The organism is Devosia sp. MDV22-iso42 (genome assembly GCF_058629155.1).
In genome coordinates this window covers 55,256-137,291 of the sequence record NZ_JBZVWR010000015.1, presented here as the reverse complement: position 1 = coordinate 137,291, position 82,036 = coordinate 55,256, and the positions used below count along the sequence as shown (strand labels likewise).

82 protein-coding genes and 1 pseudogene (1 of these 83 only partly in view) are annotated in these 82,036 nt (G+C 64.7%); 57 read left to right on the top strand and 26 right to left on the bottom strand.

Annotated elements, in window-relative coordinates:
- From AC4NN3_RS18500 to AC4NN3_RS18470, 7 genes are all read right to left on the bottom strand, one after another.
- Positions 1–302 (bottom strand): PAS domain-containing protein (locus tag AC4NN3_RS18500; RefSeq protein ID WP_491928562.1); only part of this gene is annotated, 302 nt, incomplete at its 3' end.
- Positions 303–615: 313 nt separating this feature from the next.
- The gene (locus AC4NN3_RS18495; RefSeq protein ID WP_491928561.1) at positions 616–1,881 is read right to left on the bottom strand and encodes an OsmC family protein; all 1,266 of its coding nucleotides are present in this window, start codon (positions 1,879–1,881) and stop codon (positions 616–618) included.
- On the bottom strand, positions 1,878–2,855 hold the full coding sequence (locus AC4NN3_RS18490; protein ID WP_491928560.1) for a Bug family tripartite tricarboxylate transporter substrate binding protein: 978 nt from the start codon (positions 2,853–2,855) through the stop codon (positions 1,878–1,880). Before AC4NN3_RS18490 ends, AC4NN3_RS18495 begins: the two co-directional genes overlap by 4 nt.
- Before the next feature lie 520 nt (positions 2,856–3,375).
- Positions 3,376–4,134: an ABC transporter permease gene (locus AC4NN3_RS18485; RefSeq protein WP_491928559.1), complete on the bottom strand. Its 759-nt coding sequence runs from the start codon at positions 4,132–4,134 to the stop codon at positions 3,376–3,378.
- The gene (locus AC4NN3_RS18480; protein ID WP_491928558.1) at positions 4,131–5,081 is read right to left on the bottom strand and encodes an ABC transporter ATP-binding protein; all 951 of its coding nucleotides are present in this window, start codon (positions 5,079–5,081) and stop codon (positions 4,131–4,133) included. Before AC4NN3_RS18480 ends, AC4NN3_RS18485 begins: the two co-directional genes overlap by 4 nt.
- Before the next feature lie 151 nt (positions 5,082–5,232).
- Positions 5,233–6,591, bottom strand: coding sequence for a sensor histidine kinase (locus AC4NN3_RS18475; RefSeq protein WP_491928557.1), 1,359 nt, complete (start codon positions 6,589–6,591; stop codon positions 5,233–5,235).
- A complete protein-coding gene (locus AC4NN3_RS18470; protein ID WP_491928566.1) occupies positions 6,588–7,253 on the bottom strand; it encodes a response regulator transcription factor in 666 nt (221 codons plus the stop codon). Before AC4NN3_RS18470 ends, AC4NN3_RS18475 begins: the two co-directional genes overlap by 4 nt.
- 851 nt (positions 7,254–8,104) lie before the next feature.
- Here AC4NN3_RS18470 and AC4NN3_RS18465 point away from each other — a divergent pair.
- The 4 genes from AC4NN3_RS18465 (at position 8,105) to AC4NN3_RS18450 (ending at position 13,783) form a co-directional block, all read left to right on the top strand.
- The gene (locus tag AC4NN3_RS18465) at positions 8,105–8,953 is read left to right on the top strand and encodes an enoyl-CoA hydratase/isomerase family protein (protein WP_491928556.1); all 849 of its coding nucleotides are present in this window, start codon (positions 8,105–8,107) and stop codon (positions 8,951–8,953) included.
- Between the two features lie 848 nt (positions 8,954–9,801).
- Positions 9,802–11,742, top strand: a complete 1,941-nt coding sequence (locus AC4NN3_RS18460; RefSeq protein WP_491928555.1) for a serine hydrolase domain-containing protein — start codon at positions 9,802–9,804, stop codon at positions 11,740–11,742.
- 12 nt (positions 11,743–11,754) lie between these two features.
- Positions 11,755–13,107: a sensor histidine kinase gene (locus AC4NN3_RS18455; RefSeq protein ID WP_491928554.1), complete on the top strand. Its 1,353-nt coding sequence runs from the start codon at positions 11,755–11,757 to the stop codon at positions 13,105–13,107.
- 16 nt (positions 13,108–13,123) lie between these two features.
- The gene (locus tag AC4NN3_RS18450; protein WP_491928553.1) at positions 13,124–13,783 is read left to right on the top strand and encodes a response regulator; all 660 of its coding nucleotides are present in this window, start codon (positions 13,124–13,126) and stop codon (positions 13,781–13,783) included.
- A gap of 116 nt (positions 13,784–13,899) precedes the next feature.
- Here the strand turns inward: AC4NN3_RS18450 and AC4NN3_RS18445 are convergent, their stop codons facing one another.
- Together AC4NN3_RS18445 and AC4NN3_RS18440 are read right to left on the bottom strand one after the other, a co-directional pair.
- On the bottom strand, positions 13,900–14,322 hold the full coding sequence (locus AC4NN3_RS18445; RefSeq protein WP_491928552.1) for a hypothetical protein: 423 nt from the start codon (positions 14,320–14,322) through the stop codon (positions 13,900–13,902).
- A 47-nt stretch (positions 14,323–14,369) separates the two neighbouring features.
- A pseudogene (locus tag AC4NN3_RS18440) lies at positions 14,370–15,366 on the bottom strand (NADP-dependent oxidoreductase).
- A gap of 115 nt (positions 15,367–15,481) precedes the next feature.
- On the opposite strand from AC4NN3_RS18440, the gene AC4NN3_RS18435 reads away from it, so the two are divergent.
- Positions 15,482–16,375 (top strand): LysR family transcriptional regulator, encoded by an 894-nt coding sequence (locus tag AC4NN3_RS18435; protein WP_491928551.1) that lies wholly within the window; start codon positions 15,482–15,484, stop codon positions 16,373–16,375.
- Between the two features lie 235 nt (positions 16,376–16,610).
- On the opposite strand, the gene AC4NN3_RS18430 is transcribed toward AC4NN3_RS18435, so the two are convergent.
- Complete coding sequence (locus tag AC4NN3_RS18430) at positions 16,611–17,429, bottom strand: SDR family oxidoreductase (RefSeq protein WP_491928550.1); 819 nt, start codon at positions 17,427–17,429, stop codon at positions 16,611–16,613.
- Positions 17,430–17,603: 174 nt separating this feature from the next.
- On the bottom strand, positions 17,604–18,323 hold the full coding sequence (locus AC4NN3_RS18425) for an SDR family NAD(P)-dependent oxidoreductase (protein WP_491928549.1): 720 nt from the start codon (positions 18,321–18,323) through the stop codon (positions 17,604–17,606).
- 93 nt (positions 18,324–18,416) lie between these two features.
- Here AC4NN3_RS18425 and AC4NN3_RS18420 point away from each other — a divergent pair, with 93 nt between their 5' ends.
- Positions 18,417–18,785 (top strand): winged helix-turn-helix transcriptional regulator, encoded by a 369-nt coding sequence (locus tag AC4NN3_RS18420; protein ID WP_491928548.1) that lies wholly within the window; start codon positions 18,417–18,419, stop codon positions 18,783–18,785.
- 255 nt (positions 18,786–19,040) lie between these two features.
- Positions 19,041–19,505, top strand: a complete 465-nt coding sequence (locus tag AC4NN3_RS18415; RefSeq protein ID WP_491928565.1) for a DUF3788 domain-containing protein — start codon at positions 19,041–19,043, stop codon at positions 19,503–19,505.
- 189 nt (positions 19,506–19,694) lie between these two features.
- On the opposite strand, the gene AC4NN3_RS18410 is transcribed toward AC4NN3_RS18415, so the two are convergent.
- Both AC4NN3_RS18410 and AC4NN3_RS18405 read right to left on the bottom strand, forming a co-directional pair.
- A complete protein-coding gene (locus AC4NN3_RS18410; RefSeq protein ID WP_491928547.1) occupies positions 19,695–20,309 on the bottom strand; it encodes an acyl-CoA-like ligand-binding transcription factor in 615 nt (204 codons plus the stop codon).
- A 5-nt stretch (positions 20,310–20,314) separates the two neighbouring features.
- On the bottom strand, positions 20,315–20,704 hold the full coding sequence (locus tag AC4NN3_RS18405) for a putative quinol monooxygenase (RefSeq protein ID WP_491928546.1): 390 nt from the start codon (positions 20,702–20,704) through the stop codon (positions 20,315–20,317).
- 745 nt (positions 20,705–21,449) lie between these two features.
- Here AC4NN3_RS18405 and AC4NN3_RS18400 point away from each other — a divergent pair.
- The 10 genes from AC4NN3_RS18400 to AC4NN3_RS18355 all read left to right on the top strand — a co-directional run bounded on the left by AC4NN3_RS18400 (position 21,450) and on the right by AC4NN3_RS18355 (position 31,295).
- Positions 21,450–22,355: a Bug family tripartite tricarboxylate transporter substrate binding protein gene (locus AC4NN3_RS18400; RefSeq protein WP_491928545.1), complete on the top strand. Its 906-nt coding sequence runs from the start codon at positions 21,450–21,452 to the stop codon at positions 22,353–22,355.
- A 276-nt stretch (positions 22,356–22,631) separates the two neighbouring features.
- Positions 22,632–23,147 carry a tripartite tricarboxylate transporter TctB family protein gene (locus AC4NN3_RS18395; RefSeq protein WP_491928544.1) on the top strand — a complete coding sequence of 172 codons (516 nt, stop codon included), beginning with the start codon at positions 22,632–22,634 and terminating at the stop codon, positions 23,145–23,147.
- Between the two features lie 8 nt (positions 23,148–23,155).
- Complete coding sequence (locus tag AC4NN3_RS18390) at positions 23,156–24,664, top strand: tripartite tricarboxylate transporter permease (RefSeq protein ID WP_491928543.1); 1,509 nt, start codon at positions 23,156–23,158, stop codon at positions 24,662–24,664.
- Positions 24,665–24,797: 133 nt separating this feature from the next.
- Complete coding sequence (locus AC4NN3_RS18385; protein ID WP_491928542.1) at positions 24,798–26,102, top strand: MFS transporter; 1,305 nt, start codon at positions 24,798–24,800, stop codon at positions 26,100–26,102.
- 206 nt (positions 26,103–26,308) lie between these two features.
- Entirely contained in the window at positions 26,309–27,097 is a 789-nt protein-coding gene (locus AC4NN3_RS18380; RefSeq protein ID WP_491928541.1) for a helix-turn-helix domain-containing protein, read from the top strand.
- A gap of 91 nt (positions 27,098–27,188) precedes the next feature.
- The gene (locus AC4NN3_RS18375; protein WP_491928540.1) at positions 27,189–28,076 is read left to right on the top strand and encodes a beta-keto acid cleavage family enzyme; all 888 of its coding nucleotides are present in this window, start codon (positions 27,189–27,191) and stop codon (positions 28,074–28,076) included.
- On the top strand, positions 28,073–28,543 hold the full coding sequence (locus AC4NN3_RS18370; protein ID WP_491928539.1) for a PaaI family thioesterase: 471 nt from the start codon (positions 28,073–28,075) through the stop codon (positions 28,541–28,543). Before AC4NN3_RS18375 ends, AC4NN3_RS18370 begins: the two co-directional genes overlap by 4 nt.
- A gap of 109 nt (positions 28,544–28,652) precedes the next feature.
- Positions 28,653–29,420 (top strand): HpcH/HpaI aldolase family protein, encoded by a 768-nt coding sequence (locus tag AC4NN3_RS18365; protein WP_491928538.1) that lies wholly within the window; start codon positions 28,653–28,655, stop codon positions 29,418–29,420.
- Between the two features lie 23 nt (positions 29,421–29,443).
- The gene (locus tag AC4NN3_RS18360) at positions 29,444–30,361 is read left to right on the top strand and encodes a cupin domain-containing protein (RefSeq protein WP_491928537.1); all 918 of its coding nucleotides are present in this window, start codon (positions 29,444–29,446) and stop codon (positions 30,359–30,361) included.
- A 25-nt stretch (positions 30,362–30,386) separates the two neighbouring features.
- On the top strand, positions 30,387–31,295 hold the full coding sequence (locus tag AC4NN3_RS18355; RefSeq protein ID WP_491928536.1) for a DUF6282 family protein: 909 nt from the start codon (positions 30,387–30,389) through the stop codon (positions 31,293–31,295).
- 86 nt (positions 31,296–31,381) lie between these two features.
- Here the strand turns inward: AC4NN3_RS18355 and AC4NN3_RS18350 are convergent, their stop codons facing one another.
- The 3 genes from AC4NN3_RS18350 to AC4NN3_RS18340 are packed head-to-tail and all read right to left on the bottom strand — an operon-like array spanning position 31,382 to position 33,929.
- Positions 31,382–32,557: an acetyl-CoA C-acetyltransferase gene (locus tag AC4NN3_RS18350; RefSeq protein WP_491928535.1), complete on the bottom strand. Its 1,176-nt coding sequence runs from the start codon at positions 32,555–32,557 to the stop codon at positions 31,382–31,384.
- The gene (locus AC4NN3_RS18345) at positions 32,554–33,213 is read right to left on the bottom strand and encodes a 3-oxoacid CoA-transferase subunit B (protein WP_491928534.1); all 660 of its coding nucleotides are present in this window, start codon (positions 33,211–33,213) and stop codon (positions 32,554–32,556) included. Before AC4NN3_RS18345 ends, AC4NN3_RS18350 begins: the two co-directional genes overlap by 4 nt.
- The gene (locus AC4NN3_RS18340; RefSeq protein WP_491928564.1) at positions 33,213–33,929 is read right to left on the bottom strand and encodes a CoA transferase subunit A; all 717 of its coding nucleotides are present in this window, start codon (positions 33,927–33,929) and stop codon (positions 33,213–33,215) included. Before AC4NN3_RS18340 ends, AC4NN3_RS18345 begins: the two co-directional genes overlap by 1 nt.
- Positions 33,930–34,041: 112 nt before the next feature.
- Between AC4NN3_RS18340 and AC4NN3_RS18335 the strand changes: the two genes are divergently transcribed.
- Complete coding sequence (locus AC4NN3_RS18335; RefSeq protein ID WP_491928533.1) at positions 34,042–34,632, top strand: LuxR C-terminal-related transcriptional regulator; 591 nt, start codon at positions 34,042–34,044, stop codon at positions 34,630–34,632.
- Between the two features lie 139 nt (positions 34,633–34,771).
- Here the strand turns inward: AC4NN3_RS18335 and gst are convergent, their stop codons facing one another.
- The gene (gene gst / locus AC4NN3_RS18330) at positions 34,772–35,485 is read right to left on the bottom strand and encodes a glutathione transferase, Atu5508 family (protein WP_491928532.1); all 714 of its coding nucleotides are present in this window, start codon (positions 35,483–35,485) and stop codon (positions 34,772–34,774) included.
- Between the two features lie 279 nt (positions 35,486–35,764).
- Here gst and AC4NN3_RS18325 point away from each other — a divergent pair, with 279 nt between their 5' ends.
- The 4 genes from AC4NN3_RS18325 (at position 35,765) to AC4NN3_RS18310 (ending at position 40,367) form a co-directional block, all read left to right on the top strand.
- Positions 35,765–36,133, top strand: a complete 369-nt coding sequence (locus AC4NN3_RS18325; protein WP_491928531.1) for a hypothetical protein — start codon at positions 35,765–35,767, stop codon at positions 36,131–36,133.
- 58 nt (positions 36,134–36,191) lie between these two features.
- Positions 36,192–36,719: a YcnI family copper-binding membrane protein gene (locus AC4NN3_RS18320; RefSeq protein WP_491928530.1), complete on the top strand. Its 528-nt coding sequence runs from the start codon at positions 36,192–36,194 to the stop codon at positions 36,717–36,719.
- 51 nt (positions 36,720–36,770) lie between these two features.
- A complete protein-coding gene (locus tag AC4NN3_RS18315; RefSeq protein ID WP_491928529.1) occupies positions 36,771–38,372 on the top strand; it encodes a copper resistance CopC/CopD family protein in 1,602 nt (533 codons plus the stop codon).
- Between the two features lie 330 nt (positions 38,373–38,702).
- A complete protein-coding gene (locus AC4NN3_RS18310; protein ID WP_491928528.1) occupies positions 38,703–40,367 on the top strand; it encodes a Na/Pi cotransporter family protein in 1,665 nt (554 codons plus the stop codon).
- Between the two features lie 24 nt (positions 40,368–40,391).
- On the opposite strand, the gene AC4NN3_RS18305 is transcribed toward AC4NN3_RS18310, so the two are convergent.
- Entirely contained in the window at positions 40,392–41,405 is a 1,014-nt protein-coding gene (locus tag AC4NN3_RS18305; RefSeq protein ID WP_491928527.1) for an SDR family oxidoreductase, read from the bottom strand.
- 69 nt (positions 41,406–41,474) lie between these two features.
- Between AC4NN3_RS18305 and AC4NN3_RS18300 the strand changes: the two genes are divergently transcribed.
- Positions 41,475–42,026 (top strand): TetR/AcrR family transcriptional regulator, encoded by a 552-nt coding sequence (locus AC4NN3_RS18300; RefSeq protein ID WP_491928526.1) that lies wholly within the window; start codon positions 41,475–41,477, stop codon positions 42,024–42,026.
- Positions 42,027–42,048: 22 nt separating this feature from the next.
- On the opposite strand, the gene pobA is transcribed toward AC4NN3_RS18300, so the two are convergent.
- Entirely contained in the window at positions 42,049–43,206 is a 1,158-nt protein-coding gene (gene pobA / locus AC4NN3_RS18295; protein ID WP_491928525.1) for a 4-hydroxybenzoate 3-monooxygenase, read from the bottom strand.
- Positions 43,207–43,292: 86 nt separating this feature from the next.
- Here pobA and AC4NN3_RS18290 point away from each other — a divergent pair, with 86 nt between their 5' ends.
- Positions 43,293–44,126: a helix-turn-helix domain-containing protein gene (locus tag AC4NN3_RS18290; RefSeq protein ID WP_491928524.1), complete on the top strand. Its 834-nt coding sequence runs from the start codon at positions 43,293–43,295 to the stop codon at positions 44,124–44,126.
- Between the two features lie 17 nt (positions 44,127–44,143).
- Here the strand turns inward: AC4NN3_RS18290 and pcaQ are convergent, their stop codons facing one another.
- Entirely contained in the window at positions 44,144–45,064 is a 921-nt protein-coding gene (gene pcaQ, locus AC4NN3_RS18285; protein ID WP_491928523.1) for a pca operon transcription factor PcaQ, read from the bottom strand.
- Positions 45,065–45,201: 137 nt separating this feature from the next.
- Between pcaQ and pcaD the strand changes: the two genes are divergently transcribed.
- The 5 genes from pcaD to AC4NN3_RS18260 all read left to right on the top strand — a co-directional run bounded on the left by pcaD (position 45,202) and on the right by AC4NN3_RS18260 (position 48,956).
- Entirely contained in the window at positions 45,202–45,996 is a 795-nt protein-coding gene (gene pcaD, locus AC4NN3_RS18280; protein ID WP_491928522.1) for a 3-oxoadipate enol-lactonase, read from the top strand.
- A complete protein-coding gene (pcaC, locus tag AC4NN3_RS18275) occupies positions 45,989–46,390 on the top strand; it encodes a 4-carboxymuconolactone decarboxylase (RefSeq protein WP_491928521.1) in 402 nt (133 codons plus the stop codon). The genes pcaD and pcaC overlap by 8 nt, the downstream gene beginning before the upstream one ends.
- Entirely contained in the window at positions 46,387–47,133 is a 747-nt protein-coding gene (gene pcaH / locus AC4NN3_RS18270; protein ID WP_491928520.1) for a protocatechuate 3,4-dioxygenase subunit beta, read from the top strand. The genes pcaC and pcaH overlap by 4 nt, the downstream gene beginning before the upstream one ends.
- Complete coding sequence (gene pcaG / locus AC4NN3_RS18265; protein WP_491928519.1) at positions 47,133–47,753, top strand: protocatechuate 3,4-dioxygenase subunit alpha; 621 nt, start codon at positions 47,133–47,135, stop codon at positions 47,751–47,753. The genes pcaH and pcaG overlap by 1 nt, the downstream gene beginning before the upstream one ends.
- A gap of 171 nt (positions 47,754–47,924) precedes the next feature.
- Entirely contained in the window at positions 47,925–48,956 is a 1,032-nt protein-coding gene (locus tag AC4NN3_RS18260) for a 3-carboxy-cis,cis-muconate cycloisomerase (protein ID WP_491928518.1), read from the top strand.
- Here the strand turns inward: AC4NN3_RS18260 and AC4NN3_RS18255 are convergent.
- Positions 48,948–49,709 carry an IclR family transcriptional regulator domain-containing protein gene (locus tag AC4NN3_RS18255; protein WP_491928517.1) on the bottom strand — a complete coding sequence of 254 codons (762 nt, stop codon included), beginning with the start codon at positions 49,707–49,709 and terminating at the stop codon, positions 48,948–48,950. The genes AC4NN3_RS18260 and AC4NN3_RS18255 overlap by 9 nt on opposite strands.
- 107 nt (positions 49,710–49,816) lie before the next feature.
- Here AC4NN3_RS18255 and AC4NN3_RS18250 point away from each other — a divergent pair, with 107 nt between their 5' ends.
- The 8 genes from AC4NN3_RS18250 to AC4NN3_RS18215 all read left to right on the top strand — a co-directional run bounded on the left by AC4NN3_RS18250 (position 49,817) and on the right by AC4NN3_RS18215 (position 57,218).
- Positions 49,817–50,539, top strand: coding sequence for a 3-oxoacid CoA-transferase subunit A (locus AC4NN3_RS18250; protein ID WP_491928516.1), 723 nt, complete (start codon positions 49,817–49,819; stop codon positions 50,537–50,539).
- Entirely contained in the window at positions 50,536–51,207 is a 672-nt protein-coding gene (locus tag AC4NN3_RS18245; protein WP_491928515.1) for a 3-oxoacid CoA-transferase subunit B, read from the top strand. Before AC4NN3_RS18250 ends, AC4NN3_RS18245 begins: the two co-directional genes overlap by 4 nt.
- Position 51,208: 1 nt before the next feature.
- The gene (gene pcaF / locus AC4NN3_RS18240; protein ID WP_491928514.1) at positions 51,209–52,411 is read left to right on the top strand and encodes a 3-oxoadipyl-CoA thiolase; all 1,203 of its coding nucleotides are present in this window, start codon (positions 51,209–51,211) and stop codon (positions 52,409–52,411) included.
- Between the two features lie 165 nt (positions 52,412–52,576).
- The gene (locus tag AC4NN3_RS18235; protein WP_491928513.1) at positions 52,577–53,755 is read left to right on the top strand and encodes an ABC transporter substrate-binding protein; all 1,179 of its coding nucleotides are present in this window, start codon (positions 52,577–52,579) and stop codon (positions 53,753–53,755) included.
- 130 nt (positions 53,756–53,885) lie between these two features.
- A complete protein-coding gene (locus AC4NN3_RS18230; RefSeq protein WP_491928512.1) occupies positions 53,886–54,749 on the top strand; it encodes a branched-chain amino acid ABC transporter permease in 864 nt (287 codons plus the stop codon).
- Positions 54,750–54,758: 9 nt separating this feature from the next.
- Positions 54,759–55,751 (top strand): branched-chain amino acid ABC transporter permease, encoded by a 993-nt coding sequence (locus AC4NN3_RS18225; protein ID WP_491928511.1) that lies wholly within the window; start codon positions 54,759–54,761, stop codon positions 55,749–55,751.
- On the top strand, positions 55,748–56,509 hold the full coding sequence (locus AC4NN3_RS18220) for an ABC transporter ATP-binding protein (RefSeq protein WP_491928510.1): 762 nt from the start codon (positions 55,748–55,750) through the stop codon (positions 56,507–56,509). Before AC4NN3_RS18225 ends, AC4NN3_RS18220 begins: the two co-directional genes overlap by 4 nt.
- Positions 56,502–57,218 carry an ABC transporter ATP-binding protein gene (locus tag AC4NN3_RS18215; protein ID WP_491928509.1) on the top strand — a complete coding sequence of 239 codons (717 nt, stop codon included), beginning with the start codon at positions 56,502–56,504 and terminating at the stop codon, positions 57,216–57,218. The genes AC4NN3_RS18220 and AC4NN3_RS18215 overlap by 8 nt, the downstream gene beginning before the upstream one ends.
- A 3-nt stretch (positions 57,219–57,221) precedes the next feature.
- Here AC4NN3_RS18215 and AC4NN3_RS18210 read toward each other — a convergent pair whose 3' ends face one another.
- Both AC4NN3_RS18210 and AC4NN3_RS18205 read right to left on the bottom strand, forming a co-directional pair.
- Positions 57,222–58,346, bottom strand: a complete 1,125-nt coding sequence (locus AC4NN3_RS18210) for a 5-methyltetrahydropteroyltriglutamate--homocysteine S-methyltransferase (protein WP_491928508.1) — start codon at positions 58,344–58,346, stop codon at positions 57,222–57,224.
- Between the two features lie 110 nt (positions 58,347–58,456).
- Positions 58,457–59,368, bottom strand: coding sequence for a methylenetetrahydrofolate reductase (locus AC4NN3_RS18205; RefSeq protein ID WP_491928507.1), 912 nt, complete (start codon positions 59,366–59,368; stop codon positions 58,457–58,459).
- A 228-nt stretch (positions 59,369–59,596) separates the two neighbouring features.
- Here AC4NN3_RS18205 and AC4NN3_RS18200 point away from each other — a divergent pair, with 228 nt between their 5' ends.
- The 8 genes from AC4NN3_RS18200 (at position 59,597) to ligM (ending at position 67,272) form a co-directional block, all read left to right on the top strand.
- The gene (locus AC4NN3_RS18200; RefSeq protein ID WP_491928506.1) at positions 59,597–60,565 is read left to right on the top strand and encodes a VOC family protein; all 969 of its coding nucleotides are present in this window, start codon (positions 59,597–59,599) and stop codon (positions 60,563–60,565) included.
- The gene (locus AC4NN3_RS18195; protein ID WP_491928505.1) at positions 60,562–61,290 is read left to right on the top strand and encodes a PIG-L deacetylase family protein; all 729 of its coding nucleotides are present in this window, start codon (positions 60,562–60,564) and stop codon (positions 61,288–61,290) included. The genes AC4NN3_RS18200 and AC4NN3_RS18195 overlap by 4 nt, the downstream gene beginning before the upstream one ends.
- On the top strand, positions 61,290–61,961 hold the full coding sequence (locus tag AC4NN3_RS18190; RefSeq protein ID WP_491928504.1) for a 4-carboxy-4-hydroxy-2-oxoadipate aldolase/oxaloacetate decarboxylase: 672 nt from the start codon (positions 61,290–61,292) through the stop codon (positions 61,959–61,961). Before AC4NN3_RS18195 ends, AC4NN3_RS18190 begins: the two co-directional genes overlap by 1 nt.
- A 191-nt stretch (positions 61,962–62,152) precedes the next feature.
- A complete protein-coding gene (locus AC4NN3_RS18185; RefSeq protein WP_491928503.1) occupies positions 62,153–63,205 on the top strand; it encodes a 4-oxalomesaconate tautomerase in 1,053 nt (350 codons plus the stop codon).
- Between the two features lie 13 nt (positions 63,206–63,218).
- Positions 63,219–64,067: a formyltetrahydrofolate deformylase gene (gene purU, locus AC4NN3_RS18180; protein WP_491928502.1), complete on the top strand. Its 849-nt coding sequence runs from the start codon at positions 63,219–63,221 to the stop codon at positions 64,065–64,067.
- Positions 64,068–64,083: 16 nt separating this feature from the next.
- Positions 64,084–64,935 (top strand): DUF1932 domain-containing protein, encoded by an 852-nt coding sequence (locus AC4NN3_RS18175; protein ID WP_491928501.1) that lies wholly within the window; start codon positions 64,084–64,086, stop codon positions 64,933–64,935.
- Between the two features lie 58 nt (positions 64,936–64,993).
- Entirely contained in the window at positions 64,994–65,728 is a 735-nt protein-coding gene (locus AC4NN3_RS18170) for a GntR family transcriptional regulator (protein ID WP_491928500.1), read from the top strand.
- Between the two features lie 131 nt (positions 65,729–65,859).
- Positions 65,860–67,272: a vanillate/3-O-methylgallate O-demethylase gene (gene ligM / locus AC4NN3_RS18165; RefSeq protein ID WP_491928499.1), complete on the top strand. Its 1,413-nt coding sequence runs from the start codon at positions 65,860–65,862 to the stop codon at positions 67,270–67,272.
- A 216-nt stretch (positions 67,273–67,488) separates the two neighbouring features.
- Here ligM and AC4NN3_RS18160 read toward each other — a convergent pair whose 3' ends face one another.
- Positions 67,489–68,271, bottom strand: coding sequence for a crotonase/enoyl-CoA hydratase family protein (locus tag AC4NN3_RS18160; protein WP_491928498.1), 783 nt, complete (start codon positions 68,269–68,271; stop codon positions 67,489–67,491).
- 123 nt (positions 68,272–68,394) lie between these two features.
- Between AC4NN3_RS18160 and AC4NN3_RS18155 the strand changes: the two genes are divergently transcribed.
- The 8 genes from AC4NN3_RS18155 to AC4NN3_RS18120 all read left to right on the top strand — a co-directional run bounded on the left by AC4NN3_RS18155 (position 68,395) and on the right by AC4NN3_RS18120 (position 77,283).
- Positions 68,395–70,251, top strand: a complete 1,857-nt coding sequence (locus AC4NN3_RS18155; RefSeq protein WP_491928497.1) for a feruloyl-CoA synthase — start codon at positions 68,395–68,397, stop codon at positions 70,249–70,251.
- On the top strand, positions 70,248–71,009 hold the full coding sequence (locus tag AC4NN3_RS18150; protein WP_491928496.1) for an SDR family NAD(P)-dependent oxidoreductase: 762 nt from the start codon (positions 70,248–70,250) through the stop codon (positions 71,007–71,009). The genes AC4NN3_RS18155 and AC4NN3_RS18150 overlap by 4 nt, the downstream gene beginning before the upstream one ends.
- On the top strand, positions 71,006–72,613 hold the full coding sequence (locus AC4NN3_RS18145; RefSeq protein WP_491928495.1) for an acyl-CoA dehydrogenase family protein: 1,608 nt from the start codon (positions 71,006–71,008) through the stop codon (positions 72,611–72,613). Before AC4NN3_RS18150 ends, AC4NN3_RS18145 begins: the two co-directional genes overlap by 4 nt.
- A gap of 228 nt (positions 72,614–72,841) precedes the next feature.
- Positions 72,842–73,333 carry a MarR family winged helix-turn-helix transcriptional regulator gene (locus tag AC4NN3_RS18140; protein ID WP_491928494.1) on the top strand — a complete coding sequence of 164 codons (492 nt, stop codon included), beginning with the start codon at positions 72,842–72,844 and terminating at the stop codon, positions 73,331–73,333.
- 11 nt (positions 73,334–73,344) lie between these two features.
- Positions 73,345–74,211, top strand: a complete 867-nt coding sequence (locus AC4NN3_RS18135) for an amidohydrolase family protein (protein ID WP_491928563.1) — start codon at positions 73,345–73,347, stop codon at positions 74,209–74,211.
- 75 nt (positions 74,212–74,286) lie between these two features.
- Positions 74,287–75,408: a C4-dicarboxylate TRAP transporter substrate-binding protein gene (locus tag AC4NN3_RS18130; RefSeq protein WP_491928493.1), complete on the top strand. Its 1,122-nt coding sequence runs from the start codon at positions 74,287–74,289 to the stop codon at positions 75,406–75,408.
- A 73-nt stretch (positions 75,409–75,481) separates the two neighbouring features.
- Positions 75,482–75,982 carry a TRAP transporter small permease gene (locus AC4NN3_RS18125; RefSeq protein ID WP_491928492.1) on the top strand — a complete coding sequence of 167 codons (501 nt, stop codon included), beginning with the start codon at positions 75,482–75,484 and terminating at the stop codon, positions 75,980–75,982.
- Positions 75,979–77,283 carry a TRAP transporter large permease gene (locus AC4NN3_RS18120; protein WP_491928491.1) on the top strand — a complete coding sequence of 435 codons (1,305 nt, stop codon included), beginning with the start codon at positions 75,979–75,981 and terminating at the stop codon, positions 77,281–77,283. Before AC4NN3_RS18125 ends, AC4NN3_RS18120 begins: the two co-directional genes overlap by 4 nt.
- Before the next feature lie 44 nt (positions 77,284–77,327).
- On the opposite strand, the gene AC4NN3_RS18115 is transcribed toward AC4NN3_RS18120, so the two are convergent.
- Positions 77,328–78,263: a calcium/sodium antiporter gene (locus AC4NN3_RS18115; protein WP_491928490.1), complete on the bottom strand. Its 936-nt coding sequence runs from the start codon at positions 78,261–78,263 to the stop codon at positions 77,328–77,330.
- A 143-nt stretch (positions 78,264–78,406) separates the two neighbouring features.
- Here AC4NN3_RS18115 and AC4NN3_RS18110 point away from each other — a divergent pair, with 143 nt between their 5' ends.
- Positions 78,407–79,081, top strand: a complete 675-nt coding sequence (locus AC4NN3_RS18110) for a SagB/ThcOx family dehydrogenase (RefSeq protein WP_491928489.1) — start codon at positions 78,407–78,409, stop codon at positions 79,079–79,081.
- A 115-nt stretch (positions 79,082–79,196) separates the two neighbouring features.
- Here the strand turns inward: AC4NN3_RS18110 and AC4NN3_RS18105 are convergent, their stop codons facing one another.
- Complete coding sequence (locus AC4NN3_RS18105) at positions 79,197–79,769, bottom strand: hypothetical protein (RefSeq protein WP_491928488.1); 573 nt, start codon at positions 79,767–79,769, stop codon at positions 79,197–79,199.
- A gap of 159 nt (positions 79,770–79,928) precedes the next feature.
- On the opposite strand from AC4NN3_RS18105, the gene AC4NN3_RS18100 reads away from it, so the two are divergent.
- The 3 genes in view from AC4NN3_RS18100 to nqrC are tightly spaced (each overlapping or abutting the next) and all read left to right on the top strand, a layout consistent with a single transcriptional unit that may run on beyond the window.
- On the top strand, positions 79,929–81,197 hold the full coding sequence (locus AC4NN3_RS18100) for an NADH:ubiquinone reductase (Na(+)-transporting) subunit A (RefSeq protein WP_491928487.1): 1,269 nt from the start codon (positions 79,929–79,931) through the stop codon (positions 81,195–81,197).
- Complete coding sequence (locus AC4NN3_RS18095; protein ID WP_491928486.1) at positions 81,194–82,003, top strand: RnfABCDGE type electron transport complex subunit D; 810 nt, start codon at positions 81,194–81,196, stop codon at positions 82,001–82,003. The genes AC4NN3_RS18100 and AC4NN3_RS18095 overlap by 4 nt, the downstream gene beginning before the upstream one ends.
- On the top strand, positions 81,996–82,036 hold the beginning of the coding sequence (nqrC, locus tag AC4NN3_RS18090) for an NADH:ubiquinone reductase (Na(+)-transporting) subunit C (RefSeq protein ID WP_491928485.1). Its footprint extends 766 nt past the window's final position; 41 of the gene's 807 nt are visible here — the first part of the coding sequence; its start codon is at positions 81,996–81,998; its stop codon lies beyond the right edge, outside the window. Before AC4NN3_RS18095 ends, nqrC begins: the two co-directional genes overlap by 8 nt.

Below are 82,036 nucleotides of genomic sequence, written 5' to 3'. Positions count from 1 at the left end.
TCCTTGCCGCCCTTGCCGATGCGCCTGTATTCGGCCGCATCAAACTCACCGCGACGCAGACGGTCCCAGAATTGCTTGTACTCGGCGGATCGGGCGTAGTCTGGCTCGACAAAGATGGAATGGTCCTTCCCTTGCACTTCCTCAAGCGAGTAGCCGAGCGCAGTAAGGAAGTTCGGATTTGCAGTAATAATCGAACCATCCATCCGGAATTCGATCATTCCCTGCGACTTGGATAGAGCGTCTAGAGTCGCGTGGTCATAAAAAGCAGCTGTATTCTTTGCTGAAGGCGAAAAAAGACCCATCGTAAGCAACCGCTTGTTTCACATTACGTTGCTTTATTGGTACCCGCGGAATATAAACAAGACATTAATGTTCTTATTCTGTACAAAAGCGTACAAACGGCATTTTGGCGTTATTTGTTGTTTGGCATGTACTTAGGTCCGATGTGGCCTGCACCAGGACGGCGCAGGTCAGCTTCATCTCTACGATGAATGCGTTCTGTTGGATCAGGAGGGCCTTGGGAGAGCGTCGCGGTGAAACGCAATCCGGCGCCCTACCACCGTCGGCCGCTCTGGCATGCAGGCAGAGAAACCCATCGCTCGCTGCTGCCGCCCTTCATGCCGCGGGCACGCCATTGACCGCCACGGTAACCCGCGGCTTGACTGAGCCGGCCGCAGCGGCATGCATGAAGCAAGTGTCGGCGGCAATGGTCAGCAGGTTACGGTGCACCTCTTCGGGTGCGTCGCCATTGAGGAACAGGTGGGTATCGATTGCTCCCACCGTAGCTCCGGCAGCAGCCGTAAATGGGGTGTGCTGCACGAGCCTTAGGCCGTGGATGGGGAGCTTCTGCGCTTCGACATACCGGTGCAACTGGGTGAGATAGCAAGCGGCGATGCCGGCTGCCAACAGGCCTAGCCCCGATGGCGCGGTATCGCCCTCGCTTTCGTCGCTACGCAGGATGAAGTGTCGCATGCCCGCCTTGGCGATCTGCGTCTCCGTGGTGAACAGGCCATCCGGCGCGGCCCTGCCATACCCGGTGATCTTGAACAGGCGCTTGCCGGCACTCGACAAGGGCACATCGGTCGCATCGCCGCTCTCCAAGATCTCGGTGCGTTCGATGAGATCGGACCGCCCCGCGGACTCGCCCGGTTGTGGAGGGCTGGCATACTTCAGGAAAGGGTCGGTCACTTCTGCGAGGTCGGACTCGGCTCGGTTGACCAACTTGCGACGGCGACCGTTGATATAGAGCGCGAATGTGTTCGACGACATGGGGGTGTGAAGGAAAGTGATCGCGGGGGATGCGGCCATAGCCTCCGCGACCACCTGAGCGGCGACGCCTGGATCGATCCTGCCTTCGATGTCGATATGGAATTCAGATGACTCGGACGACGCAGTGGCCGTCGAATGGATGAAGGAGCCGGAGGCCCCGAACACATGGGACATGCCGATTCCGATCTCCCCTAGATCGAGCTGACATCGGCGGGCAACGGCGCGTATGCGGTTGTGAAGATCCGAACTCACGCCAGCAATGAGGTAGCCAAGCGGAAACGGGGCACTGTCATGTCCCTTCATGGCCGGTCCCTCATCGGCCGACAGGCGCCAGACGCTGCCCCGTCCCTCGGACAGGATCATTTCCTTCTGCTGTGCAGCCAGGGCGCGGGCTTCGACAGTAAAGATATCGCTGCCTTGGCCGGTTACCAGCAGCGAGCGAGGGGAAGCGGACCGCACCCGGAAGCCCAGCGGGTGGGCTGACTGAAGCAGCGTCTCGGTGGAAGGGACCAGCATGGCATGGGACTCGATTTGTTCGGCAAGGTGGGCCAAGGCAATGCCGCCCCCCGCGAGGCGGGCGACATCGGAAGAACCAAGCGTCCAGATGATCAACTGGGCTGCACGAGCCCGGCTTCGACCAGCGGACGGATAGCGGCAATTTCCTTGGCCATGGCTTCTTGCAGCTCTCCTGGCGTACTCAATACCGGCGTTACACCGATCGAGCTCAGCAACTCCTGTGCCTTGGGGGTATTGCCCCAGTCCTTGAGCGTCCGATTCAGCTTGTCGACGATCTCCACGGGCATTCCCTTGGGTCCGACCACACCAAACCAGAGGGTCTGCACATAGCCGTCCAGACCCTGTTCCGCCACGGTCGGCACATCGGGTATCTCGGCCAGACGTTCGGACGACGTAACCGCCAACGCCTGTACCTTGCCTCCCTTGATGTGCGGAATGTAGTTCGACGGCGCATCCAGCGCGAAGTCGATATGCCCACCCAGCAAATCGGCGACCAGCGGTGACGAGCCTTTATAGGGGACATGATTGACGTCTATTCCCGCCATCTGGCCAAGGATAGCTGCACAGATGTGACCCTTGGTGCCTGCTCCAGGATTGCCGATATTGACCTGGCCAGGATTGGCCTTGGCGTAAGCTATGAGTTCCTGCACGGACCTGGCCGGCGCGCTGTTGCTGGCCGACAGCAAAGCCGGACTTTCAGCAAGAAGCATGATCGGCTCGAAGTCTGCTTCCGGATCGTAAGCAAGGTTGGTCTGCACCACCTTGTTGGCGGCAAGCGGCGCACTGCCGGTGACCATTATGGTATAACCATCTGGAGCCGAACGTGCCAGTTTGCCGCCAGCCAGGGCACCGGCCGCCCCTGCCACATTCTCGAGAACGAATTGTTGCTGATACTGCGCCGTCAGAATATCGGCCACCAGACGGGCCAGGATGTCGCTGGTGCCGCCGGGGGGGTACGCTGAAATAACCGTCGCGGCCCTGTTCGGCCAGCTCTCCTGAGCAAATGAAATGCCGGTCGAGACCAAAAGTCCGGCGGTGCCGCCAAAGACGATGAATTCGCGTCTATTCATGCTTTCCTCCTGCACGCCCTGCTTGCGATGCTTGGGCTTGGTGCCCGATTGTTAGCGCATCCACAGATGGGCCGGAACTTGTCTGGCGGTGCGTTTCATCTCCCGAAACGGGGCGACCTTCTCCGGCTTCCCCCCGGCGGCTGTAGGCGGTCAGTTACAGATGTGGCGCTGTTTCCGGCACCCACGCGATGGTCTTGGGCCACGGTGACTTGCGTCACCTTTCCCGCCACCTGGGTCATGAGCGGACAGGCCGCTGCCCACCCCATCCTCGCTATTGTAGGTCCCAATTGGCCGGTGCGATGGACATCTTTGTTGGCTGGCTTGGCCCGGGAAATAACGTCTCATGGAGGATTTCGCGAGCAGTCAGCTTCAAAGCCCCCGGCAACCGCATCTTTGAAACTGCTTTCCGGGGGCAATGTTACGGGGCCTGCCGAGTAGTGCCCCTTGGCGAGGGGGTCACCGAGTTCACAATGCTATGGAGCGGGCGCTCGACCTGGAGCGAACCGGCGAGTGCGAACGCCTAGATATCCCGATATTGAAGTGCCCCATATGCTGTCGCACACAGCCCCGTCGCTGTGGCTGCCAGGATTGCCAGGCCGAGAAAGGGATCGACATTGCCCTCAATTGGCACAACCGAGTAAACGGCTTGCCCTGCAGTGATCGGCCAAAACGCCGCGAACCATGGGCCGATCGCACCTGGAAGTCCGGGCCCCACTGCAGGTGTCAGCAGCAGAACCGCAACCAGGACCGACATGCTCATGGTCGGCGATCGCGTCAACACGCCAACGGCCACGCCGATCAGAGCGACCAGAACGAGATAAAGCACCGCCCCGCCCAGCGCCATCTGTACGTTGGTCTGGGACAGGTCCGCCGCGGGAACACCAGCATTGGAGAGCGCGGCTTGCACCAGCAGGAAGCTCAATAGCGTGGTCGCACATGCCGTGACCACTGCCAGCACGGTTACGGCGATGATTTTTGCCCCGAAGAAATGGAGCCGAGACGGCACGGAGATCAGGCTGCCTGCAATGGTCCCGGTCTCGAATTCGGCAGTAACGCTAAGTGCACCCATCATGCCGATGATCAGCTGGGCGAACAGGAAACCCTTCAAGGCTGTCGCCGTCGGGTCCCAGCTGGGGGGTAAGGCCGTGTCGGTCGAGGCCAATATATCCGACACGCCCAGAAGGCTGAGTGCCACGCTGGAGGCAATTGTGCTCAACACGAGTATCCAGGTCATGCGGACGCTGCCAAGCTTGGTCCATTCGGAAAGAAGGATGTTCATTCTGGCGAGGCCTCGTGTGCGGTTGCATGGTGTGTAAGACGCAGGAAGACGTCCTCGAGAGACTCACGGATCGACGCCAGCTCATCGAGTGCTATGCCTTCCGCGGCCGCGATCTTGCCGATCACCGACGCGTCAGAAATTTCGGTGAGAAGCAGGCTGTCCAGGCCGCGCGTATAGGTCAGCCCGGCGCTGTCGAGAGCCATTGCGAGGTGCGCCAAATGCGCCGTTCGAACGCGCACCACCTGTGTCGTATTGAATCTGATGAACTCCTCGAGGGGAGACTCCGCAATGAGCCGCCCTTGCCCGATGACGACAAGGTCATCGGCCGTGAGCTCCATTTCCGACATGAGATGGCTGGAAAACAGAACCGTCCGACCTTCGCTGGCGAGGTCGCGCGTCAAGTTGCGCATCCAGCGAATGCCCTCGGGATCCAGTCCGTTTAACGGTTCGTCCAGGATGAGCGCCTGCGGGTTCCCGAGCAGAGCCGTCGCTATGCCGAGCCGCTGCTTCATCCCGAGAGAAAACTCGCCTGCAGGACGGTCTGCAGCTCCAGCCAGGCCCGTCAGCTCCAGAACTTCTTGCACGCGTGCTTTCCCCAGCCCGGCCGCATGGGCGAAGACAAGCAGGTGGTCGAAAGCGCTGCGCTGGGGATGGACCGCGCCGGCATCGAGAAGGGCCCCAACGGCTCGAGCAGCATCGGCCACTTCTGCGATATTATGTCCGTCTATGGTCACCGTTCCCGATGTTGGCTTTGCCAGACCCAGGATCATCCGCAGGGTCGTACTCTTTCCGGCGCCGTTCGGTCCGAGAAAGCCGGTCACTACGCCCGCCGATGCGCTGAACGTAAGATTATCGACCACGATCCTGTTGCCATAGCGCTTGGTCAGGCCACTTGCGCGTATCCCGCGTCGAAGACGGGCGTCAGGTCCGGAAATTGCGCGTTGCATGGGGTTTGTTGTTCCAATTCCTGGTGGCCGAGCGCGGCCAAATGCGGATTTGGGCCGTCGCGTGTAATGCCAATGGCACCGGGAAGATTGCCTGGGCATTACAGCCTTGCGCGGCAGGCGCGTTCGAGGAAGAAAATCGCTTCCTCTGGCGTCAGCTCGCGAGGGGAGCCACGAGCTGCAGCCGAATTTCAAATGTGGCGCCCCCACCAGGGGTCTCTGCAACCCGGAGTTCGCCCCCATGGTGTGTGACGATGCTCTTGACGAGGTGCAGACCCAATCCCGTTCCCTGGTCCCTGGGAATGACGCGATGAAAGGGCTCAAAAATCAGGTCTCGATGAAACTCGGGGACGCCCGGTCCATTGTCGATCACTCTCAAGCTGCCCGGTCGCGCCACTTCCACCCGTATCGTGCAGCCTGGGCCGCCGTGTACAATGGCGTTCTGAACAAGATTGACAATGGCTCTCGCTAGCGAGCCTGAATCAGCTTGTACCATTACGCGCTCAGCCTCCGCGCTGAACTCAATCTCGGTTTTCCCTGCGATCGCCAAAGGCGCGAGGTCCGCCGTCACTTCCGCCGCAAGGCGAACCAGATCAACGGGTTGCATTGGCGCCTGATCGACCTCAAGCCGCTGCAGGTCGAGGAGTTGATCAGCGAGGTTTGACAGGCGCGCCATGTCGAGCATTAGCCCTGCACGCTTTTGATCTCTGGGGAGTGTTCCCAGGCGCGTCTGCAGCACCGCAATGGGGGTCCGCAGCTCATGGGCCGCATCTGCCAGAAACCGCCGTTGGCGCTCAATCCCAAGGTCAAGCCTCGCCAAAGCGGCGTTCACCGCCCCAACCAGAGAATGCAGCTCGAGCGGCACCCGCGTCGAGGAGAGGCGTATACCCGTCCTGTTCACGTCGATGGTGTCGGCTTCACCAGCAATGTCGTCCACGCCTCTGAGCTGGCCGGTGATCATGAACGGGATGAAAAGGAACGAGACCGCGGTAAGAGCCAGAAGCAGGATCAGGAATACGGGGTTGACCAGATCTGCCAAGACCGACTTGAAGCTGACCGCCGGCCCACCGCCGGCAATGATCCAAAGGTCTCCTGCAGCACTGCTCTGCCGCCGCATCACCGCCAGGGGGGTGCGCTTCGCCTCGCTGGTGGCGATGTCCGCCGAGTTCAACTGCTTGAAATGAAAAAGCATTCTTTCAAGTTGAGCAGGAAGCGCACCCCAATGAACAGCGGCGCCCGTGGTGTCTTCGGCATGGAACCACAGACCCGGATAATCCGCGATGAGATCGCGCAGGTCGTCACTGGGGCTGAGCAACAGCTCGCCCGATTGACTCCGCGATATTGACGCCGAAATGTCGTCGATTATGTCCTCATCCAGACCTTGATCCGCACTCGTCAACCGAAGAATGGCGACCGATGCGACGCCGATGAAGGCAAGGACCACAAAGGCCTGCATGCCAACCATGCGCCAGGTCAGCCCGCTTCGAAGTGAACCGGCGCGCCAGCGGTTCATTCGGCAGCACTCAGGAGGTATCCCAAGCCCCTTATTCCGTGGATGTCGACCGCGGCTTCGCTCAGCTTTTGCCGCAGTCTCGAGATGTTGGCGTCCAGGGCATTTGAGGCTATTTCATCGTCGTAGCCGTACACTGCTTCTTCCAGGGCAGTACGTGACACAGTCCGTCCGGCTCGTCGGACCAGGAGCTCGAGTGCGAGCAACTCGCGGCGTGTCAGGTTGAGCCGCTTGCCGGAAACCTGAGCGTGCCGTTGGCTCAGGTCGAACTGCAGGTTCCCGATACATACCATATTGCCACCGACTTGAGCGGGGCGGCGCATAACCGCGCGAAGGCGGGCGAGGAGTTCGTCCGTGGAGAATGGCTTTGGCAAATAGTCGTCCGCACCTTGATCCAGTCCGGCGACGCGCTGCTCGGATGAGCCAAGGGCGGATAAGACGATGACGGGCACGCCAGAGTGGCGACGAATGGTCGGGATGAGAGACAGGCCGTCACCGTCCGGCAGCTTTCGATCGAGCAGCACCGCGTCATGTACCTTGCTGCGGCAGGCTTCCTCCGCCAGCTCGAGAGTGCGAACATGGTCCACGATAATGTCGTGTTGGCTGAGGGCTGACGATAACGCAGCCGCCATGTGACGATCGTCCTCTACCAGTAAGATTCGCATCCGCAACTCCTGTCCTGTGGGCGGGCCATCATAAGCGCATTCATTACGTCTGCGTTGCGGTGGGCAAACCGGCTGCTTGATCCAGTGGTCTGAGGTTGTGGCACAGAAGGATTGGCTGAACGGAAACTGGTAATCTCCGCGCAACGCTGCAGTCAGAACGTCGGCTCCGTCCTGTTCTGGATTGGAGATAGATGTGGGTGTGAAAACCAGTTTGCCTGGCCGGTGTTTCATCGGGGCGGGAATGTTCGCGGTGCTGTTGCAGGCAGCGCTGGCGGCTGCGCCGTCCGATGCTGTCAAGCGGGTGTGCGGTGCAGAGATCCGGTCACTATGCTTGCGACCGTGGAGATTCACGCCGGATGCCATAGCGTCCTGCGTGGAGGAAAATCGGCCGCAGCTCTCCCTGGAGTGTCAACGTTTTTGGGAGACAGCGCATATGTGCCAGCTGGAGATGGCGCGAGTCTGCGGTGGACTGAACCCCCTGACAATCAAGGGCTGCCTGGCCAACTCCAAGCGGGAGTTCTCACCGACCTGCCAGGAGACCTTGGATCTCCACTAGCGCGCCAGAATTTCCAGCCCAAGGCAGCATTTTCGCAGCACACGGTTTTGTCCGTACGGCCGACAGGCACGTAATCTCCTGGCAATGGTCGCGTCCGAAGACTGCCACGAAATCCCTGGCGATTTCACACAACGGACTGGAGTAAACCTGATGAATTCCGCGTTTAACAACGTCTCGACAGATCGTTTTCAAGGCTCAGCCTTGCCTTCGACTTTGCCAATAGCTCGGAGAGCAGCGCGTGCCGGCAAGAGCGCCCACACGGTGCTTGGCATCGCTCCCCATGGGGAGGCACAGCATGGGCTTTGATCCCAAAAGTGACTGGCCGGGCTACATCTCGCCGCGGTCATTGCTTGAATATTCCAAGGACTATGCAGACTTCTTCAGCATGACCCGCAAGGATGGGATCATCGAGGTCCGCCTGCAGAGCGAGGGCGGCCCCTACAAGCATACCCAGGCCGCCCATAGCGCCTGGAGCCGCGTGTGGCAGGAAATCGGCAATGATTCAGAAAACCATGTCCTCATCCTGACCGGCACCGGCGACAAATGGATGGTGGGAGACCCCAATGGGCTAAATCCGAAGCCCGCGTCTGATCTGGATCCCGACCACATCTTCCATCGGATGATGGATGGGTGGAAGCACATCGAGAGCTTCGTGAACAATATCGATATCCCCACCATTGCAGCGGTGAATGGACCGGGGGTCCACACCGAGTTCGCCATGCTCTGTGACGTGACGCTATCCGCGCCTGACGCCGATTTCATGGACCCCCATTTCTGGCTGGGAAGTCCTCCGGGCGACGGCCAGGGAATGGCGCTGCAGACCTTGCTGGGACAGAAGAAGGCCGCCTACTACATCTATACGGCCAAGCCCATTCCTGCTCCCGAAGCGCTTGCCCTTGGTATTGTGAGCGAAATCTACCCTCGTGACGAGCTGCTCGACCGCGCCTGGGACATCGCGCGCTTCATAATGAAGCGGTCACGCTACACGCGCTGGGCGACGCACAACATTCTCGCTCGGCCCTGGAAAAAAGCTGTCGCTGAAGACTTCGGTTTCCACATGGCACACCAGATGCTGGCGAACGTTGCCAGCAAGGGCCTGGTGCCCGATCCCGCGCTCTTGGCGGACCCGCACAAACCCTATTAGGCCCTGATGCATGTATCGGCGATGGCCCGGCATTGTCGTGGCCATCGCAGTTCCCCCCATGGAGATCTTCTATGATCGAATGCACTGCCCTTGATCCTGCACGATCCAAGGCCGCCACAGAAATTGATGTTCTTCGCCTGAGCAGAAGAGGCTTTCTCTCCGTCGCCTTGGCGGGAGCAGCCACAGTCGCCATTCTCCGCGCCGCCCCAGCGTCAGCAATCCAGGAATCTTCGATCTTGCCCGGATGGGTCCCGGATCCGACATGGGAATATGCTTATGCTTACGCATATGCCTAGCTCAATTTTCACTTTGGGGTCGAAATTGAAATTTCGATCCGCAATCTGTAATTATGAAATAGTTCGGTTTCTCCGACAAATATTTCTCTCCGCGGCGTATTTTTGTGGTCCCGCCACCTACTGATTTCCGCATCCATCCGGTTATTGAAAGTCGCATTTTGGATGACTCCTCTGGCGATTGGCGGGTGAAGACTGCGGTTCGATGTGAGTGCGAACAGGCGACACGCCATTTGGAAGGCCAGTCGCACCTGCGCGGAAAAGGTTGGGACCGCGACAGCAATCCGGGGGACGCGAGGCGCCACAAGTTCCACAAGTACGGCGAACGTGCACACAGCTGGTGGTGCGCCTGGGGGCGACCAACATTCAAGGCCAAGTCAAGACTGCGACAAAAGGGCGGGCAAGATTGGGATGCTCCCTCTCGCCGTCAATTCAGGTTTGTCGCCGACACACGCCGGTCTGGGGGTTAACCCCCAGACAGGGACGGGGGCGCCCCCGGTGTCGCGAATTGTGTCCTTGGCCGATTGTGCCCCCTTCAGAGAAAGGCATCCAAAAATGCAAAGACTAGCAAGGCTCGCGATATTCGCGCTCGGTCTGGCAGCGCCAGTTCTGGCCCAGGACGCCACCCCACCGCCACCCCATTCGGCCCCGCACCTGCTGGACAAGTCCGACGTCGACACCTGGCTCGATGGCCTCGTGCCCTATGCGCTGCAGGCCGGCGACATGGCCGGCGCCGTGGTGACCGTGGTCGCCCATGGCGAGGTGCTGACACTCAAGGGTTATGGCGACGCCGATGCGGCCACCGGAAAACCAGTCGATCCGGAACGGACCCTGTTTCGTCCAGGCTCCATTTCCAAGCTCGTCACCTGGACCGCGGTGATGCAACTGGTCGAGCAGGGGGCGCTTGAGCTCGACGCTGATGTCAACACCTATCTCGATTTCGTCATCCCGCCATTCGAGGGCCAGCCCATCACGCTGCGCCACATCCTGACGCATACATCCGGCTTCGAAGAGCAGCTCAAGCACGTGCTGAGCTATGACCGTGGTGACAGCGTTGCCTTCGACGACCTTGTCAAAAACTTCGTCCCGGCGCGCATCTATGCGCCTGGAACCACGCCGGCCTATTCCAATTATGCCACTGCACTGGCTGGATACATCGTGCAGCGTGTCTCTGGCCAACCCTTCGCGGACCGCGTGGCCGCGACGATCTTCGCGCCGCTCGGCATGGAGAATGCGACATTTTCCCAGGAACTGTCGGCAGAACAACGCGCCAATCTTTCCAAGGGTTACGCGATTGCAAGCGGCGCGGCTTTGCCGTTCGAATATGTCGCCGCGTCGCCGGCAGGCGCCCTAACAGCGACGGCGCCGGACATGGCCAAGTTCATGCTGGCGCATCTCGATGACGGTCGCCTCGGCGACGCCCGGATCCTGCAGCCGGCCACGGCGCGGCTGATGCATGCCCAGGCGCTTGCCACCATTCCGCCACTCAACGGAATGGCGCTTGGTTTTTATGAGAGCTCCTTAAACGGGCACCGTGTCATCAGCCATGGTGGCGACACGGTGGCCTTTCACTCCGACCTGCATCTGTTCCTCGACGATGATGTCGGCCTCTTCATCTCGATCAACAGCACGGGAGAGAACGGCGCGGCGCATAAGCTGCGCGCGCTGCTCTTCTCTGCATTCGCCGACCGCTACTTCCCGGCCCCGCCGGGTGCCGCACCGGAGGATATCGGACAGGGCAACGCGCAGTTGCTGGCCGGGCAATGGGCGTCCACGCGGCGCTCCACCGCCGGTTTTCTCAGCCTTGGCGAACTGCTGTCGCCGACCACCGTGACCGTGAGCGAGGCCGGCAAGCTCGAAGCCACCAACCTGCCCATTCTGGGGGCGCCCGTGCGGGAGTGGATCGAGGTCGCGCCGCTCGTCTGGCAGGCCGGCAATAGCCACGAGCGCATCGCCGCCGTGGTCGACGACGATGGCGCGGTTCGCTTCAGCCTCGACAGCGTCGCGCCGATCATGGTGTTCGATGCGGTCCCGTGGCAGCGTTCGGCCAGCTGGGTGCTTCCCGCTCTGGTACTCAGCCTGGGCCTGCTGGCCCTGGCGGCGGTGCAATGGCCCGTCGCGGCGCTGGTTCGTCGCCACTATGGCGTTCGCCTCAGCCTCCAGGGCGCGGCGGCTGTCGCCTATCACGGCGTGCGGGCGTCTGCCACGGTGATGGTCGCCGCCCTCATCGGCTGGTTTGCCCTGCTGATCGTCGTCATGTCAGACCTCACGCTGCTGAGCGACGGGACGGATCCGGTGCTGCTGGCGCTGCAGGCGATGACCATCGCGGCATGCCTGGGGCTGGCGGCCTCGGCCGCGGCTAATGCGGTCCTGGCGGTGCGGGAGCGGCGCGGCATGTGGTCGACAATCGGCGCCGGCGCGCTGGCGCTGGCCACCATTGTCGTGATCTGGGTAGCGTTCGTGTTCAACCTGCTCAAGATCGGCATCAGCTACTAGGGAAATGGATCGATGAGCCAGAACGACCATGCCCCATCGTCAGGCACCGGTGAGACACCGACGCTGAGCTGGCGCGCGCTCTTCAACGCCAGGCGGTGGTCGCCGGTGCCGCGCCAGAGCCTGTTCCTGCTCACCGCGTTGCCGTTGGCCCTCACCGTCCCGGTCGCCCTGATCGTTCTGGTGTCGGTTGGCGCCTCCCTTCTGGCGCTGGGGGTTGGTGTCCTGCTGCTCCTGGTAGCCGCGGCGCTGGCGCGCTGGTTCGGGACGTTCGAGCTCCGGCGCCTCGCCTGGGCCGGCGCGCATCCGATCGAGCCTCCCGACTGGTCGGCTCCGTCGGGTCTTCCCTTCCGCAAGCGCGTCACCCTGGTGCTGCTTGACCGACGCCAACGGAACTATATCGGCTATACCGCGCTCTACCTGGCGCTCGGCACGATCAGCGGCAGCCTGGCGCTGGTCTGGCTTGCCAGCATCGCCAACGGGGCCACGCGCTGGCTGTGGAATGGCTGGGCCGCGACGACGCCGGCGGAGCTGGCAGAGGCCGGCATCAACCTGCCGGTCCTCTCATCGCTGCTGCCGCATCTGCAGGGGCCGCTGGCCGTCCTGGCCTATGCCATTGTCGGCGCAGCGGCCCTCGTCACCCTGCCATGGTTCACCAACGCCATGGTGGGTCTGCACGACCGGCTGGCGCGGGTCTTCCTGGGCCGTTTCGGCCCCGAGGAAATCGACGCTCAGATCAGTGGCCTGCGGCGCTCCCGCCAGGCCAGCGTCGCCGCCGAGGGCCGCGCGCTGCGCAAGCTGGAGCGGGACCTGCATGACGGCCCTCAGCAGCAATTGCTGCGCCTGCAGTTCGACCTGGCCGCCGCGCAGCGCAAGGTCGCCAGCGATCCCGAGACCGCCTCGCGCCTGATCGCCGAGGCCGGGCGCCGCTCGGCCGAAACGCTGACCGAACTGCGCCACCTGGTACGGGGCCTGGTGCCGCCCATCCTGCAGGACCGTGGCCTGGTTGCGGCGCTGCAGGCGCTGGCCGAGCGCAATCCGATCCCCACAACGGTGTCGGCGGCGATCGACCCCGGGCGCGACATCGAGCCGGCCGTGCAGCAGGGCGTCTACTTCGTTGTCGCCGAGCTGCTGGCCAATTCCGTCAAGCACAGCGGCGCCCGGCGGGTAACCATCACCTGCCTGGCCGCTGCCGATGGGCGCTTCCTGGACGTGACGGTTGCCGATGACGGCCAGGGTGGGGCATTGCCGGTGCCTGGCCACGGCCTGTCCGGACTGGCCGAACGCGTCGAGGGTCTGGGCGGCAACTGGTCACTCGACAGCCCGCCTGGTGGCCCGACTCGTGTCATGCTGCACATTCCCTTCTGAGGCCGAGGACCGATCATTGCCCCCATCCCGGCAGCATCACATTGCCATCGTCGACGACTCGGTGCTGCTGCGCGAAGGCCTGGCCCGGTTGATCATAGAGGCGGGATTCCATCTTGCCGGCTCTTTCGGCAGTGGCCACGAGCTGATGGCGGCCATGCCGACGCTTGCCGCGGATCTGGTGGTGATGGACGTCCGCATGCCGCCCAGCTTCACCGACGAAGGGGTGCGGCTGGCCATTGCACTCCGGCGCGAACGGCCCGGCTTTCCGGTGTTGATCCTGAGCCAGTTTGTCGAAAGCCTCTACGCCCAGGAGCTGTTCGCAGACCAGCAGGGCTTTGTCGGCTATCTGCTCAAGGATCGGCTTGTCTCTATCAATGCGCTCTACGACGCCATAGAACGCGTCATTTCGGGCGGCACGGTGCTTGATCCCGACGTGGTCGGCGCCCTGATCAATGCCCGCCAGGACCCGCTGCGCGCGCTGACGCCGCGGGAGCGGGAGGTGCTGGGCGCCATGGCCGAGGGACTGACCAATCACGGGATCGCGACGCGCTTCCAGATCGGCGCGGGTACCATTGAAAAGCACATTTCCGAAATCTTCTCCAAGCTTGGCCTCAATGCGGACCCCGCCGAGCACCGCCGCGTTGTCGCGGTGCTGACCTGGCTGCGCAACTCATAGGCACCGCACAGTGTCCACATCATGCCGCGGCGCGCGTTCAGGATGGAGCTAGGTCAGCTTTTGGGGCGATACCGAGCAAATCGGCGCGCCGACGCGCCAATGGCTGCGATGATCGGCTATTCCGTGCGCGCCACGATAGGATCGTGAGCTGCGCCCAGCCAATCCCCCAGTCGTGTGATATCGCCGGTCACGCGCATTTCTCCCTTTTGCACAAATCCATCCAGAGCAATCCGATATCTGGGATCAGCGCTTTGCAGCCTGTTCAATGTCCTGGCCGCCGCAGCCGATATCTCCACGATCAGATCCGCCTTTTCGTCCGGATACGCGCCGACTCGGAACGACGGCTTGCCCGTCACGATTTCGAAGCGCAGACCCTGGACCACGCCACCCGGCAGCGCCATTCCGTCGGTGTAGCGTTCAACCAACGAGACGCAGAGGTCTGCGGGAAGTCTCGCCCGATCTGCGCCCTTGACCATTATCGTGCCAACCATGTCGAACCATTCCGCCGTGCCGTGGCGGATCTTTTGCGGCGTGTCCATTTCAACTGCTCCTTCCGTGCCTGGTGCGTGGCGTCGATCCCATGGCCCTAATGGACCTCGAGAACGATCTTTCCCTGGATATGCCCCTGCGCAGCGCGCTCATGCGCCTGCCGCGCCTCGGCCAGGGCAAATACGCTGTCAATCACGACGCGGATCGTGCCGTCACTGAGCAGTCCGGAGAGCTCGGCCAGTTGCGCCCCGCTGGAGCGAACCTGGGTCGTCGAGACCGTGATGCCAAGATCGTCCGCCTCTTGGCCCCCCACGGCACCCAGGCCAAAGATCGGAAACAGGGCGCCGCCCCGCTTTATCATGCGCAGGAAGCGCGTGCTTGTTGGACCGCCGACCGCGTCAACGACCAGATCGACGTCGCCGATGACATCCTCGGGAACAGTCCTGGTGTAGTCGACGACCTCATCCGCGCCGAGGTCGCGCAGGAGGGCTTCGTGCTTGCCCGAGGCAATGGCGATTACCCGCGCCCCCTTCAATTTGGCCAGCTGCACGGCAAAATGCCCGACGCCGCCCGCTGCCCCATTGACCACGACGGTCTTGCCTTCCAGCGGCACGGGTTGATGCGGCGTGGGCTGCAAGGGATTGGGGACATTGTGCCCCTGGGCAATCATGAACTGCCAGGCGGTCAACAGCGCCATCGGCGCTGCGGCGGCATGAAGGTGATCAATGCCGGACGGCTTGAGCGCCAGTTCCGAAGCCGGGACGCTGACATATTGGGCATAGGCATTGCTGTTTCCGGCTGGAAAGCGAACCATGGAATAGACCGGGTCACCGACCGAAAAATCCCGGACGTCGTCGCCCAGCGCTACAACCTCGCCGGAGATGTCGGTTCCCACAATGATGGGAAAGGGCAGCTGCGGCCGCCATTCCGGGGGCAGCATTTTGTAGCCCTCGCGAAAGTACCAGTCCGGCGGATTAAGTCCAACCGCATGAGTGCGGACCAGGACCTCACCCGGCCCCATTTCGGGACGGGGGGGTATCTTCGTATATCAGTACCTCGGGGCCACCAAATGCATGCAGCCGAATGGCCTTCATCCTATCGCTCACGAACGCCTCCTTCAGGTCAATTTGCGCTGGTCGGGATATAATCACCTCGACAAAGGTTGATAATCGGAGGGTAATTCGCTTTACTCGTGCCATGAGGGAACAAATGGTACTTGAGCGCCTGACCGGACTGATTGCGTTCGCCCGCGCCGGTTCGCTGGGCAGCTTCACCGCTGCTGCCAAATCGCTGTCGATCTCGCCCTCGGCGGTTAGCAAGAGCATCCAGCGGCTCGAGTTGCAGCTGCAAGTCTCGCTCTTCACCCGGACGACCCGTTCGCTGACGCTGACGCCTGAAGGGCGTGAACTGCACCAGCGCGCGCTCAGCTTGCTGCGCGACGCAGAAGAGATCGAACAGGCGGCAATCGCCACTCGCTCTGAACCATCAGGCGGCCTGCGCATCGCTGCTTCGCTGCCGATTGGCGTGCACGTGATCGCCCCCGCCCTGCCGGCGTTTCGCAAGCGCTATCCCAAGGTCACGGTCGATCTGCGGCTGAGCGACCAGTTCATCGACCTCATCGAGGAAGGGATCGACGTCGCCGTGCGGATCGGCGAGTTGTCTGACTCCCGACTGATGTCGCGCCGGCTGGGACCCCATCGGCTTTGCTGTTTTGCCTCGCCTGACTATCTGGCGCGGCGTGGCACGCCGATGCATCCCGACGAGCTGGTGGCGCACGATACCGTCAATCTTCGCTACCAGAGCTCGGGCCAGATGCTGCGCTGGCCCTTCACTATTGATGGTCGCGTGGTTGAGATCGTGCCGCTATCCGGGCTCGTGGTGGACGTGAGCGACGCCCTGGTGGCGACGCTGGCGGCCGGGGGTGGTATCGGTATCAGCAGTGCATTTATTGCCGCGCCCTATGTCGCCCGGGGAGCACTCGTCCCGGTCCTCTCCGAATTTGGCGTCGTAAGAAACAACATTACCGCAATCTGGCCGGAAAGCCGCCGCGCCAATCCGACGGTGAGAGCCTTCCTCGAAGTGCTGCAAGAGATCTTCAGGTGAATGGCGCAGCCGCGCGCACTGTTCTGATCGGGTGCGCTCGGTTCTTCTTCGGATCTAGCGCCACAGGCGCCGCCGATGCCCGGTCTCCATGCGACCGGGCCGCTCTCGTCCGCAAATGTCCCGGTCGGACCGTCCTGGCCGATCGGCGCCACCGCGATGGTGCCGCGTACCCTGGCGGGCTTAGTTCACCGGGGGACTGTCCAGTGTCCGCTCTCTGGAGCTCGCGCTTCTGCGCCTAGACAGGAAGCCCAAACTGCTTGGCCACAGTGGCAAAATACTGCTCATCGCTCGCTCCATCACGCTCTGCAAGCTGCCGGAAGGCGTCCTCGCCCGCCGGAAAGCGAAGCCTGCGACTCCCGTCCTCTGCCGCAGCCAGGATCTGCTCTGCAATCAACTCGGGCGGAGAAGCTGCACCCGTCAGGCCGCCATAGGTGTTCATGCTGGCCTGCAGCAGGGGTTGGTAGTGGGAAATCTCAGGGTCGTTGCTGAATGAAATAGAGTTTCCGAACGCGGTCTTGATGGCCCCCGGTTCGACAAGCTTGACGTGAATGCCAAGCGGGGCCAGCTCGAACTGCAGTGACTCAGAGACGCCTTCGATGGCGTATTTGGATCCATGATAAAGGGACCCAAAGGGAAACGTCATCCGACCGCTCGTGGACGTCACGTTGACGACGACCCCCGATTTCCGCGAGCGGAAGTGCGGCAGGATGGCCTGGATCGCCTGGAGCACGCCAATGACGTTGACCTCGAACTGCCGGCGTATGGTTTCGATCGGGGTCGATTCAAGCGGCCCAAAGGCGCCAAAGCCGGCATTGTTCACCAGCACGTCAATGCCACCAAATTCGGCAATGCCTGCGTCGATGGCCCGGGCAATAGACGGCGCCTCCTCGACGTCGAGCCGCTTCACCAGGACGCGGTCGAGCGAAGCCAATTCGCTTTCGGCATCGGGATTCCGCATCGTCGCGACGACGTTCCAACCTCTGCGCTGGAACAGCTTCGCCGATGCGCGGCCCAGCCCGGATGACGTTCCGGTGATGAGAACAGTTTTGGTCATTTGAAGGTCTTTCAAGTTGCGGTTCAAGGGGAGTGTTAAGCGGGCAGGCTCTCCATCGGCGGTAACGTTGGTTCCGATGGTCTGCCGTGCCAATTCATGCGACCGGCTGTACCGCTGGAACTGGTCCTTTGGTGAAGTCAGTGACGTTTCCGGATGGACCTTTGGTCCCGCCGGTCAGAGTCTTCCCACTATCCGGTCGATGGTCTTTGGGGCGACGCGCAGCAGCATCGGCAGCAGCTTGGTATTGCCCGGCAGCGCCAGGGGGCGACGCTGCGCCAACGCCTTCAAGGTCACCTCCGCCACCGCTGCCGGTGTCATCTTCCTGCCCCCGCGCTGGTCATTCATCTGGGTGTCAACCATTGGCGGCAACACTTCCAGGACATGGGTTGCGGTGGGAGCGAGTTGACGGCGCAGCCCCTCCGCGAAGGCGTGCAATCCGGCTTTGACAGCGCCGTAGGTCGGCGCCCGTGTGGGAGAAACCAGCGCAAGCCCTGACGTGACAAAGACCAGCGCGTCCAGTTTCCGCCAGCGCTGGAGCACCTCACCTGTCAAATGAATGGGGGCGGTTAGATTGAGAGCGACCTCCTGTTCGAGGTCAGCGATGCTGTCCGTACCGTCAAGAAAGTTGCGCTCGATGAATGTGCCGGCATTGTTCACCAGGATGTCCAGCCGGCCGAACCGATCGGTCACCGCATCCAGCATGGCCTGCCTTGTCGTGGCGTCGGTGACATCCGCCTTGATGGCCAGAGCATCAGGATATTGGCGGGAGAAGGCATTCAGGGGCGCATCCGATCGCCCGCAGACGGCTACGGCGGCGCCCTGCGCCATGAAGGCCTTGGCCAGCCCCAGGCCGATGCCCTGGGTGCCACCGGTAATCAAGACAACTTGTTGCATCATGCCACTCCACGCTTACCAAAAGGCAGGTAGTTCCTTTTGGTAAGCGCCTATATGGTATGGAGCGGCCAGGCGTGCCAAGGAGGCACTATTTTGCAACAAGCTAACATTCCTGATACAGCCGATTGCCGGCCGCTGAGCGAGGCGCTGGCCAAGATTGGCGACAAATGGACCATCCTGATCGCCATGCAGCTGGAGACCGGACCCAAGCGTTTCAGCGCGCTGCAGCGCGGCGTTGAGGGTATCTCGCAGCGCATGCTGGCGCTGACGCTGTGCGGCCTCGAGCGCGACGGCCTGGTCAGGCGTACCGTCTATCCGACCAAGCCACCCAGCGTTGAATATGCATTGACCGACCTTGGCAGTGAAATGGTCGTTCCGGTCAGAGCCTTGGGCACCTGGGTCACCAATAACCTCAACCGCATCGAAAATGCCCGGCGCGCTTTCGACGCTGCAGCAGATTAGCCGGCGCGCTCGCAGGACAGCAATCGCAGCTTGAGTGCAGTGGTTGGCAAGCTTGGGATATGGCCGTGGTTTTCGCAGCGGATGACTGCGGCATTTCCCCGCCAGGCTCCTGCGTAAATGTCTCGGATCGGATTTGTACCTTGGATTGACATCTTGTTTCGGCCAGTCATGACCGTCACTGTGAATGACGGCTTTGCCGCCTATCCAGCCCCTCTCGCATCTGCAAAAGTGGTCCGACAACGGGAAATGTGCGGCATGGATCAGTCACCAAGTGCGGGGGGGCGCCTGACGGACAAGGCAACAGTGCCGGACGATATGCTGCTTCGTCATTGGCTCGGACCGGACGCCTTCGCGCGATGGTCTGTGCTGCGGGACTGGATTGCTGCAGCATACCCGCACGTGTTCACCCCTGATTGGCTATATGGCGGGAAGAAACACGGCTGGTCCCTGCGCTACAAGAAGTCCAGGGCGTTCTGCACCTTGGTACCAGAGTACTGCGCCTTTTCTGCTGTCGTTGTATTGGGCGGGGCTGAACGCGAAAAGGTGGAAGCCCGACGAAATGTTCTGACCCCGCGACTGATGACGCAATACGACGCGGCCGAGACCTATCACGATGGCAAGTGGCTGAAGCTCGGCATTTCTTCGCTGGACGACCTGAAGGACGTAACCGATCTTCTCACGTTGAAACGACCCCCAAGCTTTTCCGCCCCATTGGGGTGACCGGCAGCTCGCACGCATAGCTGCCGCTGGACGCCATCAATGCGTGCGAGCAAGTCGTTGGTGAGGCCTCGGAAACTCTTCGCGCCGGCGGTCGAATTTCCGGCCAGTCGGTCGACCGCAAGGCCACCCCCTGCGGCTAGGGCGCCCGGATGAGCTGCTACTGGGGCGGAGCCTCGGATCCGCCCTTCGCTATGCAGGCGGCACGATCAGTGGCACCCGCCGCATGGCGTCTGACAGCGTCTCGCGCAAGGTGGTTCTGGACCCGGACCTGAGCCAGAACTCCAGCGCGGCGTGCGCCGTGGCCAGCACCAGCGCTGCGGTCAGCCCTGGCACAATATCGCAGGCCACGGTGCTGCCGGTTCGCTCGGCGATGGCGTCGGCCAACCTCGTCTGCACGGCCCGGTCCGCCTTGTATTCCTCGGTTGCGAGGCCCGGTTCGTCCCGGAGCAGCCGCATGCGCTCGATCCAGCTGCGGTCAGGCTCCTCGGGGTAAAGGGCCAGAAGCGCCGCCGTCAGCGCGGACCACAGTTCTTCATTGTCCGGCCGCGCCTCGAAGGCGGCGACAAAACTATCGGCCCGGTTATGGGCAAGGTCGACGATAGCCGCAGCCTTGGTGGGAAAGTAATTTCTGAAGGTCCGCAGCGAGACATTGGCCGCTTGGGCAATCTCCTCCACCGTCACCTGCTCGATACCGCGCTCCAGCGCCAGACGCAGGGCGACCGCGCTCAGTGTCGCGCGCGTCGCCTGCTTCTTGCGTTCCCGCAAGCCGAGGGCTTCGGCGGTCTGGGGAGGCGAAGTCGACATCTGGCCTAGTCTTCCAACTGCTTGAGGATCGAAAGCTTTGGCGGCCCCTTGAGCGTCCGCGTGGCATGCTCGAGCCCGCCTTCCTGGCCATCGGCGTCGTTCATATGCTGCTGAAAGGCCTCTTCGCTTTCCCATTCCTGCATGCTGTGAAACACGCCTGGCCGCTGTGTATCCTCGAACACGACAGCGCTGAGCATGCCGGGCTTATGGGATGTCTTGATGGTGTTGTGGAACATTTCCCGGGTCTCGTCGATCTGCCCGGGGGCAGCTTCAATCTCTATCCATACGAAAACTTTGGGCACAGCGGCCTCCGATTCTGCGAAAACACCTGGCGTCGTCATCAGCGACACTGCGAGAGCGACCGAGGCGATGTGGTTGCGGCGATTCCAGTCCATTGTTTGGCTACTCCATCGTTCGGACAGGGGGGAGGCCCGCCGATAGATAATGCTCATATGGTAAAAATGCACAAAAGGCAATATTGCATAATGGGCAAGTTGATGGCTATGCCGGGACGCCAACCGCATGATTGGTAGGCTCTCCTGGACGATATCGAGGCTGTGTTTGAGGCGGCGCTCACCCGATAGCGCCAACGGGCAATCGCGCAAGACCGGTCGTTACGATCGAGATAGGCCGCTCGGAGCTTCTCGTCGTCCCCACGCTCTGACGCGGTCCTGCTCTGCAATTGGTGGTCAATTCTGGAGCGCGGATTGGGCCACCTGACCTGACGGTTTTCGATGACTTTGACGCCCATGACTTGGCCATATGCGTGAACATGATGCCCGGTGGACTGGCCCAAGAGACACCTGCAATGATGCTGGCTTCGTCCGGCCTTATGCTGCGGTGGCCCATGGAATTTTGAGGCGACGTTCAGGTACTTTGGCGAGTGCCCTCCGTCGGGCACCCATGGAACCATCTGCATCGTGTTCCGCAATGACCGTCGCATTTGGCTCGAAAGTATTTCAAGGAATGAAACACGCGTTCGCGTGACGTGTGTTGGGCAGGCAAATTGACGGTAACTAGACACGGTCGGGACAAGGCGCATCGGCGCCGCCCGACTTGGGAGGGAAAATGCACAAGACACTCATATCTATTGGCATGTCATTGCTGGCCTTCGCGGGGATGGGCCCGACGAGCACAGCCATGGCCGCCGACTGGCCGAACGACAAGCCCATCACCCTGGTTCATGGCTTTGCCGCCGGAAGCGATTATCTGGCGCGGCTGCTGGCGGCGGCACTTGAGGAAGGCCTGGGGCAGACCGTCATCGTCGAGAACAAGCCGGGCGCCGGTGGTGCTATCGGTACCGGTTATGTGGCGCGTCAGCCGCCGGACGGCTACACGCTGGTAACCGCATATCCTGGGCCGGCCGCCAACTTCACCAATACGATGCCGTCGCTGCCCTATGATCCCCTGGAGGACTTCGAGCATATCGGCCAGTTTTCCGTGGGCGACATGGTGCTGGTCGCGCGCAAGGACTTTCCCGCTGCCACGCTCGAAGAGCTTATCGCCTATGCGCAGGCCAATCCAGGCCAGGTGAGCGCGGGCAATAATGGCATTGGCACCTACGGCCACATGATCGAACTGGCGCTGATGGACCGCGCCGGCATCGACCTCAAGCTCGTCACCTACAAGGGAAGCCCGGCGATCGCCACCGACATGCTGTCGGGCAGTATCGATCTGTCGATCGACTATCTTGGCGACACCTATATCAAGCAGATCGAGGCCGGCAATTTGAAGCCGATCGCCGTGGTGTCATCGGCCCGCGCCGCAATCCTGCCCGAGACGCCGACATTCCAGGAAGCCGGGATCGATCTGGTGGCCGTGTCGTGGGGAGGGATCATGGCACCCAAGGGCACACCGCCCGAGATCGTCGCCAAGATTAATGAGGTGATGCGCGCCTATCTTGAATCGCCAGAGGGGACAGAGAAATTCCGCCTGGCGGGCCAGACTGTGGCACCCACAACGCCCGAGGAATTTCACCAGATTGTGGTCGATGAGGAGGCGCTCTGGCGCGATATCATCGCCAAATACAATATCCGCAGCGAATAGGCTCTCTGGCACGGGGGCGACTTCGGTCGCCCCTGGTGGCTCCCTTCGACACTTGGGCAAGCGATCGGCCTGAAGCGCGTTGCACCAGGTGGCGTGGATCGAGGGCATGGTCCTCGCCGGCCATCCTGGTGCAGGGATGCAGGGTGCGCTGTCCATACCCCGCCAAGGCCCTCAATGTCCTGTTCCAACGGCAGAGGCCCATGACAGAGTGCGCCGACATGGGCTGGACCGTTATGCCTGGGCGGAAGCGGCGGGCCAGGCCAGCAAATTGAGCCGGTGCACCCGTCGATCGACAAGGAAGATTGTATGATGAACCAGACGCGCCAGCGCCGCCCACGCTCCTTCAGCCGCCGGAACATTACCTTTGCCGCGATCTTCATCTGTTTCAGTCTGGCGACCGGGATATATGCCTATCGCACCCTCAATATTGGCACACCGGCGGAGATGGGGGCGGGTTTCTTCCCTGTCATGCTATCGGCTATCCTTGGCCTGCTGAGCCTGGCAGTAGCCTTCACGCCCTTGTCATCCACCGCCGCACCGCTGCAGTTCGCGTCCGTCAAGTCGTCCTTACTGATCATGGGCGCGCCGCTGATCTTTGCCCTGACCATCCGGTCGCTCGGTCTCGTCATCGCGGTGGCGCTCACCATCTTTATTTCCAGCTTTGCGAGCCGCTTCGCCACCCTGCGCCAGTCGCTGCTGCTCTCAGCCGGATTCACTGCGTTCTGCATCGTGGTCTTCCACTTCCTCCTGCACCTGCCGATCCCCCTGTGGGGCGATCTGATTACCGGTTAGGGTCTGCCATGGACATTTTCGCCAATCTTGCGCTGGGTTTCGGAGCGGTGCTCGAACCCTCCAACCTGATGTTCTGTTTTCTCGGTTGCCTCCTGGGAACCGCCGTCGGCGTGCTGCCGGGCATCGGGCCCATGGGCACCATCGCTATTCTGTTGCCGGTGACCTTCGGCTTTTCACCCGAGGCCTCGATGATCATGTTGGCCGGGATCTATTACGGCGCTCAATATGGCGGCTCAACCACTGCCATCCTGATCAATCTGCCGGGTGAGGCGACCTCGGCGGTCACGGCAATCGATGGTTATCAGATGGCCCGGCAGGGCCGGGCAGGCGCGGCCCTGGCCATTGCCGCTCTCGGTTCATTCTTCGCCGGCTGCTTTGCGACTCTGGTCATTGCACTTTTTGCCGTACCCCTGACGTCGCTGGCACTCAAATTCGGCCCTTCTGACTATTTTGCCCTGATGGTGCTCGGCGTCGTCGCGTCAATCGCGCTGGCGCACGGCTCGGTGCTGAAGGGACTTGTGATGATCGTTCTGGGCCTTCTGCTCGGCTGCGTTGGCACCGACGTTTATACCGGCAGCATGCGCCTGACGCTGGGAACGCTCGACCTGGCTGACGGCATTCCCATCATCGCCTTCGGTTCGGGCGTCTACGCCATCGCAGAGATCCTGCGCGGGCTTGAAGTGGAAAAGGAGCAGGAACGGGATTTGCTGACCACCAAGGTGACCGGCCTGATGCCCTCGATGGCCGACTTGAAGGAATCAGCCGGTCCGATCATGCGCGGCACATTGCTGGGCTCGATTCTGGGCATTCTGCCGGGCGGCGGCGCGATGCTTTCGGCTTTCACCTCCTATGCGCTGGAGAAGAAGATATCCCGCCACCCCGAACGCTTCGGTCACGGCGCGATAGCAGGCGTTGCCGGCCCCGAATCGGCCAACAATGCCGGCGCGCAAAGTTCGTTCATTCCCATGCTGACGCTCGGCATTCCGTCCAATGCCATCATGGCGCTGATGATCGGCGCGCTGATGCTGCAGGGTGTGGCGCCAGGTCCCAATCTGGTCAATGAACAACCCACCTTGTTCTGGGGCGTCATTGCCTCAATGTGGATCGGCAATCTGATGCTGGTGATCCTTAACCTCCCACTGGTCGGGCTCTGGGTGAAATTGCTGTCGGTTCGCAACCACATGCTGTTTCCCGCGATCATCGGGTTCTCGGCCATCGGTGTTTACAGCGTGGGCAACAATCCTTTCGATCTGGTGGTGATGGCCGTGTTCGGCGTGGTGGGCTATGGCCTGACCAAGCTCGACTGCGAGCCTGCGCCCTTGCTGCTCGGTTTCGTGCTCGGCCCCATGCTGGAAGAATACCTCCGTCGCGCCATGCTGCTGGCCGATGGCAATCCGCTCAGCTTCATCCAGCGCCCCATCACCGCCGGCCTGCTGCTCGTCGCCGCAGTGACCCTAATTGCCGTATTGTTCCCGGCCATCCGCAACAGTCGCCGTGAAGTGTTCGTCGAGGACTGAGAGGGCGGCGCCATGGTCGCCCCCGACTGCCGAATGCCGTTTCATCTGACGAAATCCAGTGAAGGCTCAAATGGACTGGCGGGGTCTCTCCGCCTAGTTCTCAGCGGCGGTCGAACCCTTTACGAGCCGCGTTTTGGGCGGCCCCACCCGCCCCGTTTCACAGGTGATGCTTGCCGGAAGCCGGACCCGAACCTCTCTGTTGGCGGCTGCCATGAGCGTCGGCAAGCCCCCGCGCTACAACCCCCTGCAGGCGCTGAGAGATGTGCATTATCGCCGCTTTGCAGTCGGCAGCATCATTTCCGTCCTCGGCATGTGGGTGCAGAAGATCGGCGTTGCCTGGCTGGCCTGGGAACTGACCAGGTCCCCCCTTTGGCTGGGATTGATCGCCGCCGCCGATATGCTGCCGGCGATCTTTCTCAGCAGTTTTGCCGGCTCGATGGCGGACGCGCGGGACAAGATCAAGCTTTTGCGCTGGGCCCAATCGGTGGCGATCGCTCAATCACTGACACTGGCGGTGCTGTGCTGGCTGGGGCTTGCCAGTGTCGAGGTCCTAATGGGCCTTACCCTGGTGCTGGGCATATCCAGCAGCCTCGAACAGCCGGCCCGGCTATCGCTGATCCGGGAAATCGTCCCGCCGGACTATCTGCACGCCGCCGTGGCGGTAAACGCGCTGAGCTTCAATCTCGCCCGTTTCGTCGGCCCGGTCATTGCCGGTTTCCTGATTAGCCAGGTCAATGTCGGTGTCACCTTCGCCGTAAGCGCGGTGGCCATGGCGTGCTTTTCCTATGCCCTTGCATTGATCCGCGTGCAGACGAAAGCTGGTCGGCGGGCCGACATGCTGCCCGCTTCAAAGGTCGCCGACGGATTTCGCTATGTCTTCGGCAACAAGGGGCTTTTCGCCGCCCTTGGACTGATGGCGGCTTCAGGCATGAGCGTTGGCGGCGTCCTGCAGCTCTTGCCTGCCGTGTCCGATAACCTCTTCTCCCGCGGCATCGACGGCTTCGTCCAGCTCACCGCCGCCTCGGCGCTGGGTTCGGTGGTGTCGGGCACGATAACACTGTTGCGCCCGCCCGAGAGGCCGAGTGCGGCCCGGATTGCTCTTGCGGCTTTATGCTCGGCAGCGTCTCTTGCCGTCCTCGGGCTGGCACCCAGATTCGAGATCGGGCTCATCGCCATCTTCTGCATGTCCTTTGCCAACATGTATGCCGGTATAGCGGGGCAGGCGCTGCTGCAACTGGAGAGCGAACCGGGCAAGCTCGGCCGGGTCATGGGCATCTACAGCATGATCATCCGCGGTGGTCCGGCGGTGGGTAGTTTCGTCGTCGGTGCCACGGCATCCCTGGTGGGCATGGTGGTGCCGGTTGTTGCGGTTGCCACCCTGGCGGCCTGCTACGCTTCCATCATCGCCCTGACCTTTGGCAGACGTCGGCATGTGTGAATCCATTTCACACAATGAAATGAAGGTCAGAACGCGCTGGCTCCCTCGAGTGGCCGGAAGTAGCCTGCCTCCAGACATCGGTAGCCAAACTGGTGCGGAGGAGTTGCCCGATGTTGGAAAGTGCGCTGAAGGAGAGACCCGTCAGCTCGGCCGAATTGCCGAAATACAACGACCTTCACTGCAGGGCCAATTCTTTGCGAGGCAGCGTGGACGACCACAAGGCATCCTACGCTCCCGTCGAATCCGCGCGCCGTGTGCTCCTGCTGCTACAGACCCTCAACACCCAGCGCATCGCCACTGTCGGCACGCTGCACCAGGCGACGGGCCTTTCCAAGTCCACCATCGTCCGGATGCTCGAGACGCTGATCAGCGAGGGCTATGTGGTGCGCGACAATTTTGTCGGCGGCTATAGCGTCACCTCCAAGGTGGTATCGCTGGCATCTGGATTTAGTGGCACGCCGCTGCTGATCGAGGCGGCGCGGCCCAGGGCCGTGGCGCTGACCAACCAGATAAAGTGGCCTGTCAGCCTGGGCACCTTGCGCGAAGGCCACGTCTTCGTCAGCTTTACCACGGCGCCGATCAGTCCCTGGGCCTATCCGTTTCCGGTGCTGCATCAGTTTCTCGACTTGGAATTGACGGCGATGGGCCAGTGCTACCTCGCCTTTTGCGACGATGAGGAGCGCGCTCTGCTGATAAACGCAGTGGCCCAGCAGCGCCGGGACCAGGGGCGGCCGATCGATGTCGGCAGGCTCATGCGCGACTTGGAGACGATCCGGGAACGCGGCTATGCCCGCGTCGGTGGCGGACGCCGAACATTCGAATTCGTCGCCGTGCCCATCATCGACCAGCAACGCTGCTCGGCTTGCCTGGGCGTGGGTTTCTACCGGACGGCGGTACCGTCGGAACGCATCCTCCAAAGCGTCGTCCAGCCCATGCTTGCTGCTGCGACCACTATCGAGGTCGACATGCACAACCTGCATGGTCCCCGCTACTAATACGGATCGAACAAATCCCGCCGGCCACGCTCGCATCGTTTGGGCGCGGCTTGGCTATGGCCAATCAAACAGCAAAGCAGATGAGGATCGAATGAAGCGCAGAGTGATACTGACATGTGCGGTTACGGGAAGCGCCGCCTTGTCCAAGAACAGCCGATACGTGCCCATCACGCCCGAGCAAATCGCCAATGAGGCGATCGGTGCTGCCCGTGCGGGCGCTGCCTCGGTGCACATCCATGTCCGTGACCCCGAGACGGGAGCACCGTCCTCCAAGCTCGAACTCTATGACGAGGTCATGCAGCGCATTCGGGCCGCCGATACGGGCGTGATCATCAACCTCACTGCTGGGGTCGGTGCGAGCTTTGATCCGCCACTGGACGAGTCAGGCACGGCGAGCCAGACGGTCCAGCCGCCCCATGTCCGCACCGATCATGTCTCACGGCTTCGGCCAGATATCTGCACGCTGGATGTGGCGACGATGAACATAGGCGAGCGGGCCATAGTCAATACCCGGCCGCATCTCATTGCCATGTCGCAGGCTATCCAGGCCGCTGGCGTCAAGCCCGAGCTCGAGGTCTTCGATATCGGCCATGTCGGCGTCGCCGTTCGCTTGCTCGAAGAGGGGCATCTCCCCAAGCCGCCATTTTTCCAGTTCTGCCTCGGCATAGCCGGTGGCGCTCCCGCCACCACCGAGGCAATGCTGCTGATGCGTTCGCTCGTGCCGGCCGGTACGCTCTGGTCGGCCTTCGGTATTTCCCGGTTCCAGATGCCCATGGTTGCCCAGTCTGTCATCCTGGGCGGCCATTGCCGCGTGGGACTGGAGGACAACCTGTTTCTCGATCGCGGCGTTCTCGCGAAAGGCAATGTGCCGCTGGTCGAACGCGCGGTCGAAATCATCCGGGCACTGGGCGCCGAGCCTGCCACGCCGGATGAAGCGCGCGAAATGCTCTCGCTCGAGACTGCCAGGGCGGCCGCATGACACTGTCCGACAGCAATCAGACGGCGCCAGACGCTTTCGATCCGGCGCGGGCCGGCTGGACCCAGCGCCGGTCCAACCCCTTTTTCGACGTCATTGCGCCGTTCTGGCAGAAGCAGGAGGCGGACGGCTTCATCTTCGGCATGCTGTGTACGCCCAATACGCTGAACAATGCCGGCAATATGCATGGCGGCGCCCTGACCGCCTTCTGCGATCAGGCCCTGGGCGGCACGCTGATCGAAACCATCCGGTTGGCCGATGGCCCGCAGGCGCCGCCGGCCAGGTCGGTGACGGTTCAGCTCAACGTGCAGTTCCTTGCCGCGGTAAAACCGCTCGATTTCATGATCGGCCGTTGCCGGATTACCCGGCGCACGCGCTCGCTGGTGTTTCTCGACGGCCTGGTGGAGGTGAACGGGGCTGCGGTGGCGTCGGTCCAGGCCGTGTTCAAGCTGGTGAAACCGGCGGCCTGATCGCGGCGCGGCAGTATTTCACGCGGTGAAATGGACGGCAGACGATACTGGCCGGGTTACCGCCAACCACGCAGACTGACCAGAACAAGACGACCCGCGGGAGGGGAATATGTTACCGACGGAGTTTGCAACCCGGTTCAAGGCCGGCCATCAACTGCTGGGTGCCTTCGTCAAGACACCCACCAGCCACGCCGCAGAGATCCTGGGCGGCGCGCATTTCGACTTCGTTGTTATCGACGAGGAGCATGCGCCCATCGATCGCGCCGCCACCGACCAGATCCTGCTGGGGTGTCGCGCCAGCAATATCGCCGGCCTGGTGCGGGTGCAGTCCTCGGCGCCCAGCAATATCCAGTCGGTGCTCGATTGTGGCGCCAATGGCGTGCTGGTGCCACATGTGGCATCGGCCGAAATTGCCCGCAACGTGGTCAATGCCAGCCGCTATCGTGGCGGCGCCCGCGGATTTTCCAATTCACCTCGGGCCGGGGGATATGGCGCCACCGGCATGTGGCCGCATATCGAGGCACAGGACCGCGACATTGCCGTGCTTGCCATGATCGAGGACCGCGAGGCCATCGCCGTCATCGATGACATTCTGGCGGTGGCCGGACTCGACGGTATCTTCATCGGCCGAGGCGATCTGACCGTCTCGCTCGGGGCGCAACACGTCGGCGAACCTGTGGTCAGGGACGCCGTCAGCCGCATCATGGCGGCAGCCGGCAAGGCCGGCAAACCCGTCTGCGTCATGGTCGGTACGATTGACGATATCGCACCTTTCCGCAGCCAGGGAGCGAGCGCTTTCATCGTCTCGTCCGATCAAGGGCTGCTGCGCACCAGCGCCGCCCGCATCCGCGCTGACTTCAGCGCCGCAGCCAACTGAACCTGCCGACCGAGGAAACCACCATGTACGCAGCTACCGATCCACGCGCGAGCCTCAACACTGCCAGCGCGGTCGCCACTGCCGCCGCGCCGACGGCCTATAAGGGCGCGGAATATGCCCGCTTCTACGATGCTCCGGCCCAGGAGATCGTTGATGGCAGCGCCACCTATTACGCGCGGGGCCAAAACCTCGTGGTGGCCCATACGATGGGCAAGGCCGGTCTGGTGCTCAGCCGGGACAAGCAGGACGACGAGTATATCGTTCTGCTGCCCAACCCGAATACGCCCGTGGAAATCCGTTGGGGTGGAGAAACCATCTCTGTCGACGGCTATTGCATTGTCGTGGTGCCGCCTGGCCCCAGCGAGGTTCGCCTCAAGGGCGATGGCGAAGTGATCCGGCTGATAACCACGCGCGCCACTGACCTGGTCGCCAAGTGCTCCAATGCTGCTTCCTATGCGGAGCGCGACCCCAATGTGCCGCCCTTTGTGGCATGGCCCGATCCGGTCGGCGGCCACAAGCTCCGCAACTATAGCCTGGACGTCGCCGCCCAACCCGGGCGTTTCGGGCGGATCTTTCGCTGCTCGACCATCATGATCAACTTTCTGGGCGGCAGCGGTGCGCGCGACATCACCAAGATGTCGCCCCACTTTCATCAGGATTTCGAGCAGTATTCGCTCTGCCTGGCCGGCTCCTTCATCCACTATCTACGCTGGCCCTGGATTGCCGATTTCAACCAGTGGCGGCCCGACGATGCCGAGCTTTGCGCCGCCCCTTCCGTCGCCGTCATCCCGCCACCCGCCATCCACACATCGCGGTCCATGGACCCCGTGAAGAACCTGCTGGTGGACATTTTCAGCCCGCCCCGTGCCGATTTCTCCGCCAAGCCGGGCTGGGTGCTCAATGCCGCCGACTATCCGGTGCCGGACGGGACCGCATCATGAATCTGCTTTTCGGGAGTGCCAACAATTGACCCAGACCAACGTAGCCGAACGCAATGCCGAAGTCTCCGAACTGCTTGTCGGCGCCGTCGACCTGCATTGCCATAGCGGTCCAGCCGTCTTTCCGCGCCTGCTCAACCATTACGAGGCCATGGTCGAGGCCGCGGCTGTCGGGTTTGCCGCCGTGGTCTACAAGGACCATTTCTATCCTGGCATGGCCCATGCCCAGCTGCTCGAAACGCTCTATCCCGACACCGGTGTAAGGCTCTATTCCGGCGTCGCGCTCAACAATGCCAGTGGCGGCATCAATCCGCACGCCGTCGATCATGCGGTCAAGCTGGGCGGCAAGATTGTCTGGATGCCGACCTTCGCGGCGGCCAATCATATCGACAAGAGTGCCAGCGAAACCAAGAACTATCCCAAGAGCGCCAACCCCATGCTGCCGCCTATTCCATTGTCGGTGCTGGATGAGAACGGCAAGCTGACCAAAGAGACCAATGAAGTTCTCGACGTCATTGCTGCTGGCGACATTATCCTGGCCGGCGGACACTTGTCCGTGGATGAATTGAAGGTGCTTTTCCCCGAAGCCAAGCGGCGCGGCATCAGGAAGATGATGGTCAATCATCCAACCTATGTCATCGGCTGCAGTGACGACGATATCCGCGAGCTGACGCGACTCGGCGTCTATATGGAACACTCCATCTGCATGTTCATCCCGAACCAGCGTGGCCCGGCCAAGTGGAATGCCTCGGACCTGACACGGCTCGTGGACGTAGCTGGCGTTGACATGACCATACTGGGATCGGACCTGGGTCTGGTGAACATGCCGCGCCCGGTCGAGGGATATCAGGCCATCGTCAGTGACCTGCTCGAATTGCAGCTACCCAAGGCCGACATCACCAAACTGGTTTCATCCAACGCTGCCAGTCTGCTGTAACGGTTGTGGCGGTGGCGGCCATGGGTGCCGCCACCATTATAGCAGGTGGCAGCACTGAGTTCTGGCTGGGTAATGCGCGGCGTGGTCTAAGGCCGCTCGACGCAGAGCGCTACGCCCATGCCGCCCCCGATGCACAGCGTTGCCAGGCCCTTGCGGCGATCACTGCGCGCCAGTTCGTGCAGCAGGGTGACAAGGATACGCGCGCCCGATGCGCCGATGGGATGACCGATGGCAATGGCGCCGCCATTGACGTTGACCCTTGCAGGGTCCCAACCCATCGCCTGATTGACCGCGCAGGCCTGGGCGGCAAAGGCCTCATTGGCTTCGATCAGATCAAGATCGGCGACGCTCCAGCCCGCCCTTGCCAGCGCCTTGGTCGATGCCGGGATCGGCCCGGTCCCCATGATCGCCGGATCGACACCTGCCGTGGCCCATCCGGCAATCCGGGCCAGCGGCGTCAGCCCCCGCCGCACCGCCTCATCGGCATGCATCAGCACGAGCGCAGCCGCCCCATCATTGATGCCCGAGGCATTGCCGGCGGTGACCGTACCCTCCTTGTCAAAGGCCGGACGGAGCCTGGCCAGCGCCTCGGCACTGCTATCGGCGCGAATATACTCGTCACTGTCGACAACCACATCGCCCTTGCGCGTCTTGACCGTCACCGGGACGATCTCGGCCCTGAACCGTCCACCCTGCTGCGCCGCCGCCGCCTTCTGCTGCGAGGCCAGGGCAAAACTGTCCTGTGCCGCCCGGTCGATGCCGAACTGCCGCGCCACATTCTCGGCCGTGATACCCATATGAAAGCCGCCAAAGGCGTCGATCAGCCCGTCCACCATCATGGTATCGACCAGTGTGATCGGTCCCGTCTTTGCCGGCGCCCGCAACTGCTGGCAATGCGGCGCCAGCGACATCGATTCCTGCCCGCCCGCGACGATGATCTGCGCATCGCCGGCGGCGATCTGCTGCATGCCCAGCGCCACCGCCCGCAGGCCCGAGCCGCAGACCTGGTTGAGGCTCCAGGCCGTGGCCCCCTGCGGCACGCCGGCCCGCATTGCCGCCTGGCGGGCCGGGTTCTGCCCCGCCCCGGCGGTGAGCACCTGCCCCAGGATCACCTCGTCCACGGCCCCGGGTTCTACGCCAGCGCGCTGCAAAGCTGCCGCGATCGCTATGGCGCCCAGTTCATGCGCCGGCACGCTGGCGAGCCTGCCCATGAAGGCCCCGACAGCCGTGCGCGCCGCCCCGACAATGACGATATCGCTCATGCTGGCTCCTTCAGGTTCTGCCCAATGCTGAACCGCGCCTCGGTCTTGGCCGTGATTTCGGCCACCGTGACCCCGTCCGCCAGTTCGATCAGCACCATGGCTGGCGCGCCCCGCCGCTCCAGGGTGAAGACGCCAAGGTCGGTGATCACCAGGTCCGCCACGCGCTGCCCCGTCAGCGGCAGGGTGCAGGCCTTGAGCAGCTTGGGCTCGCCCCTGGCTTCATGTTCCATCACCACCACCACGCGCTTGACGCCGGCCACCAGGTCCATGGCGCCGCCCATGCCCTTGACCATCTTGCCCGGGATCATCCAGTTGGCCAGGTCGCCATTTTCGGCAACCTGCATGGCGCCCAGGATCGACAGGTCGATATGCCCGCCCCGGATCATGCCGAAGCTGTCGGCACTGGAGAAGAAGCTCGTCATCGGCAGCTCAGTCACGGTCTGCTTGCCGGCATTGATCAGGTCGGCATCCTCTTCGCCCTCGACGGGAAACGGCCCCATGCCCAGCATGCCATTCTCGCTCTGCAGCCGCACGTCAATGCCGGCGGGGATGTAGTTGGCCACCAGCGTCGGAATGCCGATTCCCAGATTGACGTAAAAGCCGTCCTGCAGTTCGTGCGCGGCGCGTGCCGCCATCTGTTCTCGTGTCCAGGCCATCACACTGCCTCCATCTGGGCGCGCGGCCGCACCGTGCGCTGCTCGATATGCTTGACCGGGTTGGGCACATGCACCAGCCGCGACACGAAGATCCCGGGCGTGTGGATCTGGTCGGGCTCGATCTCGCCCAACGCGACCAGGTGCTCGACCTCGGCGATGGTCACCTTGCCGGCCGTCGCCATCATCGGATTGAAGTTCCGCGCTGTCTTGCGGTAGACCAGATTGCCCTCGGCATCGCCCTTCCAGGCATGCACGATGGCCAGGTCGGCCACCAGCCCGCGCTCCATCACATAGTCCTCGTCATCGAAACGGCGCACCTCCTTGCCCTCGGCAATGACGGTGCCCACGCCGGTCTTGGTGAAAAATGCCGGAATGCCGGCGCCCCCGGCCCGGATGCGTTCGGCCAGCGTGCCCTGGGGGGTGAATTCGAGCGACAGTTCGCCCGACAGGTATTGCTGGGCAAACAGCTTGTTCTCGCCCACATAGGACGAGATCATCTTGGCGATCTGCCGGGTTTCCAGCAGCGTCCCCAACCCGATGCCGTCGACCCCGGCATTGTTGGAAATCACCGTCAGACCCTTGACGCCCGACAGCCTGATCGCGTCGATCAGCGCCTCGGGAATGCCGCATAGTCCAAAGCCGCCCGACATGATCACCATGCCATCCGCCAGCAGTCCGGCCATGGCCGTCACCGCGTCCGCATAGACCTTTTGCAAAGCCATCTCCTCGCCGTCTTGTTGATTATCGGCCAAGCCGCTCCCCGCGGCACGCCCATGACCAGAAGGTTAGGACTTGTCCGGTCAGGCCGGTTAGTCGTATTTATACCCTATGCCGCCAGCTCAGTCAGACAGTGCCACCGTTCCGCGCCTGCGCTTCACCCTGGGCGAAATTCCCGTCCCCATGGTATTTGCCACCCATCGTATCATCCGCGACTGCAATGCCGAGTTTGCTGCCCTTTTCGGCTATGGGCGCGAGGATCTCAGCGACACCAGCTTCTCCCGGCTCTATCCAGCCATCGCCGATTTCGTACGCACCGGCGAGATGTGGCGGGATAACCTGCCCGGCGTCGCGGTCTATCACGACGAGCGCATCATGGCGGGTGCGGATGGGCAGCGTTTCTGGTGCCGCGTCACCGGCCGCTCAAGCAATGCCGCCGATCCCTTCGCCGCCGCCATCTACTGCTTCGAGCCGATGAGCCGGCCCGTCACCGATACCGCCTTCACGCTGACCGGCCGGCAGCGCCAGATCCTCATCCTCGTCGCCCAAGGCAAGACCAATGCGGCGATCGCCGATGAACTGGGGCTGTCCCGCCGGACCATCGAGGCCCATCGCCTGCGTCTGGCGCGATCGGTAGGCGTCACCAACACCGCCGAATTGATCGCCTGGTTTGTCAGCCAGCCCGGCGGGCCGTCACAGTGAGCCCCGGGCATAGGGAACTCTTGGACGGTCCCCATCTGTGTGCCCTTGCCCGCCGCTGGACCATAGCGCTTCATGCTACGCCAAGCCCTGGGCAGCCAGCGACCCGCGGGCAGCGGCCATTGCAGAGGTCTGCCCGGACCTAGTCGCCGCCTCCCTCGTTCAATACCGAAGCCATGGACTGGCCGATCTGGCCTCCGGCATAGGCATCGCCATAGTCACGGCGGGTTTTGTCAGTCAGCGCTGCCAGGCTGGGCAGGGCGTATAGACGGCGCGACAGGGCCAGGGTGTGTGGTGCGGTCTCGGCGAGCAGCGCCGCCAGCCTGCTGAACCGGTCGGCAATGGTGGTCCACAGCGTCGCCGTGACGATGTCGGCAATGCCGGGCCTGCCCCCGCCCAGCAGATAGCCGCCCGCTGCCGTCAAGCCGTTCCGCCGGCCAAGCTCCTCCCAGATTGTCATCCACTTGCGCAAGCGCGGTATCGATTGCTGCCAGCGCTCCTCGGTCCACATGTCGCGACCGCCATTGAGGCTCAACTCGTCGATCACGTCGTTGGCGTCATTGACCACCTTCATGCTCAGGGCACGCAATCCGGCCCTGGCGGGCAGCAGATCCAGTGTCTCGCCGAGATAGAGCATGATGGCCGGCATCTGCGAAAGCGCCAGGCCGGCCGCCTTGTCGATCAGCACGGGCGGCCCCATGAACGGCACCGGCATCTCGGCCACCGGCCGCTCCATCAGCCTGGCAATTTCGCTGTCGCCGGCTTCGCTCCAGTCCTTGCCGGCAAAGGCCAGGACGGCACGCACGAATTGGCCGCGAAACGGCACGGACCAGTAGAGCAGGTCATATTGGGCCATGAGCATTCTCCTTTGGGTTCCCAGCAGAACCATTGGGCGGGCATGCCGTTCCCCTGCGGCTGCGCCATGTAATGGCACGGGCGCCGCCAACACCCTGACATCGATCAAATCAAGCATCCAGATCTCGACGCACCTGACGGTCGAGCAATGCAGGATCTACGCGGACCGCTGGACCAGGCGCGGCCTGCATCCCACTGCGGCAATTCGGTCCTTGTCGTTCATATGCCGGCAAGGTATCTGCCAATCTGAGGCGGGCACATGGCATTTCGACGGCGCAGCATGACCAGGGAGTTGGGTACGGCTTTTGCCGTATTGGCCATCTATGTCCTGACGCTGCTCCTGCCGTTGCATCAAGCCGCCGGCCTGCAGCGCGATCTCGACAAGCTGGGCTTTGAGACGCTGACCGCGTGGTCCGTCTGTGCGCCCCTGGTCCAGGACGAGGATGGCAACCCCAAGACCTCAACGATCGTCAAATGTCCCGCCACCGGTTTCGGCAAGCAGGATTTTGCCGCCATTGCCCCAGCTCCGGTACGGATCATCGTGCCGACGCCAGCCATCCCGATGGCGTGGGCTGTTGCCACAATCGGCCTTAAGCCATCAATCCCCGAGCATTTCGGGCAATCGCGCGCCCCTCCAGTCGCGGTCTGAACCCTTAACGGTGGCCATCGGCCGCCTTTCAGACCTGCTCTATTGACTGGAGATCGTCATGATCCGCACTGTTTCTCGCCTTGCTATCGCTGTTGCAACCCTGACTGCCCTGGCTGTTCCCGCATTCGCCCATGCCACGCTCGAAGTGCAAGAAGCGGTCATCGGCGCCAGCTACAAGGCCGTATTGCGCGTGCCCCATGGCTGCGGCACCGAAGCCACCCACACCGTTCGCATCCTGATCCCCGAGGGCTTCTTTGCCGTCAAGCCTATGCCCAAGGCCGGCTGGGACCTGGACATCGTGACCGGTCCCTATGAGAACACCTATCTCAATCACGGCACCGAGGTGACCGAAGGCGTCAAGGAAATCGTCTGGTCGGGCGGCAACCTGCCCAACGAGTTCTACGACGAATTCGTCTTCCGCGGCACCTTTGCCGATACGCTTGAGCCCGGCACCTTCTACTTCCCCTCCATCCAGGAATGCGCCACCGGCGAGGAAGCCTGGATCGACACCACCGGCGCCGAAGGCGTCGACATGCCGGCCCCCAGCCTTGAACTGATGCCGGCCGGCGAGAGCCACGGCCACTAAGTGACATCGGGCGCGGGAGCCGATCCCGCGCCCCTTCCACTGGGATATGCCATGTCATCCATGATCATGCGCCTCGGCGGATTGCTGCTGGCTGTGTTGCTGTCGCTCGCGACCACCAACGCGGCCCTCGCCCATGCCCAGTTGCTCTCGACCAACCCGCTGGCCAATGCCACTGCGGCGTCGGCGCCGGGCCAGCTTGAACTGGCCTTCAACGAACCCGTCAGCGCCCTCTCCATCAGCCTGATTCGGCCTGATGGGAGCGCCCTCGACCTGCTCGACCAGACCAGCAGCGGCCAGACGATGACGGTGCTACTGCCATCCGGTCTGGCTGAGGGCACCCATGTGCTGAGCTGGCGGGCGGTCTCGGTGGATTCCCATCCCGTCGCGGGATCGCTCGTCTTCTCGATCGGCGCCGCCGGCGGCTCGGCCGCGGCGGACCTGCCTACATCCAGCCGCGTCACCGCCCTGGCGCTCTGGGCGGCCAAGGGTCTGCTGTTTGCAACGCTCTTGTTTGGCACCGGCGGGGCGATCTTTGCGTTGGCCGCGCCCTTGCCACGACAAGGCCGTCAGCTGTCGATGATCCTGTCGGGGCTGGGCCTGCTGGTTGCCCCGCTCAGCCTTGGCCTGCAGGGACTCGATGCGCTAGGCTTGGCGCCCGACGCGCTGGTAACGGCCCGGCCCTGGATGGCCGGTTATGCCACCAGCTATGGCAGTACGGTCATGGCCGTCTCGCTGGCTCTGGCCCTGGCATGGGTGACCCTGCTGTGGCCGAGGGCGCGGGCCGCTGGCTGGTTGGCCTGGGCACTGGCTGCCGTGGCCTTGGCTCTGAGTGGCCATGCCGGTGCCGCTGAGCCGCAATGGTTGACCCGGACTGCAGTCACGCTGCATCTGGCCGGCATCCTGTTCTGGATCGGCGCCCTCCTGCCGCTCTGGTTCTGGCTGCGTCAGCCTGACGACCGCGCTGACCTTGCTTTGGTGCAGTTTTCCCGTTTCATCCCCTTTGCCGTCGCCCCCGTCATCGTCTCCGGCGTCACCCTGGCCATCATCCAGCTCGGGCCCCCCGGTTCGGCCTGGCTGGCGTCCTACGGGCTGATCCTGGCGGCCAAGCTGATCCTGCTGGCGCTGCTGTTTGCCCTGGCTCTGATCAACCGTATCAGGCTGACCGCCCGGGCCCTGAGGGGTCAGGCCGCGGCGCGCCTGCGACTGCGACAGTCGATCGCCGCCGAAATCGGCCTCGTTCTGCTCATTCTGGCGCTGGTCTCCGGCTGGCGGTTTACCCCGCCGCCACGGGCGCTGTCCCAGGTGGCCCAGGCATCGGCGATCAGCGCCCCGCTCTTTGCCCATGCCATGGATGATGTCGCCATGGCCGACATCACCATCACGCCCGGCCGTGCCGGTCCGGTGGTGATGGACTTGTTCCTGACCGACATGGCCGGCGTGGCACTCGAGCCGCTTGCTGCCCGTGTGACGCTCAGTTCGCCCAGCCTGGGCATTGAGCCGATCGCGGCCGAGGCCCGGCGGATCGACGGGATCTGGCGCATCGATCCGCTGACCATTCCGGTCGCCGGGACCTGGCTGGTCGATATCGAACTGCGTCTCAACCGCTTCGGTCTGTCGCGCCTGCAAACCGAAATCGACATTCCGCCACCCTGAAACGGGGCTGGCATAGACGTGCAAGCCTCTCTCGTGGCTCCCTTTTCGCCTGGGCTTTCGTCCTGGTTGCCGCCGCGACGAAAGCCGCAACCTGATGCCGTCGATCCATTGGATTGGTGCTGGCGGCACAGGCTGGTGACGCGCTACCATCAGCGCTCTGCATCGGCTGTCGATGCAACAACGGGCGTCTGCCCGGTCGAGACATCCGGGCATCCAGCAGCCAGGTTTGGCGGGCTCGACGTCTCGACAGGTCGGCCAGGCGATCCCGCGTTGCAACGGAACTGACGACGTCACAATTCTTGATGGTCGGTGCCGAGCCGGGGAGGTTCGATGTATTTCATCGCGGTGCATCTGATTGCCGCCATTGTGCTGTTACTCTGGGCCGTTCGCATGGTGCGCACGGCGGTTGAACGCGCCTATTCCGCGCAGCTCAAACGTCTGCTCAACCACGCCAACCAGAACCGCCTTGCCGCTGCCGCGTCCGGCGCGGCCATGGCAGTGGCGCTGCAGAGTTCGACGGCCGTGTCCGTCCTGGCCTCCGGCTTCGCCGCCGGCGGTCTGCTGTCGGGCAGCACCGGGCTGGCTTTGATGTTGGGCGCCTATCTCGGCTCAGCGCTGGTGGCGGGCATTTTGTCCTTCGACCTCACCTTGCTGACCCCGCCGCTGATGATCATTGGCGGCCTGCTGTTCCTGCGTGGCAACAGCCGGCAGAGCAAGCAGCTCGGCCGCATGGTGCTGGGCGTCGCCTTCGTGCTGCTGTCGCTGGAAATGGTGTCCGAAGCCACCGCGCCCTGGCGCGAAAGCGGCGCTCTCGAAGGCGCGCTCAACTATCTTCGAGGCGATCTTTGGACCGGCTTTTTCGCCGCCGCGTTCATTACCTGGCTGTCCTATTCGTCCGTCGCCACCATTCTGGTCATCATCACCTTTGGCGCAACGGGACTGATCCCGACCGAGGTCGCTGCGGCCTTTGTCCTGGGCGCCAATCTGGGCGGCACGCTCATCCCGCTCGGCATGCTCCGGGGCGCCGATATTCGGGCCAAACGGATCGCCATTGGCGCAGTGGCCTTGCGCGGCGGCGCCGCTATCCTCTTTCTGCTGGCGCTGCAATTGCTGCAGGCCAGTCTGGCGACCTTGCCCGGCAATGTCGGGCAACAGGCCAGTGTCCTGCACATCGCCTTCAACCTGTTCGTCATGCTGGCCGGGCTGCCGCTGACGCCGCTGGTGGCGCGGCTGGCCGATCGTTTCGTCACCGACGCGCCCCAAGGCAGCGACACCGATATCACCCGGCTTCGCAGTCCCGCGCTCGGACAGATCCGGGGCGGCAGCACCGATTCAGCGCTGGCCAGCGCCACGCGCGAACTGTTGCGCATGAGCGAAGTGGTCGAGGTCATGCTGCAGCCGGTGATGGACATCTACCGCAGCGGCGACAAGATCGCCATTCGCCGTATCAAGGCGCTGGAGGCCGAAGTCGATCGCGCCAACCGCGAGATCAAGCTCTACCTGACCGGTCTGGACTGGGAACAGATGGAGGAGGAGCAGAGCCGGCGCGCCGCCAATCTGGCCGGCTTTGCCACCAATCTCGAGCAGGCCGCCGACGTCATCGCCAAGCTCCTGCTGCGCCTCGCCGAACAGAAACTGGAGCGGCGCCTGACCTTCTCCAACCAGGGCTGGCAGGAACTGACGGACCTGCATGCCCGCGTGCTGGGCAATATGCAGCTCGCGCTCAACGTGCTGGTCTCCGCCGATACCGAATCCGCCCGCCAGCTGGTCATCGAAAAGGACGAGATCGGGGCGCTGGAACGGCGCAGCATGGCCCAGCACTTCGCCCGCTTGCGCGAGGGCAATGTCACGAGCATCGAGACCAGCGACCTGCATCTGGAGACGCTGCACGGCCTCAAGCGCATCAATTCGCTGCTCAGCGGCATTGCCTATTCGATCCTGAGCAACAATGGCGAACTGCTGCACTCCCGGCTCGCCCCGGTCATCGGCAAGTAGGGGCCTCCCTGCCGCCGGCCGCGCTCACACCAGATGATGCGCGACCAGACTCCTTCCGGTGGCGATGGCGGCGTCGGCGGAAGTGATCAGCGGCCGACCCAGGCGTTCGCTGCCGCGGTGGCCGTCGACGCGCTTCATGGTGCCCAGTTCGTGCAGATTGTCGCGGATATCCCGGTCGAACAGCGCGGCGATGCGCAGCAGCCAGGTGGGCAATTCGCCCGTCGGCACGCGGCGATCCGGAAAGGCCGGGCGCAGCATGCGGCCCACATCGCTCATCCAGTAGGTGCCTTCCGAGGCAATGCAGCGCTGGCCGCCGGCCGCCGGATTGGTCATGGCATCGACCTGCAGCGCCGCCACGTCGCGCACATCGACCAGCGACATCGCCAGTTTTGGCGCCGCCGGCAGCCTGCCGTCGAGCAGGCGGCGGATGATCGTCGCCGAGGTGCCGGGATCCTCGTCCAGCAGCGGTCCGAGAATGCCGGCCGGGTTGATGACGGCCAGGTCATCGCGGCGCCCGGCGGCGTCCATCAGCCGCCAGGCCTCGCGCTCCGCCAGCGTCTTGGATTTGGGATAGGCGCCGGTGGTGGGGCTGTCGACATCGGTCCAGTCGGCCTCGGTCATGCTGCGCGCATAGTCAGCCTGGCCATACTGGATGGCGGCGATGGAGGAGGTCAGCACCACGCGCTCGACCCGGGCGGCCAGCGCCGCCTCAATGGCCCGGCGCGTGCCCTCCACGGCGGGGCGAATGAAGTCGTTGGGATCCTTGGGGGTTTCCAGCGCAAAGGGCGAGGCGGTATGCTGCAGATAGCGCACGCCATCCATCGCTTCGCGCCAGCCGGCATCGCTCAGCAGGTCCAGCGCCACGAATTCGAGGCGGGACGTGTCGGCGCCGGCCTTGGTCAGCGTATCGCGGACCTTGTCAGCCTTGGAAAGGTTGCGCACACTGCCGCGCACGGTGTAGCCAGCAGTGAGCAATTGCAGGGCGACATGGCCGCCGAGAAAGCCGGATATGCCGGTGACGAGAACACGGTCGGTCATGCTGATCTCCTTTACGAATTGAACGAAATATATTATGTTCGTTCAATCAGTTCAAGACGGATTCGAACATTGGCTGACGCGGTTGACGAGCGGATGATGGAAAAGCGGCGGCGCATCCTCGATGCGGCCCGTATTCTGGTGCTGCGCCATGGCCTGCGCGGCACCACCATGGAGGCCATTGCGCGCGCGGCGCAGATCGCCAAGCCGACGCTCTATGTCCAGTTTGCCGACAAGGACGCCGTCTTTGCCGGCATTGTCGACACCATGATGGACGAGCTGCTGGCCGCCTATGATAGGGGCATGCAGGGGCCCGGGGATATTGCCGATCGCATCGGCAATGCGCTGGCGGGGCAATATGCCAGCCTGGCGCGGTCCCTTGAGGGTTCGCCGCATGCCGCCGAGATCATGAGCGAGCACCGGCGGGCGGGGATCCGGGTCCGCGACACGGACTTGCGCGCCCAAGCCGAAATCGCCGCCGCCCTGCAGGCTGCCGGCGCCCCGGATCCGGCCATGCTGGCCAAAGTGATCTGCGCCGCCGCCTACGGCATTGCGCTCAAGACCCCCGACGAAGCCGCCATGACCGCGGCCATCAAGCTGCTGTGCCGGAAACTGGTCGGCTAGCGGCAATCTCCGTCCGGCCCGCTCAGTCGGGCAGGCCGGTATAGTTTTCCGCCAGGCTCTGCTGGGCTGCCAGCGAGCCGGAGAGATAGTCGAACTCGGCCCGCTGGATGCGGCGGCCAAAGCTGCCGGCATCGGGGAAAGTATGCAGCAGGCTGGTCATCCACCAGCTGAAGCGCTCGGCTTTCCAGATGCGCGCCAATACCTTGGCCGAATAACCATCGATCCCCGCCGACGATTTCTCGACGCAGTGCTCGATCAGCGCGTCGGCCAATACGGCGACATCGCTCATGGCCAGGTTCAGCCCCTTGGCCCCGGTCGGCGGCACGATATGGGCCGCGTCGCCGGCCAGGAACAGCTTGCCGAAGCGCAGCGGTTCGGCGACGAAACTGCGCAGCGGCGCAATGGATTTTTCGATGGAAAGCCCGGTTTTGAGCGCCTCGGCCGTGGCCGGGTTGAGCCGGGCCCGCAGCTCGTCCCAGAACCGGTCATCCGACCAGTTCTCCACCTTTTCGTCGGTCGGCACCTGCACGTAATAGCGGCTGCGCGTATGCGAGCGCTGTGAGCAGAGCGCAAAGCCGCGCTCGTGATGGGCATAGATCAGCTCCTCGGCCACCGGTGGCTGGTCCACCAAAACCCCAAGCCAGCCAAAGGGATAGACGCGCTCAAAGGTCGTCAAGGCGGCCGCCGGCACGCTCTGCCGCGCCACGCCGTGAAAGCCGTCGCAGCCGGCGATGAAGTCGCAGTCGATCCGCTGCGTGACCCCGTCCTGGCGAAAGGTGACAAAGGGTTTTCCGTCCAGATCATGCAGTTCGACATCCTCGGCTTCGTAGAGAGTGCGGCCCTGTCGCGCCTTCATCAGGTCGGCCGTCACCTCGGTCTGGCCATAGACCATGACATGGCGGTCGATCAGCGCGGCAAAGTCGATGCGCTTTCTGTCGCCGTCAAAGCTGAGCTCAACCCCTTGATGGATAAGGCCTTCTGCATGCATGCGCTGGCCCGCCTGGGCGCGGTCCATCAGTGCAATCGTGCCCTGTTCGAGCACGCCGGCGCGAATGCGGCCGAGGACATAATCGGCACTTTTGCGCTCGAGAATGACTGCGTCCACCCCCGCCAGCTCCAGCAGCCGCCCCAGCATCAGGCCTGCCGGCCCTGCTCCAATAATCACCACCTGACTGCGCAATATGTTCTCCTCCGGTTAACCGCAGCATGATCATTTTGCCGCTTTGGGGAATGGACGGGGCGCTCCATCTCTTGCACTATCCGAACATGGACAGGATCCCCACCTATGCGCTTTATGGCGAGGCCGATGCCGGCGCCCGACAGGACTGGCTGCATTGGGAAACCATCCAGTCGCGCAGCGCGCTGCACGACTATCGCATCGCCCCCCATCGCCATGAGCGCTTCTTCCAGATCCTCAGCCTCACCCATGGCCGGGGATATGCCACCCTCGACGGGATCGGCTTCGAGCTCCGCCCGCCAGTGATCGTCGTCGTGCCGGCGCTGACGGTGCATGCCTATGTCTTCAGCAACAATGTCGAGGGCCTGGTGGTGACGCTGCTCGAGCGCGATCTGGGTGACGCCATCGACAGCCCGTCCGCCGGGGTGATCGATGCCGGCACCACGGCGATCGACGCCGCGCTTGATGCGCTGCTGGCCGAAGCCGACCGGCCGGGTTCGTTCCATGAGCTGGCCATGCGCGCCCATCTCACCGTGCTGCAGGTGGCGCTGCAGCGCGGCCGCAGCCTGCCGGCAGCGCCCAATGCGGGGGCGGCAAAGGCGCGGCTGCATGTGGCGGCCTTCCGTTCGCTGGTCGATATCCGCTTCCGCGACACCAGGCGCATCGCCGACTATGCCGCCAGCATGGCCATTACCCCTACCCATCTCAACCGGGTCTGCCGCCAGGTGCTGGGCATTTCAGCCCTGGCGGTGATCGAGCGGCGGCTGGCGCTCGAACTGCGCCGGCAATTGCTGTTTTCCACCCTGTCGATCCAGCAGATCGGCGCCGGGCTGGGCTATGAGGATCCGGCCTATTTCACCCGCGTGGTCAAGCGTCTGCTCGGGGTGACCCCGGCCGCCCTGCGCCGCCAGAGCCAAGCCTGACCAGAGGCAGAGCCTGATCAGACCAGGCCCTGGGCCCCGTCGCGCACCGCCTGCATCAGGCTGCTGGCGGCCAGGCTCGGCACCGTGGCGCTGCGCGTGGTAAAGCCCACCGGCCCCGTGGTCTGGCTGGTATCGACCGGCAGCAGGGCCAGTTGGCCCTCGGCCACGTCATTGCTGACCACGCCTTCCGAAATGATCCACACCGCATCGCTCTGCCGCACATAGGCGCGACCAAAGGCGTTGGAGACGGTTTCAACGGGGTCGCGCAGGTCGCTGATGCCATGGGTCAGCAGCAGGCGGTCGACCAGCCGGCGGATCACCGAATTGGGCGTCGGCATCAGCGTCTGGTAGCCCTCGATCAGGCGCAGGCTGAAACCGGCCCGACTGAGCAGCGGGTGTCCGGGCCGCACAGCCATCACCACGCGTTCCGAGTAGAGATGCTCGAAGGAGAGCCCCGCCATGGCATCGGGCTCGGCCATGCGGCCGATGACCAGGTCGACATCGCCGCCGCGCAGCAGCGCCAGCAGATAGTCATTGGGCCCGGTAATGATACGGGTGCGGGCGCCCGGCTGCAGCGCGGTGAAGGCCGCGACGGCCCCGGGCAGGATGCGGGCCGAGACGGTGGGCAGGGCACCGACCCGCACCACGCTGGCCTCGTGCGTGCCTTGCGCCACCTCGAGCCCCTGGCGTAGGGCGGCCAGGCTCGTCGCCGCATAGCGCTGGAACACCTCGCCGAACGGGCTCAGCACCAGCTGGCGCCGGCTGCGATCGAAGAGCTTGGCCCCCACGATCTCTTCGAGTTCCTTGATGGTCTTGGACACCGCCGGCTGGCTGACATGCAGCGCATTGGCGGCCTGGCCGACGCTGCTCAGCCGGGCCACTTCGAGAAAGCAGCTCAGGTGCCGCAGCTTGATGCGGCTGTCGATGCGCTGCGGCAAATCGTCTGCTCCGGTTATGCTGCCGCCCTGTCATGGCGGAATTGGCATTGCACCATAATCATATGGTTATGAATTGAGCACCAGTCATCATTTTACATTCGCCCCGCCAGCCCCCATTTTGACGGCGAGGAGACACTATGGATTTCGTTCGCATCAACGGCGTGCTGCTGGCCTATCGGCTGACCGGCCCGGCAACGGCGCCGGTGCTGGCTCTGGTCAATTCGCTGGGCACCGATGCGCGCATCTGGGACGGCGTCATCGAGCGCCTGTCGGCCGACTATTGCCTGCTCTCCTATGACAAGCGCGGCCACGGAATCAGCGATACGCCGCCGGGCGACTATACGCTTGATGACCATGTCGACGACCTGCTCGGCCTGCTCGATCATCTCGGCATCGGTTCGCTTGCCCTGGCTGGCGTTTCGGTCGGCGGGCTGATCGCCCAGGGCCTCGCGCTGCGCGCGCCCGAGCGGCTGAGTGCGCTGGTGCTCTGCGACACCGCGGCCAGCATTGGCGACGCGGCCAGCTGGAATGCCCGCATCGACACGGTCAACATAGAAGGCCTGGGCGCCATTGCCGATTCTGTGATGCAGCGCTGGTTCAGCCCGCGCTTCCGCCAGGCCCATCCCGATGAGCTGGCCGGCTGGCGCAACCTCTTCCTGCGCAGCGATGCCGCTGGCTATGCCGCCACCTGCGCCACCCTGCGCGACACCGACCTGCGGACGCAGATCGGCGCCATCACCACCCCCACTCTGGTCGTGGCCGGCCAGGACGATCTGTCCACCCCGGTGGAGCTGGTCCGGACTTGCGCCGGCGCCATTGCCGGCGCCCGCTTTCACATCCTGCCCGAGACCGGGCATATTCCCTCGATCGAGCAGCCCGGCGCCCTGGCGCGGCTGATCGACCGCTTTCTCAAGGAGACCATCCATGGCTGAGCCCACGCGCTTCGACACCGGCATGGCCACGCGCCGCGCCGTGCTGGGCGATGCCCATGTTGATGCCGCCACGGCGCGCCAGACCCCGTTCGACGCCGATTTCCAGCGCTTCATCACCGAGGGCGCCTGGGGTTCGGTCTGGTCGCGGCCGGGCCTGAGCAAGCGCGAACGCTCGCTGGTGACGATCGCGCTGCTGGCGGCGCTGGGTCACGATGAGGAAGTGGCCATGCATGTGCGGGCAACGGCCAATACCGGCTGCTCGCCCGACGATATCAAGGAGGCCCTGCTGCATGTCGCCGTCTATGCCGGCGTACCGGCGGCCAACCGGGCCTTCAAAATAGCCAAGGAAGAACTGGCCAGGCAGGACCTGGCCCAGCGGGAGGCAGCACAATGAGCGGCATCATTCTACCCGGGGCGGACGGCGCCCTTTATCCACGCGATCGGGCCTGGCATCCGCCGGCCAATACGCCGGGCTACAAGAGCACCACGCTGCGCGCGCCAAAGCAGGCGCTGCTCTCGCTGGGTGGCACGGCCTCCGAGCTGACCGGGCCGACCTTTGGCCATTCCAGCATCAATGCTCTGGATAACGACCTCATCCGCAATTTCAGCCAGGACGGCAGCGAGGCCATCGGCCAGCGGCTGATCGTCTATGGCCAGGTGCTCGACGAGAATGCGCGGGCCGTGCCCAATACGCTGGTCGAATTCTGGCAGGCCAATGCCGGCGGGCGCTACCGCCACAAGAAGGAGGCCTATCTCGCCCCGCTCGACCCCAATTTCGGCGGCTGCGGCCGGGCCCTGACCGACGAGAACGGCTTTTACTCCTTCCGCACCGTCAAGCCGGGCGCCTATCCCTGGCCCAATGGCGGCAATGACTGGCGCCCCGCCCATATCCACTTCTCGGTCTTCGGCCATGCCTTTGCCCAGCGCCTGATCACCCAGATGTATTTCGAGGGCGACCCGATGATCTGGCAGTGCCCGATCGTCGGCTCGATTGCAGACAAGTCCGCCATCGACCAGCTTATTGCCCGGCTCGACCGCCACAACACCACGCCGATGGACGCGCTGGCCTATCGCTTCGATATCGTGCTGCGCGGCCGCCGCTCGACTCTGTTCGAAAACAAGCTGGAGGGGAACTGATGCTGCACCCGGTCCCGACGCTCAAGGAAACCCCGTCGCAGACGGCGGGCCCCTATGTCCATATCGGGCTGACGCCCAATTTCGCCGAGATCCGCGGCGTCTATGCCGAAGATCCCGGCAGCACCATGCTGACGCCCGACACCAAGGGCGAGCGCATCACCATTGCCGGCCGGATTTTTGATGGCTCGGGCGCCCCGGTCAATGACGCGCTGGTGGAGCTGTGGCAGGCCGATGGCACCGGCTCCTATGTCGCCCCCATGGGCCCCAGTTCCAATGCGGCGCCGGCCTTTACCGGCTGGGGCCGCCAGCCCACCAATGGCGAGGGCGTCTTCAGCTTTGTCACCATCAAGCCTGGCCCGGTGCCCGGCCCCGACGGCAAACCGATGGCGCCCCATGTCAATCTGTGGATCGTCGCGCGCGGCATCAATATCGGCCTGCAGACAAGGCTCTATTTCGCGGACGAAGCCGAGGCCAATGGCGCCGATTTCGTCCTCAACAAGATCATGGACCCGCGCCGTCGCCAGACCCTCATCGCCCGCCGCGAAGCGGGCGAGCCGCCACGCTACATGCTGGAAATTCACCTGCAGGGCGACAAGGAGACGGTGTTCTTTGACATGTAGGGATTGGGTATGGAGAGACGGGGTTGCCCTCCCTCCCCCTTGAGGGGAGGGCCGGGGTGGGGGTCCCTCCGTGGTCATACCAGCGACCCCCTCCCTCATTCCCTCCCCTCAAGGGGGAGGGAGGCGAGTGCGGAGGTTTCGCGCGGCCAAAGACCACGATAGGATAGCGCCATGACCCCCTGGCTTTCCGCCCTTGCCGGCGACACTGAAACCGCAGCGCTCCTCTCCGATGACGCCCAGCTTGCCGCCATGCTGGCGGTCGAAGTGGCGCTGGCCGAGGCCAGTGCCGATTGCGGCTGGATCAGCGATGCCGCTGCGGCCGCCATCAAGGATGCCATTGCCGGCTTCGTGCCGGACCATGCCCAACTGGCTGCCGGCATGCTGGCCGATGGCGTCGTCGTGCCGGCTCTGCTGCGCCAGTTGCGAACCCGCGTGGACCCGGCCCATGCCGACGCGCTGCACAAGGGCGCCACCAGCCAGGACATAATCGACACCGCGCTGATGCTGTCGCTGGCCAAGATCTTCGACCTCTATGAGGCCCGGCTCACCGGTCTCCTGGCCGAGTTCGAGGCGCTGGCGCGCAGTGCTGGCGAGCGGCCGCTCATGGCCCATACCCGCATGCAGGCGGCCCTGCCGACGCGCTGGCGCGCCAAGATCGACAGCTGGGCCGAGCCGCTGCGCCGCCATCGCCAGGCGCTGTCCGCCATGCGCGGCACGTTGCTGGTGGTGCAACTGGGCGGGCCGGTGGGCGATCGGGAGAGCTTCGAGGGCCATGGCGGCACCATTGCCGCCGGCATGGCGCGGCGGCTCGACCTCGGCACCGCCACCCCCTGGCAGGCGACGCGCGACCCCATCGTGGCTTTGGGCAGCCTGCTGGCGCTGATCAGCGGCTCGCTGGGCAAATTTGGCGCCGATGTGGCGCTGCTGGCCCAGACCGAACTGGGCGCGCTCAAGCTCGAAGGGGCTGGCGGCTCATCCTCCATGGCGCACAAGGCCAATCCGGTGGCCGCCGAGGTGCTGGTGGCGCTGGCGCGCTATAATGCCGGCCTCTCGGGGACCTTGGCCCAGGCCATGGTGCATGAATATGAGCGCTCGGGCGCCGCCTGGACGCTGGAATGGCTGACCCTGCCGCCCATGCTGGTTACCACCGGCGCCAGCCTGCGCCTCAGCCTCCGCCTGCTCGAGCAGATCAGGCTAGCCTAGCATCGCCCGCAGCTCGGCCTGCATGGCTTGCAGCGGCGCCAGATAAAGCCCAGTCAGATCCGCGACGCCGGCCTGCGTCGCGGCCACCCCGACATTGAGCGCCGCCACCACAACGCCGCGCGCATTGTAGAGCGGCACCGCAATCGAGCGCAGGCCGAGCTCGACCTCCTGGTCGATCAACCCATAGCCCTGTGCCCGCACAAGGGCCAGTTCGGCCATGATGGAATCGGGGTCGGTCAGCGTATGGCGGGTGCGGGGCAGCAGCGGCGCCGCGGTCAGCTGCGCCCGGGCTTGCGGCTCGGGCAGGGCGGCCAGCAGCACCCGCCCCATCGAGGTGCAGAAGGCCGGCAGGCGCGAACCGGGCATCAGCGCGATCGACATCACCTTGCGCTGCGCCGCGCGGGCCACATAGACGATGTCGCTGCCATCGAGGATCGAGACCGAGGCGCTTTCGCCCAAGAGGTCCGCCAGAAGGTCGAGCTGCGGCTGCACCAGCTGCGGCAGCGGCATGGTGGCCAGGCACGCCGTGCCCAGCCGCAAGATGCGCGGCGTCAGCGTGAAATATTTGCCGTCATAGTCGGCATAGCCGAAATGCGAGAGGGTCAGCAGACACCGCCGCGCCGTCGCCCGGTCCAGCCCCGAAGCGGCCGACACCTCGGCAATCGACTGGCGCGGGCGCTCGGCCGTGAAGGTCTCGATGACGAGCAGACCCTTGCCCAGGCCCCCCATGATGTCGCGCGCTGTGGTGTTCATGCGAGCTTCCGTTTGTGCGCTATGTCAACAAAATCATCATATCGCACAAATGGCCTTGCCCGCCAAGCATGCGGCTGCAAGGCTTGGGCAAGCAACGAGGACTGTGCATGGACAAGACAGTGGCCGATCTGCCCGCCGCTTTGGCGGGGATCAAGGATGGCATGGTGCTGATGATCGGCGGCTTTGGCGGCGCCGGCGCCCCCATCGAGCTGATCCATGCGCTGATCGATATCTTCAAGGCGACCGGCAGCCCGAAAAACCTCACGGTGGTCAACAACAATGCCGGCAATGGCCGCATCGGCATCGCCGCCATGATCGATGCCGGCATGGTGGCCAAGATGGTCTGCTCCTTCCCCCGCTCGGCCGATCCGCGCGCCTTTACCGAGAAATACCTGGCCGGGCAGGTCGACCTCGAACTGGTGCCGCAGGGCACGCTGGCCGAGCGCATCCGCGCCGGTGGCGCCGGCATTCCCGCCTTCTATACCCCCACCAGCTTTGGCACGGACCTGGCCAAGGGCAAGCCGGTGGCCGAGTTCGACGGGCGAAGCTATGTGCAGGAGCGCTGGCTCAAGGCCGATGTGGCTTTGCTCAAGGCCGAGCTGGCCGACCGCCAGGGGAACCTGACCTTCCGCAAGGCGGCCCGCAACTTTTCCCCGCTGATGGCCGCCGCCGCCACGCTGACCATTGTCCAGGCACACAAAGTGGTCGAGCCCGGCCAGATCGACCCCGAACAGGTGATCACCCCCGGCATTTTCGTCACCCGCGTCGTGGAAGTTGCCGATGCCAGGCAGGAAGAAGCCCTGATGCGCGACGGAGTGGCCTATTCATGACCGACAAGCTTTCCAACGCCCAGATCGCCTGGCGCGCCGCCCAGGACATCGAGCACGACGCCTATGTCAATCTGGGCATCGGCTTTCCCGAAATGGTCGCCCGCTTCCAGCCGCCCGGCCGCGAAGCCATCTTCCACACCGAAAACGGCATCCTCAATTTCGGCGAGGCGCCGCCCGAGGGCGAGGAGGACTGGGACCTGATCAATGCCGGCAAGAAGGCGGTGACGCTCAAGCCCGGCGCGGCCTTCTTCCACCACGCCGACAGCTTTGCCATGGTGCGCGGCGGCCATCTCGATGTGGCGATCCTGGGCGCCTATGAAGTGGCCGAGAATGGCGACCTGGCCAATTGGTCGACCGGCCCCAGGGGCGTGCCGGCGGTGGGCGGCGCCATGGACCTGGTGCATGGCGCCAAACGCGTCGCCGTCATCACCGATCACGTCACCAAGGACGGCAAGCCCAAGCTGGTCAAGCGCTGCAGCCTCCCCTTGACCGGCGTCGGCTGCGTCACCCGCGTCTATACCAGCCTGGCGGTGGTCGATATCGAAGGCGGTCGCTTCGTGCTGCGCGAAAAGCTCGCCGGCATGAGCGTTGCGGACCTGCAGGCCCTGACCGGCGCCGAACTGGTCGTGCCCGACAGCGTCGTCGATCTCGTGGCCCCGGAGCTCTGACATGGCTGAAGCCTTTATCTGCGCCTATATCCGCACCCCCATCGGCCGCTTCGGCGGCGCGCTGTCCGCCATGCGGCCCGACGATCTCGGCGCCGTGCCGCTCAAGGCATTGATGGCCAGTCATGCCGGCATGGACTGGGACGCGGTGGACGACGTGATCTTCGGCTGCGCCAACCAGGCCGGCGAGGACAACCGCAATGTCGCCCGCATGAGCCTGCTGCTGGCGGGGCTCCCGGTGACCGTGCCCGGCACCACCATCAACCGCCTCTGCGGCTCGGGCATGGACGCGGTCATCACCGCGGCGCGGGCCATCAAATCCGGCGAGGCCGAGCTGCTGATTGCCGGCGGCACCGAATCCATGAGCCGCGCCCCCTTCGTCATGCCCAAGGCCGAGACGGCCTTTTCCCGCCAGGCCGAGATCTATGACACCACCATTGGCTGGCGCTTCATCAATCCGCGCATGGACCAGTTGCACGGCACCGATTCCATGCCGCAGACCGGCGAGAACGTCGCCCGCGAGTACGGCGTCAGTCGCGAGGCGCAGGATGAATTTGCTGTGCGCAGCCAGGACAAGGCCGTGGCGGCCCAGCAGAGCGGCAGGCTGGGCCAGGAAATTACCCCGGTCGCCATCCCGCAGAAAAAGGGCGATCCGCTGATCGTGGATAAAGACGAGCATCCCCGCGCCGGGACCACGCTGGAGACGCTGGGCAAATTGCGCCCGCTCTTTGCCGATGGCTCGGTGACCGCCGGCAATGCCTCGGGCGTCAATGACGGCGCCGCGGCTTTGATCATCGCCAGCGAGGCCGCGGCCCACAAATATGGCCTCACCCCCATTGCCCGCATTCTGGGCGGCGCCACGGCGGGCGTGCCGCCGCGCATCATGGGCATGGGCCCGGCCCCAGCCACGCAAAAGCTCTGTGCCCGGCTCGGCCTGACGCCGGACCAGTTCGACGTCATCGAACTCAACGAGGCCTTTGCCAGCCAGGGCATTGCCGTGCTGCGCGAACTGGGGATTGCCGAGGATGCGGCAGCGGTCAACCGCAATGGCGGCGCCATCGCTCTGGGCCATCCCCTGGGCATGAGCGGCGCCCGCATTGCCGGCACCGCGGCGCTGGAGCTGTCACTGGGTGGCGGCAAGCTGGCTTTGGCCACCATGTGCATCGGCGTCGGCCAGGGCATTGCCGTGGCGCTCGAACGCGTCTGACGGGGCAGGGCGGCTAAGCCACCTGGGTCCGGGAGAGTTGAACTTTTTACCACCCCGCCGATACTTGGCGAAACCGGAGGTCATGTATACACTCAGCCCGGCGAGGCAGAATAGAGGTCCTAACTGACCCGGCTGCCCTCTCGCCAAAACACTAGGGAGGATTTCATGTTGAAGACAACAGCAGGGGCCGCCGTGCTTGCCCTGGGGCTGGCCTTTTCGGCCGGCGCCATGGCCCAGGAAACGCTCAAGATCGGCGTCATCCTGCCCTATTCGGGCCCGTTCGCCGACGCCGCCAACCAGCTCCAGGCCGGCATCGACCTCTATCTGGCCGAGCACGGCAATGAAGTGGCCGGCCGCACCATCGAGATCATCAAGCGCGATACCGGCGGTCCGGCCCCCGACGTCGCCCGCCGCCTCGCCCAGGAACTGGTGGTGCGCGACAATGTCGACATTCTCGCCGGCTTTGCCCTGACCCCCGAGGCGCTCGGCGCCGCTGAAATCGCCACCGAAGCGCAAAAGCTGATGGTGGTGATGAACGCCGCCACCTCCATCGTCACCGAGCAGTCGCCCTATATCGTGCGCACCGGCGTGACCATTCCCCAGCTCAACTATTCCTTCGGCAGCTGGGCCTATGAGCAGGGCATCCGCGAGGCCTATACGCTGGTGGCCGATTACGGCCCGGGCATCGATGCCGAGACCGCCTTTGCCAAGGGCTTCACCGAGGCCGGCGGCACCATTGTCGGCGCCGACCGCACCCCGGTGGCCAATCCGGACTTCTCCGCCTTCGTCCAGCGTGTCGCCGATGCGGCGCCCGAAGCTGTATACATTTTCGTGCCCGGCGGCGCCCAGCCGGCGGCCATCGGCAAGGCCTTGGCCGACCGCGGCCTGTCTCCGCCCGATATCAAGGTGCTGGCCCAGGGCGAGCTGACCCATCCCGAAGCCATGGAAAGCATGGGCGAAACCGCCCGCGGCATCATCACCACCTTCCACTATACGCTCGAACGCGACGATCCGCTGAACAAGGCCTATGTCGAGGGCTATACCGCGGCCAATAATGGCCGCAAGCCGGACCTCTTCTCCATCGGCGGCTATGACGGCATGCACCTGATCTTTGAGGCGCTCAAGGCTACCAATGGCGATACCAGTGGCGATGCCCTGGTGGAAGCAGCCAAGGGCATGGCCTGGGACAGCCCGCGCGGCCCGATCTCGATCGATCCGGAAACCCGCGACATCATCCAGACCGTCTATATCCGCGAGGTCCAGGAGGTAGATGGGGAGTTGCAGAACGTCATCCTGCACGAGATCCCCGCCGTCAAGGACCCGCTGCACGGCGCCGCCAAGTAGGCGCGCCCGTTTGGGGGTTACGGTCACGGCCCATCCCCGATCTGCCTTCCTCCCCCTCCGTGGGGAGGGAGGCGACTGAGAGCTCCGAACAAGGTCAGCAGATGACGCGTGAATCAGTAGCAGGACCGCCATGATCAGCCAGATCACCATCGTGCTGTTTGACGGCTTTGCCTTTGGCATGCTGCTGTTCCTGCTCTCGGTGGGCCTGTCGGTGACGCTGGGCATGATGAACTTCATCAACCTGGCCCATGGTGCCTTTGGCATGTTCGGCGGCTATGTCGCCGTCACCGCCATGCGGCAGCTCGGCTTGCCTTTTCTGGCCGCCCTGCCTTTGGCCTTCATCGCCATGGCTTTGGCGAGCGTGGTCATCGAGCGCAGCCTGTTCCGCCGGCTCTACAAGGCCGGTGAACTCAACCAGGTGCTGTTCACCATCGGCCTCGTCTTTGTTGCCGCGGCCGTCGCCACCTTCACCTTCGGCACCGTGCAGCAGGTCATCATCCTGCCGCCCTGGCTGCGCGGCTCGGTCGAACTCTGGGGCATCCGCTTTGGCGTCTATCGCGCCTTCATCATCCTCGTTGCCCTGCTGGTCACCGCGCTGCTGGTCTTCGGTCTCGAACGCACGCGGCTGGGTGCGCAGATCCGCGCCGCGGTCGACAACCAGCGCATGGCCCAGGGCCTCGGCCTCGATGTCGAGCGCGTCTTTGCCGTCACTTTTGCTTTGGGCAGTGGCCTGGCCGGGCTCGGTGGCGCGCTGGCCGTCGAGATTGTCGGCCTCTCGCCCTCCTTCGGCTTCCAGATGCTGGTCTATGTGCTGATCGTGGTCTCCGTCGGTGGGCTGGGCTCGATCACAGGCTCCTTTGTCGGCGCCGCTTTGCTCGGCATTGGCGACGTGGCCGGCAAGTATTTCTGGCCGGAAATCGGCAGCTTCCTCATCTATCTGCTGCTGGTGGCCATCCTGCTGGTGCGGCCGCTTGGCCTCTTCGGCAAGCGCTAGGAGACCCCGATGACCACAGATGTCTCCACCACACCAAGGATAGCCCCGCGCGATTGGCCCGCCCGGCGCAGCCGCTGGTCGCCCTTTGAAGTGGCCTTCTGGCTGGCCACGCTGCTGCCCTTTATCTTGTTCCCCAGCTATCTGCCGCTGGCCAACCAGATCGCCATTGCCGCGCTCTTTGCCCTCTCGGTCGATCTGATCCTGGGCTATGCCGGCATCGTCACCCTCGGCCACGCCATGTTCTTCGGCCTGGGCGCCTATTGCGCCGGGGTGATCAGCGTGCGCGGCTGGGGCGAACCGCTGACCGGCCTGCTGGCGGCGGGCGTCTTTGCCGGGGCGGTGGGCTTTGTCGCCAGTTTCGTGGTCACCCGGGTGCAGCACCTGGCGCTGATCATGGTGACGCTGGGCCTGGGTTTTCTCACCTATGAGCTGGCCAATGCGCTCCATTGGCTGACCGGCGGCACCGACGGGCTGCGCGGCATCCGCACCTGGCCGGTTCTGGGCCAGTTCCGCTTCGATATGTGGGGCTATACCAGCTATGGCTATGCCCTGATCGTGCTCTTCGTCTGCTTCCTGTTCAGCCGGCTGCTGGTCAATTCCGGCTTTGGCCTGGCCTTGCGCGGCATCCGCGAAAACGTCAGGCGCATGCCCGCCATCGGCGCCGACCACAAGGCCCATCTGCGGTTGATCTACGCCATTTCGGCCGCCATGGCCGGGCTGGCCGGGGGGCTGCTGGCCCAGACCACCAATACGGTGGCGCTCGATTCCCTCAGCTTCGAGCGCTCGGCCGATGTGGTTGTCATGCTGATCCTGGGCGGCACCGGCAGGCTCTATGGCGCCATCCTGGGCACGCTGATCTTTCTCGTCGCGCGCGACCAGCTGGCCGGCATCAACCCGCAATACTGGTATTTCGGCATCGGCCTGCTGCTGATGGCGGTGGTGCTGTTCATGCCCAAGGGCATTCTGGGCTTTCTCGCCCGCATCGTGGACAGGGCCAGATGATGGCGGACACCGACATCGTCCTGCGCGCCGAGGCGCTGAGCATGAGTTTTGGCAAGCTCGAGGTAACGCGCGCCGTCTCAATCGCCTTGCCGCGCGGCGCCCGCCACGCGCTGATCGGCCCCAATGGCGCCGGCAAGACCACGCTGATCAACCTGCTGACCGGCCAGCTGCGCCCCGATGCCGGGCGGATCGAACTCGAGGGCGAGGACATTACCGGCCTGGCGCCGGCCCGGCGCGTGCGGCGCGGGCTGAGCCGCACCTTCCAGATCAATACGCTCTTCCCCGACCTGGCCCCGGTCGAGGCGGTGACCCTGGCCGTGCTGGAGCGCGAGCGCCGCGCCAGCCAGTTCTGGAAGCCCTTGTCTGCCCAGGGCGATGTCCTTGACGAGGCCGTGGCCATCCTCGATCAGCTCGGTCTCGGCGATGTCGCCACCCGCACCACGCGCACCTTGCCCTATGGCCAGCAGCGCCTGCTCGAAATCGCTTTGGCCCTGGCAACGCGGCCAAAGGTGTTGCTGCTCGACGAGCCGGCCGCCGGCGTGCCCAAGGACGAAAGCGCCGCGCTCTTTGCGGTGATTGCTGCTCTCCCAGCCGATATTTCCGTGCTGTTCATCGAGCATGACATGGACATCGTCTTCAAGTTCGCCACCCGCATCATCGTGCTGGTCGGTGGCGCGGTGCTGCTCGAGGCCGATCCGCATACCGTGCGCAGCGATCCGCGCGTGCGCGAAGTCTATCTGGGGCATGGCCATGGTTGAGCCGCTGCTGGAATTTCGCGACGTGCGGTCGGGTTACGGCGAGGCCGTGGTGCTCGATGGCATCTCCTTTACCCTGCCGGCGCGCGGCAGCCTTGCCATCCTCGGCCGCAATGGCGTCGGCAAGACCACACTCCTGCTCACCGCCATGGGCTTTGTCACGCTGGCCCGGGGCAGCGTTGTCTGGCAGGGCCGCGATATTTCCAGGCTCGCGCCCCATCTGCGCGCCCGGCTCGGCCTGGGCTGGGTGGCGCAGGAGCGCCACGTTTTCCCCTCGCTCTCGGTCGAAGAAAACCTCACCGTCATCGCCCGGCCCGGCCGCTGGGACCTGGCCTCTATCTATGCGCTGTTCCCGCGCCTTGCCGATCGCAAGGCCAATATGGGCAGCCAGCTGTCGGGCGGCGAGCAGCAGATGCTGGCCATAGCCCGCACGCTGATGACCAATCCAGCCGTGCTGCTGCTCGACGAACCCTTCGAGGGCCTGGCACCCATTATCGTCCAGGAATTGACCGCCGCCGTGCGCCAGATGAGTGCCGACGAGGGCATCGCTTTGGTCCTGGTCGAACAGCATGCCGAAGTCGCCCTGGGCCTGACCCAGGACGCCATCATCATCGAGCGCGGCATGATCGCCCACCGCGCCCCCTCGGCCGAGCTGCTCGGCGACGCCGCCACGCTGGAGCGGTATCTGGGGCTGACGCTGGGGGCGGATTAGGGCCTAGACCGAGCCCCAGATCGCCTCGGCAGTTTCGACCACCAGCGCGAGCTTGCGCTTCTGGTCGTCCTCGGTGATCGCATTGCCCTCCTCGGTGGAGGAGAAGCCGCATTGCGGGGCAATGCCCATCTGGTCGAGATCGGCATATTTGGCCGCCTCGTCGAACTGGCGGCGCAGGCTGTCGAGGCTTTCCAGTTCACCCGTCTTGGTGGTGATGAAGCCGGGCATGACGCGCTGCTTGCCCCTGGCCAGCAGGCGCAGCGGCTCGAGCCCGCCGGCGCGCTCGGTGTCATATTCCATGAAGAAGATATCGACGCCGGTCTGGTTGAACACCGCATCGGCCGCCGGATCATAGGCGCCCTCGGCAATCCAGGTGGATTTGAAATTGCCCCGGCACATATGCATGCCAATCAGCATGTCGGCGGGGCGATCGGCGATAGCGTCATGCATCATCTTGGCATATTGGCCGATCAGCCAGTCCGGATCGAGGCCCTGGGCCTGCTTTTCGGCGCGGATCTTGGGATCGCACAGATAGGCAAAGAAGATGTCGTCCATCTGCAGGTAGCGGCAGCCGACAGCGTAGAAACCCGCAACGGCCTTTTTATAGGCCTGGGCCAGGTCGGCAAACAGCAGTTCGAGATCGTCGCGATAGGGCTGGTAGCCGATATCGTCCTTGGCGACGCGGAAATGGCAGCAGCTCGGGCCCGGAATGGATATCTTGGGCGTCACCTTGGTGTTCGCAGCGACGAACTTGAAGTGCTCCAGCATCGGGTGATCGGCTGGGAAATCTACCTTGTCGGTAATGGTGGGAAAGATCGGCCGCGTATTGGCGCCCTTGAAATTGTGCCCGGTGGCCACATCGCGCTCGACGAATTTGAAGCCATCGAGCTCCTGCATGAAATCATAGTGCCAGAATGAGCGACGGATCTCGCCATCGGTCACCACCGGCAGGCCGACATCTTCCTGCAAGGCGATGGCCTCGATGATCGCGGCATCCTCGACCGCGGCCAGTTCTTCGCGCGACAGCTTATGCTCATCGAAGTGCGCGTGCCGCGCCTGCTTGACGGCCGCGTTGCGCAGCAGGGAGCCGACATGGTCGGCGCGGAAGGGCGGGCGGGCAGGGGTCATGGCAATCTCTCCTCAGGCAGTTTTGGCCTTTGGTGTACACAGGCTTGCCGGATTCGGGCAAGGTTTGTGGCCGTGGTGCTGCGCGGTTCCGGAAAATGTATACGGGCGCCTCAGCCGTTCGCGGTCTGGGCCGGCATGGATACATGCGCCGCCATCCACTCGGCGGCCCTGGTGATGCCGCCCAGCGGAAACACATGCAACTGGGCGATGAGGCTTTCCGGCTGGCGCGCCTTGTATTCGGCCAGGTCGGCAATCATATCGCTCGGCTCATAGGGCACCAGCAGCTTGGTGAGGTCGCGGGCCCTTTTGTGCAGCACGCCGATCGAGGCGCCGACACCGCAGGACAGCGCGAACTGGATCAGCGTCTGCAGCTTGGCCGGCCCGGCAATGCCGACATGGACGGGCAGCGTCACCCCGAGCGCGGCAATGCGCTCGGCCCAGGCGATCACCGCCGGCGCGTCAAAGGCAAACTGGGTGACAATGGCCATCTGCGCATCCGTGCGCGACCCATATTCCTGCTTGGTTAGCAGGGCCGCATCGACATTGGCCGTGCTGCCCCGCGCATCGATATCGGCATGCCCCTCGGGATGGCCGGCCACATGCAGCCGGGTAAAGCTGTGCCGGTCGAACAGGCCCGTCTCCATCAGCTGGATGGCGCTGTCGAAACTGCCCACCGGACTGGCATGGCCACCGCCCAGCAGCAGCGCCTGGGTGACGCCGGCCTCGTCGCGATAACGCCTGATCCAGCTTTCCAGCACGGCCCGGTCGGCAATTTCGCGGGCGGGAAAATGCGGCATCACGGCAAAGCCGTCCTCATGCAGGCGCCGCGCCGTCGCCACCATGTCATCGATCGGCGTGCCGGCAATATGAGCGATATAGACACGCGTGCCCGCCGGCAGCAAAGCGCGGAAATTGTCCACCTTGGCGGCGGTGCGCGGCATTACCTCGATGGACCAGTTCTGCGTGACGTCGGCACGCAGCGCCGACGGCTCGGGTCGCGTCTCCAGTTTGGCCAGGCCCATGGTGATCCTCCTCATCCACACCCATAATGTATACATAGATGTGGCGAGTCGAATCAAGACGAGTCGCAAAACCGCTGATAATGGGTGAATTTGGCAACAAGCCGCAATTGCGTCCGGGCGGGAGATGTCGCATAGTGCATACACGAACCAGCGCGAGCGCTGCGGAGACCGCCCGGCACAGGGCGGCGCGCGGCGGGAGAAAGCGCCGGCTGCAAGGGAGGAACCGGCATGGCCGAACCCTGTTTTGACACCGCCCATCTGGGCCATGTCGAGCTCTATACCGACCGCTTCGAGGAGAGCCTCGATTTCTTCACCCGCATCTATGGGCTCAAAGTTTCCGGGCAGGACGCGGACTCCGCTTTTCTGCGTGCCTGGGACGATTACGAGTTCCATTCGCTCAAGCTGACCCGGCACGCCACCACCGGCGTCGGCCACATCGCCTACCGCACCTCATCGGCCGAGGCGCTGGCGCGCCGCGTCAAGGTCATCGAGGCCTCCGGCTACCAGGTGATCGGCTGGACCGAAGGGGATCTGGGCCATGGCCGATCCTTCCGCTTCGCCGATCCCTTCGGCCATGTCTTCGAGCTCTACTGGGACACCAGGCGCTATGTGCCCGACGATAATGACCGCCCCGCGCTCAAGAACATGGCCAGCCGCTACCATGGCCGGGGGGCGTCGCCGCGCCGGCTCGACCATCTCAACCTGCTGGCCGCCGACGTAACGCAGTTTCGCGACTTCATGGTCACGTGCCTGGGCGCCCGGGTCACCGAGCAGATCAGGCTCGACAATGGGCGGCTGGGCGGCTGCTGGTTCACCGTCAACAACAAGAGCTATGACCTGGCCTGCACCGAGGAACACGGCAATGGCCATGGCCGCTTCCACCACGTCACCTATGCTACCGACCAGCGCGAGGACATCCTGCGCGCCGCCGATATCTTCCTCGAAAACGGCGTCCATATCGAAACCGGCCCGCACAAGCACGCCATCCAGGGCACGTTCTTTCTCTATGTCTGGGAGCCGGCCGGCAATCGCGTCGAGCTGGCCAATGCCGGGGCGCGGCTGATCCTGGCGCCGGACTGGGAGACGGTCACCTGGACCGAGACCGAGCGCAAGAAGGGCCAGGCCTGGGGGCTCAAGACCATCGACACCTTCCATACCCACGGCACGCCGCCCGTCAGCAAGGATGCCAAGCCATGAGCAAGACCGCCCTGATCGTCTCCGCCCATTCGGCCGATTTCGTCTGGCGCTGCGGCGGCGCCATCGCCGCCCATGCCGCCAGGGGCTATGCGGTGACCGTGGTCTGCCTCTCCTATGGCGAGCGCGGCGAAAGCGCCAAGCTGTGGAAGCTGCCGGGCATGACGCTGGACAAGGTCAAGACCGAGCGCCGCCGCGAGGCCGAGAATGCCGCAAGAGCCCTCGACGTGCACGACATCCAGTTCTTCGACCTGGGCGATTATCCGCTTGAGATGACGCGGCAGGCCAAGGATCGGCTGGTCGATGTCATGCGCGCCGTGCAGCCGGGTTTCATCATGACCCATTCCAAATACGACCCCTACAATACCGACCACATGTATGTGTCGCAGTGCACCCTCGAATGTCGCGCCATGGCCCAGGCCTGGGGCCACAATCCGGGCGAAAAGATCCTCGGCGCGCCGCAGGTCTATCTCTTCGAGCCGCACCAGACCGAGCAGATGGACTGGCAGCCCGACGTGTTCCTCGACATCACCGACGTCTGGGAGAAGAAGTGGGCGGCCATCCAGGCCATGGCAGGCCAGGAACACCTCTGGCACTATTACAAGAACGTCGCCGAGAACCGCGCCAACCACTTTACCCGCAATTCCGGCGGCCAGGCGGGCGGGCGCCCGGCCCAATATGCCGAGGGCTTCCAGTCGGTCTATCCGCGCACCGTGGATGAACTCTGATGAGCGTGGTGGTGCAGCACATTGCCCGGGCCGACCAGGGCGTCATTGATCGCCTCGCCGCCTGCGGCGTTGCCACCGTGCATGAGGCCCAGGGCCGCCGGGGCCTCTTGGCCAGTCACCTGCGGCCCATCTATGCCGGGGCGCGGCTCGCTGCCTCAGCGGTGACCATTTCTGCCCCGCCGGGCGACAACTGGATGATCCATGTCGCCATCGAACAGCTGCAGCCCGGCGACATCATGGTGCTGGCGCCCACCAGCCCCTGCGAGGACGGCTATTTCGGCGACCTGCTCGCCACCTCGGCCCGGGCGCGCGGCTGCCGGGGTCTGATCATCGATGCCGGTGTGCGCGACGTGGCCGATCTCACCGCCATGCAGTTCCCCGTCTGGTCCAAGGCTATATATGCCCAGGGCACGGTCAAGGAGACCCTCGGTTCGGTCAATGTGTCGATTGTCTGTGCCGGCGCGCTGGTCAATCCGGGCGATGTCATCATTGCCGATGATGACGGCGTCTGCGTCGTCCGTCGCGAGGAGGCCGCCGCCGTGGCCACCAGGGCCGAGGCCCGCATGGCGCTTGAGGAGGACAAGCGCCGCCGTCTCGCCGCGGGTGAACTGGGCCTCGACATCTATGGCATGCGCGAGAAGCTGGCCGAGAAGGGGCTCAAATATGTCTAGCTTGCTGCCGCTTCTGTGGTTCGCCCGTCACCCCACCCTCATTCCCTCCCCCCTGTGGGGCTGGAGAGCGACCGAAGGGCAAATCGCTCCGGCGGAGCGATTTGAGCGAGCAAGGCCACGAGAGCTGCGCTTGAATGGCTGGATCAAGGGTGGGGGTGGGTTCCGCGCCGGTGCTGTCGGAGGATGCCGACATGCCGCTTAGCGTCCCCTGCATGTGGATGCGCGGCGGCACGTCCAAGGGCGGCTATTTCCTCGCCACCGACCTGCCGACGGACACGGCAGCCCGCGACGCCTTCCTGCTGGCCGCCATGGGCTCGCCCGATCCGCGCCAGATCGACGGCATGGGCGGCGCCAATCCGCTGACCTCCAAGGTCGCGGTGGTGCGGAAGTCCACCCGTCCCGGCGTCGATGTGGATTATCTGTTCCTGCAGGTCTTTGTCGACCAGCCCATGGTCACCGACCAGCAGAACTGCGGCAATATCCTTGCCGGCGTCGGCCCCTTCGCCATCGAGCGCGGCCTGGTGGCGGCTGAGCCCGGCCAGACTCGCGTCAGCATCTTCATGGAAAATACCGGCCAGCTGGCCGAGGCTTTGGTGCAGACGCCGGGCGGCCGGGTTACCTATGCCGGCACGGCCCGCATCGACGGCGTGCCCGGCACAGCTGCGCCCATTCCCATTACCTTTGCCGATACTGCCGGCTCGAGCTGCGGCGCCCTGCTGCCGACGGGAAACGCGGTGGACATCATCAATGGCGTTGCGGTGACCATGATCGACAATGGCATGCCCTGCGTCATCCTGCGCGCTGCCGATCTGGGCGTGACCGGCGCCGAAACGCCCGCCGAACTCGAGGCCAACGCACCCCTGCGCGAAAGGCTCGAAGCCATTCGCCTGGTGGCAGGTCCGCTGATGAGCCTGGGTGACGTGACGAAAGCCTCCGTGCCCAAAATGACCCTGGTCTCCGCCCCGATCAACGGTGGTGCCATCGCTACCCGCACCTTCATCCCCCATCGCTGCCACGACGCCATCGGCGTGCTCGGCGCCGTCAGCGTCGCCACGGCGTGCCTCTTGCCCGCCGGCCCGGCTGCCGAGCTGGCTGTCGTACCGGGCGGCGAGGAACAGCTGCTATCGGTGGAGCATCCGAGCGGCGAAATGAGCGTCATCGTCACGCTGCGCGATGGTGACGTGACCAATGCGGCGGTGCTGCGCACGGCGCGCAAACTCTTCGACGGACAACTCTTTGCATGAGGCGAGGCCCAGCGTGACCGACTACATTCTGACCCTGCGCTGCGCCAATCGCAGCGGCATCGTCGCCGCCGTGGCTGCGCGCATCGCCCGCCATGGCGGCGACATCCACGAGGCGAACCAGTTCGACGACCCCGATACCGGCATTTTCTTCATGCGGGTCGGTTTCAAGATGGAGGCGCCGGAAGCCGAATTCCGCGCCGGCTTTGCCACCGAGGTCGAAAGCCTCGGCCTCGATTTCTCGCTGCGCCCGGCCGGGCAGCGGCGCAAGGTGCTGTTCCTGGTCTCCAGGTTCGACCATTGCCTGGGCGACCTGCTCTATCGCATGCGCATCGGCGAGCTCAATATCGAGGCGGTCGGCATTGTCAGCAACCATCCGCGCGAGGCGCTCAACCTCACTTTGATGGAAGGCATTCCCTATCACTACCGGCCGGTCTCCGCCGAGACCAAGGCCGAGCACGAGGCCTGGGTCAAATCCATCATCGCGGAAACTAGCGCCGAACTGGTGGTGCTGGCGCGCTATATGCAGATTCTCTCCGACGATTTTTCGTCCTGGTTGGCCGGCCGCTGCATCAATATCCACCACAGCTTCCTGCCCGGCTTCAAGGGCGCGCGGCCCTATCACCAGGCCCATGCGCGCGGCGTCAAGATGATCGGCGCCACCGCCCACTACGTCACCGCCGATCTCGATGAGGGGCCGATCATCTGCCAGGATGTGGAATCGGTCAGCCATGCCGATACGCCCGAGGACCTGGTGCGCAAGGGCCGCGATATCGAGCGCCGCGTATTGGCCCGCGCCGTCGCCTGGCATCTGGAGGACCGGGTGCTGATCAACAAGCACAAGACGGTGGTGTTCCAGCACTAGAAAGGGGATGAGGCTTATGCGCAGCGGGTTCCTTGGCTATGGCGAGGCGGCGCGGGCCTTTCACACCGGGCTCGGAGGCCCGGCTCTGGCCCATGATCGCCTGCTCGACGCCGATACCGGCGCCATGCGCGCCGCCATGCTGGCGCGCGGCGCCAGTCCGGTGGCGCTGGCGGGCCTGGCCGCAGCCGACTGGATCTTCAGCGCCGTCACCGCCGACCAGAGCCTGGTGGCGGTGACGGCGCTGCTGGCCCATCTCCGCCCGGGCCAGGTGCTGATCGACATCAATTCGGTATCGCCGGGGCGCAAGCGCGACACGGCCGCGGCGGTCGAAGCCACCGGCGCGCTCTATCTCGACATGGCGGTGATGGCCCCGGTGCATCCCAAGAACCATGCTACCCCGGTCCTGATCGCCGGCGCCTGTGCCGATGACCTGCTGCCGGCTTTGCTGGCTCTGGGTTTTTCCGCCCGCGTGATCGGACCCGAGCCGGGCGCTGCCACGGCGATCAAGATGGTGCGCTCGCTCTATGTCAAAGGGCTCGAAGCCATCACCGTCGAGACCCTGCTGGCGGCCGAGGCCTCGGACTGTTTCGAGGAAATCCATGCCTCGCTGTCGGCCTCCTTTCCGGGCCTCGACTGGCCCAAATTCGCCCCCTACCAGCTCGAACGCACCACCCGCCACGGCACGCGCCGTGCCGCTGAGATGCGCGAAAGCGCCGCAACGCTCGACGCCCTGGGCCTGCATGGCGCCCTGGCGCGGGAGATCGCCGCGGTGCAGGAACAACTGGGCAGGGTGGGGCCCACGCCGGAAATGTCACTGCCGGTGACGGTGCGAGCAGTGCTGGACAAGCGGCTGCACGGACGCCACTAGGGCGCCCTTCGCGGCGCGCGGGGTCGATGCTATAGGAGCGGCAGAACAGGAATATCTCATGAAGAGCAGTGAAGTCGCGACCCATGGTCGCCGCGCCGTCATCGAACTGCGCGAAAAGATCATCAATGGCGAACTGCCCGGCGGCATGCGCCTGTTCGAGGTCTCGCTGGCCGAGACGCTGCAGATTTCCCGCACCCCGGTACGCGAGGCGCTGTCGCGCCTGGCCGAGGAGGGCCTGCTCGATCGCCTGCCCAATGGCGGCTTCGTCGTGCGCCGCTTCGGCTATGCCGATGTGGTCGATGCCATCGAATTGCGTGGCGTCATGGAGGGCACGGCGGCACGGCTGGCCGCCGAGCGCGGCGTGGCGCCCGAGGCCCTCGCCGCCATCACCGCCATTGTCGCCAGACTCGATGCCTGTTTCGGCCCGGCCGAGGAGGATGTCGATTTCGACGCCTATGCCGACCTCAATGCTGCCTTTCATGTCGAACTGGCGGGGCTGTGCGGCAGCCCCATGGTGCAGCGCGAAGTCGAGCGCGCCACTGCTCTGCCCTTTGCCTCGCCCTCGGCCTTCCTGCCCAACAAGCTCGACATCGCCGCGTTTCGCCGCTCGCTGCGCACCGCCCAGGAACAGCACCATGCGCTGCTCAACGCCATTGCAGCGCGCGAAGGCGCCCGGGCCGAATTCATCGCCCGCGAACATGCCCGCACCGCCCGGCAGAACCTGGAATACATCTTCAGCCAGGATCCCGAACTGCTGCGCCGCATCCCCGGCCTGGCGCTGATCCGCCACTAGTCCCCTGCTGCCGCCATCGACGGGTCAAACGCACCGCCGCGCCGGCGCCGCGGCGCAAAACCCGCTTGCCATCCCGGCTTTCTTTTGCGCATGATGTATACATCAATCGCAATACCAGGGAGGAGACGGCGATGGCACATTCCAGTCTAGGCGACATTCTGAGGGAAAACCCGGACGTCGTCGGTCGCCTGCGCAATTCGCAGATCGGCATGTATGTATACCCGGTGGTGACGCCCGAATTCACCAACTGGCGCACCGAGCAGGCCGCCTGGCGCCATTCCGCCGTGCTGTTCGACCAGTCCCATCACATGGACGAGCTGACCGTGGAAGGGCCGGACGCCGAGAAATTCCTCTCCCATCACGGCATCAATTCCTTCGCCAATTTCGCGCTAGACCGTGCCAAGCACTTCGTGCCGGTCACGCCCAATGGCCATGTCATCGGCGACCACATCATCTTCCGCGAGCGGGAGGACAAGTTCGTGTTGGTCGGCCGCGCCCCGACGTCCAACTGGCTGATGTTCTGTGCCGCCTATGGCGAGTGGAATGTGCGGCTCAAGCATGATCCGCGCTCGACCTCGCGCCCCGAGGGCGAGCGGGTGCTGCGCACCCATTACCGCTACCAGATCCAGGGGCCCGAAGCCCCCAAGATCTTTGAAAAGCTCAATCGCGGGCCTATCCCCGACATCAAGTTCTTCCACACCGATTTCATCAATGTCGGCTCCAAGAAGGTGCGGGCTTTGCGCCACGGCATGTCCGGCGCGCCGGGCCTGGAAATCTGGGGTCCCTATGAGGACAAGAGCTATATCCTCGCCTGCATCCTCGAGGCGGCGCGCGAGGCCCAGGTCGATCTGGTGCGCTGCGGCAGCCGCGCCTACTCCACCAATACGCTGGAATCGGGCTGGATTCCCTCGCCGCTGCCGGGCATCTATACCGGCGACGGCATGCTGGAGGCCTATCGCGACTGGCTGGCGGCCGACAGCTACGAATCCATCGGCGCCATTGGCGGCAGCTATGTCTCACCCAATATCGAGGACTATTACGTCACCCCCTTCGAGCTGGGCTATGACTTCTATGTCGGCTGGAAGAAGGACGACTTCATCGGCAAGGCGGCGCTCGAAAAGCTCAAGGGCCAGACGCATCGCAAGAAGGTGACCTTCGAGTGGAATGCCGAGGACGTGGTCGATGTCATCGCCTCCGCTTTCCGCCCCGGCGAGGACCACTACAAGTGGATCGACTTCCCCCAGCCCAACTATGCCTCGACCAGCGCCGACATGGTGCTGCGCGATGGCAAGATGGTCGGCATGTCCATGTTCAACGGCTATTCCTACAATGAGCGGGCCATGCTCTCGCTGGGCGTGGTCAATGCCGATGTCGAGGTCGGCGACGTGCTGACCCTGGTCTGGGGCGAGCCCGATGGCGGCACCAAGAAGACCTCGACCGAGCGGCACAAGCAGGCCGAAATCCGCGTCCGCGTCTCGCCCACTCCCTATGCCGCCCAGGCCCGCGAAAGCTATGCCGACAGCTGGCGCAGCAAGCAGCGCTGAGTGGCGGCTTGCGGAAGGGCGCGGGACATGCCGCGATCATGCAGTCGTCTCCCTCCCCCTTGTGGGGAGGGATCAAGGCTGGGCGGCTCGCGGATGCATAGCCCCACCCGGCTCGATAACGGACTTAGCAAGCTAAGTCCTGTCTCGCTGTCCCTCCCCACAAGGGGGAGGGAGGCGATGGGGCCGCGACATCGTCAGCTTTGGGATGGCCGTGTCCTATTCGGGCGCCTTGAGCCGCGCGACGCGTTTTTCGAGGAATGCCCGCAGCCTCTCCTCGGCCTCGGGGCTGGTGGCGGTGAACGAGGCGATGAAGGATTCCACGAACAGCCCGTCTTCCTTGGCCATGTCCTGGATGCGCGGCAGCGCATTGATGATGGCGTAATTGGATATCTCGGCATTGCTCGCCATGATCACGGCCAGTTCATGCGCCTTCTGCCGCGCCGTGCCGGTCTCGACCACATATTGCACCAGGTTCCAGCGCTCGGCCTCGTCCGGCGAGATCACCCGGCCGGTCAGCATCATGTCGCTCATCCGCGCCACGCCCAGCAGCCGGGCAATGCGCACCGAGCCGCCGCCGCCGACAAAAATCCCGCGCTGCCCTTCGGGCAAAGCGAAAAACGCCGAGCGGTCGGTGACCCGCACATGCGTCGCCGCCGCCAGTTCCATGCCGCCGCCGATCACCCCGCCATGCAGCGCCGACACCCAGGGAATATTGCCATGCTGCATGCCCGCCGTCACCGCGTGCCAGCGCCGCGAGCCGCGCACCCCCTCGAACGGGGTCTTGCGCACATGCTCGGCCAGGTCCAGCCCGGCGCAGAAATGCTCGCCATGCCCGAACAGCACCACTGCCTTGGCCTCGCGCTCGGCCCGGGCAATCGCCTCGGCCAGCATCTCGACAAAGGCGTCATTCATGGCATTGCGCTTGTCGGGCCGGTTGAGCCCGATATGGGCCACCACGCCATTGAGTTCATAGGTGATGAATGTGCTCGTCTCGGCCATTGCCTTCTCCCCTGGACCAGGCGCCGGTCAGCTCCAGGCTGCCGCGCCGATTGTTTAATTGTTTACAGGTAGACAGTTTCCTTGTAAACAAACGGCGAGGAGAATGACCAAGGGGAGAGGGTCATGGCCGCACAGGCTGCGCCTGCCGTCCGGCTCTGGACGCCCGAACTGGCCTGGGAGGAACGGGCCAATGGTGAATTCATCATCTGGCGCACCGATCCGCTCGGACCCTATCCGGACCGGCTCAACGAAAAGCTGATCCACTGGGCTGCAACGGCGCCCGATCGCATCTGGATGGCCGACCGCATTGGCACCGGGCCATGGCAGACCGTCACCTATGCCCAGGCGCTGGATGCCGTGCGCCGCATCGGCCAGTTCCTGCTGGACGCCGGCCTGTCTTTGGATCGCCCATTGCTGATCCTCTCGGAAAATTCGATCGAGCACGCGCTGATGGCCTTGGGCGCCCAGCATGTCGGCATTCCCTCCGCCGCCATCGCCCCGGCCTATGCCAGCGCCGCATCCGACTATGCCAAGCTGCGCGAGATCGCCGGCCAGATCACCCCCGGCCTGGTCTTTGCCGATGACGGCGCCAGCTTTGCCCCGGCCGTCGACGCGGCCTTTGGCAAGGAAATGGCCTTTGCCGCGGTGCGCGACCTGCCCGCCTTCCGGGCCAATACCCATCGCTTCGCCACCATCGTCGCCACCGAGCCGACCGCGGCGGTCGACGCCGCCTTTGCCGGTACCGGCCCCGATACCGTGGCCAAGTTCCTCTTCACTTCCGGCACCACCGGCTCGCCCAAGGCGGTGATCCAGACCCAGCGCATGCTGTGCGCCAACCAGGAAATGGTGGCCGACTGCTACGCCTTTTTCCGCGATGAGCCGCCGGTCGTGGTCGACTGGGCCCCGTGGAACCACACGGCCAGCGGCAACAAGGTCTTCAACCTCACGCTCTACAATGGCGGCAGCTATTACATCGACCGCGGCAAGCCCACGCCGGCGCTGATGGGCCAGACCATTGCCAATCTGCGCGATGTCGCCCCGACCTGGTATTTCAACGTGCCGGCCGGCTACGAAATGCTGGTCGGCGCCATGCGTGATGACGCCGGGCTGCGGCGCAACTTCTTTTCTCGGCTCAAGATGCTGATGTATGCCGGGGCGGGCCTGGCCCAGCATACCTGGGACGATCTGGTCGAGCTGTCCGAGGCGACCACCGGCAGAAGCGTGCCCATGGGCACGGGCCTGGGCTCCACCGAAACCGGCCCCTTTGCCGTCTATTGTACCGAGCCGCAGGACGGGCCGGGCAATATCGGCATTCCCGCCCAGGGCGTCACGCTCAAGCTGGTGCCCATCGACGACAAATACGAGCTGCGTCTCAAGGGTCCCAATGTCACGCCCGGCTACTGGAACAATCCCCAGCTGACCGCGGCCGCCTTTGACGCAGAGGGCTTTTACCGCATCGGCGACGCGGTCAAGTTTGCCGTGCCAGGCGATCCCCGCCATGGCTTCTATTTCGCCGGCCGCACGGCGGAGAATTTCAAGCTCAATACCGGCACCTGGGTGGCGGTGGGCGTGCTGCGGGCGCAACTGGTCAACCAGTTTGGCGGCCTGATCCGCGACGCGGTGATCACCGGGGAGGCCCGCGCCGAGCTGGGCGCACTGGTCGTGCCCGTCATGCCCGCCCTGCGCGCTTTGCTCGCCAGCGAGAGCGGCCTGTCCGACGCCGAAGTCCTGGCCCATCCCGCCATCCGCGCCGCCTTGGCCGAGCGCCTGGCGGCGCATCAGCGCGCGGCCACCGGCTCGGCCACCCGCATCATGCGCATCCTGCCCATGACCGCGCCGCTGCGCTTTGACCACGGCGAGGTGACCGACAAGGGCTCGATCAACCAGCGCGCCGTGCTGACGCTGCGCGCCGACCTGGTCGAGGCGCTCTATGGCCAGGGCCCGCACGTCATCGCCGCCCCAAGGGAGACCGTCGCATGAAGCTTGAGGCAACCAGCGCCCTGGTCACCGGCGGCGGCTCCGGCCTGGGGGCCGCCACGGCGCGGCTGCTCAGCCAGCACGGCGCCATCGTCCATGTCTTTGACCGCAACCGCGAGGCGGCCGAGGCCGTGGCTGCCGAGATCGGCGGCGTCGCGGTCTGTGGCGACGTCACCAGCGAGGCCGATGCCGCCGCCGCGCTGGATGTGGCCAATGCCGCCGGCGACGGAATACGCATTCTGGTCAACTGCGCCGGCGTGGGCCTGGCCGGCCGCATCCTGGGCAAGGCCGGGCCGCTGCCGCTGGCTGATTTCGAATCCGTCATCCGCATCAACCTGGTGGGCAGCTTCAACATGCTGCGGCTGGCCGCCGAGCGCATGGCGGCGCTGCCCGAGCGGGACGACAGGTCGCGCGGCGCCATCGTCAATACCGCCTCGGTCGCCGCCTTCGAGGGCCAGATCGGCCAGGCCGCCTATGCCGCCTCCAAGGGCGGCATCGTCGCCATGGCGCTGCCGGCAGCGCGCGAATTCGCCCGCTTCGGCATTCGCGTCAATACCATTGCCCCGGGCATTTTCATGACGCCGCTGTTGGCCAACCTGCCCGAAGAGGCCCAGCACAGCCTCGCCGCCGCCATTCCCTTCCCCGCCCGGCTGGGCGATCCGGCCGAATTCGCCGATGCCGTCCGCTTCGTCATCGAGAACAACTATATCAATGGCGAGGTCATCCGGCTGGACGGCGCCATCCGGTTGCAGCCCAAATGAGCTTTGCCGATCAGGCCAGCCGCACCCTGGCCATGCTGGCGCTGACGCCGGGCTGGGCGCGGCTGCAGGCCCTGCGCCCCGATTGCGATACCGCCACCGTCTCCATGCTGCTCGACGCTGCTGCCGGCTTTGCCGAAACGGCGCTGGCTCCGCTCAACCCGGTCGGCGACCGCCTCGGCGCACAGCTGGTCGATGGCCACGTGCGACTGCCGCCCGGCTTTGTCGACGCCTTCCATGCCTATGCCGAAGCCGGCTGGCTCGGCATCGATGCCCCGGCCGGCTTTGGCGGCATGGATCTGCCCATCACCATGCAGGCTGCCGTCGGCCCGCTATTCGATCGCGGCTGCATGGCGCTGATGATGGCCGCCGGCTCGACCCGCGGCGCCATCGCTCTGCTGGCCGCGACGGCCGATGCCGCCACGGCAGCCGAATGGGGGCGCAGGCTGGTTTCGGGCGAATGGGCCGCCACCATCTGCATTTCCGAGCCCGAGGCCGGCTCCGATATCGGCCGCATCCGCACCCGGGCCGAGCAGCGCGACGGCGCCTGGCTGGTGAGCGGGCAGAAGATCTGGATTTCCTTTGGCGACCACGACATGGCCAGCCGCATCGGCCATTGCCTGCTGGCCCGCAGCAATGCTGAGCCCGGCACGCGCGGCCTCAGCCTCTTTCTCGTGCCCGACCGGATCGACGGCGCGCCCAACGGGGTCAATGTCGAACGCCTCGAGGAAAAGCTCGGCCTGCATGCCTCGCCCACCTGCGCCATGCGCTTCCGCCAGGCCCGCGGCATTCTGCTGGGCGAAGAGGGCAGGGGGCTGAGCCAACTCTTTGCCATGATCGAGCCGATGCGGCTCCATACCGGCGGCCAGGGCCTGGGCCTGGCCTCGGCCGCCGCCGATATTGCCGAGGACTATGCTGCCCAGCGCCGCCAGGGCGGGCGGCCAGAGCAGAGCCCGCCACCCATTGCCAGCCATCCCGATGTGCGCCGGCAATTGCACGATATCCGCGCCCCGACCGAGATCCTGCGCGCCGCCGTGCTCGAACTGGCCACGGTGATGGACCTGGCGCGGCTCGAGCACGATGCCGGCCTCGCCGATCTGGCCAGCTTCATGCTGCCGCTGATCAAGACTTTCGGCGCCGAGACCGGCTTTGACGCCACCCATGCCGCCATCCAGGTGCTGGGCGGGGCGGGCTATGTGCGCGACTGCCCGCTCGAACACCATCTGCGCGACGCCCGGGTCATGGCGCTCTATGAGGGCACCACCGGCATGCAGGCGCTCGATTTCCTCACCCGCCGCCTCTGGCGCGACGCGGGGCGGGGGCTCGCGGTCTTCCTCGCCCGGGCGCGCGACGAGCTGGCCGCCGGCGCCGGTGCTCGACCGGAACAGGCCGGCAAGGTGGCGGACCTGCTCGACAGTCTGGCAGCCCTGGCCCAGGCCATGACCGCCCTGCAGAGCCAGCCCGACGCCGCGCTCTATCGGGCCGACAGTTTCATGCGCGCCGCCTGGGCCGCCGTTTCTGCCTGGATGGCCTTCCGGATCCATGCCGATGAAAGCATCGCGCTATGCCAGGCCCGCTTCGGCCTGCACGCCGCCCGGTGCGCCTGAGAGGCACCGATTTACCGCTTGACGAAGGATTGTTTATTTCCGAATAATACACTGGTAAACAATGTCGGACCGCATGACACCAGGGTTGAGGGACCCTTGGGCGCGGCACCGGCGGGGGGAGAAAATCCACAGTGTGATGTCCCATGGCGCCCTTTGCGGGCTAGTGGTCGCGCCACACCCATCCTGCCCCGCGCCCCTGGCGCCCTGTCTGCACTGGAGAACTGATTGATGGCGGTCCGTAAGCTCGACGACGAGGACGTGGATACCATGGCCGGCAAGGCCGATGTCTCGCTGGGCGCCCTGGAGACGTCCGGCGGCTTCGTCCTGCGCATTGCCCAACTCGCCGCCTTCGAGCGCTTCTTTACCGTCTTCGGCGAAAGCGAGATCCGCATTTCCGAGTTCACCGTGCTGCTGGCTTTGTCGGAAAATCCCGGCATTCGCCAGGGCGTGCTGGCCGACGTGCTCAAGATCAAGTGGTCCAACATGACCAAGCTGGTGCGGGCCCTCGAGGAGCGCGGGCTGATCGCCCGGCACATTCCCCATGACGACCGGCGCTCCGTGGTGCTCAGCGTCACCGCTGCTGGCCGCAAGCAGATCGAGGCCTCGGCCGACAAGATGTACCGCTCGGACCGCGCCGCGCTCGCCATGCTCGACGACGCCGAACATGCCCAGCTGATCGCGCTGTCGCGCAAGATCGCTGGCTGGCCGGAGGTCAAGTGATGGCGGCGCCGATGAACCTCGACGACATCATCGCCATCGACTTCCACACCCATGCCGAGGAAGCCTGCGGCATGCATGCCGATGACGGCTATGACGACCTGCAGCACGCCATGGCGCACTATTTCCATTCGCCCTTCAAGACCCCGCCGACCATTCCCGAAACGGCCGCCTATTACCGCGAACGCCGCATCGCCGCGGTGATCTTTGCCGTCGATGCCGAGGCCGCCACCGGCCATCGCCGCTACAATAACGAGGATGTGGCCACCCTGGCGGCCGAGCATTCGGACATCCTGATCCCCTTCGCCTCGATCGATCCGGCCAAGGGCAAGATGGGCGTGCGCGAGGCGCGCCGGCTGGTCGCCGATTTCGGCGTGCGCGGCTTCAAGTTCCACCCCACCTACCAGGCCTTCTATCCCAATGACCGGGCCGCCTATCCGCTCTACGAGGCCATCCAGGAGGCCGGGGTGCCGGCGCTGTTCCATACCGGCCAGACCGGGGTGGGGGCGGGCATGCGCGGCGGCTATGGGCTGCGGCTGAAATATTCCAACCCGCTCTATATCGACGACGTGGCGGCCGACTTTCCCGATCTCAAGATCATCATGGCCCACCCTTCCTTCCCCTGGCAGGAAGAGGCGCTGGCCGTCGCCACCCACAAGCCCAATGTCTATATCGACCTGTCGGGCTGGTCGCCGAAATACTTTCCGCCGATCCTGGTCAAATACGCCAACAGCCTGCTCAAGGAGCGCATGCTGTTCGGCTCCGACTGGCCGGCCATCCTGCCCGATCGCTGGCTGGCCGATTTCGACAAACTCGACATCAAGCCGGAGGTTCGCCCCTTGATCCTCAAGGAGAACGCCCGCCGCCTGCTGGGAATCTAATGACAAGACCGCGCCAAGCGGCACGACACTAGAAACCATGAGAGCGGCCGCCAAGCGGTCGCGGGAGGACACGTAATGAACAGACTTTTCAGAATGCTTTCTGTGGTCTCGCTGGCGGCGCTCGTCGCCGGCACGGCCGATGCACGCGAACTGCGCCTGGCCTCGGGGGCACCGCCGGTCCATCCGGCGACCGACCCGATGTACAACAGCTTCATGGAATTCCTGCCCGAGGAAACCAATGGCGAGCTGACCGGGCTGATGATCGGTCCCGAAGTGGTCAATATCGGCACCGTCAAGCAGGCGCTGCAGTCCTCGCTGGCCGAGGTGGGCAATCTCCTGCCGCTCTTCGTGCCGGCCGACCTGCCCAATACCGCCCTGATGGGCGACCTGTCCTTCCTCGCCACCACGCCCCATGCCATGGGCGCGGCGATGACCGAATATGTCGTCACCTGCGCGGAATGCCAGGCCGAGTTCAAGACCATGGGCGGTGTCTTTGTCGGCGCCGGCTCCTCGGATGTCTATCTGCTGCTGACCACCAAGCCCGTCAACTCGCTGGCCGACATGCAGGGCCTGCGCCTGCGCTCGGGCGGCGCCCCCTATGCCCGCTGGGCCGAAAAGCTCGGGGCCGCCCCGGCCCAGGTGCCGGTCAGCGACCAGTTCGAGGCCATCTCCCAGGGCGTCCTCGACGGTACCATGGCCTCGATTTCCGACCTGATCTCCTATCGCCTGGTCGACGTGGCCAAATATATCATCGACGTGCCGCTGGGCACCTACCACACCACGTCCAACTTCACCGTGGCCTCGGGCGCCTGGACTGAACTGACGCCCGAACAGCGCGAGGGCTTTGCCCGCGCCGCCAACCGTTCCAGTGCCCTGTTCACCCAGAGCTGGGGCTATGACCGCGCCGCCGCCGCCCGCCAGGCTGCGATCGACGCCGGCATCGAGGTCATCCCGGCCAGCCAGGACCTGCTCGACGCCACCAATGAATTCCGCTTCAGCGACATTCCCGATGCCGTCGCCGTGGCCGAAAGCCAGCTCGGCGTCACCGGTGCTGCCGCCAAGATCGAGCGCTTCCAGGAACTGGTCAGCAAGTGGACGGCCATCACCGATGCCGCCAATGGCGATGTCGATGCCATCGCCGCCGCCGTGCAGGAACAGGTCTGGGACAAGGTCGATTGGTCCACTTACGGCCTCTGACCACCCGGGCCCGCTTGTGACCCCCGTCACCTGCGGGCCCGCCTTTCGCCGATCGTCTTGAGGGAGAAAGATCATGCGCGACCGTCTCGACAGTCTAGTCAATCGGGTGACCAGCGGCCTGGCTCTGCTCGGCGCCGTCGGCGTGATCGCCATGCTGGTGCACATCACCGGCTACGTCATCATGCGCAACCTGGCCTCGGCCCCGATTCCGGCCACGGTGGAGATCGTCTCCTACTATTACATGGTCGCCATCGCCTTCCTGCCGCTGGCCTGGGCCGAGCGGCGCGGCGACATGATCTCGGTGGAAATCTTCAGCCATCTGCTGGTCGGCCGCCTCGGCCGCATCAATGCCGCCTTCGTCTCGGTGGTGACCTGCCTCGCCTATCTGGTGCTGACCTATACGACCTGGACGGTCGCCATGCGCCAGTTCGCCGCGCGCAGCTATGTCATCTCGCTCAGCGTCGCCGTCCCGGTCTGGCCGAGCTATTTCATCCTGCCCGTGGCCTTTGCCCTTGCGGCCCTCGTGGCCTTGTATCGGGGTGTCATGCCGCCCCTGCCCGGAGCTGCCAAATGAATGTCACTTTGGGCCTCGTTGCCCTGGCCATCCTCTTTGTCCTGCTCGGCCTGCAGGTGCCCATCGCCATTGCCATGATCGTGGTCTCCTTTGCCGGCGTCTGGGCCATGATCGGCCTCGCGCCCGCCATCGGCGTGCTGGCCAATACCCCCTACGAATTCATCGCCAGCTGGACCCTCTCGGCCGTGCCCATGTTCCTGCTGATGGGCTTTGTCGCCTATCACGGCGGCCTCACCGCCGGCCTGTTCGACGCCGCCAAGGTTGGGCTGCGCAAGGTGCCCGGCGGGCTGGGCATTGCCGCCATCGTCGCCTGTTCCGGCTTTGCCGCGGTCTGCGGCTCGAGCCTGGCCACCGCCGCCTCCCTGGGCCGCATCGCCATTCCCGAAATGGTCCGCGCCGGCTACAGCCCCCGCATCGCCACCGGCACCCTGGCCGCGGGCGGCACCATCGGCGCGCTGATCCCGCCCTCGATCCTGATGATCATTTTCGGCGTCTTTGCCGAAACCTCGGTCACCCAGGTCTTCATGGGCGGCATTTCGGTGGGCCTGCTGACGGCGCTGAGCTATGTCATCGTCATCCTGCTGATCGCCTGGCTGCGCAAGGATCTGATCCCGGCCGAGCCGGTAGGCGTGGCCGACCTCGACGCCCGCAAGGTCATGCTGGCTGTCTGGCCCATCCTGGTGCTCATTGCCCTAGTCTTCGGCGGTCTCTTCTCCGGCCTCTTCACCGCCACCGAGGCGGGCGCCGTCGGTGCCGCGGGCGCCCTGGTGCTGGTCGCGCTCACCGGCAGACTCAACTGGAACGTGCTGCGCCAGTCGGTGCTCGAAACCCTGGGCACCTGCGCCTCGCTCTTCATCATCGGCGTCGGCGCCGTGATGTTCACCCGCTTCCTCGGCCTCAGCGGCGTTGCCGGCCTGGTCAGCGGCGCGGTGCAGGCCTCCGACCTCAACTATTACCAGCTCATGCTGGTCATCGTCGTGATCTACCTCATCCTGGGCATGTTCATGGAGCCCTTCGGCGCCATGCTGGTGACGCTGCCCGTGCTGCTGCCGGTGCTGGCACTGCACGACATCAACCTGGTCTGGTTCGGCGTCTTCCTGGTCAAGCTGCTCGAAATCGGCATGATCACGCCGCCTTTGGGCATGAATGTCTTCGTCATCCGCAACGTCGCCGGGCAATATGCCAGCCTGACCGACGTGTTCCGCGGCGTCACGCCTTTCCTGCTGGCCGACCTCGTGCTGGTGGCCATCCTCGTCGCCTTCCCGGCCATCGTCCTCTTCCTGCCCCAGGCGCTCGGCTAGCCGAACGCCCGCATGCGGGCTGGCTGGGGTCGACGGCAGCGCGGCTAGGCCTGGCCGGCCCCCAGCCAGACCGTGCCGGTATAGAGCGCAAAGCCGGCCACCAGCACCATTCCCTCGACCCGGCCGATGCGGCGCCCGGTCAGGGCAAACCCCAGCAGCAGCACCGTCGTGGCCAGCATGACGGGAAAATCCACCATGATCAGCCGCTCCGGAATCGGGCCGCTCGACAGCATGGCGGTCAGCCCGCCAATGCCCAGCACGTTGAAGATATTGGAGCCGATGACATTGCCCAGGGCGATGTCGGATTGCTTGCGCGCGGCGGCCAGCAGGCTGGTGGCCAGTTCGGGCAGGGACGTGCCCACGGCAATGATCGTCAGCCCGATCACCGCCTCCGATACGCCCAGGCTGGCCGCCAGGCTGACCGCCCCGTCGACCAGAATCTTGCCGCCCGCCGCCAGCAGCACAATGCCGGCCAAAGCGGCCAGCAGCGCCGCGGGAACCGGCCAGCCGGGCGCGGCGACCGCTTCGCTGTCAACGGCGTCGCCGCTGCGATAGGCCAGCACCAGATAGCCCGTCAGCGCCGCCAGCAGCGCCACGCCGGTGCCGATATTGAGCAGGCCCAGGGCGCAGATCGCCCAGAACCCCGCCGCCGCGACCGTGGCCACGACGCCATCGCGCCGCAGCGCCGCCGTCGACACGGCAATCGGCATGACCAGGGCGGCGGCGCCCGCCACCAGCAGGCCATTGGCAATATTGGAACCCACGATATTGCCGATGGCAATGCCGGGCGATTGCGCCAGCGCGGCCATCACACTGGCCACCACTTCGGGCGCCGAGGTGCCGAAGGCCACGATGGTCAGCCCGATGATCAGTGGGGACACGCCCAGCCGCACCGCAATGGCGCTGCTGGCGCGCACCAGCAGCTCCGCCCCGGCGATCAGCAGCACCAGCCCACCCAGGATCAACAGTCCATCGCTCATATCGGTCATCTCCCGGCAACCACGCCATAGTCTTGCCCGATCCCTGCCGGCGCACAATCGGCAAGGCCGGACTTGACGCAGGTCAATGCGTGGCACCCGCCAGACCCTAACCTGCACCCAGTTTGCACCGAAAGGAATTTGCCATGCCCCTGACCCGCAGAACATTCTTCGCCGCCTCGGCCCTGATGGCCAGCCTGCTCACCGGTCGCGCCATGGCGCAATCGGTGCCCGAGGCGCTGGTGGGCTTTGGTGCCATGCCGCTCAGCGATGCGCTGGCGCGCCGCGAATCCATCCGCACCTATACCGATAGCCCCATCGAAGAGTCCCAGCTGCTGGCGCTGCTGGGCGCGGCCAACGGCGTCAACCGCGGCGATGTCGATGGCCGCACGGCGCCCTCATGGCGCACCGCCAAGGATATCGAAATCTATGTCGCCCAGGCTGCCGGGATCAGCCACTATGACGTGGCCAACAATGCGCTGCTGCCGGTTTCGGGCGATGATATCCGCTCCATTGCCAGCCCGCAGCCCTTCGTCGCCACGGCGCCGGTGCTGCTGATCTTCGTGACCGAGCTGTCGCGCATCCTGGAAGCGGCCGGGCTCGAACCCGATGCGCTCGACGCCCTCACCGAGGACCACCGCATCGCCGCCCATGTCAACGCTGCCGTCATCGCGCAGAATGTCTATCTGTTCTGCGCCGCCGAGGGCCTGGGCACCTGCCTGGTGGGTGGCGCCGACCGGGCGGCCCTGGCCAGCGCGCTCACCCTGACCGATGGGCAATTGGTGGCCTATATCCAGCCCGTGGGTCACCCCGCCGGCTGAGCCGGGCCGCCGTAACCCGCCGTCGGAATCGGCTTGCCGGCCTCATGACGAAGCCGGTGCGCCCTGGGGGCGCACCGGCTCTTTGCATTGTAGCGGCTGGTCAGAGCGCTTCGGCCTATTGCTGCCATGCCGCCGGAATGTCTTCGGCGGCGATGGGCATCGCCTGCGCCGCATAGCTGGCAAAGGTCTCCCGGGCATTGTCGTCGGTCAGCAGCCGGCGATGATAGGGCGCGCTGAAAATGTCCATCCAGCCCTCAACATCCCGATCCTGCTGCAGGTAATAGGCCGCCACGCCGTGGCAGGCAAAGCAGGTCTGTGCGAACAGCTCGCGCCCGTCCGGCGGCAAGGACTGCACCATGCTGGCGACGTCGGTGCCGGTGACCGCGGCGGGCAGGTTGAGTGCGAGATATTCGGCCAGCATTCCCTGCTGGTCAGGCGTCATGGCCGTGCCCCTGCCGGCCAGGTCACTGGCCCATTCGGCACTGCTGGCCGTGGTGCCGGCCATTTCGCCGAGCACCGCCGTGTCGGTGGTCAGGCTCAGCAGCAGGTCCTTGGGGCTGCTGGGCAGGCTGGCAATGGGGTCGCTGGTCTCCGCCAGCGCGCCCATGCTCATGACGCCGGCAAGCGTCAGCACAAGCAAGGGCAGGGGCAGTCGGCGGGCGGCGCCGCAACTTGGGGCTGATGTCATTGGCTTGATATCCTTTTTCGTTTTGCATCCATGGCTATCGACACTGCGCGGCAGTGTAGGGCCAAAACCGCAACCCGCCATGATCCAGATCAATTTTTCCGCGCCCTGCACTGTTAACCTCTTGGCAGAGAACAAATCGGATGGATGGGAAACCACGGCATGGCAGGTGGCCACAGGGCAGTGCGGATCCGCCAGGGGCTCGACCTTGATTATGCCGGCGCGCCCCGGCAGGTCATTGATGAAACGGTGGCGGTGACCGCGGTGGCCGTCCTGGGCAGCGATTATCCCGGCCTGCGGCTGGAGCCGCTGGTGGTGCCGGGCGCCCGGGTGCAGGCGGGCCAGCCAGTGCTGCGCGACCGCCGGCAGCCTGAACGACTGGTGGTGGCGCCGGCTGCCGGCACGGTCGGCGAGGTCAGGCGCGGCCCCCGCCGCAGCATCGAGGCGGTGACCATCGCCGTCGGGGACGCGGCCGGCGTGGACTTCCCCCTGCCCACGACCCTTGACCGCTCCGCGCTTGTCAGCCTGCTGCATGCTTCCGGGCTCTGGGCTGGCATTCTGAGCCGCCCCTTTGGCCGGCCGGCCGACCTCGAGGCCACGCCGGCAGCGCTGTTTCTCACCGCTATGGACAGCCGGCCGCACGCCGCCGATGCGGCCATGGTGATCGCCGAACACCTGCCCTGGTTCCAGCGTGGCGCCGCGGCCTTGCGTCTGTTGACGCCCGGCCCCTGCTATCTGTGTCACGAGGCTGCGCACAGCCCGGCGCCGCTGAGCGATATCACCCCGGTCGGCTTTGCCGGCCCGCACCCTGCCGGTCTGCCGGGCACCCATATCCATCACCTGCACCCGGTCAGCCGCACCCCCGGCGTGGTCTGGCAGATCGGCTATGCCGACGTCATCGCGCTGGGCCATCTGCTGGTAACTGGGCAGGTCTGGACCACCCGCATCATTGCGCTTTCGGGGCCGGCCGTCACCGACCCGGTGCTGCTGCGCGTGCCCCCGGGCGCGCGCCTGCACGATCTGGCCGCCGGCCGGCTGGTCCAGCCGGCCGTGCGGCTCTATTCCGGCTCGGCGCTGGACGGGCGGGTGCAGGATTTTCTGGCGCGCGACCATCTGCAGGTCTTTGCCCTGCACCATCACGCGCCTGCCGCCCCGCTGCCGCCGCTGCTGCATCGGCTGCAGGCCTGGATGGGCGCGGGCATTCCCGCCCTCATCCCCAATGGCGTGCATGAGCGCGTTGCCCCGCCCGGCATCCTGCCCATTCTCCTGCTGCGCGCGCTCAGCACCGGCGATGTCGATATGGCGCGCCAGCTGGGCGCGCTGGCTCTGGTCGAGGACGACATGGCGCTGCTCTCCCATGTCGATGGCGCCGGCGCCGATTACGGCACCATGCTGCGGGTCGTGCTCGATGAATTGGCGCCCCAGCCATGATCGGCACCGCTGATACCATTGCGCGTCGCGAGCCGCTCGGCCAGATCTGGGGCCGCAGTGCGCTGCCGGCCCTGCTCGGTCTGGCCCTGCCCCTCCTCATGCTGACGCTTGCCCAGGGCGCTGGCCTGTGGGGGCGGCTGGCGCTGATAGCGGCTGTCGTGCTGGGCCTGCAGCTGGCCTTTGCCGTGCTGCGCCGGCACAGTGTTGACCTGCATGGCCTGGTCACCGCGATCGTCATCGCCCTTGCCGTGCCGGCGGAAGCGCCGCTCTACCAGCTGGTCCTGGGCACGGCTTTTGGTGTCGTGATCGGCGAACAGGTGTTTGGCGGGCGGGGCCGCTCCTTCCTGCATCCCGCGGTGGTCGCACTGGCCTTCCTGACCTTTTCCTTTGCCGACCAGGACTACCGCACCGGCCCCGATCTGGCGGCCTGGACTCTGCTGCCGGCGCTGCTCCTCATGGTGGCCAGCGGTCAAGCTGCCTGGCGCCTGCTGCTGTCCGCTGCTGGCACGCTGCTGTTGCTGGCAGCTCTGGCCGGCAATGCCGAGCCCTGGACGGTCCTGGCGCCGGGCGGCGTGCTGCTGGTGCTGCTCTACCTGGGGGCCGATCCGGTCGCCTCGGCATCGACCAATCCGGGCCGCTGGGCCTATGGCGCGCTGCTCGGCCTGCTCGCCAGCCTCTTCGGCCAGGTCGGGCCGGGCTTTGGCGCCATGGTCTTTGCCACCCTGCTCGGCGCCATCTTCGCCCCGCTGCTCGATCGCCTCGTCATCATGGCTCACCAACGTATCCAGGAGCGGCGTCATGGCTGATCAAGCGCCCCGCGGCCCCTGGCAACGCTTCCT

Bases quoted from the DNA above. Each gene is read 5' to 3' on its own strand.
- AC4NN3_RS18175 (WP_491928501.1), top strand. From the start codon at position 64,084: ATGCGCAGCGGGTTCCTTGGCTATGGCGAGGCGGCGCGGGCCTTTCAC.
- AC4NN3_RS18145 (WP_491928495.1), top strand. From the start codon at position 71,006: ATGAGCTTTGCCGATCAGGCCAGCCGCACCCTGGCCATGCTGGCGCTG.
- AC4NN3_RS18360 (WP_491928537.1), top strand. From the start codon at position 29,444: ATGTACGCAGCTACCGATCCACGCGCGAGCCTCAACACTGCCAGCGCG.
- AC4NN3_RS18475 (WP_491928557.1), bottom strand. From the start codon at position 6,591: ATGAACCGCTGGCGCGCCGGTTCACTTCGAAGCGGGCTGACCTGGCGC.
- AC4NN3_RS18250 (WP_491928516.1), top strand. From the start codon at position 49,817: ATGGACAAGACAGTGGCCGATCTGCCCGCCGCTTTGGCGGGGATCAAG.
- AC4NN3_RS18220 (WP_491928510.1), top strand. From the start codon at position 55,748: ATGATGGCGGACACCGACATCGTCCTGCGCGCCGAGGCGCTGAGCATG.
- AC4NN3_RS18435 (WP_491928551.1), top strand. From the start codon at position 15,482: ATGGTACTTGAGCGCCTGACCGGACTGATTGCGTTCGCCCGCGCCGGT.
- AC4NN3_RS18115 (WP_491928490.1), bottom strand. From the start codon at position 78,263: ATGAGCGATGGACTGTTGATCCTGGGTGGGCTGGTGCTGCTGATCGCC.
- AC4NN3_RS18100 (WP_491928487.1), top strand. From the start codon at position 79,929: ATGGCAGGTGGCCACAGGGCAGTGCGGATCCGCCAGGGGCTCGACCTT.
- AC4NN3_RS18415 (WP_491928565.1), top strand. From the start codon at position 19,041: ATGGATCAGTCACCAAGTGCGGGGGGGCGCCTGACGGACAAGGCAACA.
- AC4NN3_RS18310 (WP_491928528.1), top strand. From the start codon at position 38,703: ATGTATTTCATCGCGGTGCATCTGATTGCCGCCATTGTGCTGTTACTC.
- AC4NN3_RS18155 (WP_491928497.1), top strand. From the start codon at position 68,395: ATGGCCGCACAGGCTGCGCCTGCCGTCCGGCTCTGGACGCCCGAACTG.
- AC4NN3_RS18225 (WP_491928511.1), top strand. From the start codon at position 54,759: ATGACCACAGATGTCTCCACCACACCAAGGATAGCCCCGCGCGATTGG.
- AC4NN3_RS18125 (WP_491928492.1), top strand. From the start codon at position 75,482: ATGCGCGACCGTCTCGACAGTCTAGTCAATCGGGTGACCAGCGGCCTG.
- AC4NN3_RS18105 (WP_491928488.1), bottom strand. From the start codon at position 79,769: ATGACATCAGCCCCAAGTTGCGGCGCCGCCCGCCGACTGCCCCTGCCC.
- AC4NN3_RS18335 (WP_491928533.1), top strand. From the start codon at position 34,042: ATGCCGCCAGCTCAGTCAGACAGTGCCACCGTTCCGCGCCTGCGCTTC.
- AC4NN3_RS18120 (WP_491928491.1), top strand. From the start codon at position 75,979: ATGAATGTCACTTTGGGCCTCGTTGCCCTGGCCATCCTCTTTGTCCTG.
- AC4NN3_RS18150 (WP_491928496.1), top strand. From the start codon at position 70,248: ATGAAGCTTGAGGCAACCAGCGCCCTGGTCACCGGCGGCGGCTCCGGC.
- pcaC (WP_491928521.1), top strand. From the start codon at position 45,989: ATGGCTGAGCCCACGCGCTTCGACACCGGCATGGCCACGCGCCGCGCC.
- ligM (WP_491928499.1), top strand. From the start codon at position 65,860: ATGGCACATTCCAGTCTAGGCGACATTCTGAGGGAAAACCCGGACGTC.
- AC4NN3_RS18345 (WP_491928534.1), bottom strand. From the start codon at position 33,213: ATGGCCTGGACACGAGAACAGATGGCGGCACGCGCCGCGCACGAACTG.
- AC4NN3_RS18460 (WP_491928555.1), top strand. From the start codon at position 9,802: ATGCAAAGACTAGCAAGGCTCGCGATATTCGCGCTCGGTCTGGCAGCG.
- AC4NN3_RS18485 (WP_491928559.1), bottom strand. From the start codon at position 4,134: ATGAACATCCTTCTTTCCGAATGGACCAAGCTTGGCAGCGTCCGCATG.
- AC4NN3_RS18405 (WP_491928546.1), bottom strand. From the start codon at position 20,704: ATGGACTGGAATCGCCGCAACCACATCGCCTCGGTCGCTCTCGCAGTG.
- gst (WP_491928532.1), bottom strand. From the start codon at position 35,485: ATGGCCCAATATGACCTGCTCTACTGGTCCGTGCCGTTTCGCGGCCAA.
- AC4NN3_RS18170 (WP_491928500.1), top strand. From the start codon at position 64,994: ATGAAGAGCAGTGAAGTCGCGACCCATGGTCGCCGCGCCGTCATCGAA.
- AC4NN3_RS18185 (WP_491928503.1), top strand. From the start codon at position 62,153: ATGCCGCTTAGCGTCCCCTGCATGTGGATGCGCGGCGGCACGTCCAAG.
- AC4NN3_RS18245 (WP_491928515.1), top strand. From the start codon at position 50,536: ATGACCGACAAGCTTTCCAACGCCCAGATCGCCTGGCGCGCCGCCCAG.
- AC4NN3_RS18195 (WP_491928505.1), top strand. From the start codon at position 60,562: ATGAGCAAGACCGCCCTGATCGTCTCCGCCCATTCGGCCGATTTCGTC.
- AC4NN3_RS18095 (WP_491928486.1), top strand. From the start codon at position 81,194: ATGATCGGCACCGCTGATACCATTGCGCGTCGCGAGCCGCTCGGCCAG.
- AC4NN3_RS18455 (WP_491928554.1), top strand. From the start codon at position 11,755: ATGAGCCAGAACGACCATGCCCCATCGTCAGGCACCGGTGAGACACCG.
- pcaH (WP_491928520.1), top strand. From the start codon at position 46,387: ATGAGCGGCATCATTCTACCCGGGGCGGACGGCGCCCTTTATCCACGC.
- pcaG (WP_491928519.1), top strand. From the start codon at position 47,133: ATGCTGCACCCGGTCCCGACGCTCAAGGAAACCCCGTCGCAGACGGCG.
- AC4NN3_RS18140 (WP_491928494.1), top strand. From the start codon at position 72,842: ATGGCGGTCCGTAAGCTCGACGACGAGGACGTGGATACCATGGCCGGC.
- AC4NN3_RS18235 (WP_491928513.1), top strand. From the start codon at position 52,577: ATGTTGAAGACAACAGCAGGGGCCGCCGTGCTTGCCCTGGGGCTGGCC.
- AC4NN3_RS18135 (WP_491928563.1), top strand. From the start codon at position 73,345: ATGAACCTCGACGACATCATCGCCATCGACTTCCACACCCATGCCGAG.
- pcaD (WP_491928522.1), top strand. From the start codon at position 45,202: ATGGATTTCGTTCGCATCAACGGCGTGCTGCTGGCCTATCGGCTGACC.
- AC4NN3_RS18315 (WP_491928529.1), top strand. From the start codon at position 36,771: ATGTCATCCATGATCATGCGCCTCGGCGGATTGCTGCTGGCTGTGTTG.
- AC4NN3_RS18305 (WP_491928527.1), bottom strand. From the start codon at position 41,405: ATGACCGACCGTGTTCTCGTCACCGGCATATCCGGCTTTCTCGGCGGC.
- AC4NN3_RS18320 (WP_491928530.1), top strand. From the start codon at position 36,192: ATGATCCGCACTGTTTCTCGCCTTGCTATCGCTGTTGCAACCCTGACT.
- AC4NN3_RS18290 (WP_491928524.1), top strand. From the start codon at position 43,293: ATGGACAGGATCCCCACCTATGCGCTTTATGGCGAGGCCGATGCCGGC.
- AC4NN3_RS18375 (WP_491928540.1), top strand. From the start codon at position 27,189: ATGAAGCGCAGAGTGATACTGACATGTGCGGTTACGGGAAGCGCCGCC.
- AC4NN3_RS18480 (WP_491928558.1), bottom strand. From the start codon at position 5,081: ATGCAACGCGCAATTTCCGGACCTGACGCCCGTCTTCGACGCGGGATA.
- AC4NN3_RS18160 (WP_491928498.1), bottom strand. From the start codon at position 68,271: ATGGCCGAGACGAGCACATTCATCACCTATGAACTCAATGGCGTGGTG.
- AC4NN3_RS18350 (WP_491928535.1), bottom strand. From the start codon at position 32,557: ATGAGCGATATCGTCATTGTCGGGGCGGCGCGCACGGCTGTCGGGGCC.
- AC4NN3_RS18400 (WP_491928545.1), top strand. From the start codon at position 21,450: ATGGCCGCCGACTGGCCGAACGACAAGCCCATCACCCTGGTTCATGGC.
- AC4NN3_RS18110 (WP_491928489.1), top strand. From the start codon at position 78,407: ATGCCCCTGACCCGCAGAACATTCTTCGCCGCCTCGGCCCTGATGGCC.
- AC4NN3_RS18255 (WP_491928517.1), bottom strand. From the start codon at position 49,709: ATGAACACCACAGCGCGCGACATCATGGGGGGCCTGGGCAAGGGTCTG.
- AC4NN3_RS18410 (WP_491928547.1), bottom strand. From the start codon at position 20,309: ATGTCGACTTCGCCTCCCCAGACCGCCGAAGCCCTCGGCTTGCGGGAA.
- AC4NN3_RS18260 (WP_491928518.1), top strand. From the start codon at position 47,925: ATGACCCCCTGGCTTTCCGCCCTTGCCGGCGACACTGAAACCGCAGCG.
- AC4NN3_RS18190 (WP_491928504.1), top strand. From the start codon at position 61,290: ATGAGCGTGGTGGTGCAGCACATTGCCCGGGCCGACCAGGGCGTCATT.
- AC4NN3_RS18425 (WP_491928549.1), bottom strand. From the start codon at position 18,323: ATGCAACAAGTTGTCTTGATTACCGGTGGCACCCAGGGCATCGGCCTG.
- AC4NN3_RS18130 (WP_491928493.1), top strand. From the start codon at position 74,287: ATGAACAGACTTTTCAGAATGCTTTCTGTGGTCTCGCTGGCGGCGCTC.
- AC4NN3_RS18370 (WP_491928539.1), top strand. From the start codon at position 28,073: ATGACACTGTCCGACAGCAATCAGACGGCGCCAGACGCTTTCGATCCG.
- AC4NN3_RS18445 (WP_491928552.1), bottom strand. From the start codon at position 14,322: ATGGACACGCCGCAAAAGATCCGCCACGGCACGGCGGAATGGTTCGAC.
- AC4NN3_RS18470 (WP_491928566.1), bottom strand. From the start codon at position 7,253: ATGCGAATCTTACTGGTAGAGGACGATCGTCACATGGCGGCTGCGTTA.
- AC4NN3_RS18390 (WP_491928543.1), top strand. From the start codon at position 23,156: ATGGACATTTTCGCCAATCTTGCGCTGGGTTTCGGAGCGGTGCTCGAA.
- AC4NN3_RS18465 (WP_491928556.1), top strand. From the start codon at position 8,105: ATGGGCTTTGATCCCAAAAGTGACTGGCCGGGCTACATCTCGCCGCGG.
- AC4NN3_RS18430 (WP_491928550.1), bottom strand. From the start codon at position 17,429: ATGACCAAAACTGTTCTCATCACCGGAACGTCATCCGGGCTGGGCCGC.
- AC4NN3_RS18210 (WP_491928508.1), bottom strand. From the start codon at position 58,346: ATGACCCCTGCCCGCCCGCCCTTCCGCGCCGACCATGTCGGCTCCCTG.
- pcaF (WP_491928514.1), top strand. From the start codon at position 51,209: ATGGCTGAAGCCTTTATCTGCGCCTATATCCGCACCCCCATCGGCCGC.
- AC4NN3_RS18205 (WP_491928507.1), bottom strand. From the start codon at position 59,368: ATGGGCCTGGCCAAACTGGAGACGCGACCCGAGCCGTCGGCGCTGCGT.
- AC4NN3_RS18215 (WP_491928509.1), top strand. From the start codon at position 56,502: ATGGTTGAGCCGCTGCTGGAATTTCGCGACGTGCGGTCGGGTTACGGC.
- AC4NN3_RS18365 (WP_491928538.1), top strand. From the start codon at position 28,653: ATGTTACCGACGGAGTTTGCAACCCGGTTCAAGGCCGGCCATCAACTG.
- AC4NN3_RS18200 (WP_491928506.1), top strand. From the start codon at position 59,597: ATGGCCGAACCCTGTTTTGACACCGCCCATCTGGGCCATGTCGAGCTC.
- AC4NN3_RS18325 (WP_491928531.1), top strand. From the start codon at position 35,765: ATGACCAGGGAGTTGGGTACGGCTTTTGCCGTATTGGCCATCTATGTC.
- AC4NN3_RS18490 (WP_491928560.1), bottom strand. From the start codon at position 2,855: ATGAATAGACGCGAATTCATCGTCTTTGGCGGCACCGCCGGACTTTTG.
- AC4NN3_RS18230 (WP_491928512.1), top strand. From the start codon at position 53,886: ATGATCAGCCAGATCACCATCGTGCTGTTTGACGGCTTTGCCTTTGGC.